Genomic DNA, 109,419 nt, shown 5'->3' with positions numbered 1-109,419 from the left:
GCAGCAAATGCACTTAGCCACAGCCGATCTGCCGGAACATATCCAGCAAGGATTGTTAAATACGCAGATTCATCGCCAACTTTGGCGCTATTTTGAAGAGCTGGCCACAGATCATTACACCTATCTTCCCGCAGAGGAAGGGCGTGCCAAAGCACTTAGTGACAATGTTTATACCCGCTTAGCTACTACTTTTCAAGATTTGGAAGAGCAAAATGTCAGTTTTGCGCAGATTCAAAGAGAAATGGAAACTGACCTATTTCGTTATTTTGAGCGCTACCCTGAACGCAGGTTATTGGAAAGTGACCTGCTAGCGTTGATTCCGCAAGAAGAGCTGCAACAAATTCGCCAGCTGATTGCTTTGGCTGAGACCAAACTAGCTCGCCGTTTCAGTGATAAATGCCAACATGCGATTGCAATCCATTTATTTAATCTGATTGAACAAATTAAAGCCGGCTCCTATTGGGCCCGAGAGGATCGCGACCAGGGCAATAGTCTGCAGTTGGAACATCCCCACATTTGGCAGGTGGCTCAGCAGTGTCAAAAACAGCTGACGGAACGCTACCAGATTACCTTGCCAACCAATGAAACGGCTTATCTAGGTATGCTCTTTTGCTATGACGAACTTTCACAGAAAACGCAGGAGCAAGTGGAAATCATCGTGATTGCGCACGGGACGCATACCGCCAGTTCCATGAGCCAAGCGGCAAACGAGCTATTATGCGAGCCTTGTACAATTGGTTTAGATGCGGCTTTGGATCAAACTCCCCAGGAAATATTAGATGAACTACGTCATTATTTAAGCGCGAAAGAGGAGCAACAGGATTTGTTATTGCTGGTAGATATGGGCAGCCTAACAAACTTTGCGCCAGTCATTCAAGAAGAGTTTGGGATTCAAGTCAAGGCGATTCCTTTAGTGAGTACGATGCACGTTATTGAGGCCGGTCGTAAAAGTCTGCTGCACTACTCACTGGATGAAATCTACCGAGATACGCTTAAAATCCAGGAATATCAGCAACTAATCCAAGAGAAACAAGCACCTAAAGAAAAACCTTTAGCCGTAATCGCCCTGTGCTTATCCGGTAAAGGCACGGCGCTGACGATCAAAGAGGTATTGCACAAACAGCTCCAGTTAGGTCAACAAGGTATTGAAGTTATTCCAGTCAATTTGGCGGGAAAAGGTACAGCCAATTACCGAATCCATAAAATCCAAGAAACCTATCAAGTGATTTGTGTGGTTTCGTCATTACCGATTCAAGTGGACTTGCCAACCTTTGATTTTTTTGAGCTAATTGCCCTGAAGGATTTTACGCAACTACAGCGCGTAGTCGGGGAAGCAGTCATCTACCGTGATATGTTAGAGACGGCCCAGTCATATTACGGCGAGCTGCCTTTGGCGGAAGTGATTCCTTTAATTTATCGTTTTAATGAAGAAGTGCAGGCTTGCTTAGATCAACCATTTAATACCAGTGAGCTGACTGGGCTGGCCTTTCATATTTTAGGTATGTTATTAAAGGATCGGCGCCAAGAAGTTTTTCCACCTTTTGAAGATGAGGCCGGCATCATTGCGAACCATCCCTTATTTGTTTCGCAAATCAAAACGACCTTTCAGCAATTTTTTGGAACGTTCTTCAGACACTTGGACGACAATCAAATGAATTACGTTGCTTATGCTTATTTACGGAAGGCAGCCCAAACAGAGTTAGTCTATCAATAGTAGCTAGCAAAGACCACTTTTGTTTCTTAATCAGAGACAGGAGTGGTTTTTTTGTGTTTGATTTGTGTGCTATCTGTGTAAAATCAGGCTGCACAGATAGAAACAGATCACTGGTTTACACAGATAACACACAAATAATTGTTATTTAACTACTGTGACGCCCTTTGTATTTTTGGCACGCTGATTGCTATTAATCAAATGAAGAACAAAGGAGGGAAAGGAATGGAAAATGAACAGGAAATCATGCAGCTGATTATGCATGGAGGAGACGCCAGGTCTTATTGTATGAAGGCTATCCAGGCGGCTGAAATAGCTGACTTTGAACAATCAGATCAACAGCTTGCGGCGGCGAAGGAAGCCATTGATTGTGCGCACATCGCACAGACCAAACTGATCCAAGCTGAGATGCGCGGCGAGCCTACGACCATCAACTTATTAATGGTTCATGCGCAGGATCACGTCATGAATGCCATGACGATTCATGACCTGGCACACCATATTATTACAACTAAAAAAGAGGTTGCGGCCTTAAAAAATCATACAAAGGAGTTAGTGGGATGAAAAAGATCATGTTAGCTTGTGCAGGTGGGTTTTCCACGAGTATGTTGATGGAGCGGATGCGGCAAGCCGCCACGCAACAAGGATTGGAAGTGACAATCGATGCCACCGCTGAAGGACGTGTGGACAAAATGATTGAAGAGATTGATGTGTTGTTATTAGGACCGCAAGTTGGTTATTTAGAAGATACATTGAAAACTAAGTATGCGGGCCATGATGTGGTAATCAAAACGATTCCATCAATTGATTATGGCATGATGAACGGTGAAAAAGTGTTGCATGACGCACTCGTTTTAGAATAGGAGGAGAAAAGATGAGCCAAGGAAATGCGATTCAAATGAAAATGCAAAAAGTTGCGAATGTCATTCAAACCAACAAGTATATCAGTGCCTGTACCAATGGTTTGATGGCCTCAATGCCAATTACTATTATCGGAGCAATTGGTAGTTTGATCAATGGGTTGCCCATTGAGTCTTATCAAAACTTTTTAGTAAGCAGTGGCTTAAAACCAATCACAGCGATTCCTAACGAACTGACAACGAACTTATTGGCTTTATATGTAGTCTTTCTGATTGGGTCAAAATTAGCTGAAAATTTTGATTTAGAGGGGACACCGGCTGGCCTCTTGTCCTTACTGTCCTTCTTGATTGTGACGCCTTATACCTATGACCAAGAAGCGCTGACCTATGCGATTCAAGGGTTGCCGACCAACTGGCTAGGTGGTACCGGAATCTTTACCGCCTTTATTGTAGCGTTAGTTACGGCTAAAATTTATGTCCTATTCAAAAAACGCGGCTGGGTTATCAAAATGCCGCCAGGGGTACCGCCAACTGTAGCGATGTCCTTCTCAGGTTTAGTGCCTGGCTTTGTGGTTGCGTTCTTGTGGTTATTGGTTCGTTTTGGGGCTTCTTTAACGCCAATGGGCGACATTCATACTATCGTATTTTCATTAGTAGCAGCGCCATTAACAGCTTTAGGTGGTAATTTTGCCGCTATGGTGGTTGCCGCCTTGATGGCTCATGTCTTATGGATCTTCGGGATTCACGGGATTATGATCGTAATGAGTGTGTTTATTCCAATTTGGACACCTATGACGAATGCCAATTTAGCAGCTTACAACGTAGGGGAAGCCATTCCTAATATTATTTCCACACCACTATTCTTCCAAGCTGTGGCTATGGGATCTGGTGCGACCTTAGGTTTAGTATTCTTGATGGCACGGGCAAAATCTGAACAGTATCGTGTGCTAGGAAAATTATCACTAATTCCGAATATTTGTGGGATCAATGAACCTGTTATTTTCGGCTTGCCAATCATTATGAATCTGACTTTAGCGATTCCTTTTATTGTGACACCAACATTGATTTTAGTTTTGGCATACTTGGGGATGCGTGTCGGGGTCTTACCGCTATTACCAGGTTTTGGCGCACCATTAGGTACACCGGTGATTCTAAGCGGTTTCCTAGGCGGTGGCTGGCGCTGGGCAGTCTTCCAAGCGTTAACGGTCGTTATGAGTACCGTGATTTACTATCCATTCTTCAAGGTTGCTGATGAAAAATCTTATCAAGCTGAACTAGCTGCGAAACAGGAATTAGCAGCTACTAACGAAGGCATTACGGAAATGAATTAATCAAATGAAGCGAGGTTAAATAATGGGATTTCCAGAAAAATTTTTATGGGGCGGTGCGACAGCTGCCAATCAGTGTGAAGGTGCTTGGAATGTAGCCGGCAAAGGGGAAAGTATTTGTGACCACTTACGGGCAGGTAGCTTGAAAAAACGGCGGGTCTTTGACCGTGAACTAGTGGCGGATGCCTATTATCCTAGCCATGATGCGATTGATTTTTATCATCATTATGCAGAAGATATCGCACTGTTTGGTGAGATGGGGTTCAAGGTTTTCCGACTGTCGATTGCCTGGAGCCGTATTTTCCCCAATGGTGATGATGCAGAGCCTAATGAAGAGGGATTGGCCTTTTATGACCAGGTTTTTGATGAATGCTTGAAACATGGGATTGAACCATTAGTGACCTTGAGCCATTTTGAATTACCATATGCCTTAGTCAAGAAATATAATGGTTTTGCTGATCGCCAGGTTATTGATCACTTTGTTCGGTATACTACAACCGTGATGGAACGGTATAAGGAAAAGGTCAAGTATTGGTTAACTTTCAATGAAATTAATTTTGCCACGATGCCCTTTGGCGCTCTGAATGTATTAGGTATTTTAAGTGATCAAACGGAAGATATGATGCAACCAGTGGATGATCCTAACCGACGCTATCAGGCGCTGCATCACGCGTTTATCGCTAGTGCGCGTACGGTGATGGAAGGACATAAAATCAATCCTGATTTTCAAATTGGCTGTATGCTAGCACATATGACCTTTTATCCGTTGACGCCTAAACCGGCGGATGTCTTGCTGACGCAGCAGTTTGATAATCATATGAATAACTTCTGCGGAGACGTTCATGTTAAAGGGAAATATCCGTACTTTATCCGCCAATACTTTGCTGATAATGATATTACCATTGATTTTGCTGCGGAGGATGCCGAAATTTTAAAAGAAGGGACCGTTGATTTCTACTCCTTCTCTTACTATTCCAGTAATTGTGTGACTGCCGAAAATGGCTCTGAGATGACAGCGGGAAATCTGATGGGAGGTGCCAAAAACCCATACTTAGAAGCGAGTGAATGGGGATGGCAGATTGATCCAACCGGGTTGCGTTATACATTGAACAAATTGTATGACCGTTATGAGATTCCCTTGATGGTGGTAGAGAATGGTCTGGGAGCGGAAGATACCGTCGAGGCTGATGGTAGTATTCAGGATGATTACCGCATTGATTATCTACGGCAGCATGTGCTGGCTATGAAAGAAACCTTAGCCGACGGTGTGGAATTAATCGGCTACACCATGTGGGGCTGTATTGACTTGGTTTCAGCAGGAACTGGTGAAATGAAGAAAAGATATGGGTTTATTTATGTGGATCGTGACAATGACGGAAACGGAACACTTGCCCGCTCTAAGAAAAAGTCGTTTGACTGGTATAAACAAGTGATTGCCAGTAACGGTGAACAAGTGGAACAACAATAGAATAACAACGAAGAGGCAGCCTTTATGGGACTGCCTTTTTTTGTTGCTGTTATTACGTAAAATGGACGCGTTTTCTCTTTGATTTTGGCGCTCTATTATTTCTCTGATTCGTCTTTCTAAGCTATACTTAAGGTATAGATAAAAAATAGTCGTTATTGGAGAGCAAAGTAGTCAATTTTGCTTTTTTTAATAGGCATTAAAAGGAGATGGTGACATGGGTAAGGAAGCAAGGCAAAAGGTGTTGAACTTCTCGGCAGTCCTGCTTTTGGTGGTGAATTTGATTCCTACCGCAGCGGTTGCAGAAGTGCTAAAGGAAAAAGAACTTATTTTAACCCAATTTGAGACGGTGAAAACGACTGATACATATACAGACATCGATCTCGCTTTCCAAACAAATAATGAAACGAACCAGCCGTTCGTTAAAACGATTCAGTTGGATGAAGGTGTGTCTGTGGAGGCGGTGAACTTGCAAGATCAGAGCGAGCTAGCCGACCTAGCAGGGATTCAGCTCGAGATTGCGGCGCAACCATTAGCCAGTGGCTTAACAGAAGCGCAACAGCTTAAGCTTAAACCAGAAGACACCGCTAAACTGAAACCGCAAGAGCTGAAAGTGACCGTTGCAGCAAATACGAAAAAGACAGTGAAATTGCGGCTACAGGTAAATACTGCGCAATTTACGGCCACAACCTTGACCACTGCAGTGGATAAACAAACTATGACGACGGCTTTTGAGAATCCGTTGGCAAGTGATTCTTCCAAAGCTAGTACGACAGCAACTAGTGATTCAGAAAGCAGTACTATTGATACTGCGACAGGGTCAACCGATAGTGAGCGTGAGAGTAACACTGAAAGCGATGAAACCAGCATGACAGATGAGAGCAATCTGGAAAGTACCACGAGTCAACTGGAGAGTGAAACTAGCGAAGCCAGTTCAACTAGTGGGGACTCAACTGAAACAGCATCCTCTGGGACCGAATCGACTACTACAACCACTAGTGAAGCAGCAAGTGAAACAAGCTCAACCAAAGAAATCAGCACTGAAACTAACGCTAAAACGAAAGAAACGACGAATTCTAGTAATAGCACCAAGAAAAATGCTTTGCGAGCTGCTCCGCAAACGATTGAATCCCTGTTTAATCAATACGCACCGGGGGATAGTTTTGTTAAAGGTGTCACGATTAGTCCAGATCCCATTACTGATCCTAACAATGTAGGGATGACCGTCGATTTCGGCGCGCCAGAAGTAGTTCAACAAGCGATGCGCCCTGGCGATACGTTTACATTGCCAGTGCCCAATGGCTTGGATATCAATAGTACAGCGCCAATAGAACTGAAACAAGGAGGGGACGTTCTAGCGATTGCTACAATGGATCCAGCTAATAATCAAATTGTGGTTACTTTAACTACTAATAGCGGGTCAACCAATCCAGCTGATTATACTCCGGAAGATTTTACACCGATTGCAAGCGGGAAGATGGATTACTCCGTCAAAATTGACCAGCAAGTAATTACGCATCCAGGGAAATCGACGATCGTTTTCCCAACTGAGTATAACTTGCCACCGCAAACTATTTTTATCAATCCACAGACAACAAATTCAGTCTCTAAAGCTGGGACCTTTGATAAACAAGTAAACCCCAGCAATATTACTTGGAAAGTAGATGTAAATAGAACACTGGCCACCCTTGAGAACCCGACCTTAACAGAAACCTTCCCGCCAACGGTCAGCTTTGGTTCAGTGGCGATTTATCCTGAAGAACTAAATATGGACGGCACGGTTGCCTCAGTCGGGACAACACCTTTAGTTGAAGGAGAAGATTATGAGGTGGATGCGGCTGGTAATGTGACGTTTAACGGCATGATTGACCAAGCCTATCAAGTGGTATATCAAACACCTATCAATGACGAAGACAAACCCGATAATGGTGGCAATGTTGTATTTAAAAATACTGCACATTGGAATGGACAAGACGCTTCCGCAACATTAACGGGCAAATATGGGGCGCGTTTGGCTAAAGTACAAAATGGTTATTCTTCGGCGGATCAGACCTATAAATGGACGATTCAATATAATCGCGGCTTCAAAACGATTGATACCACCAATCCTATTGTGGATACTTTTTCTAACAATATGGAAATTGTAAAAGGGGCAGCAGGTGTACAACTACACTACATGGTAGCAAATGCCAATGGCAGCTATTCTCAAGGTGGCGTGGTACCAACAGATGCTTATACAGTTACTGTCACAGATGGCAAGATGGCGATTTTATTTAATAATAATGTGACGCAAAACCAAGCAATCGACATTACCTATAGTACGAAAGTGAATCCTGTGGTAGATGGTACTAATAACGTTACTGTTAATAATACGGTTTCGCAAGAGGGTATAAACAATCCGGGTCAGCCGCACGTTACGCAACCTGTTCAACAAACGTTGATTAAAAATAAACCAACTTTGGATATTGGTAAGCAGATAGCAACGTGGACAGTAGATGTCAATAAAAATAAGTATCAGTTAAATAATGCGACCTTTACGGATACTGTTACCGGATCAGAAGAAGGTTATATTTCGTTTCCAATTTATTTGGATAGTAATGGCAATACTACTCCAACTAATGATTTGATTCAAATTAAAGATGACACTGGGTATGTGTTGAAAGGAGCTTATACGGCAAATGGAGTGCCGATGACGGGCTTTGGTGTACCAGAAAATCAGGCAGACTATGTGATGGATATTGATTTTACCGCTTCATCAGGTATACCAAACCAACCTTATAAGAACTTTACAATCACATTTATCAATAAGTATCAAACAACGTCACATTCGTTCCATATGACTTATATGACTTCTTATAACCAGTTCTCAGATCCAAAAGATCCCAATAATCCCAAAAGCTTAGCTTACGTTAATACGATCAATATGGATTGGACCGAGGAGAATGGGACGGAGCACCATTCGACTTCTACCAATCAATTTACAACATCTACTCAAGAAGCGAATCAAGGAATAAAGAGTGGGGTATACAACGCTCAAACTAAAGAAATCACTTGGACAGTTCTGGCTAATTATAATAGTGCAGGCGTTCCATTTTTTAGTATGACGGACCCCATCATTCCTAATACGGATCCCGAAGATGCTGTAAACAGTCAGGCCTATGTTGAAAATTCATTGAGTATTCTCCGTGGGACAATCAATCCGTCAGGAAATTTCCAAGCCGATGGAACTGCAAATTACGGTGGTGAACAAAAGGAAAAATCTTATATCACTTATACAGAGCCAAATGAGAACAATGGAGAAACCTTGCAAATAGATGTCGGTACTGATGGGCAAAGGATTCCTGGCTGGAATGGCGATGAACCGCCAATGGTTTATCAAATCCAATTTAAGACCTCCTTGAAGGGGAAAGTTATTAATCAAAATACCTACTCTAATGTCGCAACTACTGAAGTGTTGGGAGAGCCTAACACCTTATCAGCTTCAGTCAGTGTCAAATACGGTAATAACTTATTATCTAAAAGTGGATCATACGCTCCTGGCGACGGGAATATCCACTGGCAGCTACAAATCAATCAAAATCAATCCTATTTGATTGCACCGGTTATCACGGATTTGCCGTCTACTAACCAAATGCTGATTGAATAGACGATTGCATTATATCCAACATCGGTCGCGACGGATGGGACCATTACCCAAGCGACAATACCTTTAGTAAAAGGCCAAGATTATAATGCAGAAATCACTACCGACCCAGCCACTGGGCAGCAGACCTTGACGGTGAACTTTTTGCCAGGCTACAAAGAAACGGAAGACAGTCCGCCAGATGTCATTGAAAGATCGTATATGTTGGTTTATCAAACAAAACCGAATTTTACGACCCAGACTGAGGCGGTGACCAATAATGCTAAAATCACCTCTCAAGGGGAGACTATTAAAGAGCCGGATACTACCACAACCACCAATGTGACTATTCATACTGGTAGTGGAGTTGCCTTTGGTAAAAAAGGCAGCGTGACCATTCAAAAACAAACAGCGACTGGACAACCATTAGCTGGTGCTCGTTTGCAGCTGATTCGAGTCTTCAAAGGAAATAACAGCTCAGTTGCGCCACAAATAATTTATGATGTGACCACTAGTGAGACGGGGCAGTTTACTTTTGGGAACCTTGTCTACACAGATACTAGTGCAAATGGTTTTGATTATATCATGAAGGAAATTGCAGCGCCCGATGGCTATACGATTAGCCCAGAGTTGCAAGCAGGGGTCAAAGTACCCGTAAATGACGCTAGTACAAGCTCAACTACGCCGATTGTCATTGAAAATGAACCCGTAACTACGACCTTCTTCAAAGAGGATGGGAGTGGTACCAAATTAGCCGGTGGCTTATTCTCCTTAATGAAATGGAATGAAACTGAAGGTGCCTACGACATTCTTTCAACGTTTGCCGCGGAAGAAGCCGGTGTGGAGCTTCAGCTTTTGACAGTAGGCAAATACCAAATAAAAGAGTTATCCGCTCCTTATGATAATATGGGATTAGAATATCTGCCTAATTTTGCGCCGGTAGCATTCGTTGTGAAAGAAGATGCAGATGGCACCCGGAAAGTCTATGGGGATGAAAATTCAGAAACACCGATTAGCCAGGTGGTGTTGAATAATTATCAAGGTAGCGCTGTGTTAACGAAACAAGGCGAGGAAGGTGAAGCGATCCAGGGAGCCGGCTTTACCTTGGAATGGGCGCCGCTTAATACCTCGGATTATGAACCGGTAGTAGATCGAACCTTTGTGTCTGATGAAAACGGTCAAGTGCTTTTTGATCAGTTACGTCCAGGGAAATATATGGTGACGGAGCAATCAGTCGATGGCTACTATCTGAATGGGACAAAATTACTCTTTACGATTACCGGCGATGCTAGTAGTAAGCCTGAGCCGATAGTTATTTTAGATAATCCATTTATCAATTACAAAGGGAATGCCGAATTTACCAAAATTTCTGGTGAAACGGGTGCAACGTTACCAGGAGCTATTTTCCAATTGTTAGATGAAAAAGGCACACCTATCTTAAAAGATGGTGAACCTATTGAGGTCACTTCGAATGACAATGGCAAGATTTTGGTAGAGAACTTAGCACCGGGAACAACATACGGACTAAGTGAAATTAAAGCACCAGATGATTATGTCATTAATGATACGATTTTGAAATTTACGATGCCGCTTTCTGGTACTGGCGACGACGAATATATTATTGACGAACCTGCCCAAAAGCTTGTGCACACAGAAAGTACGCCCTTCAAAAACTATAACTGGAAAGTGTTCTGGACAAAACAGGCACAAGACAACTTATCTGGTGGAGACCCACAACCAATTGGTGGCGCTGAATTTAGACTTTATAAGGAAAACTCATTAGGTGAATTTGTAGATATTACGGATCCAACTAATAATTCTGAGAATATTGATTACGGTCAAACAGCCGATGGAACCTTTATGTCTAATCCGCTAACCGGGAATGTCTCTGTTCAGAATCTAACTGGTGGGGACTATCAATATAAAGAAGTTACGGCACCGACTGGTTACATTTTAGACACGACTGTGCATGAGTTCCACCTAGAGAGCAACGCAGGGTCAAACACTGAGACGACGATCGACGTGACTGACGCCGCCAATCCTTTGATCAACTACAAAGGTGCTGCTCAGATGCTGAAGCAAGATGAGGCTGGTAATGATGTAGATGGAGCGGTCTTTGGCGTTTACACTGAAAACGGTGATCCAGTGGAAATCAACAATCAACCGTTACAAGTCACGAGTAGTGATGGTGTTGTCTATGCGGAAGGTTTAGCACCAGGCAACTATTATTTTAAAGAAATCTCTACACCGAATAATGCCTACCTTGTGAATACAAGAGAAGTGCCGTTTGAGATTGCAGACACGGCAGCAGGTAAACCAGAAGTTGTTCACATCAAGAATACGGATGATCCTGATTTTGCTTTAGTGAACTACCAAGGTTCGGCCTTGTTGACAAAATGGGATGGCGAAGCTGCTACTGTGGACACGCCGCTTGCCGGTGCTACATTCAACGTTTATCTATCAGGTGAAGAAGAAACACCTGTAAATCAAACACCAATTGAGTCTGATGGCGAGGGGCATGTTCTGATTACGGGTTTGGCGCCAGGTGATTATTACTTTGAAGAGGTAACAGCTGCAGAAGGCTATATTCGCAATACCACGACAGTACCGTTTACGATTCCAACTGAAGCACAAGATAAACCCATTGTAGTAGGTGGGGAGCAAGACGGAACGAAGCTTAATTTAAGTAACTATAAGGGTCGTGCTCAGTTAACGAAAGAAAATCTGGGCTCTGATTTGCTAGATGGTGCCCAGTTCCAACTACTGGATGCCAATGATAACCCAATCGAACGTTATGGCACCATGACCACAGAAAAGGGGCTCATTACCGTTACGGGATTAGCACCAGGAAAATATCGGTTTAAAGAAATCACTCCGCCAGATGGCTATCTGTTAAATACAGCAGTGTTGCCACAGTTTGAAATAGAGAAGATGGCGGCAGGTGAACCTGCAACGATTACGATTGACGTTGCTGGCAATGCTCTTACAGCTATCAACTATAAAGGTTCAGCTCGAATGCAAAAAATTGAAGAAACGGCAGACGGCTCTATCGCGGTACCGGGGGCTCATTTTGAAGTGTTAGACCAAGATGGCAATCCTGTTGCCGGATTTGAAGACTTGATAAGTGGTCCAGATGGGATGGTATTTGCCGATGGACTAGCACCAGGAACGTATCAATTTAGAGAAACGCAAGCTGCGCCAGGCTATGTCTTAAACACCAATCTTTCAGAACCGTTTACGATTTTAGCGGAAGCGGAGAATGCACCGGATACCATAATGGTCGGTGACTTTGTCAACTTTAAAGGAACTGTTTCTTTTGTGAAAACCGACAATCATAGTCAGCCATTACCAGGCGCTGTCTTCCAATTATGGGATGTGGCGGACCCGGTAAACCCGGAACTTGTAGCAGGTTATGATCATTTGATTTCTGACAGTCAAGGAATCGTTCAAGCAACAGGCTTGGCGCCGGGAGTATACGAATTGCACGAAAGCCAAGCACCAGTGGGTTATGTACTAAATTCAAATCCACAACCGTTTACGATTGTATCGGCGGCTACTAGTCAGCCAGTCATCAATTTAGGCGAATTTGCTAACTTCCAGGGAACCGTTACGATGAAGAAAACGGATAAGAATGAAGCAGGCTTAGCCGGAGCAGTCTTCCAGCTTTGGAATGTGACGGATCCGGATAATCCACAGCAAGTGGCCGAACATGATGCGGTTACAACCGATGATGAAGGACAACTGACGATTACTGATTTGGTACCGGGGGCTTATGAACTGCGGGAAGTAACCGCACCTAAAGGCTATGTTATCAATAGTAATCCAATTGACTTTACGATTGTAGATACTGCGGCGACTCCGCCAATGTTAAACTTAGCTGATTTTGTTAACTATCAAGGAAATGCAGTACTGAAGAAAACCGATAGCGCCGGAAATCCATTAGCTGGAGCGGTGTTCCAAGTATGGCAAAAAGGCAATGATAGTGGTCCGGTAGCTGGCTATGAAAATCTGCAGTCAGATACGGTAGGCGTAATCAACGTACTAGATATCGCACCGGGCAATTATGAATTGCGGGAAATCACCGCACCAAGTGGGTACGTATTAAATACGAACCCGATCGAATTTACGATTGCATCAGCAAGCACGGAAGAACAACAGTTGGATCTAGGCGAATTCGTCAATTTCCGCGGAACTGTCACGATGAAGAAAAAGGATAAAAATGGCGTTGGCTTGGCTGGCGCAGTCTTCCAATTGTGGGATGTAACCAATCCGACTGTACCTAAGGCAGTAGCCGGTCAAGAAGCAGTCACCACAGATGCGTCAGGACAATTAACGATTAGTGATTTAGTTCCTGGTGATTATGAGCTGCGGGAAGTGACAGCGCCTGAAGGCCACGTCATTAATACCAATCCAATCGACTTTACAATTGTTGCTTCTGCGGCAGAAACGCCAGTCGTGACATTAGCTGATTTTGTCAACTACCAAGGAAACGTAACCTTGAAGAAAACTGATAGTACGGGCAATCCTTTAGCAGGAGCCGTGTTCCAAGTATGGCAAAAGGGAGCGCAAGACCTGTGGCAGGCTTTGAGGACATCCAGTCAGACAGCAATGGCTTAGTCAGTGTGGCTAATCTTGCGCCAGGCAATTATGAACTACGAGAAGTGAGCGCTCCAGTAGGGTACATTGTCAATACGAACCCCGTTCCGTTTACTATCGAAAAAGAAAGCGCGAAGGAACCGCACTTGAATCTAGGTGAATTTGCCAATTATCAAGGACAGGTTACGCTACAAAAAACCAATCAGCAGGGGCACGGTTTGGCGGGCGCTGTCTTTCAATTGTGGGATGTATCCGCTGGTGGTAATGGGCAACTATTAAGAGGCGCGATTACAAGCGGAGAAGATGGTCAAGTAGTAGTCAAAGACTTAGCGCCAGGACGTTATGAATTGCGAGAAACTAGCGCACCAACAGGCTACATCCGCAATACGGCTGCAATTCCATTCGAGATTGAAGCTGAAAGTAAGACAGCACCAACTCATGATTTAGGCACCTTTGTAAACTTTAAAGGCCAAGCAACCTTGACAAAAACCAATGAAAAGGGTCAACCACTGTCAGGCGCAACCTTTGAATTATGGCAAGTTTCAGGTCGCGAGGCTACACGCATAGCGGAAGTCGTCTCCGATCGTAATGGTCATTTACAAGTAGCGAATTTAGCGCCAGGTACCTATGAATGGCGGGAAACTAAAGCACCAACCGGCTATGTACGTAGTTCGCAAGTGGTTCGTTTCACAATTGATGAGGCCGCTGCAAAAGCACCGACACTTGATTTAGGTAAGTTTGAGAATCAGCCAACAACACCATATCCGCATACGGGTGAAAGCAACAATCCGTTATGGATTATGTTGGGACTTACGATAATTGGCGGCGCACTCTTATTGCTTCGCAAAAGACGTGTATAAAAAAGATGGTCATAAGTAATCGCTTATGGCCGTCTTTTTGTTCTTTTTATCACAAACAAAAGGGAATTAAGTAATACAGTTTTTAGAAAATAATAGTACAATAATACAGGTGATTTTCTTATGTTTTTCATAATTGTTTTCGTTGACATCTGTATATAAATAGTACACAATACAAATCAGTTGCAACTTGTTTTTTGAAAGGAGTCGGCACATGCTTTATTATGCGATGCCTTCACGAGACATTCGAGTGAATCTCGCGACAGAGCAATACTTATTAGAAAAAGATTTTGAGGAACCATTAGTTCTCTTTTATATTCAAGAACCGTGTATCATTATTGGCCGTAATCAAAATGCCATTGAAGAAATCGATCAGAAATTTGTTCGTGAGCGTGGCATTACGGTGACACGCCGTTTATCCGGCGGGGGTGCCGTCTATGATGATTTGGGCAATGTCAGCTTTAGTTTTGTTACAAAAGCAGGTCGGGAAGATTTCGGCAATTTTGCCGAGTTTACGCAGCCGATTTTAAAGGCAATCCATGAAATGGGGGCGACTGGCGCGGAAGTTAGCGGTCGTAACGATTTGCTGATTGAGGGGAAAAAATTCTCAGGAAATGCCATGTATAAGAAACGAGGCAAATTATTCTCCCATGGAACCTTGATGTTAGATGTCGACTTAGATGTGTTGCCGCAGGCTTTGCGGGTAGCGAAAGACAAAATCGAATCGAAAGGGACCAAGTCCGTTCGTTCCCACGTTACCAATTTGCGTCCTTATTTAGCAGCGGAGTATCAAGGATTATCCACAGAAGCCTTTCGCGATGAATTATTGAAGCGTTTGTTCGATGTGAACGATTTAAGAACGATTGCGGCTAAAGAATTACATCTTTCAGCAGAAGATGACGCGGCCATCGCGCAATTAGTAACCGAGATTTATGGCAACGAGGAATGGATTTACGGGGAGGCCCCTGCCTACTCCATCCAACGTCGCCGTCGCTATCCGGCCGTGGGAATCATTGATGCTCGGATTGAAGTCGCGAAAGGTCATATTAGCAATCTTGTTTTTTACGGGGATTATTTTGGCCAAAAAGACTCAAGTGAGCTAGCAGAAAAGCTGGTGGGCTTGCCTTATCAACGTCAAGCGTTGGCAACAGCCTTAAAGGATATCGAGGCTGATCTTTATTTTAGTCACCTAGATAATGAGACCCTTTTGGATCTATTAGCGGATTAGGAGGCCATCATGATTGAATTACAGAATGTGAGCCACTATTATCCCGAAAAAGCCCTTGACCAAATCGACTTAACCATCGAGGATCATGAGATTTTTGGTATCGTGGGAGAAAGCGGTGCGGGTAAATCAACTTTATTACGGTTATTGAATTTGTTAGAACAACCTTCTGAGGGGAAATTGTTACTAGCAGGGACGGATGTTTGGCAACTGTCTGATCAGCGACGTCGGCAAATTAAACAGACGATTGGCATGGTCTTTCAGCAATATCACCTTTTGCATAATCGCACGATTGCTGAAAACGTCGGGTTGCCTTTGAAGCTTTTAGGCAAAGCAGATCCAGCTAAGAGTCAGCAATTGTTAGAGTTTGTTGGTTTAGGAGACAAAGCGAAAAGTTACCCTAGTCAGTTAAGCGGTGGTCAAAAACAACGAGCAGCAATTGCCAGAGCCTTGATTACGGAACCGAAAATTATCTTATGTGATGAGCCAACCTCTGCTTTAGATGAAAAAAATACGTTGGAAATCTTGAAGCTATTAAAAAAAGTTCACGCGACTTTTCAGCCAACGATTCTTTTTGTTAGCCATGAATTGGCGGCAGTGAAATTTTTGTGTCAGCGGGCCGCAGTGCTGGAAGCAGGACGGCTCCAAGCGATTACAGCAGTTCAGCCAGCAGTATTGCAGGACGAGGCAGATTATACGGCGCAAGTGATTGCGAGGTTGCAAGCATGAATTATTGGACTAGATTGATGACCTTTCGTCCCGAGATTTTACAGGCAATCACTGATACGACGATTATGATGGTTTTAGCGATGCTAGCGGCCTTATTAATTGGACTACCAGTAGGTACTGGACTTTTTCTAAGCCGAAAAAACGGTGTGCGGCCCAATCGTGGATTTTATTGGGCACTAAATATATATGTCGACACCGTCCGGTCCTTTCCGTTTCTTTTATTTGTAGTGGCCTTGATTCCTTTGACGCGCTTCGTGTTGGGGACGGCTTTTGGAACCTATGCTGCGGCCTTTCCCTTAGCTTTTGTGGCTGTGGCAATTTATGCGCGTTTGGTGGAACAAGTCCTTTTAGATGTACCACGAGAAGTCTTGGAACTGGCAGCCTCTTTGGGAGCCACCCGGTGGCAGCTGATTTGGGAATTTTTATATGTTGAGGCCCGCAGTGGCTTGATTTTAAGTTATACGTCCACCACCATTAGTCTGGTTTCTTATTCAACGGTTATGGGGATTGTGGGCGGCGGTGGTATCGGTGACTTTGCGATTCGTTACGGGTATCAGCGCTATGAATATGACATCATGTACACCACGATTTTACTGATGATCGTTGCGGTGTTTTTGATTCAAGTGCTGGGAACTACGACAGCACGATTGTTAGATAAACGTTAAAACAAGCGAAGGAGTGGCAAAATGAAAAAAGGTTTAGTTGTAGCAATGATTGGTTTGATGGGGCTTTTAGCAGCCTGTGGCAATGGAGGTAGCGCTGATAACTCAGATAAGGTGATCAAAGTGGCTAGCCAAACGACACCTATGACAGATGTGGTGGAAAAAGCAGCGGAAGTAGCGAAAAAAGACGGTTGGGATATCCAACTGGTGCAAGTCAATGATAATATTCAATACAATGAATTGTTGAATAATAAAGAAGTGGATGCAAACTTCGCCCAACACGAACCCTTCATGAAAAAATTCAATGAAGAAAAGGATGCCCATCTAGTTGCTATCCAAAAAATCTATGACGCTAAAGTCGGCTTCTATTCAAAAGAATACAAAAAAATTGATGAACTACCCAAAGGGGCTACGATTGCTTTACCGAATGATGTTTCTAATGAAGGACGCGCATTAGCTATCCTGAATGAAGCGGGCTTAATCAAATTGAAGGACGGTGTTGGCTTTAATGGAACATTGAAGGATATCGTGGACAATCCTCATGAATTCAAATGGCTATCAGTTGACTTGTTGAATCTGGCTGAGGCTTACAATGAAAAAAATGTGGCCATGGTTTACAATTATCCGACTTATATCGCTAAAGTTGGTTTGAAGCCAACGGATGCGATCTTGCTAGAACAAAAAATCGACAACCGTTTTGCCATTTCACTCGTTGCTCGTGAGGACAATCAAGACTCTGAAAAGATCAAAGAATTGAAAAAGGCGATGACTAGTCCCGAAGTCAAAGAATTTTTAGAAAAGGATCATAGCGATACGTTGATTCCTTCTTTCTAAACACTTAGCAGTATTCCTCAAGGAGTACTGCTTTTTTGCTCCTCAAAACTTCAAAAATGGTAAAGACAGTCCTGAAAAGAGAACGTTATGAGACAACTATGATAGGATAAAGGTGAAAACGAAATAATATTTGTAGTTTTGCGGGCTTTTTAGTAAAATGAAACTGTATAAATAGGCGCAAATCCGTGAAAAGAGGTGTTGATGGATGGGCTTTACAGATGAAACAGTACGATTTGATTTTGACGACAATCGTAAAAAAGAGGTAAGTGAAACATTAGCGACGGTTTACTGGGCGTTAGCTGAAAAAGGATACAATCCGATCAATCAGATCGTAGGTTATCTACTTTCTGGCGACCCGGCGTATATTCCTCGCTATCATGACGCGCGTAACTTGATCCGCCGTCACGAACGAGATGAGATTATGGAAGAATTAGTAAAACACTATCTCTATAATCATGGAATCGACGTTCGATGAGAATAATGGGTCTGGATGTAGGCTCGAAAACCGTGGGAGTCGCTGTCAGTGATCTCTTAGGTTGGACTGCTCAAGGGGTGGAAATTATTTCCATCAATGAAGACAAAGGCGAATTTGGGTTTGACCGCTTGAAAGAATTGGTCCAAGAATACGAAGTGGAGCAATTCGTTGTGGGTCTGCCTAAAAATATGAATAATACGATTGGTCCTCGCGCCGAAGCATCACTCGCTTATGGGGCTCAATTAGAAACGCTTTTTGGATTGCCAGTTGCTTATCAAGATGAACGACTGACCACGGTCCAAGCAGAACGCATGCTGGTCGAGCAAGCCAATGCTTCTCGAGCAAAACGCAAAAAAGTTATCGACAAATTGGCTGCCGTGATGATCCTGCAAAATTATTTGGATCGCGCCAGCAAACTATAAGGAGGAAACAACATGACAGAACATCACCATGACCACGATCATGATCACCATCATGACCATGAGCACGAACCAGAATATATCACTTTAGTGGACGACGAAGGAGCAGAATCTCTATACGAAGTTCTTTTAACTATCGACGGCCAAGAAGAATACGGTAAAAACTACGTGCTGCTTTATCCAGCAGGTATCGACGACGAAGAGGACGTTGAATTACAAGCCTATGCCTACATTGAAAACGAAGATGGCACAGAAGGCGAATTGCAACAAATCGAAACAGACGCTGAATGGGACATGATTGAAGAAGTTTTCAATACATTCATGGCTGAAGAAGAAGAATAGGCTTTAAATACTAGCTGAGCCCTTGATTGATAAGGGTTCAGCTTTTTTGTGTTTTGAATTGAATACGAGATTGAATCCGTTCATCATTTCAAACTGTCTAAATGTAGAATGTATTATTTGCTAAAAGCTGGCATATTGGTACTTTTCTTCAACGAGCTTCTTTGTTTTGATACGCCACTTGTAAAATATTTGGCAGGAGCCGTATAAGAAATTCGTTTTTCTGATAATATTCGGGTAGAATAAAATGGAAGACGAGAGTGACGGGGGAGTCACTTGTGAAGGGATGGTTGGCTGTGGAGAGAAATTGGGCAGGATACCCGGAGATGGTGGAACGGTTAGGGAAGATTCGTTCGTTTATTTTTCAACAGGTACAAGTAGATAATCAAGAAATTCAGCGGGCATTGACAGACTTCGCTACTAGTGGTGGCAAGATGTTGCGGCCGGCATTTTGTTTAATGTTTGCGGACACGATCACAGGCAAAACGGTTACGGATGAAAAAATGCTGAAGATTGCCGCGACATTAGAACTTTTACATATGGCGACTTTGATCCATGATGATATTATTGATGATTCACCGCTGCGACATAATCAAGTGACGATTCAAGCGTGTTATGGCAAGGATGTCGCGGTTTATACAGGAGATTTATTGTTTACGCAGTTTTTTGAATTGTTGATTCAATTAATGAATGGAACAGATTATTTAATGGTCAATGCGCAAGCCATGAAACGGGTTTTGCTAGGGGAACTGCAGCAAATGCAAAACCGCTTTGATGAAGAAATTGAAGTTTGCACGTATTTAAAGAGTGTGGAAGGTAAAACGGCTGAACTGTTTGCTTTAGCAGCACAAGAGGGTGTCTACTTTAGTGACGGTACGCCGGAACAGGTGATGCTAGCAGGAGAGATTGGTCGTAAAATCGGGATCGCTTTTCAAATCAATGATGACATTTTAGACTACACAGGCAGCCAGCAGCAAATGGATAAACCGGTTTTAGAGGACTTGGGGCAAGGTGTCTATTCATTGCCATTGATTTTAGCGAAAGAAGCGGCCCCCGAAGTGTTTGCGCCCTATCTTGCCAAAGGTAGACAAATCACCTTGGCTGAAGTTGCGAAAGTAGCAGAGTTAGTGGTCAGCCATGGTGGTATTGAAGCAGCACGGGAGTTGGCGCGAGAATTGACATTGTCGGCCTTAGCGGATATCGAAAAACTACCAGCGACTCCAGGGCGTTATCAATTAGCAGAAATTACAGGAAGCTTACTGCAACGAAATCATTAATTTAAACAAGGAGTTGTTTGCATGTGGAATTTGAAAAAAGCTCTGGCCACAGCACTACCGCCTAATGCAATTGCCGCCACCATGGGTCTCTGTACCCTGAGTAATTGCTACAATGTGTTGGGACTTAGTGGCGTGAGGCATCTGTGTATGTTGTGGGGGCTGTTAGTCTGGCTGATTGCCTTATTAAAAATCGTAACGGATTTTCAACAATTTAAAGGGGAGTATCTCCAACCAATCCCAGGAAGTCTGTACGCAGCTTGGCCGATGCTGATGGCAATTTTGGCTGGATATTTTCACGACATACTGCCTTGGCCGCAAGTGGGGCTGGTCATTTGGTATCTAGCTGTCACGCTACACGCTCTGCACATTCTTTATTTTACTTGGCGCAATGTGCTTAAAGCACCCACGTTAGATGGTTTCACGCCGACTTGGTTTGTTACATATGTTGGGATTTTGGTACCTGTAGTAGCGGGGGGCGCCTTTGGCAATCCGGTCATTATGAAGGGTTTGATGATCTATGGTTTTCTTATCACCTTCACCCTTGTGCCGGCTATGATTTGGCGGCTATGGAAAAAAGCATTGCCAGAGGTTTTGCGACCGACCTTTACTATTTTTTTAGCGCCCTTTAGTTTGACGCTAATTGCCTATTTAACGATGGCCAAACAGCCGCAGCCGTGGTTGGCAAACTTGCTCTATGTGATTTTGTTGGGCTTTATTATTGCTGTGATTGTAAAACTACCGAGCTTTGTTGCAGGACCTTTTACGATTGCCTTTGCAGCGCTGACCTTCCCGCTGGCAATTGCGACCTTGGCCACGGCCCGTTTAGGTGCTTTTCTTAAAGCAACTATTGTTGGCCTCTCTTCGTGGTATGATCAAGCCTTTGGGCTGTTACTCTTTTTAACGACAGCGGTCATTGTACCGATTGTTTTTACCTTTGCACGTCGCTTCATTGCGGCAGGGAAAGGTGAAAATTTTTAAGGTGTTTTGCTCATAAGTGATCAAATTGAAAAGGATGAATTAGCGCAGACTATTAATCGTTTAAATGATTGATAGCCTGCGTTTTTTTATTGTTTTCATATAAGAAGTCGTGCTTGTTTATTAAAATGGTACCTTTTCTAATTTTTATTTAATATTTACAAGGGGTGAAACTTTGTGAACACTGGGAATTGTTCTCAATAAGCGGTTGCGATAAGACTGAAAATGATAATTTTGTTAAAATATAAGTGTGTCGTCTTAGTTTTATTACGAAGAGTATTGCACTAATTTCACAAATTTTAGAAGAACATGGTCTATGGATCCTGTTCTTCAACGGACTAGTTTTTTAAACTGACGTCCCGCATTTTATTCAAGCTCTCAAAGGGAGAGTAGTCAGAAGAACTAGTACCTTATTGTAAAGGAGATGTTGTTGGTGAGAAAGCCTAGATTCTTCAAAAAAGTTGAAAAATTCAACGACGGTTTTAGCCAATTAGAGGATAACCAGCGTCAATGGGAATCCTTGTACCGTCATCGCTGGGCCCATGATAAAGTGGTGCGGACGACGCATGGAGTTAATTGTACAGGCTCTTGTAGTTGGAATGTTTTTGTAAAAGAGGGGCTAATCACGTGGGAGCATCAAGCGACGGATTATCCAACTTGCGGACCGGATATGCCAGAATTCGAACCACGAGGTTGTCCACGGGGAGCGAGCTTTAGCTGGTACGAATATTCACCTTTACGGATCAAGTATCCGTATATGCGCGGACGACTTTGGCAATTGTGGCAAGAAGCGAAACAGCAAAATGAAACCGCTGTCTCTGCCTGGGCGAGTATTGTGGAAGATCCCGTCAAAGCGGAAAGCTACAAAAAGGTTCGCGGTAAAGGCGGACTAGTGCGTGTAAAATGGGAAGACGCACTGGAGTTAATCAGCGCAATGTTAATCTATACCATCAAAAAAGACGGTCCTGACCGAATCGCAGGTTTCTCTCCGATTCCAGCGATGTCCATGATTAGTTATGCGGCGGGAACGCGCTTCTTATCTTTGATGGGGGGCGAGGCCTTGAGTTTCTATGATTGGTATGCTGATTTACCGCCATCTTCCCCGCAAGTCTGGGGTGAACAAACCGATGTACCAGAATCCGGTGACTGGTATAACAGCCAGTACTTGATGATGTGGGGTTCTAATGTGCCCTTGACGCGCACGCCTGATGCGCATTTCATGACTGAAGTTCGCTATAACGGAACGAAAGTGGTGGCAGTGACGCCGGATTACGCTGAAAATGTTAAATTTGCGGATAACTGGTTGGCACCGAAGCCGGGAACTGATGCGGCATTGGCCCAAGGAATGACGTATACGATTCTGAAGGAGTTTTATCAAGATAAAGCAACACCACGGTTTACCCAGTATGCTAAGCAGTATACGGATCTACCTTTCTTAGTCTTATTAGAGAAAAATCCAGCTACCGATCATTTTCGTTCCGGTCGCTTTTTGCGCATCAGTGATTTAACAGAACAGCCGACAGAGCATGGCGAATGGAAGCCGGTTCTGTGGGATGAAGCAGCCCAGGCTGTAAAGGTACCTAATGGAACGGTGGGCCAGCGTTGGGCTGAAAAAGAAAAATGGAACTTGAAGCTGGAGGATGAACAGGGCAACCCAATCAAGCCTGCTTTAAGTATTTTTGATGGAGCAATGACCCGGATTGATTTTCCTTATTTTGACGAGGCGGGTAGTCAAGTGGTCACCCGTAATGTGCCAGCTAAGGAGCTGACGTTGGCAAGTGGTGAAAAGGCACTGGTGGCAACCGTTTATGATTTGATGATGAGCCAATATGGAATCAAACGTAGTGAGCAAGATGATTTGGCGGCTAGCGGACCAGAAGATGTAACGAGTCCTTATACACCAGCTTGGCAAGAAAAAATTACTGGTGTGAAGGCCTCCTTAGCGGCTCAAATTGGCCGTGAATTTGCACAAAATGCTATCGATACGGAAGGTCGTTCCATGGTAATCATGGGAGCTGGTATCAATCACTGGTTCAACAGTGATATGATTTACCGGGCAATTTTTAATCTGATTCTGTTAACGGGTTGTGAAGGTGTCTCTGGCGGTGGTTGGGCCCATTATGTCGGCCAAGAAAAACTACGTCCGCAAGAAGGCTGGGGGACCTTAGCCTTTGCTAAAGACTGGACAGGTGGTGCACGCCAACAAAATGGCACCTCCTTCTTCTACTTTGCTAGTGACCAGTGGAAATATGATGAATTGGATAACGAGGCCTTAAAATCACCAACTGCTAAGGATAAGAACCGTTACCGACATCCGGCAGATTACAATCAAATGGCGATCCGTTTAGGTTGGCTGCCAAGTTATCCCCAGTTTGACCGCAATAGTCTTTCCTTTGTGGAAGAGTACGGAACAACTGATGAAAAAACGGTTGTGGATAAAGCGGTGACAGAGTTAAAAGCCGGGACGCTCCAATTCGCGGCACAAGCGCCAGACCGCAAAGAAAATCAGCCAAAGGGGCTCTTTGTTTGGCGATCCAATCTCTTTTCTTCTAGTGGCAAGGGCCAAGAATACTTCATGAAGCACTTGTTAGGAACTGAAAACAACTTATTAGCTAGTACCAATGAGGACTTCAAGCCAGAGGAGATGGAGTGGGAGCAAGCGGCGGTAGAGGGCAAGCTGGATTTAGTCGTGACGCTAGACTTCCGAATGGTGGCGACACCCATGTATTCAGATATCGTCTTGCCAGCTGCAACTTGGTATGAAAAAGAAGACCTCTCCAGTACTGATATGCATCCTTTCATTCATCCTTTTAATGCGGCGGTTAGCCCATTATGGGAATCACGAACTGATTGGCGTATTTTCCAGGATTTAGCGAAAGTATTCCAAGATATGGCTCAAACGGAATTGCCTGAACCTCGTTATGATCTATTAAGTACCCCAATGGGCCATGATTCACCAGCTGAAATCGCGCAACCATACGGAGAAGTGAAAGATTGGGCTAAAGGCGAGATTGAGGCAATTCCAGGTCAAACGATGCCTCAGTTGAAGCTGATTAAACGTGACTATACGAAACTATATGATCAGTTTATTGCATTAGGACCGAATTTAGAAAACGGTAAGGTAGGCGCTGAAGGGTATTCCTTCCCAATCGGTGAACAATATGAACAGTTGAAAGCCATCAACCAAACGGTAACCGAAGGCAGTTCCCAAGGCTGTCCACAGCTATATACCGCCAAACAAGCGGTGGAAGCCATTTTGACTCTTTCTAGTACCTCAAATGGTAAAGTAGCTGTGAAAGCTTGGCAAGATGCAGAGGCTAAAACTGGTCTTTCTTTAACGGATATTGGGGCTAGTAGTGAAGATATTCATATGAATTTTCAAACGATTACGGCTCAGCCACAGCAAACGTTACCAACGCCGATTTTTTCCAGTATCAAAAAAGACAATCAGCGTTATTCACCTTTTACGTTAAATATTGAGCGGCTAGTTCCTTTCCGCACTTTGACTGGGCGCCAGCAGTTTTATATCGACCACGAAGTCTTTCAAGAATACGGAGAGATGTTGGCGATTTACAAGCCGACTTTGGCGCCACAGGTAATGGGTCCGAAAGATCAACAGATCACCCACCATGGCAGAGAGTTGACCTTGCGCTATATGACCCCTCACGGAAAATGGAACATCCATACAACCTATCAGGACGACTTACAAATGCTGACACTGTTTAGAGGCGGTCCCACTGTTTGGCTCTCCATGGAAGACGCGAGGAAACTAGCGTTGCAAGATAACGATTGGGTGGAGCTTTATAACCGGAACGGTGTGGTGACGGCCCGGGCGGTAGTTAGCCACCGGATGCCAGAAGGAGCAATGTACATGTATCATGCCCAAGATATGCATATTCATGTGCCGTTATCAGAGCTGACCGGTAATCGTGGCGGGAGCCACAATGCACCTACGCAAATTCATATCAAGCCTACGCAAATGGTCGGCGGGTATGCGCAACTAAGCTACGGCTTCAATTATTACGGTCCTATTGGTAATCAACGGGATCTGTACGTCACAGTCCGGAAACTGGAGGAGGTGAATTGGTATGAAAATTAAAGCTCAGATCAGCATGGTCTTAAATTTGGACAAGTGTATCGGCTGTCATACCTGTTCCGTAACGTGTAAAAATACTTGGACGAATCGTCCCGGTGCTGAATATATGTGGTTCAATAATGTGGAAACGAAGCCTGGAGTGGGTTATCCCCAAAACTGGGAAGACAATCAGCGCTATAAGGGTGGCTGGAAGCTGGATAGTAAAGGAAAGCTGACCTTAAAAGCGGGCGGTAAGCTAGAAAAATTTGCTACTTTGAGTATCTTCTACAATCAAAATATGCCAGAGATAGATGATTATTATGAGCCTTGGAACTATGATTATCAGGCTTTATTTGGTAAAGAAGGGACCCACCAACCAGTAGCCCGGGCTAAATCTCAATTGACCGGGGAAAATATTGAGTTGAAATGGGGACCTAACTGGGATGACGATTTAGCTGGCGGTGAAAAAAGTATGGCGGAGGATCCTAATTTACGGGGAATTCAAGAAGAAATTAAAGCCGATTTTGAGTCGGTCTTTATGATGTATCTGCCACGTCTGTGTGAGCACTGCTTGAATCCGGCTTGTGTTGCATCTTGTCCCAGTGGTGCGATGTATAAGCGTGATGAAGATGGCATCGTGTTAGTTAATCAAGACCGTTGTCGGAGCTGGCGCTTCTGTATGTCCGGCTGTCCATACAAAAAAGTCTATTTCAATTGGAAAACCCATAAAGCAGAAAAATGTACGCTATGCTATCCGCGAATCGAAGAGGGCTTGCCCACGGTTTGTTCGGAAACTTGTGTGGGACGTATCCGTTATTTAGGCGTTGTCTTGTATGATGCGGATAAAGTCAAAGAAGTCGCGGAAGAAACGGATGAAAAGGAATTATACGAACGCCAATTAGAGCTATTTTTGGATCCATTTGATCCAACAATTCAAAAAGCGGCTCTTGAGCAAGGAATCGATCAAGAAACACTAGACTTTGCACAGCGTTCCCCGATTTATCAATTAGCGGTGAAGGAGCGCTTGGCGTTTCCGTTGCACCCAGAATATCGGACATTGCCAATGGTTTGGTATGTGCCGCCATTGTCGCCAATTATGAATGTCTTTGAAGGGAAAGAGTCAGTGGGTGAGGCAGAAGCTATTTTCCCTGGAATCGATGAAATGCGAATTCCTGTACAATATTTAGCGAATATGTTGACCGCTGGTGATCCTAGACCTGTCAAAGCAGCGTTGTATAAATTAGCCATGATGCGGTTGTATATGCGCGGAAAAAATACGGAGCGGCCATTAGCTGAAGAGACGCTGGCGCAGGTTGGTTTAGACCCGCAACGGGTAGAAAAACTTTACCGCTTATTGGCCATCGCGAAGTATGAAGATCGCTTTGTCCTGCCGAAAGCTCACCGGGAACAGGTTTTAGCTGATCCTGAGTTAGCTCATGGAACGGTTGGCTATGAAGGCTGTCCAGGCTGTGGTTCTGGCGGTCACCGAGCAGAACCAATCGTCACTGAGGCTCAAAAAGGAAAATCCGGCGCCGAAATTTATGCCGAGAACTTTTATGGGGGGATCTGGCGTGATTAAAGAGAAAGCTTTATTAGCAAGGAGACCAGCCTTAGCGCTATTAGCGGAATTGCTGGATTATCCCACTAGTAGCCTACAGTCCGCGGCCTTCTTGCAAGAGACAGTTGCTGCCTTTCAAGGATTGCCGGAAGCAGCCAGCGTATTAGCGGCATTAACGCAGCTGCAGCAGCAATCGTTGCCAGAGCTGGAGGAGGAATATACCCGTTTATTTGAACTAAACAAGAAGTTGACCTTGTACTGCACCTACTATAAATTGGAAGATTCTCGTAAACGGGGAGATACATTAGCCAAGTTAAAGGTATTATATGAAAGCTTTGGTTCAGCTTTAGCGCAACCTGAATTGGCAGATTATTTACCTGCTATGTTGGAGTTTTTAGCCTATGGGGATTTTTTAGAGGCACCGCATCAGCGAGAGCTGCTGTTTATGCTGGCAGTGATTGAAGATGGCACTTATCACATGTTGAAAGAGGCTGAAGAGTCACCCTATGTTGAGCTTTTACGCAGTACCCGTCAATTAGTCAGAGCCTGTATTGATCTTCAGGAGGTGGCCGTCCAATGACATTCATTAATCAAATTTTATGGGTGATCTACCCTTATCTGTGTCTAGGTTCCTTTGTTTTCGGGACGTTGATTCGTTTTACCCGCAACAAAGGCAGTGTAACTGCAAAATCCAGTGAGCTTCTGGAGAAGAAACAATTGATGATTGGGAGTATACTATTTCATATAGGGATTCTGTTGGTTTTGGCAGGGCATGTGACGGGCATCTTGGTGCCTAAATCTGTGACGGAGTATTTCGGAATCTCCAATGAGATGTACCATGCCTTCGCATTGATGATGGGAGGCTTTGCAGGCTTCATTACGTTAATTGGTATTGGTATTTTGACTTTCCGCCGCTTTACGAATGCACGGGTTTTCCTGTCCAGCTCTTGGAGTGATTTATTGATCATGATCGCCTTGTGTATCACGATCACCTTTGGTCTCATGAGTTCCTTTATTGCCGGACCCATGGTGCCTACCTATGATTACCGTGACACATTGGCGGTCTGGGCTCGACAACTATTTTATTTCTCGCCAGACTATCGCTTAATGATGGGGGCGCCCTTACTCTTTAAGATTCACGTCATATGCGGGCTAACGATTTTTGGTGTATTTCCTTATACGCGTCTCGTGCATGCCTTGACCATTCCTTTGCAGTATTTTCAGCGCCGCTTTATCGTTTACCGTCGTAACCGGCGACTAGTGGACTAGCGGAACTAAATTTTTGGAGGTGTTGCCGTGACTTTGCCGGTTTTTTTGGAGCTAGTAGAATTTAAAGCAAAAACAGCCAGCGTTTTGCCCTTTTTGATTGGGGTCTGTTATAGCTGGTATCATTATCAATCGCTCCACTTAGGCTATGTAGTTATCTATTTTATCGCCATGCTGATTTTTAATATGGCGGTGGATATTTTGGATAACTACAATGATTATCATCATGCGACACAAGTCCATGACTATAAAGAAAAGACCAATATTATTGGTCGAGAGCACTTGAATATCAAACAGGTCTTTTGGCTAATGATCAGTATGATCGTGATTTCTGCTACGATGGGGGTTATTCTTTCCTTCTACGTAGGCTGGCCCTTTTTGGTGATGGGGATTTACTGCTATCTGGTGGGAATTTTTTATTCATCGGGTCCGCGTCCCTTATCCAGTCTACCCCTAGGAGAGTTATTTTCCGGTCTGACAATGGGTTTCATGATTAGTATGATCTGTGTTTATCTAAATGCTTATCAAGTGTTTACTTGGAACCTGAGTACTGTAGCGGGGATATTTCTGATTGCATTACCCAATACACTGTGGATTGCAAATTTAATGTTGGCAAATAATATTTGTGATTTAGAGGAAGATGAAAATAATAATCGCTACACACTGGTTCATTATCTAGGGAAAAAACGATCCTTGCATTTATTTACAGGGCTTAATGTCCTGGCTTTTGTCGCCATTCTAGCAATGGCCATTTTACGATTAGCTCCGTGGAGTGTCTTAGGCACTTTTTTGATCGCGCCGTTTGTTTTTAAACAGACCCGGCTCTTTTTAGCCAAACAAGTGAAAAGAGAGACGTTTATCTGTGCAGTACGAATTTTAGCGGTAGGAGCGACTACATTGGTGTTCTTTTTTGCTATTGGTCTATTATTCTGATTGATCTGATCAGAAATGAAATAAGGAAAGGATGCGCAGAGAATGAAAGAGGTTGTAATTTTAGGAGCAGGTTATGGTGGTTTGCGGGCATTGCATGTCCTGCAATCCCATCAAGGTGAGTTTCATGTGACGCTGGTAGATCGCAATGATTACCATTATGAATCCACTGATTTACATGAGGTGGCAGCAGGGACTCAGCCGGCAGAACGGATTCAGTATCCAATAGAAGATGTGGTGAATTCCAAGACCACCACGTTTATAAAAGATGAGGTAACATTGATTGACCGCACGCAAAAACAAGTGACCCTTAAAGGCGGCCAAACATTACCGTACGATTATTTAGTTGTTTCATTAGGTTTCCAATCAGAAACCTTTGGTATTCCAGGAGCCGCGGAAAATGCGTTGCAATTGGAAGACGTTGAAACAGCAAAGCAAGCATTGGCGCATATTGAAGCCCAAATGAAAGGCTATGCGCAAGATCCAAAGCCAGAAGCTTTGAATATTGTCGTTTGTGGCGCGGGCTTTACCGGAATTGAATTGTTAGGTGCTTTAGCAGAAAATAAGGAAACATATGCTAAATGGGCTGGTGTTGAGGCAAAAGAAATCAAGCTTTATTGTATTGAGGCCGTGACCCGCCTATTGCCGATGTTTGATGAAAAATTGGCAGATTACGGGATAGACCATTTGAAAGAATGGGGTGTGGAATTCTTAACGGGGAAACCTATCAAGGAAATCAAACCTGGTGTCGTCATTTATCAAGAAGATGCTGCCACCAATACTAACGCTGAGTTGGCCGCAGGCACGATCATTTGGACCACTGGTGTTTCTGGTAGTCACGTAATGGGAGATTCTGGGTTTAACCAAAGACGGGGCCGTGTCACGGTAGCCGATGATTTATCAGATCCAGATCATAGTGAAGTCTTCATTATTGGAGACGTCGCCGCTGTTATGGATCCAGATAACCAACGACCTTATCCCACTACTGCCCAAATTGCGCTGAAGATGGGTGCGACTGCTGGCAAAAATATTCTGCACCTGTTAGCAGGAGAAGCGACCGAAAAATTCACTTTCCATTCATTAGGCTCTGTTGCGTCGATTGGTAATACCCATGCTTTTGGAGTGGTTGGCAAAACCAATGTCAAAGGCTATCCTGCCTCCTTTATTAAAAAAGGAATTCTTGACCGCTCGCTCTTTGAAACCGGCGGTGTTAAAGAAGTCTTATCTAAAGGACGCTTTGATTTTTATCATTAAGAAGATAGAAGGAACTGCTGCTCAGAAAGTTGAGCAGCAGTTTTTTTGTTATACTTCAGACCTTTCGATATCGTTTCAGTCCAATGATGTTCAAACAAGTGAAACCAACTAGAAAAAGCAGTAGCACGCCGAGGTTGGGGGCAATCGTTGAGAAATCGGCGCCTTTGATCATGACGTCAGACAATGCTTGACCACCATAACTTAGAGGAAAGATATAGCTCAACTGATGAACCCAGCCATCCATACTGTCTAAAGGAATCAAACCTGAGAAAAAGACCTGTGGAATCACCACGATGGGAATAAACTGCATCATTTGAAACTCGGAATTAGCGAAGGTGGAAACGAAGATGCCCATGGCTAAGGCTACCAACGCAATCAAAATATTTGTCAGTACGACCCATAAGAGATTACCCGCGATAGTAAACTGCAAAATATAAAGAGCAAAGAAAACAATCAGCAACGTCTGGATGATGGCAAATAGGCCGTAACCGGCGAGATAGCCCAAGACGATTTCGCTACGCTTGACCGGTGTTGCCAAGACGCGTTCTAGGGTACCGGAAGTCCGTTCCTTCAATAAGGCGATACCAGACACTAGAAAGACAAAGAAAAAAACGAAAAAGCCAATCAATATGGGTAAAATTTTATCAAAGAAAGTACTGTCAGCATGACCATACACATAGGCTGCTTTCAAAGTATAATCTGGTAGTTTGACGTTCTGGCCGGTTTCCTTGGCAAAAATTTGGACTTCTTTCGTCAAGGTCTGTAAGTGGTCAATAGTTAAACTGTTTTGGATTAGCCCCTTCAACTGAGCAGTCTTAGCGGGGTCCACGTTTTCATAGGTAACTAAGAGCGTACGATTGTTGAAGGAGAGAAAGGCATCCAAATGGTGCTCTTGAATCATTTTTTCTGGCTCATCGGTTGAAAAAGTCCGACTGTGGACATCTTTGGGTAAATTTTTAACAACAGCTGAGGGTACGTCTGCAGTGACGCCAAGCTGAATATTCACTTCGTCATTGGTATCAAAAACGACTTTCATTAAGGTTAGAATCAGCATAGGTGCCAGTAACATCAAGGCGAGTGTTCGCTTATCACGGATTAACTCTTTGATGACACGGCTGAAGATGGCGCGAAAGCGAATCATGAAGCGTTCACCTCTGCTTTCAAAAAGACTTCTTCGATAGTTCGTGCTTGAAATTTCTGTTTTAGTTCAGCAGGCGAGCCCCAAGCAAAAAGTTTTCCAGCGATAATTAGGCCGACGACATCACATTTTTCGGCTTCGTCCATGGCGTGAGTGGTGACGATAATCCCTTTACCTTGCGTGGCAAGCGTTCGCAACTGTCGCCAAATTGTGATGCGGAGACTAGGATCGATTCCGACAGTAGGTTCGTCCAATATCAAGAGATTGGGATCAGCTAAGAGTGTGATGGCTAAGGACAAGCGGCGTTTCATACCACCAGAAAAAGTGGCGACGGGCTGGGATAACACATCTGCTAGATCAACGAGCTGGCTATATTTTGAGATTCCCTCGTACAATTGAGCACCAGTAAGTCCCATCAGCGAACCGAAGAAGACAAGATTTTCATGGGCGCTAAGGGATTCATATAAAGCGTCACTTTGCCCCATATAGCCTACGCGTTGCAGGATCTTTCTATTAGGCATTGGCGTTCCAAATAGAGCGGCTTGTCCCTGGTCCAGTTTTTCCATACCCATTAGGCTTTTGATGGTAGTCGTTTTGCCAGCGCCACTAGGACCAATCAGACCTAGAATCGTCCCGGCTTCTAAATGCAGAGAGACATCCTGTAAAACAGGCTTTTTAAAGGTTTTATACGCATTTTCTAGTAAGGCTACGGGCTGTTCAGTTGACATAGAATCACTCCATTTCCATTCTGTCCTCAGTATAGAGCGATTTCAAAAATTAGCAAGAAATCCGCTAAGAAAGATTGAAAAAGTAGGTGGAGTGAATTTCGCTTTGTGCTATACTGCGGAGGAACGGAGGAGAACAAGATGAATATTGTCGTATATTGTGGCGCCAATCCAGGCCTAGATCCGCATTTTGAGGCAGCTGCCCGCAAGCTAGGCCGCTGGATCGCAACAGCTGGTCACCGGCTGATTTTTGGTGGAGGTAAGGTGGGCTTAATGGGTGCTGTTGCTGATGAAGTATTGGCTGCTGGCGGAGAAGTTATTGGTATTATGCCAAGTTTTCTACACGAACGTGAGCTAGCCCACCCGCATTTAACTGAGTTAAAGCTAGTTGCGACTATGGATGAACGAAAACAGCAGATGTTGGCATTAGGTGATGTTTGTTTAGCATTACCAGGTGGCGCCGGGACGTTAGAGGAAATCACGGAAGTTATCTCTTGGGCGCGTATCGGCCAGAATGATAATCCTTGCATTTTATTCAATGAACAAAATTATTATGCCCCGTTAGCGGCGATGTATGATGCGATGGTTACACAAGGCTTTTTATCAGCCGAAGATCGGGAAAAGACCCTGTTTTCAGATTCACTACCAGAAATCGAGGCCTTTATTGCCACCTACACACCCCCTAAAACCAGAACTTATCAACAGGAGGAAATTCGATGAAGACTGTTTATTTAGTACGCCACGGGCAAACTTTATTTAATCAACAACATAAAATTCAAGGCTTTTGTGATTCACCGCTAACGGATTTGGGTATCCAGCAAGCTAAAATTGCGCGAAGCTATTTAGAAAAGAATGAGGTCACGTTTCAAGCGGCTTTTACTTCCACTTCAGAACGGGCAGTAGACACACTGGAATTATTGACAGACCAACCTTATGAACGGCGTAAGAATCTGCGTGAATGGAATTTTGGAAGCTACGAGGGTGAAGGGGAACATTTGAATCCACCCTTGCCCTATAACGACTTTTTTGTACAATTTGGTGGTGAAGCCCAGACTGAGGTGGTTGCACGAATCAATCACGAAATCACAGAAATTGCTGAGCAGCATGAGGGACCGATTTTAATCGTGACTCATGGCGGGTCGATGGCAAATTTTTACCGTCAGTGGGAGGCACATAGTCCATTACGCCGAACCGGTCCTATCCAAAACTGTTCCTTTTTCCGTTACGAGTATGAGGCGGGAACTTTTCGTATAGAAGAGATCATTCAGCATGATTTCAGCCAACTGCATCAATAGGAAGGAGAATTTTGTCGCTTCACGAACGATATTGTAAGGTCAGGCTACGTAGATTGAAAGCGTGTTATACTGACTCAAAGGAAGTGAGTAAAAATGGAATTAGTGTTGTCAGAAGTAACCAAGAAGTTTGACGAGAAACAGGTATTGGCAGGAGCTAGTTATCGCTTTGAACAAGGGAAGATTTATGGACTGTTAGGTCGTAATGGCGCTGGTAAAACGACGCTGTTTAACTGTATTGCCAAAGATTTACCGATTGATAGTGGCGAAATCTATTTGGAGCAGGCTGGCCAGCGGAGCAGTTATGAAGCGACTGATATTGGCTACGTGTATGCCACTTCTCATGTACCGGCTTTTATGACGGGCTTTGAATTCATTAAATATTTCATGGATGTGAATCATGATAAGCTGCGAAAACCCGTGAAAACACCAGAGGAATATCTGAGCTCAGTGGGAATTGCGCCGGAAGACCAAGGACGCCTATTAAAGGATTATTCTCACGGAATGAAGAATAAGGTGCAGATGCTGGTTTCCTTGATTGTGGCGCCCCCCGTTTTGTTATTGGATGAACCTTTAACGAGTTTCGACCCAGTAGCTGCTCATGAAATGAAGGAACTGATTCTAGGGTTGAAACAGGACTCCATCATTATTTTCTCCACCCACGTTTTACAATTAGCTCAAGATTTGTGTGATGAGATTGTCTTATTGCATCAGCATGAACTGCGGCCAGTGACAGATGATATCCACGATCCGGCTTTTGAAGAAGAAGTTGTCAATATGCTTAAAGCAGGTGATCCTGCATGAGGGATTTTTTCCGCTATTATTTATTTGAACGCCGGATTGCCTTTACTAAAACGTGGAATGGTTGGCTTTATTTTTTACGAAAGTTGCCTTTAATTGGTAAGCGACTGCCCACCAGTCCCTATCGTTGGTACGGTGTGAAAAATTTTTTAGGCAGTGTCAGTAATATTCTGCGCTTTGTTTGGACACCCTTAAAAAAATTGCTGTGGCTCACCGGCTATTATGCTTTAGCTAGCTTTATCACAAGCGTTGCATCCGGTCGCCCCTTTTTAACTGTTTTTACGGCATTTGAACAACCGACAATCTGGTTGGCCAGTTTAGCTTGGCTCGTATTCGTCCTCCTGTGGTATCAGATTCCTTTCAGTCTTTGGCAAGTCTTGGACCAAAAGGAATTGGATACGATGTTGAGCTTTCAATTGTCACGCCGTCTATTTGTTTATGGACGTTTGTATGTAGATCTCTTATGGGACTGGCTATGTTATAGCCAGTTGATTGTGATTGGCTTGGTCATTGGTCAGCCATTTTTAGGCGTTACGCTCTTTTTAGCTTATGGTATCTTGCGCCTAGCTGGGGATATGTTTCGTCGTTTTTCTTTTAAATATCAATTGCGGAAGTCCGTTAAGAGAGTATGCTCTTTGTTTTATTTTATGGGCACCGTGGCGTTCGCCGCTGGCATGAGCTATCTTATTTTGACAAATCAACCGCCTTTTTTTGCGACAATTTGGGGACTAATCCCCCTTTTACTGTTGGTGGGGAGCTACGGATTGCTATTGCGGCACTTTCCAGAAGAAGCCTATCTGTATCAATTAGTGGCTAGTGCTATCACTAACTTTACCGATGAAAGTACCGTCTCTGGAAATGAATTCGTGCAAGAAGGCTTGGCCATGCAAGAAGCGTTGCAATTGACACCACTACGGACCGAAAAGCTAGCAGGAACGGAGTATTTGAATGCGTTGCTTTTTTCCCGTTACCGCTCACTGTTAAATCGGGCTTTCCGTATTCGAGCTACGATTATAGGTGCAGTTGGATTACTGATAGTGCTGGTCTTAGTTGTGACTAGAGAAGCAATTCCCGAAAAGCTGATTTTAACCTTGATACCAGTATTATTTTTTATCATGTATCTGTTAAGCTTCGGGAAAAAAATCGTGCAAATGGTGTTTGTAAACTGTGATATTTCCATGCTGTATTATCCATTTTATCGCCAACCACAAACGATTTTGAACGGTTTTTGGTATCGGCTAAAAGAGACTTTACGATACAACGGCTTGTTAGCGTTAGAAATTTTTGTGATTTATTTGTTGGTTGCGGCAGTCCAAGGTTTTCCTTACTCTTTAGGCATCACGGCTTTGATTTTACTGAACCAAGTCAGTTTGACGCTGCTGTTTTCGTTTCATGAGCTGTTCGTTTATTATTTATTACAGCCTTTTACCGGAGATATGCAGGTAGTTAACCCCGCCTATAAATTTATTAGCGGTGCCTTTTACTGGCTGGCTTATATGAATACCAGGTTAAATATCGCCAGCATCTATTATGTACTGCTGATCTCTTTCGTCAGCCTGCTATATGTTGGTATTGGCTTACTAGTGATTCGCAAAAAGGCACCCCAGACATTTCGGATTAAGGATTAGAAGCGTCCATTAAAATAAAAATGACCCCAGATGCTTTGGGGTCATTTTTGTAGTCTAATTCATTTTAGCTAAAGCCGCTTTAGGGACATCTTTTTCATTGACTTCTTCCCAAGAGATGACACCTTTTTTGTCATTGACTAATAGCTTCAAGTAAGCGTCTAAACGAAGTGGTTTGTCGCGTCCTTCATGAAGTTCAATGTCCTTTTCGGTACCTTTTTCATCATAGGCCGGTTGATCTTCATAAGTATAGAAGGGAAAATCTTTGCCACTATCATCTTTTTCCATGTGTTGCTCAGGTGTCGTAGTGATTTTAGTATAGTAGCTGTCGCCGCCGTAATTGTCTTGGTACCAGAAATAACCGCCAGCCCCACCGCCTACGACGATTAAACCTAAAATAATTAAAATTGCTTTTTTCATGTTGTTCATCCTTTCTGAATGACTTTAGTTTACCTTGTGTCTTAACTAGTGTAATCCGACTAAAGGCGGAGATGCTACTAACAGATTCGTCACTTTCCGTACGGTTCGGTAAGTCACAAGCAAATTCCATGCATCGAGAAAATGGGAAGCGTATACTTAAAGAAAAGACAAGGAGGAATCACTACATGAAAAAAATGTACGAAACAGCGATGATCAATCATGGTGGTCGTGAAGGCGAAGTTCAAGCTCCTAATGGTTCGATGAAAATGAAGATTACAGCACCTGGTTTGCATGCTGAAGGAACCAATCCGGAACAATTATTTGCGGCTGGTTATGCTTCTTGTTTCAATGGTGCGTTGCAACTGATGCTGGAACAAGGCGGTAAAGACAATGACAGTACGGTAAAAGCCCGGGTTTCTCTTTACCAAACAGATGATGGTGGGTTCCAAGTTGGAGCCGTTTTAGAAATCCACATTGAAGGGATGGCTGAGGCAGAAGCAAAAGAATTCGCAGAAAAAGCTCATGAATTCTGTCCTTATTCAAAAGCCACTCGTGGAAACATCGAAGTAGAATTAGAAATCGTTTAGGCAAACTGAGTGTCCATTGTGGGCACTCTTTTTTTAGCTCCGTTAGATTAGATTCTTTGGAAGGATAGTTATGCTGAAAAAGGAATAAATATGGTATTGAAATGGTAAAAAATTGACTCCGTGGAATTTTATAAACAATATATAAAAACGTTGCAATTCTTTTTGGGTATTAAGGACTACTCATTTTATTCTGGTTGTTACTGGGCCGACCTTGATAGTTTTAGATAGCATAACTGGCTTTTTACCGGTAAGAACCCATATTGGAAATACTGCTACTCTTTTTTACAACTTAGAATGTGGAAATTGGAAAAAACTTCCAGTAGTGGACAGGTTTCTGTAAAACACAGATATATTTATTTGGGAAATTTGTGGTACTTCAACCTTAAGAATCGTTTATTATTTTAATGATGGAATGGCCTTTTTCTTTTTAAACAGCTACGATAAGATGAGTATATTTAAAAAGGACATGATAATTATGGAAGAACTAGATTGGAATGATTTGACCCAAAATAGTGATTATAATTCTGGATGTGGAATTTTTTTTATGTTTGTTATATTTTTGGGAATGGCAGTACTTTTAATAACTGTCAAGACGGCAGATTATTTTCTGAATACTCCTGAAGAACAAATACAGAGAACCCTTCGTAAGTTTGAAAAAATACCGCCTTACGATCCACGAGATAATTCATTTCAGGTGAAAAAATTAGAAGAATCTTCAAATGAAATGAGCTTTGAGGTTACAATCAAATCAAGTGACTTCAAGGAAAAAGATAAAGTATACAGTTATGTTGTAAAGGCGAAAGTGACAAAGAGGTTAATTTTTACTCCTAAATTAGAAATATATAGTGTTGTAAGAGAGTAATAGTGTTAAAAGAATTGGAAAAACTGCAGAAGTCGATTCTGATATGAAAAACAAAGTAAAAGGTCCTATTGAAGATGTAAAAGAAACATTGATAAATAGTTTCATAAAAGGCAGACCATATAGGCCTGCCTTTTTTACATATCTTTAATTACTTAAACGATTTAAAAAACGTCCGTATGCATAACTTAAGACAATGGCCCGCGTCGCTCGTTTGTGGATGATGTTTTTGACCCTGATCTGCTTTTGAGTGAAGTGTATATCAAAGCAATTCAAATTCGCTTTACCTAGTACATGACATAAAAGGCAGTGATCATAAAAACGTCTTTGATGCCTATATTGATTAGGGTGAGACACAGATTCATAAAGTTAAAACACCATCTAATTTTTTTCTAATGCTTGGATCTAAATGATGCGAGATCATAATTACACTTATATCAGCTATATCTAAAATAAGGTTTTCAATCTGTAGTGCGATTTCTTTATCTAAACTAGATGTACTTTCGTCTAATAACAGTATAGATTTTTTCCTAACTAATCCTCTTGCAAGAGATATTCTTTGTAATTGCCCCCCAGAGAAATTTTTTCCATTTTCAGAGATAATTGAATCTAAATTTTTAGTAAAGCTATCCAAACCAACGTAACGGAGAACTTCTTCTATTTCGGAGTCTGTAAAATTATCACCTAAGTTAATATTCTCTCTAATTGTCCCATTAAAAACATAAGGCTTTTGTTCAATATATGTTATAGAATTTAATATATCTTTTTCTCCAATAGATTCAATATTAGTATTATTAAAATAGATTTTTCCTTCTGTAGGGTTTAAGTTTTTTGTGATCAATTTAAGAATTGTTGACTTCCCTGAACCACTTTTTCCTTCTATTGCGTATTTTTTATTTGGTTCAAATTCATAATTTAAATTGTTTATTATATTTTCTTTATCTTTGTAGCCAAAAGATATTTTTTTTAGTTCTATACCTTGTTCTAAATTTTTAGTTGAATTACTATTTTGTAGCGGTCTTTTTCCACTTGTTTTAGAAAATTGGGCAATTTTGTCTATCAATGGTTCGATACTTTGAATAGATGATAAATATTGACTTAAATTACCAACAGTATTAAAAACAGTTGCAGATAGACTGACGGTTGCTGTTATCATTCCTATAGAAATTGCACCAATCAATGCTAAAAAGCCTGAAAGTGCATAGGAAGATATTTGCCCTACTACATTTCCGATACCGCCTATTATTGCTACTTTACCCATTAAAAATGATTGCTTATTTTTTTCTTCAGCTAAAGAAACATACTCTTTCTTTAATGCCTTAATTAAATAATCTATATTGTTAAATAAATAAAATGTGCTAAATCCTGCTAATAAGTTTGTAGTTTTAGAGACAGATGATTCATTAGCTTTTGTTATTGCTAAAGTAGCAGTTCTTATTTTTTTCCCTAATAGTTTAGGCAGCTGGATTATGATAAAGATTTCAAAAATTGTTAATAACAATAATGACCAATGTATATAAAATAAAGAACCTAAAGCCAAGACTAGATTAATTGAGTTAGACAAAAACTCATAAAATCTGTTAAACCCAGCTTGCTCAATTTGATTAATATCATTATTCAACCATGATGTATAGATACCTTCATTATTTTTTGAGAATTCCTCACTAGATAACTCGTCAAACTTATTAATCACTTGAAACCTTAAATAATTTGACATTTTTTGTGTCGTTTTACTGACTTGTTTTATTTGTAAGTAAGTAAATATAAGGAAAAGAGAAAAGATTATGATCAATTTTATTATATTATGCCAAAATACTTCAAAATCAAATTGTATGAGTGCATTTAAAATAGAAGCATTTACGAAACTTACTAATGTAGTACTAATCCCGGCTAAAATCATAAAAAAAATGACGAATGCATTATCTTTCCAGAAATATTTAATAATACTTCTCATTCTAAAAACCTCCTGTAAAAATTTATTCAATAGCTTTTCCTATAATAGCTTTAGTATATTTTTTTATTTCTTGATAAGTATTAATAAGTTCAATATCATTGAAAATATTTATTGATAGTAGTAAGTTGTTTTTATTTTCATCAGAATCAATACTTATGAAATTAATAAGATTTTGATAGAAATTAATCATCAATTTTTGAAAAGCTAATTCTGGCGTAATTTGTATTCTTTTCAATAAAAATAAGTAGTTTTGTGCTTTATAAATTTTTTTTGATTCTAGCAATAAAGAAATAACATTCAAGATTAACGATGAAATGATAATTTGAACGTTAATTGGGCTACTTTCTAAAGGATATTTATGCAATATTTGAGTTATAAAGGACTCAATAATATCAGAATCATATAACATAAAAACATTTGCTAAGATTCCAATATTATAAAGATTCCAGTCTTGATTTAAGAATATTAATTCTTTAAGTTCATCCACCGTTTCACTAGGTAGATCTTGTATCCTACCTTCTAATCGATAGATGAGAACTGTGATAGTCAAAAGATAATATTTTTTATTCTTTAGTTTTTTACTAGGTAACTCTTTTAAAAAATTTTTTAAAAACAGCAAATTGTCAGAATAGTATGCTTTTTGAATTTCTGTATTTATTTGTGATGTATTATCATTAAAATTCACCTCAAAAACTTCTCTAAAAAAATCTACGTAATCGATATTGTTTTTTGATAACAGTAATAGTAAATCTTCGGCACTTATCCTGTGGGTCCCATTTTCAACCTTAGAAAGAAAAGATACGGAACAAATCCCCTCACAAAAATCTTTTAATGATTTTTTTTCTAGTAATCTTACTTGCTTTAAATGATAACCTATATTCATACCGTATCTCCTTTTTTTCGTATACGAAAATATTTATTGTTTATATTTTATTAGAATATGCTACATGTATCAATTAAAGATATAAGTAAAGGGATATTTTGACACTGCCATAATTTTGACAACTAGGAATGTGACAATATTTCTAGTATGATCATTCTTCCTATAAAAATAATTTGTACTTTGAAAACTACCTTATGTAAGTCTTTGACTGCTATTGATTTACAATATAAGAATATTTAATTTCTGATTTATTCGATTAAATTATATTTAGATTAAGCATTGATAAAAAATCAATGCTTTTTTTATTCGTATGCAACCTTTTGAAGTTTTTCGTTATCTAATAGAGTGTAAGCAAAGAAAGGGGTATGAATATGCCGCAAAAACATTTAGTTAAGCAAGCTATGAAAGGCAATCAACAAGCTTTTGTGACTATAATCCAACAACACGAAAAAAAGATGTACAATTTTTCAAAAAAGTATCTTCATTCAGAACAAGACATAGAAGACGCCTTACAAGAAGCAATACTTTCAGCCTATAAGAATCTACATACACTAAAATCACCAGAATATTTTTCTACTTGGCTTTATCGCATATTAATTAATGAATGCCAGAAGAAATGGAAAAAAGATATTCTAGAAAATCAGCTAATGGAAAATATGGAGAAAGACATGTCATTGAAGGGCACAAGTGGTTATGAGCAGAATATTGGGCAGTTAGTGGATGGTCTGAAAGAGATTTATCGGGAACCATTAATTCTCTACTACACTGTTGGTCTGTCTGTGAAAGAAATTAGTGAAGTTCTGAATGTTTCTACAAGCGCGATAAAATCTCGTTTATCTAGGGGAAAAACAATTTTACGAACGACTTATTTCAAGGAAGGAAGCGAACGTTATGGAGAAGTTTGAGAAAGAAATGGCGGATTGGATGAAAGAAGAGCAAGAGATTCCAGCAGGTGTGAGAAGTCGTTTGGACGAAACCTATAAAGAAATACTTTCGGACACCCCTATAGTGAAACGTAAAAGAGGTCGAGTAACAAAAGGATTACTTTTAGCAGCCATAAGTATGCTATCATTAGCTGCTGTTCTTACATTCACCGATGTAGGGCAAGCATTATCTAGTTTTTTAGGATTTACACAATTTACTTCTGAAAAGGTACAAGAATCTGGATTTGTTTCTAAACAAGCAGCTACGGCTGAAGAGGAACATACAAAAGTCAGTCTGAATGAAATCTATAATGATCAAAACGAGATAGGAGTTTCGTTAACTGTCGATCTAGAAGCAGATTCTCCTTTATTAGATGAATCGCTAGATAATTATTCCTTCTCTATGGCAGTGCAAGATAAACAAAATAACTTTATCTATGATTTAAATTCAGGCTTACGAGAAAATGGAGAAGCGGTATTAAGTACAGGAACTGGAAGACTTGAGGTCTCTAAAAATGAAGAGAAACATCAGCTAAATATCTTATTTAAAATGGAAAATGACTCAGGTAAAAATGTTGATTTAAACGATGGAAAAGTTACCGTTACATCAATTAGCGCTTTCGAAGAGGCGGGAGAGCCAGGTTTTCATACAAAAGATGAATTAAATACAGCGGACATATCAGGAAAATGGGTTCTACCAATTACGAATAAAGAATTTGTTTCATTTAAGCCTGTTTACTTCAAACCGAAAGATAAAACTTACAAAGATGCGATTGTAGCAGAAGCTTCACCAACTACTCTAGTCGTAAAAATTAAGAATAGCGAAATAGAAAAAATAAGAGGAACTGGCGATCCAATGGACGTCACTATTATAGATGAATCAAAACGTTATCCACGGAAAGAGGGCTTTGAAACCGAAATAAATGGAGAAAAAATACAGCAGTATAACTTTGGATATGGGGGGTATGATTCTGAATCAGAGTTAACCTTTAGTCTCCGAGGCAACACCTATATTTTAGAAAAAGAGTAGTCGTAAGATTGATATGCTACCCCTAACTAGGACAAGGAAATACTTAAGTCTTAGCTAGGGGTTTTTAGTATGGAAAAAGAAAGGTACCCATCTTTTTGAAGCCAAAACTATCAGAAATAAAAACGAAAAGGTGATGAATCAGCGGAACGATTTTCTGAATAAGTTGAGTACAGAAATGATCAAAAATCACGATACTATCTGTATTGAAGACCTAAACACAAAAGGGATGTTACGTTAACTATAGCTTAGATAAAACCAAGAACCGTAGGAACTACGGGAATAGCTTAGTAAATAAAAGACACCGCTGTGAGTAAAGAAATGTGCTCTATTCCCAACTACCACTTCAATCGTTAAAACTGTTAGTTTTATCTAAGTGGTGAGTAGTTTAAGGAACGATTATAATTTCAGTCTCACGCCCGATAGTCATGCAAAGAATGATTTGATAAGGTACAATAAGGAAAAGGATGTGAGTATATGGCAAAGATCATGATTGTTGAAGATGAACAAACGATCCGTAACTTGATAGTCGAAGAGTTGACCAAATGGAAATTTGAAGCATTTGCGACGACCGATTTTAACAAGGTGTTCCAAGATTTTGAACAAGAACAGCCAGCTTTGATCTTATTAGATATCAATCTTCCCGTTTTTGACGGTTTTTATTGGTGCCAAAAGATTCGCGAGGTTTCCAAGGTACCCATCATTTTTATTTCCAGCCGTAATACCAATATGGATATGATTATGGCCATGAATATGGGTGGGGATGATTTTGTCACTAAGCCTTTTTCGATTGAAGTGCTGATTGCGAAAATCAATGCCTTACTGCGTCGTTCTTATAATTATGTCGAAACCGCTAGCGAAGTAATGGCCCACAATGGCATCACGTTAAATGTGGATAACGGCACGATGGAAATCAATGGCGAGAATATTGATCTAAGTAAAAATGAGTATCGTTTGCTCTATATCTTGATGAAAAAACACGGCAAAATTATGAGTCGTGAAAAATTGTTGCGGGCTTTGTGGGAAGATGAGCGCTTTGTTGATGATAATACCTTGACGGTGAATATCAATCGTTTGCGCAAAAAAATCGAGCAGGCGGGGATCAAGGACTATATCGAAACTAAAGTCGGCCAAGGCTATATTGTGCCATAAGGAGTAAAAAATGACGATTCGAAAATATTTAAAGGATCGCTGGCTCTTATTTATCGGTTGGTTTGTCTTTGTGGGCCTGACAGTGTTGATTATGTGGCTGACGCCTGGGTTTGAATTAGCTGTGAGTACGGTTATTTATTTAGTCCTTTTAGAAGCCCTCTTACTGGTCCTTTTTTTAGGAATCGATTATAGTCGGCGTCGCTATTTTTGGCAGTCCCTGAATTTAAATGAAGGCCCGGCCTCTTTGCAGAATTATTTGGAAGTGGCTACCAGTGAAGAAGAACTGTTTTTACAGGAATATATGAATAGTTTACTGGCGGAGCATCAGCAAGTCTTGCAGGGAGCAATCAATAGTCAGCAGGATCAAAAGGATTATATCGATTCTTGGATTCACGAGATCAAAGTACCGTTAGCCGCAGTTACGCTACTTTTGCAAAGTGTCGAAGATGATATCCCCGAGCAAAAATATTATCAGCTGGAAAATGAACTGACTAAAATCGATGAATACGTGGAGCAGGTGCTTTATTATGCCCGCCTAGATAGTTTTTCTCGCGATTATCTGATTCAAGAATACTCAATAAAAGGCATTTTACAGGAAGTTGTTAAGCAGCAACGCAATTATTTTATCCAAAATTCTTTGCAATATGCCTTTGAGGGAAATGATGAGTTGGTCTTAACAGATGCCAAATGGGTGGCTTTCATTTTACAGCAAATTTTTAGCAACGCCGTGAAATACACACCACCTGGTGGAAAAATCGCAGTCAAAGTCAGTTGTGACCAAAAAGGGGTGCATTTAGCTATTACCGATACTGGTATTGGGATTCCCCCGGCGGATCTGAGACGAATCTTTGATAAAGGGTTTACCGGTGAAAATGGCCGCCGAGCGCAGCAGCATTCCACGGGGCTAGGATTGTATTTAGCAGATAAGCTCTCTGAAAAACTAGGGCATAAATTAACGGTCAACTCAGAAGTTGGTAAAGGGACCACGGTTACCTTAACCTTCCCAACCTTGACCTATTACGATCAATAAGTGGTTGGAACAGAAGTGTTTATTCAGATAGGAAGGGTCTAGAACATAACGCAAAATGTTATGTTTCAGACCCTTTTTTGCTTTTTAGCCGGATTTTTCTTGCTTTGGACTCGTTTTCTCTGCTAGACTGATTTTTTAATCTGACAATTAAGGGTGAGTATAAATGGAATTACTATTAGCATTAGTGCCGATGTTTGCTTGGGGTAGCATTGGCTTAGTTAGCGGCAAACTAGGAGGCAGCGCCAATCAGCAAACGATGGGCATGACGGTAGGGGCTTTGATTTTCTCTACCGTCACTTTCTTGATTTTACAACCGACGATGAATTGGACCGTTTTATTCGTGGGGATTATTACGGGGCTGTTTTGGAGTATGGGGCAGAATGGTCAATTTCACGGCATGAAATATATGGGGGTTTCGATTGGGCTGCCCATTTCTACCGGCATGCAACTGGTGTTAAACACCGTGGCCGGTGCTGTCTTTTTCCATGAATGGCAAAAGGGACGTGATTTTGTTTTTGGCTCATTGGCTTTGGCCTGTTTGATTTTAGGTTCCTATTTGACCGCACGGCAAGATGGTAGCGAAACACCTAAGACAGAGGCCTCTATGTTTGACTTTCAAAAAGGGTTTAAAGCATTGATCTATTCGACGATTGGCTATGGCTCTTACACGATTTTGATCAATGCCGCCCATCAAGATCCCTGGGCCATCATCTTACCGCAAAGTGTCGGCATGGTACTGGGTGCTTGCTTGTTTACGCTAAGGAAAGAACCTTTATGGAGCAAAGCAGCCACTAAAAATATGGTGAGTGGTTTGCTATGGGGATTGGGGAATATCTGTATGCTGTTGACGATGCAAAAGCTCGGACTGGCCATTAGTTTCTCCTTATCACAAATGGGCATTATCATCTCAACATTAGGTGGTATCTTCATTTTAGGCGAGCATAAAACGAAAAAAGAATTACGATATGTGGTTGCAGGTTGTCTTTTTGTTATTTTAGGTGGTATCATTTTAGGGTATATGAAAGCTTAAGGAGAGAATTTGGAGGAGTATTATGTCTTTTTTTCGGAAAAAGTTGATTGAACCGCCTAGTGCCGCCCAAATTTCCATGAAGCGCGACCTAAAAATCAAGGATTTGATTTTCTTAGGTATCGGCGCTATCGTGGGAACAGGAATTTTCGTGGTGACTGGTGTTGCCTCAGCAAATTATGCCGGACCTGCTTTGATTTTATCATTTGCCTTAGCGGCAGTAGCTATTATTTTATCCGGCCTGGCCTATGCTGAATTTGCTTCAAGGATCCCAATATTAGGCGGACCCTACGCGTATATGTATGTGGTCTTTGGTGAGCTGACGGCTTGGTTAGCAGGTTGGTTAGTGATCTGTGAGTTCTTTTTAGCTGTTTCATCGGTGGCTTCGGGCTGGTCGGGTTATGTGCATGGGTTTCTGGAAAGTATCGGTATCACGATTCCGACGGCATTAAGTGCGGCCTATAATGGTGAAAACGGCACCTATGTTGATTTGATTGCGATGTTGGTGGTGGTTTTGGTGACCTACTGGGTTTCCTTAGAGGCCAAGACTGCTTTGCGGTTGAACAATCTGATGGTTTATGTGAAGTTTGCGATTATTGCTTTATTTGTAATAGTGGGTATCTTTTACGTCCGTCCGGGTAACTGGCAGCCCTTTATGCCGTTTGGTTTTTCTGGCGTCTTAAATGGCGCGGCTTTAGTGTTCTTTGCCTTTCTAGGCTTTGATGCGGTCAGTATGGCGGCTGAAGAGGTGGAAAATCCGCAAAAGGACATTCCTAAAGGAATCATTGGGTCGATTGCGCTCGCAACTATTTTGTATGTAATTGTCACCTTGATTTTAACCGGCATCGTGCCTTTTGATCAGCTGGGTGTCAAAGACCCCGTCGCGTTTGCGATGCGTTTTGTCGGCCAAGGCTGGGTGGGCGCAGTGATTTCGGTTGGGGCAATTTTAACTCTCTTAACCGTAACGATTTCCATGATGTATAGCCTAGCCCGCATGCTTTACGCGATTAGTAAGGACGGCCTATTGCCTCGTTTTATGAGCGAAATTGATGAAAAAAGACGAACACCTAAAAAAGCAACTTATGTAGCGGGTGTTTGTGCCATGATTTTTGCTGGTGTCTTTCCTATGGAGCTATTGGCAGAATTTACCAATATCGTGAGCCTCATGTATCTGATTTTAATGGCCGTGGGGATTATCCGGCTGCGGAAGATGTTAGGTGCTCCCAGTGCCCATGAGTTCAAAATGCCGTGGGTTCCCGTGTTACCAATCATTTCGATTATTGCTTGTATTATTCTAATGATTCAGTTGACCACTACTACTTGGATCGTGTTTGCGATTGCCTTGGTAATTGGTTTAGCTATTTACTTTGGCTATGGCTACCGCCACAGCGCTATGAATCAGAAATAAGAATCGATATAACAAGACCCCCTGACAACATTTTAGTAATTGTTGTCAGGGGGTCTTGTACTACCGCAATTAAATGCTTTTTTTGATTTGTTCGTAGGTTTCCGTGCCATCGACACACTTTTCCCAGATAACGGCTTGACCAGCAGCTAAGGATTTTTGGACATCAATGATTCGTTGATTACTGCTACCGCGGAATTGTAATTTTAGGTCGCGCTTGGCTAGTTCAAAACGGCCGTCCACTAAAATATCGATACTATGCAGCAAGGCTAGCTTATCGTCGCTTTCCAGCAATAACTCTTCAAATGTATAGCCGCTCCAGCTCCAAATATCTTTGCTGGTACCAAAGACTTCTCGGACTTTTTGGACTACTTGTAGGCAGACTTCAGTATTTAGAAAGGGTTCGCCACCTAACAGGGTTAGCCCTTGTACGTAATCGTGACTAAGGTCCGTGATGATAGTTTCTAGGAGTTCATTGGTAAAAGGCGTGCCGTAGCGGAAATTTTGGACGGCCTTATTAAAACAGCCCTCACAAGCGAAGAGACAGCCGCTGACATAGAGACTATTACGTACGCCTTCGCCGTCGACAAAATTAAAAGGCTTATAGTCAGCGATCCGTTGTTGACTGTATTCTTGGGAAAGCCACTCTTTTGGTTGCGGATTATTCATGGAGATGCCTTCTTTCTATTGGAAAACAGTTTTTAAGAAGATCCGCATCCACTAGCAGCCGGATGCGGATCAAAACTGGTTTATTTCATATGTTTAACGCGGGAAGAGATTTCTTTATGACGGCCGTGAACCATCGGACGAGCTTGCGGGTTACCTAGATAGCCACAGGTACGTTTCACCACGTCACAAGTACTTGGATCATGATTGCCACATTCAGGACATTCAAAGCCGCGTTCGGTTGGCGTGAAGTCACCTTCAAAGCCACATTCGTAGCAATGATCGATTGGTGTATTAGTACCTAGGTATCCAACACGGTCATAGGCATAATCCCAAACAGCTTCCAAGGCTTTAGGATTTTGTTGCAGCATTGGGTATTCACAGTAGTGGATAAAGCCGCCAGAACAATATTTAGGATAGTCTTTTTCAAAGTCTAGTTTTTCAAATGGCGTTGGATTTTTGCGAACGTCATAGTGGAAACTATTCGTGTAGTATTCCTTATCGGTAATATTTTCTACAGAACCGAATTTTTCAGTATCCAAGCGGCAGAAACGGTCAGTTAAACTTTCGCTTGGCGTAGAGTAAACGCTGAAATGGTAGCCATATTCGTTACCCCAGGCATCGGCATGGGCTTTTAATTCCTTCACGATACTTAAAGTGAATTCTTTAGCAGCAGGGTTATGTTCCCATTCACCGCCGAAAAAGGCAGAAGCAACTTCGTAAAGACCAATGTAGCCTAAGGAAACCGTAGCCCGTTTATTTTTAAATAATTCATTCACCGCATCTTTACGGCTCAAACGTTTACCGAAAGCGCCGTACATATATAAGATTGGTGCGTTAGCAGGAGTAGCTTCTTTACAACGCTCTACGCGGTAAACTAAAGCATCTTTCATAATCGTTAGGCGTTCAGCTAAGCCTTGCCAGAATTTGTCGATGTCGCCATTGGCTTCTAAGGCAATCCGTGGCAAGTTCAAGGTTACGACGCCTAAGTTCATCCGGCCTACATTGATTTCTTCGCCATTTTCATCCCACCAGCCTTGTAAGAAAGAGCGGCAGCCCATCGGCACTTTGAAGCTACCAGTCAGCTCTACGATTTTGTCGTAGCTTAAGATATCAGGATACATGCGTTTGGTGGCACATTCCAAAGCTAACTCTTTTACATCATAGTTAGGATCGCCAGCTTCTAAGTTCAAGCCGCGTTTTAGGGTGAAAATCAGTTTCGGGAAGATGGCGGTGCGATGTTCGCTGCCTAAGCCATTGATGCGAATTTGCAAGATGGCTTTTTGAATTTCCCGTTCAAACCAGCTAGTTCCGAGACCAAAACCTAAGGAAGTAAATGGTGTTTGTCCGTTGGAAGTAAATAGGGTATTGATTTCATATTCCAAACTTTGCATCGCGTCGTAAATATCTTTTTGTGTTTTCGCTTTGGCGTAAGCCTCGCGTTTATCTGGTTCGCTGACCCATTCAGCCGCATCATTTAAGTGTTTTTGGTAATTTTTTTCGGCAAAAGGTGCTAATAATTCATCCACGCGGTCAGCGGAACAACCACCATATTGGCTAGAGGCCACATTGGCGATGATTTGTGAGATTTGGGCAGTAGCTGTTTGAATTGATTTAGGCGATTCTACTTCAGCATTGCCAATCTTGAAACCGTCATTCAGCATCCCTTTAAAGTCGATTAGACAGCAGTTAGTCATAGGCGTATACGGATGGTAGTCCAAGTCATGGTAATGGATATCACCTTTTTGATGAGCGTTGGCTACATGTGGCGGCAACATTTTCAAGCCAATCGATTTCCCGACGATACCAGCCGTAAGATCTCGTTGGGTATTGAAAACATTACTATCTTTATTAGCATTTTCATTCACAACCGTTTGGTCTTTATTGATTAATTTGCCAATCGTAAAGTTGATATCAGTGGACTTACTACGCTCAAAATCGCGACGTGTGCGGTAGTTGATGTACTCTTCAGCTAGTTCATACTGGTTGCTTTCCAGTAGTGTATGTTCCACGATATTTTGGATTTCGTAAATTTTCACATTTTGCGTAAAACGTTCGGCTAATTCTTGGTCAACCCGTTCCACGATCTCTTGAATTCGTTCATGTGTCAAAGGGTCTACTTGCCCATGGATCTTCTGTTCAGCTTTTAACAAGGCTTCATAAATTTTTTGATCATCGAAATCTACCAAACGGCCATCCCGTTTCATGACCTTCATTTGGGTAAGTCGCGGGTTCAACGCAATGATCTCCGCGCCATCGTGATTATGTTTCATTTCCATCATGGTCAACACTTCCTTCTTATTTCCTCGTTACTTATGATAATAGAATTTAGCGTAAACCGCAACCCATATATAGGGGCTATTTTTCTAAAAAACGCAATATATAACTATATATTGTGTGTGTAAAAACAGGGGATAAGAGGGGAAACCCAAGGTATCATGCTATTTATTCCTGTGGATAACTTTGTGCGTAAAACAAAAATGGTGTCTGACAAAACCGTTAGTTCTTATTGAGGGGAAACTCGTGTACTATAGAAGGGAAGTTGATACAATGAAAAGGGGTGAAGAAAATGAAACCAATCATTGAAGTAAAACATCTGACCAAAGTATACGGACAACGGCAAAACCGGCGGACGATTTTAGATAATATTAGTTTTTCAGTGGATAAGGGCGAATTTGTCGGCATCATGGGTCCTAGTGGTGCCGGGAAAAGTACGCTGTTACAGTCCATCTCCACCATCACGTTGCCTACTTCCGGTATTGTTTATATCGACGGCCAAGATATCACCCGTATGAAGGATCGCCAGCTTAGTGATTTTCGGAGAGAGAAGCTAGGCTTTATCTTCCAAGATTTCAATTTATTGAATACTCTTAATGTAGAAGATAATATTCTGCTGCCGCTAGCAGTTGATAAAGTACCTTATGAAGAAATTCAGCAGCGGCTAGCACATGTTACTGAATTGCTAGGCTTAACGGCGCTATTAAAAAGCTATCCCGAGACAATTTCAACCGGACAGAGGCAGCGCGTGGCGGCGGCCCGTGCGTTAGTGATGAAGCCCCAGCTGATTTTCGCGGATGAACCCACCGGCTCGCTGGATTCCAAATCGGCAACCGAGCTACTGCGCTATTTGACCGAAATCAATCTTGAAGATGATGCCACCATTTTGATGGTGACCCATGATCCCTTCACTGCCAGCTACTGCAATCGGATTTTGTTCATTAAAGATGGCGCTATTTTTTCAGAGCTGGTACGTCACGGCAATCGTAAGGACTTTTTCAATAAGGTGATTGATATGCAGGCAGCCATCGGTGGAGGAGGTCGCGGTAATGCTCTTTAGACTGGCGCTGAAAAATCTGCGGAAACAGTTTCGTGATTACCTCGTTTATTTTGCTAGCTTGATCTTTGCAGTGGTGATCTATTACAGCTTTAGCGCCTTGACTTATAACCAACCCTTGGTGCATCGTGCCAATCAAAATGTACGTATTGAAGGGGCCTTGAATCTGGGTAGTGTTTTGATTATCTTGATTATTTTGGTCTTTCTGTGGTCGGCCAATCGTTTCTATACGAATAAACGCATTAATGAAATTTGGATCTACCGATTATTCGGCATGCGAAAATACCGCATTGCCTTGCTATTTTTACGAGAGTCACTGGTGATTGGCGTCTTTGCGCTAGCGATTGGCTTATTTTTAGGCGTATTGCTATCCAAGTTATTTGCCATGATTTTGATTAAAGCGATGTTTTTGCAGATCGACAGCCTCTTTTTTATCTCTTGGCCTTCGATGCGCCAAACAATCATCGTCTTTTTGATTTTATTAGTGATTGTCTCCCTGCGTGGCGTAATGACTATTTACCGTTTTGATTTAGATGATTTGTCCCGGACTAAAAAGGGGAAGGAACGCCAAACACCCTTCTGGCTAGAGCTGTTTTTTGGTGTTGCTGGCCCACTATTGATTTTGTGTGGCTATTTGATAGCTCACTATTTTGTGGAAATCGTCTTGCAATTATCCGATCGTGTCAGTGAAAACTTTTCCTTACTCACACCATTATTTATTTTATTGCTGTGTGTAGTCGGCACCTATTTGTTTTTCCATCATACGGTTTTTCTATTGATGCGTTTAGTGAAGGAAGGACGTTACTACCAGCATTTGCGGCCTTTGATGATTGGCAACTTGCGGGATTATTTCACCCGTAATCGCAGTACCTTGACCTTTGTCACGATTTTTATTGGTGTCGCTTTGGCGATGATTGGGGGGACGGCGTCATTATATACCTTGGGCATCAAAGCAGTAGGTGAAGCGAATCCCACCGACTATCTAGTAGGAAAAGAGGCTTACCCAGAGCTGAAGGCGGTATTAGAAGAACAAAAAATTCCCGTTACCAGTGAGGTCAGCGTGACCTATAAGTTAACTGGAGCCTTGTTGGAGCAACATTGGTCTAATGTTGAGTCTGACCGTTTTGCCAGTACAGTCAATTTATTGAAGCTTTCAGACTATGAAAAATTAAAGGCAGTCGTTCCTAACCTCCAAACCTTGTCATTAGCCGATGATACGGGAGCCTTGTTCACTTATTGGCAAGGTGCTATGGGTGGGAAACTACATTTTGACCGCCAGTTAGTATTAGCTGGTAATAAAAAAATGAAATTAGCTGCTATTAAAAGTGATAGTCTGGGGGATGACACGGTGAAGTATCTTTCCGATACCTTAGTCGTCACCGATGCTACTTATCAGGCTTTGCAGGGACATGAGTATGAGTTGCATTATCTCAATGCAACCATTAAAGATGAAAACACTACTTGGAACCTGCTTAATAAAAAAATCAAAGCTGATTGGGTCGGTGAATTGTTTATGAATTACCAAATCAGCGGTGACAAGTTAGTGGGGTACCTAGACGATCAGTCTCATCAAGTGGGTGTGGAATCTGCCCAAGAAACGACTGTTAGTCGCCTGGACTTTACTGCGCGTTACCCAGCATTGCGCTATGCTCGAGGCCAATATGGCCTGCTGATTTTTGTGGCGATGTTTTTAGGCGTCATGTCATTGATTGCGACAGGAAGTATCTTACTAATGCGGCAATATAATGATCAAAATGAGACCAAGGAACGGTATGCCTTACTGAAAAAAATCGGCATTCCAAGTCAGGATATTTTACGCGTCATCTATTGGCAAACAGGCTATATTTTCTTTCCGCCTATGTTGATTGGAATTTGTCATGCCGGGTTTGCATTAGAAGTGTATAGTGCAGTCATCAGCAGTTCAGGCTACTGGTTAGTAGGATTGGCCTGCGGGTTCTTGGTTTTGATTTATCTCTTGTTCTATCTCATTACCGTCCGCAGCTATTTGAACTTTTTACGAACTTCAAAATAATTATAGGAAAACTCGCAGAGAGCTGGTGCTCTGCGAGTTTTTTTGTGCAGCCTTGGATATTCAATAACACTATTTCTTTGAAAATAAGGTAAAATTTATTAGAAGAAAGTGTTTACAATTACAAACTAATTAGTTATATTATAATTAGAATAAAAACAAGTTATCAGGATGGTAATTGCGATAAGCGAGCTAAACCTGTTTGTAAGTGAGGTGTAACGGTGGTTACGCTTTGTTTATGAACAGTTTTTTTATCAGCATTTTTATAGGAGGATATCATGATCATTCAAAAAGTGTTAAACAACAATGCTGTCTTAACAACGGATGAAGCAGGGGCAAATATTATCGTTTGTGGCCGCGGCATAGCGTTTAAAAAGCGGGCGGGGGATGAATTAGCCGACCACCCTGACAATCAGGTCTATACCCTAAAAGCCGGCAAGCTGGACGAACGTTTCCAACAAATATTGGCGGATATTCCTTTGGAGTCTTTACAATTAGCTGAAAAAATCATCCAGTATGGCAATGATCGTTTAAGCAAACGTTTGAGTGAGAGTCTAACGATTTCCTTGGCCGACCATTTATTCACTACGCTGGCTCGTCATGAAGAGGGCATCCAGCTAACCAATGTGATGCTGTGGGACATTCGCCGCTTTTATCCAGAAGAATTTGCGGTAGGCTTACGAGCTCTAGCTTTTATAAAAGAAGCAACAGGTTATGAGCTGCCAGAGGATGAGGCAGGGTTTATTGCGATTCATTTTGTGAATGCCGGGATGGACAATGATTTAAAGGACACAATTGAATCGACAAAATTGATGCAGGATATCACCAATATCGTCCGCTATCATTTTAATCTCGAATTTGATAAAGAGGACGCGCACTATAATCGTTTTATTACCCATCTAAAATTTTTCACCCAGCGGATTTTACAAGGAAATATTTATGAGGACGGGGCGGATGAATTAAGCCAGCTGATCCAACATAAATATCCCAGCGCTGCTGGTTGTGTCACACGGATCGAGGAATTGATCAATAAAAAATACGATTATCCCTTAAGCGATCAAGAGAAATCCTATTTAACGATCCACATTCAACGACTGGTCTATCAAACAAAACCAGTTGTCCAGTAACTTAAAAAAAGTAAACCCGCAAGCTGAACCAAAGAGGAGGGACGGAGTTGTCGGCGGCTTGTTTAGATAAATAAATTGGATGGTAACATTAAGTTGGCTAAACCTTCGATACAACTAATTGATGGAAGGTGAATTTATTATGGGAAAATATGAAGAACTAGCAGGTAAGGTAATTGAAAATGTTGGCGGCAAGGAGAATGTGGCGGATCTGACCCACTGTGTGACACGGCTACGCTTTATTTTGAAGGATGAGCAAAAAGCCAATGATGAGGCGATTCGACAAATGGATGGCGTAGTGACGTTAATGAAAAGTGGCGGTCAGTACCAAGTAGTAATCGGCAACCATGTACCAGATGTCTACGCAGAGGTCACCAATATGATTGGGGCTATTAGCAGTGATGACGCACCAAAGCAAAAACAAAGCTTTGGCAGTATGGTAGTTGATTTTATTTCCGCTATGATGGGACCAGTTCTAGCCGTGCTGATTGGTAGCGGCATGATCAAAGGAATTTTAGCACTCTTTGCTTTTAGTGGTCTGATTGATCCGGCGAGTGGTCTGTACACGTTATTAAATGGTACCGGGGATGCCATGTTTATGTTCTTCCCTGTGATGTTAGGTTACACTTCAGCCAAAAAATTGAAGATTGATCCATTTGTAGGGGCTGTTATTGGGGCCGTGTTGATGTACCCAGCTCTGCAAAATGTCGACTTGAATATTTTAGGCTACAACATTAATGTGGCATATGGTAGTACCGTAATGCCGGTGGTCTTCACAACAATTTTTGCCTCATTCATTTACAAACCGTTGATGAAAGTTATCCCTGATGTGGTAAAAACGTTTATGGTGCCAATGATTACCATCGCTATCAGTGCGCCATTAGGCTTTGTCTTGATTGGCCCGGTGATGAATGGTTTGTCTAGCCTACTAGTAGGTGGCGTGATGGCGATTTATTCCTTCAGTCCAATTTTAGCTGGTTTCTTAATGGGCAGCTTGTGGCAAGTAATTGTGGTATTTGGTCTACACATGGGCTTTGTGGCAGTAGGCATCGTTCAACTAGCCTCTGGCCAAGCAACGTCAATCTTTGCTTTAGCAACTGGCGCGGGCTATGCCCAAACGGCGGTAGTAATGGCTATCTGGATGAAAACTAAAAATCGGAAATTAAAGGATTTAGCGTTACCAGCGTGGATTTCGGGCTGGTTCGGTGTAACGGAACCGGCAATTTACGGTGTGACATTACCACGCATGAAATATTTCGTAGCCGCATGTATTTCCGCTGGTTTTGCCGGAGCCTTTATGGGTATGCAGGGTATGCTAGTGCATCAAATGGCTGGTTTAGGTATTTTTGGGATTCCTGGGTATTTCAATGAAGCAATGCCGATTTCCCAAGTTTTAATCAACTTTGGTATTTCTTTAGCAATTTCAATGATTCCTACTTTCTTATTCACGTACTTCACCTTTAAAGATGAAGTAGCAGTGGAAGATGTGGAAACAAAAATGGAACAAGCAGCCTTGAAAGATGTTGTGGCGTCCCCAATCAAAGGCAAAGTAATGCCTCTTTCTTCTATTAAAGATGAAGCTTTTGCCCTAGGTGCATTAGGCAAAGGAATTGTAATTGTACCAGAAGAAGGAAAAGTTCATGCGCCGGTCGATGGCACGGTAACGATGGTCTTCCCGACGGAACACGCGATTGGTGTCACTGCGGACAATGGCTTGCAAATCTTGATTCACGTGGGCATGGATACGGTACAGTTGGAGGGTGAGGGCTTTAAAGCGCGGGTAGCCCAAGGCCAAAAAGTCAAAAAAGGTGAATTGATGTTAGATTTCGATATCGACTTTATTACCAGTAAAGGCTACTCCGTGGAAACACCGGTGGTCATCACCAACAGTCAAGATATTTTAGATGTGATTGAAACAGACAACCGAGAAGTCGGCGTAACGGACGATTTATTGACTGCATTATTCTAACCTTACAGACGCCCTACTAGTGAGCTGCAAGGTTAGGGCGTCTGTTACTTTTAAATGAGAGAGGACGACATGTATATGACATTTTCAAAAAACTTTTTATGGGGTGGCGCAACCGCTGCTAATCAATGTGAAGGGGCTTGGAACATTGACGGCAAAGGCGCTAGTATCCCGGATCATAATTTAGGCGGCAGCTTGCACAAAAAACGTGAATTTACCAAAGTAATCGATGAAAGCAAGTATTATCCAAGTCATAGCGGCATCGATTTTTACCATCATTATAAAGAAGATATCGCCTTGTTTGCGGAAATGGGCTTCAAGGTGTTCCGCTTAAGTATCGCTTGGTCACGGATTTTCCCTAATGGCGATGACGCAACCCCTAATGAAGCCGGTTTGGCTTTTTATGATCGAGTCTTTGATGAGTGTGCTAAATATGGCATCGAACCTTTAGTTACCATTAGCCATTTTGAATTGCCTTATCATCTAGGTGAAAAATACAATGGCTTTGCTGATCGCCGAACGATTGATTTTTATGTTAATTTTGCTACGACGCTCTTCAAACGCTACCAGTACAAAGTAAAATACTGGTTGACCTTTAATGAAATCAACTTTGGCACCTTAGCTTTTGGGGCGCGGGCGCTTCTGGGAATCTTGGAAGAAAACCCTAGTGAGCAAACGCGTTATCAGGCCCTGCATAATATGTTCGTAGCGAGTGCGCGAGCAGTTCAAATTGGGCATGAAATTAACCCAGATTTCAACATTGGGTGTATGTTGGCTTATATTACCATGTACCCGCTGACTTGTTCACCAGAGGATGTTTTGACTTGCCGACAGATGAATCAGAAATTAAATTGGTTCTGTGGCGACGTCCAAGTCAAAGGTAGCTATCCTTATTACATGCAAGAGTACTTCAAGGAAAAAGGCATTCAGTTGGCGATTTCAGATGAAGACGAGGCTGACTTAAAAGCGGGGACAGTTGACTTTTACAGCTTCTCTTACTACATGACCACCTGTATTGCGGCACAACCGGAAAATGGCGATAAAACCGGCGGGAATCTATTCGGCGGCAATAAAAATCCGCATTTAGAAACCAGTGAATGGGGCTGGCAAATTGATCCGGTAGGCTTACGCTATACCTTAAACGAGCTGTATGATCGTTACCAAGTACCGTTGATGGTAGTGGAAAATGGGTTAGGTGCGGTCGATGTGGTGGAGGCAGATGGGTCCATTCATGATGAATACCGCATTGACTATTTGCGGAAACATATCATGGAGATGGATAAAGCCTTAAAAGACGGCGTTGATTTGATTGGCTATACTTCTTGGGGCTGCATTGACCTAGTGTCAGGTGGCACGGGGGAAATGGCGAAACGTTATGGCTTTATTTATGTCGACAAGGATGATGAAGGCCAAGGGACGTTAGCCCGGAGCAAAAAAGATAGTTTTGACTGGTACAAGCAAGTGATTGCCTCTAATGGCACCGAGTTAGCTAGTAAAGAAGTAGTCGGAACCTTGAACTAAATAGAAACTCAGTTGGCTACTTTGTGCAAGTGTGCGGTGCAAAGTAGCCAACTGTTTTTGTTTTATCATAACGTGTGTGACAAAATTGTTAGTGGGGAAGCGCTCTTTTGTAAGTCAAATCAATAGGGAATTTGTTACAAAGAGATTACAATGAAATACGTAAAGGAGGTAGAGTGACATGTCTTGGTTGAAAAAACCGCAAGTCCACTACTGGCTAGTATTCATTGGAAAAACGATTTTTTATTTTGCCATCATTTTGATGTTGATCTATCTCTACCATTATAAGAATGTCAATGGCGGAACGTTTATCTACAATGAATTTTAAGGAGGGCCACGTTATGAAAATCGATAATGTATATGAAGCGATCGACCAATGGGGAATTTCAGAACCTGATCGCATTTGTTTTTGGGAAACCGAGCGCCAGTTCACGTATGGCGAATTAAAACAAGCCTCAGACAGTTTGGCGGCTTATCTAGAGCAACACTATGCGGACCATCGTCCCATCGTCATTTATGGCGATTTGGAAATTGAAATGTTGGCAGCCTTCTTAGGATCCGTTAAGGCGGGCCATGCTTATATTCCGATTGAAGCAAATACACCACAAGAACGAATCGAAATGATTCTAGAAGTGGCGCAACCGGCAGCCATCATTGCGATTGAACCATGGCCTGCGATTGCAACCACCGCCGATTTAATTGAAAACACAGCCGAAATTTTTGCGGCTGGCACGACACCAAGTCTTACAGCACCAGTTTTGGCGGATGATACCTTTTATATCATCTTTACCTCTGGGACAACCGGGGTACCAAAAGGCGTTCAAATCAGTCACAACAACCTTTTGAGTTTCCTTAACTGGGAATTGAATGATTTTGGTTTGACAGCAGGCTTACGTTTCTTAAGTCAAGCCCCTTACTCTTTTGATCTTTCAGTAATGGATACCTATCCAGCGCTGACTTCGGGTGGTTCGTTAACGCCGCTACCGAAAAAGATCATCAATGATTTCAAGCAATTATTTGCGACACTCCCACAAATGGATGTGGAGGTCTGGGTTTCAACACCTTCCTTCATGGATATCTGTTTGATGGAACCAACCTTTGACGAAGTACATGCCAAGAACTTACGCTACTTTTTATTCTGCGGGGAAGAAATGCCCAAAGCCACGGCCTTAAAATTGCAAGAACGTTTTCCTAGCGCCCATATTTTCAATACATACGGACCAACCGAGGCGACCGTAGCTGTCTCAGGAGTGGAATTGACGCCGGCGTTGTTAGCAACCTATGATCGGGTGCCGATTGGGTATCGTAAAGAAGACACACGCATCGTGATTTTAGATGAAAATGGCACGGCTTTACCAGATGGCGAAGTAGGTGAGATCATTATCGCCGGACCTAGTGTTTCCAAAGGATACATGCATAATCCTGAAAAAACGGCGGCCGCCTTCTTTACCTATGAAGGACAAGCTGCTTACCGCACGGGAGATGCTGGTCGCTTGGAGAAAGGGCTGTTGTTATATGACGGACGGCTAGATTTTCAAGTGAAACTGCATGGCTACCGGATTGAGCTAGAAGATATCGATCACCATCTAAATGAAGTGACGTATGTACGTCAGGCAATGGTCGTACCGAAATACCAAAATCATAAAGTCCAACAATTGGTGGCCTATGTCGTAGCAGCGGACAATCCATTTGAAAAGGACTTTGCCTTAACAAAAGCGATCAAAGAGGAACTAGGCAAAACCGTGATGGACTACATGATTCCTCAACGCTTTGTCTATGTTGAGCGCTTGCCGCTGACCGCCAACGGGAAAATCGACCGTAAAGGCTTGATCAATGAGGTGAACAGCTGATGCATATGATTCCCTACGCTTCACCTTTTTACTTTATTGTCCTGGGGATTGCACTGTTACCTATGATTGTGACCCTCTTGCATGGGAAACGCTGGGCTTGGTACCAAGTGCTGATTACTTTATTTTTCTTGTATATCAGTTTTGGCGGCGAAAGTTGGCGTCAAGGGTTAGCTTTGATTGTCTATGTCATTTGGCAAACGGTCTTGGTCTGGGGCTATTTTCATTATCGCCAGAAGCAAAATAATAAATGGGTTTTCTACCTAGCTGTTTTACTAGCAATTATTCCGCTAGCGCTAGTGAAAATCGTACCGTTTGTTGAACCTGGTACTAGCTCCTTCTTCGGTTTCTTGGGCATCTCGTACTTGACCTTTAAGTCCGTGCAGATGATTATGGAAATGCGGGATGGCAGTATTAAAACGTACTCCATTTGGCGCTACATCCAATTTCTTTTGTTCTTCCCGACGATTTCTTCCGGTCCTATTGACCGCTATCGTCGCTTTGAAAAAGATGTGGAAAATCCGCCAGCACCGGAACAATATCTAAGCTTTTTACAAAAGGGCTTAAATAATATCTTTTTAGGGTTCTTGTATAAGTTTATTATCGGTTACTACTTCGGTCAGGTAATGCTGCCAATCGTGGCTAAGATGGCGCTGCATCAGAACTTTTTCTCCTTGCCGATGTTAGGTTATATGTATGTTTACAGTATGTATTTGTTCTTTGATTTCGCCGGTTATAGCTTGTTTGCAGTAGGTACTAGTTACTTGATGGGCTATGATACGCCAATCAACTTTAATAAGCCATTTCTTTCTTGGAATATCAAAGAATTCTGGAATCGTTGGCACATGACCTTGTCCTTCTGGTTCCGGGATTACATTTACATGCGCTTGATGTTTGCCATGATGAAAAATAAAGTGTTTAAAAGCCGAATCGTCATGTCCAATGTAGGCTACTTTGCCTTATTTATGATCATGGGCGTTTGGCACGGCTTAACGTGGTACTACTTATTATATGGTTTTTATCACGCCGCTTTGATTTGTTTGACGGATGCTTGGATTCGTTTCAAAAAGAAACATAAAAACTTGCCAAGCAATCGTTTGACTCATGCGTTATCGGTCTTCTTGACCTTCCACGCAGTATGTTTTAGCTTCCTGATTTTCTCAGGATTTATTGATACTTGGTTGCAACGTTAATTACGAAAGGATGAAGAATCATGAACGTAGAAGAAACAATTTTTAGTATTTTAGAAGATATCACCGGTACCGACGAAGTACGCAGCAATCCAGATGTTGCTTTATTTGATGAAGGTTTGATGGACTCGTTAGCAACGGTCCAATTGTTAGTGGAAATTGAAAGCCGTCTAGGTGTTCAAGTGCCAGTTTCAGAATTTGAACGAGATGAATGGAGCACACCAAATAAAATCATCGCTAAAGTAAAGGAAATCGCAGCATGACACGGCGTCAACAGCTTTGGGCGATCTTTGGTCCGCTAGTTGCCAGTGTGCTCCTGTTAGCCATCTTTTTCTTTGCTCCCATCAAGTTGAATTTAGATGGGGATAAGGTCTTGGCGGATGCCTCGACCTCCATGGCGGGAAATGTGTTGCGGGGCGATGCAGTCAAGAATAATGCCATCGCTGAGAAAAAATATGTGCCTTTCTTTGGTTCTTCGGAATTGAGCCGTATCAGTCCTTTTCACCCGTCTGTTTTAGCAGAGAAATATGACCGTTCTTATCGGCCTTTCTTACTAGGAGCACCTGGCACACAATCATTGTCGCAATTCTTTATGATGCAATCCATGGGGCAAGACTTACACCACAAAAAAGTGGTCTTTATCCTATCACCACAGTGGTTTGTACCAGAAGGGGTCAAAGAGGATTATTTCGATGCCTATTATTCCGAACTGCAGGTCCTTGATTGGCTGCAAGGTGTGCAAAAAATCCAGCCAAGCGACCGTTACTTAGCGGAACGGTTACAACGTTTCAAAAAGATTCAAGGCGATGACTTTTTGATGCGGGTTTTGAAAAAATTGGACCAAGGTGAGTTGCCCAATGAGATGGACCAACAGATCATGAAATTGAAACGCAACGCTCTTTCACGAGAAGATGAGTTGTTTAGCAAAATCGGACTATTGAGTAAGCAAGGGGAAATTGATAAAGCGGCGAAAGAATTGCCAGGGACTTATGATGTTAACGAGTTAGACGGACTAGCGACGCAAATTGGCGAAAAATCGACCTCAAATAATCCTTTCGAGATTGCTAATCCCTTTTATTCGACACGCTTAGCCAAAAATATCGATAAGATGAAAGACTCACAAGTCAATTGGGACTACCGTTTTTCACCGGAGTTCTCTGATTTCCAATTAGTTTTATCACAGCTGGCTAAAGCTGATGCTGACGCCCTGTTCATTATTCCGCCAGTCAACAAACACTGGTCAGATTACACCGGCCTTTCGCAAGAAATGCTGCGGGAATATGCGAAAAAGGTCAGATATCAATTGAATTCACAAGGTTTTCAACACGTTGCTGATTTTACCGACCAAGCTGAAACAAGCTATTTCATGGCGGATACGATTCATTTAGGCTGGCGTGGCTGGTTAGCAGCAGATCAAAAAATTGCGCCGTTCTTAACAACGCCGTTTGAAAAACCGCATTATCAAATAGATAAGAAATTTTTTGGCCCAGAGTGGGATAATCAAAAACCACAAGATCTTCGCTGATTTTTGAAAAATACTGGGTTGATTTAAAAAGAAGGGAGCAGGACTTCCTTCTTTTTTTGACGCTTGTGACGAGAACGTTTACAATCGCATTAAGGAGGATGATTATGGGGAAGGAAATTGATGAGTTATTACAGCAAGCAGAGCTGATCTATGTTCACCAGTCAAAGTTTACGGAGGAAGACTGGCATAGTACGCTCCATACACACTATTTTACCGAGGTGATGTATGTTTTAAGCGGCAAGGGCAGTTTCATTGTGGATGGGAAAGAACAAGCGATTAAGGCCCATGATATTGTGGTGGTAAATCCCTATGTGCGCCACACGGAGAAATCTTCAGGAGAATTTCCCTTGTGGTACATTGTGATTGGCGTCAGTAATATCCGCTTTATTAAGCAAAATAGGGAAGAGAGCCACTATATCTTTCGCGATGTTCTGGAGGAAATGGTGCCGCTATTGAAATTGATTATTGGGGAGATTAACGAAAAGGCCCAAGGTTATAGTGCTGTTCTGCAGCGTTTAGCTGAAGTGGTCCTCGTGAAAGTGTTACGGAGCAATGATTTTAGTTTAATTGAGATTGAAAATAAAAATATTTCTAAGGACAGTGCGATTATTAAAGATTTTATCGACCAACATTATAAAGAAAACTTGACCTTAGATATTTTGTCAAAACGACTACATTTAGATAAGTACTATATGATTCACATTTTTAAAGAAAATTTTGCCGAGACGCCAATGAATTATATGATTCAAAAACGCTTGGAGAATGCTCGTGAGCTGCTGATTAGTACCGATTATTCCATCGGTCAGATTGCTGAAATCGCTGGCTTTGCCTCCCAATCTTACTTTAATCAAGCCTTTAAAAAGGATATGGGCTGTTCTCCTAATCAGTACCGGAAACGGCAAAGTATCACTGGATGAGTTTTAGTATATTTTTATGTAAGCGAAATCAATAAATATTTCTAAAAAAACAACCAATATCTTAAAATTAAATCGCTTACAAAGAGGCTATAATAAAAGCATAAAGAAAAGGAGGAATTCCGACATGAAAAAAGCATTGGGGATTACATTAGCTTTAGGGTTATCGGGACTATTACTAGCAGGTTGTGGCGGCGGAGGCAGCAGCACAGACAGTAGTGGCGGTGGTAATGCAGACGGTGATAAAAAAGTATTGAAAGTGGCAGCATTGGAATCGGCTTATGGCGCAGACATGTGGTCGAAAATCAAAGAAGCTTATGAAGCTGACAATCCTGGCGTAGAAGTTGAATTGACTGTCGACAAGAAGTTAGAAGACGTGATCAGTCCAAATATGAAAGCCGGTAATTATCCAGATGTTATCTTGCTTGCGACTGGTCGTGAAGCTGGGTTGACTGAAACTTTCATCAAAGATAAAAACTTAGAAGATTTGACTGATGTCTTTGATATGACCGTACCTGGCGAAGACAAAACGGTTAAAGAAAAATTAGTACCAGGGTTTATCGATACTTTAGCAACTAACCCTTACAACGATGGCAAAACCTACATGGCACCAATGTTCTACTCACCAACTGGTTTATTCTATGATGCCAACTTGTTGAAATCAAAAGGTTGGGAAGTTCCTAAGACTTGGGATGAAATGTGGGCTTTAGGTGAAAAAGCTCAAAAAGAAGGTATCGCACTCTTCACTTATCCAACAGCGGGTTACTTAGACTCCTTCATGTACAGCTTGCTTTCTGTAACGGGTGGTCCTGAATTCTTTAACAACGCTATGACGTATCAAAAAGGTGCTTGGTCTTCTAAAGAAGCCACAGAAGCCTTTGATACAGTTGGTAAATTAGCGAAATTCACTGCACCAACTACAGTTGCTAATGCCAATGACAATGACTTTACGAAGAACCAACAATTGATCTTAGATGATAAAGCGATCTTCATGCCAAATGGTACTTGGGTACCGGGAGAAATGAAAGATGCACCTCGTGCGGATGGTTTCCAATGGGGTATGACAGCTTTACCTGCCTTTGAATCAGGCGGCGACAGCTACTCTTACACATTCTTTGAACAAATGTGGATGCCAACAGGCGCTGCTAACAAAGAAGAAGGTAAGAAATTCATCTCTTATATGTACTCTGATAAAGCGGCAGACATCTTCAAAGATGCTGGTGCAATCCAACCAATCCAAGGAATGTCAGACAAATTGGATGGCGACAACAAATTGTTCTACAGCATCTATGACAATGGTGCTAAAGCGGTAATGGGCGGTCTTGAAAATACTGTAACAGTTGAAGGCGTCAACATGCGCGATACGTTATTCAGCGCAGTAGACAGCGTTGTATCAGGCGACAAGACAGTCAAAGAATGGCAAGACAGCGTTGTGGAAGCGGCTGATAAAATCCGCGAAGCAGCAGACAATCAATAATCCATAAGCAGACAATAGAAAAGGCTGTGACAAAGCGATTTGTGACAGCCTTTCCTAATAATTAAGCGAAAGTTATAAATAGTAAAAGAACTGTTGTTTATAAATAATACTAAAAAAGGTGATTCTTATGAATGAAAAAAGACAAAAGAAGCTGTTCATCACCTTGTGTCTGCTACCGGCGACATTATTGGTGCTGATCTTCATGGTTTACCCAACCATCAATGTTTTCTTTATGTCCATGTTCAAATGGGGCGGCTATTCTGCTGAAAAAACGTTTGTAGGGCTGGATAACTTTAAAACATTGATCAAAGATATGGCATTTTTCCGCTCATTCCAAAATACGATTTTATTAATCGTGATTGTAACAGTCTTTACGTTGGCTCTGGCACTTATTTTCGCCTCGATTCTGACGCGTGAAAAATTCAAAGGCATGAATCTTTTCCGAATTATTTTCTATATTCCTAATATTTTATCTATCGTGGTTATTGCCGCCATTTTCTCGGCCATTTATGACCCAACTAGTGGGTTGTTGAACAACTTATTTGGGGCCTTACGTTTAGAGAATCTGCAACAGCTGTGGCTGGGAGATCAAAAAATCGTTATCTACTCCATTGGGGCGGCCTTGATTTGGCAAGCGATTGGCTACTATATGGTAATGTACATGGCGTCCATGGCTTCGATTCCTGAAAGCTTGTATGAAGCGTCAGCCTTGGAGGGTGCAGGTCCATTGCAACAATTCTTTACCATTACGTTGCCGTTGACTTGGAGCACGATCCGGACGACCTTGACCTTTTTCGTTATCAGTACCATCAACTTGAGTTTCCTATTAGTGAAAGCAATGACTAACGGGGGGCCAGATGGTTCAACAGAAGTATTCTTGAGTTATATGTATAAACAAGCGTACACGAACTCGTCATACGGCTATGGTATGGCGATTGGAGTGGTAGTCTTCACCTTCTCCTTCATCTTGTCCGCTGTCTTGAACAAAATCACGAAACGTGATGTATACGAATTTTAGGAGGGGCTCTAGATGGGAAAATCAACAAAACTATATAAAATCTTTGTCTATGTAGCCCTGATTACATTGGCGATTTCAATTGTTATACCAATCGCTTGGGTTTTTCTGGCATCGATCAAACAAAACTCAGAGTTTTACGGCGATCCATGGGCATTGCCACAGGGCTTTTACTTGCAAAACTTTGTGGAGGCTTTCCAAAAGGCCAACATGGGGCTTTATATGTGGAATTCTGTTAAAGTAACGGTTTTAGCTTTAGTCATTCTAATTGTAGTGGCGTTGCCGGCAGCATACGTGTTGGCTCGTTTCAAATTTAAAGGCCGTGGTCTTTTAAATACGTTGTTCATGATGGGGTTATTCATCAACTCCAACTACATCGTAGTGCCAATCTTCTTGATGTTATTGGACGGCGACAATGCATTGCGTAAAATGATCGGTCATGGCTTCTTTATTGATAATCTTTTTGTCTTAGCGGTCGTTTATGCGGCGACAGCACTGCCTTTCACAATCTATTTATTGTCCAACTACTTCCGGACATTGTCTTCTTCTTATGAAGAGGCCGCTTATATTGATGGTGCCGGGTTCTTTAAAACCTTATTGGTAGTCATGGCACCTCTAGCAAAACCAAGTATCATTACCGTGATTCTCTTCAATTTCTTGAGTTTCTGGAATGAATACATCATCGCGTTGACCTTGATCCCTGGACCAAATAAAACGCTGCCGGTAGGCTTGATCAACTTAATGGCGGGGCAAAAAGCCGCTGCCAACTATGGCCAGCTCTATGCCGGCTTGGTGATCGTTATGCTGCCGACCTTGATCTTGTATATCTTAGTACAAAAACAACTGACCCAAGGCATGACTGTCGGTGGGAATAAGGAATAGGAGAGACGGAGATGGAAAAAGGAAGAGTAACCATTCCAAGCGAAAGCAATTTTTTAGAAGAAACAAAACGCTTGATGGCGTTATGGGGTGCTGACGCGATTCGCGACAGCGATGGGACAAAGTTAGATGATGAACTGAAACAAATCGGTGCGAAAATTTATACCACTTATTTTGTGGCACGCGGCCACAATGATTTTGCTGAAAAACATCTAGAAGAAGTCCAACAAGCCTTTTTATTAAGTGAACGTGTGACGGCCACCAAAGAGGGTGTCGTGATTCCGTTCCTAAATGGCTATTTAGCCGAACAACTACAACCAAACTACCGGGAGGATCCAAAAGCTTGGTGGGAAGTCTATGACCGGACAACCGGTGAATTAGTCCCTGCTGAAGATTGGGAAGTGGATCAAGAGCAACATTTAGTTACTCTAAAAGCATGGCATCCGTACCATGAATATACCGTTTCCTTTTTAGCAAGTATGGTGTGGGATCCAACCCAAATGTACAACCATATCACCAATGATTGGGGCGACAAACCCCATGAGATTCCGTTTGATGTTCGTCAACCAGAATCACAAGCTTTTATGTCCAGCTTTTTAACCAATTGGTTAGCAGAAAATCCAGATACAGATGTGATTCGCTTTACAACATTTTTCTATCATTTTACGTTATTCTTCAACGATCAACGCAAGGAAAAATTTGTTGATTGGTTTGGTTACGGCTCGACTGTTTCAGTTAGAGCGTTGAAGGAGTTCGCCAAAGAATATGGCTACCAATTACGGGCTGAGGATTTTGTGGATGAGGGTTACTACAATTCGACTTTCCGTGTTCCTTCTAAGGCCTACTTGGACTACATTGATTTTGTGCAACGCTTTGTCGCTAAAGAAGCGAAGAAATTAGTTGCCATTGTTCATGAAGCTGGCCGTGAAGCCATGATGTTTTTAGGGGATAACTGGATTGGCACCGAACCTTACGGACCGCATTTTCATGAGATTGGGATCGACGCTGTCGTTGGGAGTGTTGGTAACGGCACTACTTTGCGCATGATTTCAGAGATTCCTCATGTGAAATACACTGAAGGACGCTTTTTACCATATTTCTTCCCAGATGTCTTTTACGAAGGTAATGATCCAACCATCGAAGCCAAAGAAAACTGGTTAACAGCACGGCGGGCACTACTGCGAAAACCAGTGGACCGTATTGGCTACGGCGGCTACCTCTCTTTAGCTAGTCAATTCCCTGAGTTTGTAGCGTATATCGGCGAAGTGACAGAAGAATTTCGGGAACTATATGACCGTATCCATGAGGTCAAACCATATACCGGTCTAAAAGTCGGGATTTTAAATGCTTGGGGCAAATTACGCTCTTGGCAAACGCATATGGTGGCGCATGCTTTATGGTATCAACAAATTTATAGTTACTTAGGTGTACTAGAATCGTTATCCGGTCAAAAGATTGAAGTGGCTTTCTTGAACTTTGATGATGTTCGTGATGGCGTTCCTGCTGATATCGATGTATTGGTCAATGTAGGGGATGCTGGTACAGCTTTCTCTGGTGGTAAAAATTGGCAAGATGCCAAATTGATTGCTACGTTGACTGAATGGGTCGCTAGTGGTGGTGGCTTAGTAGGCGTTGGCGAACCAACAGCTTACTTGGCTAATGGGCGTTACTTCCAATTAGCCAATGTCTTAGGCGTAGATAAAGAATTAGGCTTCAGCTTATCAACGGATAAATATTTCAAAGAGGAAGTTTCAGAGCATTTTATTACGGCTCATAGTCAACCGGCTGATTTTGGTGAAATGCAAAAGAACATTTACGCCTTATCAGCTGATACTAAAATCCTGCGCTATTTAGATGGCAGTGTTCAGCTAGCAACCCATGATTTTTATGAAGGACGGGGCGTTTACTTCAGTGGGCTGCCTTATTCACCTGAAAATGCTCAAATCTTCTTACGAGCTTTGTTCTATGCAGCAGGTAAGGAAGCTGAGCTGAATAAGTGGTATGCCGAAAATCCTGATGTGGAAGTCCATGCCTATCCAGCCAAACGACAATATGCTATCGTCAATAATACCGATCAAGAACAAGTCTCTGTGATTTACACAGAAAATCATTCATATACTGTTACTTTAGCGGCAGGCGCGATTGAATGGAGGGACTATGATGAATAAAGCTAAGGGATGGCTGCAAGTTATCGTCTTTATTGTTTGTTTTTTATTCATTGTCTATGGTCAAAAGAATATCGGCTACACAGGCTTAGCAGTCCAATTAGTGGGCTTGGTGGGTTTGTTGAGCCTCTTGTGGAACTATAATCGAAAATATCAGTAGGAGATGGGGACATGAAATATGCGATCGGTATTGATATTGGCGGGACCAAAGTCGCCGGCGGCTTAGTAGACGCTGCGGGGAACGTTACCCATGTGACGCGGTTACCTTCCAAAGCGAGTGATCGGGAAGGCATGTTCACCGTCGTGTGTCGTGTGATTGAGCAAGTCTTGCAAGAAAGTCAGTTGTCAGCTTCAGAAGTAGCAGTAGGCGTCGGTGTGCCAGGTCTAGTCGATCGGGCACGCGGTATCGCTGTTTTTCAAAATAATGTTGCGTGGGAAAACTTTCCCTTAGTAGCACGTTTGCGGGAAGCTTTCCCCACGATTGGTAACATCGCCATCGATAATGATGTGTATCAAGCAACGCGTGCTGAGTGGAATTATGCGGGGCTTTCTGGTGATGAAGTTCTGGTTTATTTGACGGTTAGTACGGGCTTGTCCTGCGCTATTATGAGCGGGGGCGAATTTATTCGCGGCAATGGCTTTGCTGGTGAGTTGGGTCTGATTCCTTTGAAGGAAGAAAACGGTCAAATTTATACGGTAGAACAAAGTGCGGCGGGGCCGGCTTTAGCTGAACGAGGTAAAGAAGCTTATAACGACGGGACAGTAACAGCTGAAGAAATTTTTCGCCGTTACCGCTTAGGTGAACCGAAAGCTCGAGAAGTAGTGGCGGCTTGGAGCCGGGATGTTAGCCGCGCAATCTACATGGTGGTGTCCTTATTGGATCCGCAAAAAATTGTCTTTGGTGGTAGTGTCTTAACGATGAATCCGGACCTGTTACCTTTGTTAAAAACTAAATTGACAGAGTGGATTGTGCCCGCTCAAGAGCACAGTATCAGTAGTTTAAGTATTTCACCGTATCCCAATACTGGTGGAATTATTGGGGCAGGGCTACACGCTTTGTCATAATCATCACGCAGAGAGGAGCAGCTTTGAACAGCAGCTGTGCCCCTCTGCTTTTTTACGAGGATCCACCGGCTTTGCTAGATTTTCGCCTTCTTTTATTTCATTCTCGGTTTGTTGTTTGTTATAATCAACAGTGAATTGAGATTTGGAGGGAATGGAATGGAGCAAGAAGAATTATTCTTAAAAGAACTAACTGACGCACGTGGCGTTCCGGGTAATGAGGAAGAGGTGCGGGCCGTCTTTAAGAAATATGCGGAGCCTTATGCCAATGATATTTTTTATGATGGCTTAGGGAGTATCATTGCTAAACACGTAGGCACTGGTGGCGGACCCAAGATCTTTATCTCGGGGCACATGGATGAAGTTGGCTTTATGGTGACGCAGATCACGCCTGAAGGCTTTATCAAGTTTCAAACGCTGGGAGGCTGGTGGGGGCAAGTCATGCTAGCCCAACAAGTCGAAATCAAGACGGCAGCTGGCGAGCTGATTCACGGTGTGATTGGTTCAAAACCACCGCATGTCTTATCAGCAGAAGCTCGTAAACAGCCTTATGAAGTCAGTGAAATGTTTATTGATATTGGCGCAACAAGTGCCGATGAAGTGAAAAAATGGGGGATCAAACCAGGTGATATGGTCACTCCGTATATTGAATATCGTCGTCTAAATGGGTCGAAATTCTTATTAGCTAAAGCTTGGGATAACCGCATCGGAACGGCAGTTTCTTTGAAAGTATTGGAAAACTTGGCGAAGGATGGTCATCCCAATGTCTTATTTGCCGGTAGTGATGTACAAGAGGAAGTTGGCTTGCGCGGCGCTCAAACCAGCAGCCACTTAGTCAATCCTGATATTGCGTTTGCTTTGGACACCGGGACAGCAGGGGACACTCCAGGTATGACACCAAAAGAAGCGGACTCTAAATTAGGTGAAGGACCGCAAATCTTGATTTTCGATGCTAGTATGATTCCACATAAAAAATTATTAGACTTTGTAGTAAGTGTGGCGGAAGAGTTGAGTATTCCTTTCCAATATACGGTCATTACCGGTGGTGGAACCGATGCCGGCAAGATGCATTTAACTCGTGACGGGGTGCCTTCTTTAGCGATTACGGTACCAACCCGCTACCTGCACTCCCACACTTCTGTCATTCACGAAGACGATTACCATAACACGGTTCGTTTAGTGACTGAAGTGATTAAACGTTTGGACCATGATAAAGTCATGGAACTACGGAGCTATTAAGGAGAGTCTTATGACAAACAAAGAACACCGCACCCGCGCGCGGCAAGCACTAGAAAATCAATGGGGACGTAACGCCGGGATTACCTTTTTAAGTATTTTGATTACGGGGATCATTGGGGGTATTTTTGAATCTGTGGCTGACTTTCCCCAAGGCAGTATCCAAGATAATATCTTGAATTTCTTGATTGCCACCTTTTTGACCTTCGCCTTTACAGCGGCAATGTACTATATCGCCCTCTATGTTCTGCGGGGTGGTAAAGCGGAGCCGGGGATGTTGTTTATCGCTTTCCAAGGCAAGTATTATCTTCCGCTATTACTAATCAATGTGGCGCGTCAAGTGGTAGGCTATTTGATTGGCTTATTGGTTTATCTGCCTTTCTTGATTACGGCGGGTACTGGTTTTTACTTCGCCATGGTCTTTGGTAACGGCGTCAACAACTTAAGTAACTCAATCAGTATTGGTGATGTGACCTTTGCCATTCTTTTAGCGGTGGCGGCAGTGCTTTTATTGATTGTGACGATGATTTTTGATGGCTACTTCCAATTTGTAGTGTGGGCTAAATTAGACTTCCCGCAACTGAAACTAGGGGATGGCTTCCGTTATGGTTGGCGCTTGATTAAAGGCCGCTTTATTCAATACCTATTGTTACAACTGTCCTTTATCGGCTGGTATTTCTTAGCTATGCTAACATTGGGAATTGGGATCTTTTTCGTAGTTCCTTATCAAAATGTAGCAGTAGCTAGTTTGTATGATGATGCACGTCAAACGATGGGCGACCCGCTCATTTAATTTGTAAAAGACAAAGATCCTTGTGGTTTTTGTCTTTTTTTAGAAAGGATGATCACAATGAAATTAACAGTATTAGGTTATTGGGGAGCCTATCCTCATAAGCATGAAGGCACCACTTCTTATTTGTTGGAATCAGACGGCTTCAAATTATTATTGGATGCGGGCAGTACCACCTTTGTCACGTTGTGTGACCATCTCGACCCCATCGAGTTGGACGCCGTGATTTTAAGTCATTATCACCATGATCATACGGCTGATTTAGGCGTGTTACAGTATTATCGTCAGTTGGTACCGACTCAAACGCCGCTACCGATTTTACCGATTTACGGCCATACTGATGATGAGCAGCACTATGCAGAATTGGACTTTCCATCTGTTTCGAAAGCTGTACCATATTTCGAGGCGGAAGATTTGAAAATTGGGCCTTTTACTGTTACATTTATGAAGACGATCCACCCAGTGCCCTGCTATGCGATGCGCTTTGTAGAAAACGCTACCGGGAAAGTATTTGTCTTTACTGGTGACTCTGGCTATTTGGAAAGTTTTATCGACTTTGCCCATGATGCCGACCTTTTCTTAGCGGATACGTATCTTTTTGCTGGCAATGAGCATCATCACGCTCATTTTACCGCCAAAGAATCCGGCGAAATCGCCAAAGCAGCGAACGTCAAAAAACTTGTCTTGACTCATCTGCCCCAACAAGGCGATCTTGAAGAACTACGGCAGCAAGCGGTAGCGGCGGCTGAGGAGCAAATGCCGGTAATCCTGGCTAAAAAAGATCTGGTACTGGAAATCTAAAAAGGGAGCGAAGACCATGATTTATGTTCCAAATGAAAACAATGACCCACGAGTAAACTTAGCGATTGAAACATTTTTATTGAAAGAAATGCCGTTAGATGAGCCAATCTTACTGTTTTATATCAATGAACCCTCAATCATTATCGGTCGTAACCAAAATACCATCGAAGAAATCAATAAAGATTATGTGGATGAACATGGTATCCATGTGGTCCGTCGTTTAAGTGGTGGCGGTGCTGTTTATCATGACTTTGGGAACTTGAATTTTAGTTTTATTATGCCCGACGATGGCAACTCTTTCCGCGACTTTGCGAAAGTAACGAAGCCAATCATTGAAGCCCTCCACGGTTTAGGTGTTGAAGGAGCCGAGCTGAAAGGTCGCAATGACTTAGTTATTAATGATATGAAATTCTCAGGCAACGCTATGTACGCTACTGATGGCCGCATGTTTGCTCACGGGACTATCATGTTTGACAGTGATATCAATGAAGTTGTTAATACCTTAAAAGTTCGCAAGGATAAAATTGAGTCTAAAGGGATCAAGTCGGTACGTTCTCGCGTTACGAACGTTAAACCATTTTTACCAGCCGACAAACAAAATATGACGACAGAAGAATTCCGTGATGATATTTTACTAAAAATATTTGGTGTAGATGATCCTAAAGAAATCAAGACTTACGAATTGACGGATGCCGATTGGGTGAAAATCAACGCAATCTCTGATGAATACTATCGCAACTGGGATTGGAACTATGGCAAGTCACCTGAATTCAACTTGGAACGACGTCACCGGTTCCCAATTGGTTCCATTGAAGTTCGTTTAAACGTTGCTGATGGCGTCATTAAAGAGGCCAAAATCTATGGCGATTTCTTCGGCTTAGGGGAAATTGCCGATGTGGAAAAACTGTTGACTGGGGTTAAATATGACCGCGCAGCGATAACCGAAGCAGTGGAACAAATCGATGTGAAGAAGTATTTTGGCAATATTGAAAAAGAAGATTTAATTACCTTGTTGTATTAAGCACACTAATAGCATAAGAAAAGGCGCCAGCTTATAAGCTGGCGCCTTTTCTTTGTCGTTTTATAAGCTATGGCAGCTGTAAAGTAGCGGTCAAAACGAAGTCGTCGGTAGCGTCAATCGTTAAAGATCCATCAAAACGTTGGCAGATTTTCTCAATAATCGCCAGTCCATAGCCGCCATCAATAAAGGAAGGGGCTTCCTCTTCGTCTGAGTGGCGATAAGCGTTGCGCGCAGTAATCGTCAGCTGTTGCTCTTTTTTGACGATATGCATAGAAACAAAGCGCTGACTAGGATCATTCAGCTTAGCGGTAGCGGCTAAAGCATTATCGAGAATATTTAGCAATAGGCTCGAAAGATCCACATCTGACAATGACAGCTTTGCCGGCAGATCGGCATAAAAATCTGTTTGAATATGTCTTTTTTTGGCACGGTCATGGTAGCGAGAGAAGATCATATTCACCAAAGGCTGGTCTGAATAGCGTTCAATCTGCTGCAACGGCTTGAACTGCTGTGACACATCGACTAAGTATTGGTCGATTTTCAATTGTTCTCCTTGACTGTTTAACTGCTGGACCGCTTGCAAGTGACCTGAGAACTCTTGTTTCAGCTGTTGTAATTCGTCCATATGTTGGTAAACCGTTTGGTGTGTTTCCTGCAACAGACTGTGTTTTACTTCTAAAAACTGAACTGTTTGCCGTGCTTGATCAGTTTCGCGTAAATGCTTGAAAATAGAATAGCCGCAAATTACCAAAACTAAACCTAAAAAGACCAAGCTAGTTAAGGCTGAATCAACCTGGCGGTGTCCCACAATCAGTTGGATGTAGACGGTGAAGTTGATAATCGCCGCCAGCATGATAAAGGGCACGAGAAAACTGTAAAAACGATTGCGATGGTACCATTCACCTACTGCTAACATGGCAGTGGAAAGGGCGCCTACCACATACAAGCTGTTGACTAAGAGCATGGCATCCGGAAACTTCCAAATATTTAGGAAATCTAATCCAAACAAGGTAATCACAACTAGAACCATAGTCAAGACAAAGGCCCCGTACCATTTACGGTAATGATGGCTCTTTAAATACAAGAAAACCATAATAAAAATTGGCGTTAGTAGATAAAGACCGTTGGCTAAAGTCGAATGGATATGAGGATCAAAAAACAAGTAGCTGGCAGTATCCGTAGAAATGTCACTTAGTCCGACTAAAATCGTAAAGATCCCTAACAGCAAGTATTCCATTTCAAAGGCGCGATTGCGAATCCCTTTGTAGAGGAAAAAGCCTAATAAGGTTGCACCTAGTGCCAAGCAAATTGTCAAAATGATTAAATTAGGGATAGCATGAGAAAACATGGAAGCAATCAAGGAAGTGTTATCACCAATGAAAACTTGGGCAGGCAGCCCTGCATAAGCCTGATAAGGAGTTGTCACTTCGATTTGTAGGAGTCGTCCAATGTAATCTGACGGCAAGTCTACCATGGCTACCGTCAAGCCGGGATTTTTATCTTTGATTGTTTGGCCACCATCATATAAAAGCTCACCATCTAAAAAGACTTTCAAGTGTTGGTGATTCCCTTTTACTAATAATTCAGCATTGGCAACTTTTCTTTGCAGCGTCCGCTCCATCACGATAGTTTCGTTAGGTAGGGTATTGGGCAGCTGCTGGATATGCTCACTCAGAAATACCAGATTTGGATTTTCTTTATTATAAAGCTGCCAAGTATGCTTGATCTCCGCAACGTTCTGTTTTGCGTAGGGCTGACTGATGCCGCGTACATAAAAACCCATTAGAACAACGACTAACAAAATTGGAAACAAATAAAGCAAACCGCGGAATAAATAGCTGCGTTTTTGCCTTTTTATAAAAGAATGTGCGTTTAGCATAAAACCCTCCTTTACTTTTTTTCAATTTAAGAGTAAATTAAAAATAACGAAGAGTCAATATAATTATTATTTAACATAAAAACAAAAATATTAATAATAAAATACAAATATTATATAATATGAGTTTTTTAAAAGTAAAAGAACACGAAAATGGAAAATAGTATTTTAAAAATAACGTTGGAGGAGAAAAATGAGAACGTATCGAAAGCGGTTGGCCATCGTATTGACAAGCTTTTTAGGCGTCCTTTTTGTGGTAGCAGTCTGCCTAGCGATTGGACCCAAATTATTTGGGGTGACCCCTTATGTATTAGAGACTGATGAGATGCAGCCAACTTATAGTCATGGCGCCTTGATTTTTGTGAAAGATCGACACGTAGAGGATGTTTTAGTTGGTGACGTGGTAACGTATTTTGAGAATCAGGGTGAGAAGGTTGTTACCCGCCGAATCGTGGCTATTGATTCGGATCGTGACGGCTTTTTGCTGAAAGGTGACGCCAACCGGACGGCGGATATTGGTTTAGTGAACCGCCATAATTTGATTGGAGAACCAATTTTTCATATTCCGTATATTGGCTATTTATTTTCTGATATGGCGATGAAAGTTTTGCGCTATATCTTTTTAGCAATGCTCGTTATCACCTCGATTATTATCGCAGCACCATACGGTCTCCATGCTTACCAAAAAAGACGGGCGTAGTTTTTCCAAGTTGCGAGATACTTAGCGGCACCGTATAATGAGGCGAAAGGGTGAGCAGATTGTTGAACGAAATGATGCACCGTCCGGTAGTCAAACCGGAATTGGTGGAATATATGCGGACAAAACAGCGACAATTAACCGGCGGCTTAGGGGAAGTAGAAGCGGATGCCCATAAACGCGGCGTGCCGGTAATTCCTCATGAAACAGTCGTTTTCATGCAGTTTCTTTTAGGACAGCTACGACCAAAACAAGTATTGGAAATTGGTGCAGCGATTGGCTTTTCTTCTAGTCTCATGGCAGAAACGATTGGCGCAGATGGACACGTCACAACGATTGACCGTTATGATGTGATGATTAAGCAGGCGCGGGAAACTTACGAACGATTGGGACTGACGGAGCGTGTCACCTTATTAGAAGGCGATGCCAAAGATGTTTTGCAAAGCCTGTCAGGACCTTATGACTTTATTTTCATGGATAGTGCCAAGGCAAAATATATTGAATTCTTACCAGAATGTTTGCGTTTGTTGCCGGTAGGCGGTGTTCTAATGGTGGATGATGTGTTCCAAGGCGGGACAATCTTAGCACCGTTAGAAGAGATTCCACGGCGCAATCGCTCGATTCATAAAAAGTTAAATCTCTTTTTAGATACTGTCATGACCGATCCTAAGCTGACCTCTTCACTGGTGCCACTAGGAGACGGCGTGTTATTGATTACTAAGGATAGTGAGTAGAAGCAGACTGTGAGGTCTGCTTTTTTTGATCTCTGGTCGGAGAGAGACAACGATGGACCTGTAACAAACAGGTTACGATTTTATGTTAATTCTGTTTTTTTAATCTTTATTTAAGGTTGGGTATTTATAGTATATACCGGAGGGATGAACATGAAGAGAAGTATCTTATTATTGCTACTAAGTTTGTCTTTATGGATTGCCACACCGACTAGCTCGGCTAATCAAGTGGTGACCACTTTGGAAGTAAAACCCACCGTGTTGGTTCCGGGAACTGGCGGCGATGTGGACCGTTTTGATGAATTTATTGCGGATATTGCGCAAAAGGAACAGATAGAAGTTGTAAAAATGACTGTACATACGGATGATACGATTACCATGACAGGAACAATCAGTAACCAGGCGAAGCGACCTATTATCGTAGTGGGCTTTGAAGATGCCAGTGACCCAGCGTTGCCGGAGCAAAGTCGTTGGCTCGCTTTAGCGCTACGCAAAGCGCAGTATTTATTCCACTTTACTCATTTTGACTATATCGGTCACTCCAATGGCGGCTTGGTGGCAACAGGCTATTTGGAGAATCAACAGGCGGGGGACCCTCAAATGGACCATTTAGTAACCTTAGGAACCCCTTTTAATGATGTTGGCTTTGACTACAATGATACTGGGGTAACTTTTACGGACTTAAAAGAGGAAAGTCCGCTCTATTCATTGTATGATGAAGAGCAAGAGGCAATTAGCGCTGATTTGGCGATGTTAAATGTTGCCGGTACGTCAGAGGGTGACAGTGACGCAGTCGTACCTGTCACCAGTGTGGCAGCTGGTCGGATTTTTTATGGGAACTGTGAAGAATACCAAGAAATGACCGCTGATGCCAATCACAGCGATTTAGTGACCGATCCCCAAGTGGAAGCAGCGATTGCTGACTTTTTAGAGTGGTAAAATCAGGAGGTGCTCTATGGCACAAAAACAACTACAAGCGGTACAGCAAGTGCGGGTATTGCATAATATTTGGCAAGAGCCAGCTTTTTTACTAGTAATAACCGCAGCTGGCTATCAGATTCAACAAACCAACGGAAAGATTTGGGAGTATAGTGACACTTGTCCTGATTACCTTCACGAGATGACCCACTATGGTGGTCCGGAAAACTATTTTTGTCAAATTGGTCAGCAGCTTTTTGATGTGCGTTCTGGCGAAAAAGTTGATCCTGTTGGCGCCCTGCAACAGCTACGTAAAAATGTCCGTCAATCACTGCCTTGGGATACCAGGGATACAGGTGAATGGGTTGGGCTAGCTGGGGCGGCGTTTGCGCCGTATCGTAGTTGGCGGGCAACGGGTCAGCTCTGTGGTTCTTATGCGGCGGCAGTAATGTTGGCGTACTACCAAGACCAGGTGGCGCCAGACTTTGCACCAGAAAAAATTCGGGTACCCCATGGCGAAGGCCGACGTTTGATTGAAACCTTGGCTCAGGAGATTCAGCCAAGAGGCTATTCCACGATTCCTGTCCAAGTAGCCATGGGTATCAACCGTCTCTATCAGAAATATGACCTGCCGCATCAAGCTGAATTTTGGCATTTGGGTGGTTGGTCTCAATTGACGAAGCGGTTAGCGCAAGGTCAGCCTGTTGTGACCGGGTTATTGAAAATTTTAGGAAGTAGCTACGGAAACCACTGGGTCACGGCGTATGCCTATTTAGTCAAAGATGGCGAGCGTTTTTTAAAGGTGCATGATAACTGGGGCAACCATCAAAAAGTCATTACTGCCGACTGGCTTAATGGCTTGGTTTACCTAAAAAAATAGTGCGAAAAGCGGTAAAATACGGTATGCTAAGAGAAGAAAAATATGGGAGGCTGTCATGAAAGAATATTTTGATCCATCCTTGAAGATCTTTACCTTGAATGGAAATCCGCAATTAGCGGGTAAAATTTCCGAAGTTGTTGGACGCGAATTAGGGAAAAGTGCCGTTACCCAGTTCAGCGATGGAGAAATTGCCATCAATATCGAAGAAAGTGTCCGTGGTAGTCATGTTTACTTGATCCAAGCCACTAATTATCCGGTAAATGATCGTCTATGGGAATTGTTGATCATGATCGATGCCATGAAGCGTGCTAGTGCGAAAACCGTCAATGTCGTGATGCCTTACTTTGGCTATGCTAGACAAGACCGAACCGCTCGGCCCCGGGAACCAATCACTGCCAAATTAGTGGCTAACATGCTGGTAAAAGCTGGTGCTACTAGATTATTGACGCTTGACCTGCATACCGTTCAAGTCCAAGGCTTTTTTGATATTCCAGTGGATAATATGTTCACCATGCCACTTTTTGCGCAGCATTACCGCAAGGCTGGCTTAGAAGGCGATGAGGTAGTGGTGGTGTCACCGAAGAATAGTGGTGTCGGTCGGGCCCGCTCTTTGTCTGATTACCTGCATACAACGTTAGCTATCGTCGATCAAACCAGTGAGGATGGTCAGCGTGATGGCTATGTGATTGGGGATGTAAAGGATAAAACTTGTATTTTGGTAGACGACATCTTGAACACAGGCGAGACTTTTGCGACAGCCGCCAAAGTATTAAAACGAGCTGGGGCTAAAGCTGTTTATGCCTGCGCCTCACACGGTCTCTTTAATGATGGTGCGCGGGAACGCTTGGCACAAGCGCCAATCGAACGGATTGCAATCACAGACTCGGTCTTTTCCGATTACTGGGATGATCCAGCGGTGGATTTGATAAGTTGTGCGGAATTATTGGGTGAAGGGATTAAACGAATCCATGAAAATACCCCTATGAGTCCTCTGTTCCATTTAGATAATTAAGGTAGAAACTGCATCGAAATTTCGGTGCAGTTTTTTTAGAAGGTGAGTAAGTAAAATCCGATGACCAAAAGGCGCCCCTGTGCTAGAATGGGGCTATTCAAAAGGAGTGATCAGCAAAATGTCGATCTATTTAGACCATGCAGCCACGTCACCAATGCATCCTGAAGTGATTCAAGCAATGACGACGGCTATGAAGGAACTGTTTGGCAATCCTTCCAGTATTCACCAATATGGGCGCGCTGCCCACAGCGAATTGGAGCGGGTGCGGCAGTTGGTGGCCGACTCGCTGAATGCTAAGAGTCATGAAATCATCTTTACTAGTGGCGGTACTGAAGGCGATAACACTGCCTTATTGCAAGTGGCACAAATGTATCAAGCCAAAGGCCGGCATATCATCACCACCGCCATCGAGCATCCGGCGGTTTTAGAAACAGCGCGCTATTTGGAAGGCCAAGGCTTTGAAGTCACGTATCTGCCAGTCGATCGTCAAGGACAGTTGCAAGTGGCTGATTTGAAAGCTGCTCTACGAGACGACACGATTTTAGTATCAATTATGGCTGCTAATAACGAAACCGGTAACGTAATGCCTTTGGCGGCAATCGGTGCTTTGTTAAAAGAGCATCCGGCGCTGTTCCATACTGATGCCGTACAAGCCTATGGCAACCTGCCATTAGATGTTGAGGCATTAGGAATTGATTTGTTAAGTGTTTCGGCTCATAAAATCAATGGACCAAAGGGTGTAGGCTTTCTGTATAAGCGTGACAGCGTCAAATTCAGTCCCTTGTTCCATGGGGGTGAGCAAGAAGAAAAACGACGAGCCGGCACGGAGAATTTGCCGGGTCTGATTGGGTTAGGAGCGGCGGTTCAAGTGCTGCCGGAAAAATTAGCCCAAGCCGATCATTACCGGCTTTTTCAAAAAAATGTTTTGGCCCAATTAGACGCTGCTAAGATTAGCTATGAGGTTAATGGTGCCAGTGCGGCTGAACGATTACCTCATGTACTGAATCTCAGAATCAATGGCGTCAATAATCAATTACTATTGATGAACCTAGATTTACAAGGAATCGCCATCTCCACCGGATCAGCTTGTACAGCCGGGACCGTTGATCCGTCCCATGTGCTGACGGCCATGTATGGCGTGGATCCAGCAATCCAAGAGTCGATTCGCATCAGCTTTGGCTTAGGCAATGACACGGCGGAGGTCGCAGAGTTTGCTGAGAAATTAGTGCAAACCATTCAAACGATTCAAAAACGCTAGTCAAGCGCTGCCATAACCTCTATAATAAAAGATGAAAAATGAGAGGGAGTGACAAGATGGCATTTACAGAAATCGCAACAGTTGAAGGGGCAACGGTTCAATACCGTTTAAATCCAGAAGTAAAACGCTATACTTTGCGGGATAATGGGTTTCAAGAAACGCAATCAGGCAATTTTCAACTGATTCGCCCGTTAGATGCGACACCACAAAGCAAGGAAGGCTTTAAACTAAAAGTCACCGTCAATAAAGATTTAAAAACCTTTAAGTTATCCATTACCACTGCGAATGGCTTAAAATCGGTGAATCTTTTTAAAGACGACCAACATAAAATGAGCCAAGAAAAATTCTTGTTCTTGATGGACGGAATGATTAGCCGCGGCGTATTTGAAAAAGCGTAAGATGACTGCCTCGGCGGTCATCTTTTTTTAAAAGGGGGAAGCAACATGCGATTTTTTATTGCAGATACACATTTTTTTCATGAACAATTATTAGGTGATAATGATTTTGCACCGCGTTTGTTTGAGACCGTTGAGGCGATGCATCAAGTCATGATTGCTAGTTGGAATCAAGTAGTGAAGCCTACGGATACCGTCTACCACTTGGGGGATGTAGCGATGCACCCGCAATATGAAAAAGGCAATGCCGCAGTGCTGGCGATTTTGACACAGTTGGCCGGTAAAATTGTCTTTATTAAAGGCAATCATGACAGCCGCGCCTTCTTTAACTACTTGGCTGAGCACGATCCAGGCGCTGAGGGCGGCCCCAAGTTTGCCTTTGAAGATGTGGGAGCTATCGTGAAATTTAATCATCATCAGTACTATTTGACCCATTATCCTATGCTTTTAGGTCAAACAAAAAATATCCGCAATCTTCACGGCCATATCCATCATTACAGTGTGCCGATTGCAGACAATATCAATGTTGGCGTAGATGCGCCTGAACGCAGCCTGTTGCCGCAGCCCGTGCCCTTTGGAACGCCTTTGTCAGAGAACCAAATTGATGTGATAGCCGCAGCTAAAATCAATGAAATCGCCAAGTTGGCCGAGTATTAACAAGTTGCTACTACCCCTTGGTGCATGTTAGAATAGTAAAAAAAAGGAGGGCTAATCATGACTGCAGCGATGAAATTACGTTTTGAACTTTTGAATCAGCAATCACATAACTAATTCAAAAGTCTTGTACGAATGACATTCGAGGGAGCAGTCTGCCCAAATGAACCAGTCAGACAGAGGTCGCACAAGCGGTCTCTTTTTTGCGTTCTCGAAAGTCCAGTGCACAGACAAAGGAGTGCACAGCAATGGAAAATTTAGTTTTACAAATTAACGACTTACGCAAGGGCTTTCCGGAGCCGCTTTTTGAAATACCGGAGTTGAGTGTTTATGAGAATGACCGTATTGGCATCATTGGTGATAATGGCGCCGGTAAATCGACCCTGCTGAAATTGATTGCAGGGAAGTTAGCGCCAGATAGCGGTCAAATCAATCGTCAGGTGGACTTTGATTATTTTGGGCAGTTGGATCCATTACTCACTGATTACCGGGCAGAGCAACTAGATGCCGCCTTGTTAGGTCGCTTGAAAGTGCCCGCTGTGGGAACGGAGCTGAGCGGCGGAGAGAGTGCCAAACTGCGGCTAACGCAAATCCTCTCCGTTTATCATCAAGGGTTACTCTTAGATGAGCCAACGACTCATCTAGATCAAGAGAGTATCCAATTCTTGATTGAAGAGCTGCGTTATTATTATGGCACGCTCTTATTTGTAAGTCACGACCGTCATTTTTTAAATGAATTAGCGACCAAAATTTGGGTAGTCTCAGCCAAGGGCGTCCGTGAGTTCGTAGGGAATTTTCAAGATTACCAAGAAACACTGGCCTTGGAGCAAGTGACTCAAGAGCGGGCCCATGAAAAATATCTCAAGGAAAAACGGCGGTTAGAACAGGCCGCTGCCCAACGGAGTGCCCAGGCACAAAAAATGGCACAAGTTTCTCAGAAGGCCAAGCAGAAGAATATTCGCCCTAGCCGGCTGTCGGCTTCTAAGCAAAAAGATACCGTTCAAAAGGCCCTTCAGAAAAATGCCAAAGCTTTAGAAAAACGGGCCGAGCAATTAACCGAAGTAACCGGAGTTAAAGAAGAAGCGTCACTACGGTTTCCGCTGGCCAAGCAGCTTCAACTGCACAATCGTTTTCCGGTGCGAGGAGAAGTCCAATTGACGGTAGCGGATCGTTTACTACTGACGGCCGATTTTCAAGTGCCGCTGGGGCAAAAAGTGGCATTGACGGGCGCTAACGGCAGTGGCAAGTCGACATTGTTGCGGCATATCTATAACGAAGGGGCCGGCATGGTCATCTCGCCTAAGGTCGTTATGGCCATGTACCGGCAGATGAGTTATCGCTACACGGATGAGACACCTCTTTTACGCTATCTCCTTAAGCAGACGACCTTTAATGAAAGTCTTGTGCGCAGTGCGTTGCACCGTTTAGACTTTGGTGAGCGCCACTTACTGACGCCGTTGCATGAATTAAGTGGCGGCGAGGCAACGCGGCTGGCTCTGTTAGAATTGTTTTTAAAGCCCACTAATGTTTTACTATTGGATGAGCCCACTAACTTTATTGACGTCCGGACGATTGATGCGTTGGCGGCACTTTTGGCAGGTTATGAAGGAACGGTTCTTTTTACCTCCCACGACCAAACTTTTGTGCAAGAAAATGCGGATCTTATCTGGCGAATCGAAGCGGGGGAATTGCGGCAATAGTGAGGAAACGACCAGCTTTACCGATAATCGAAAAAAGATACTGGTATTTTCTAAAAAACCTCGTTATAATGAAAAGCACTGAATAATTACGACCTTCAAATCGTGGATGTTTCAGAATCTATTTGAAATGATGGTGATACAATGGACAACAGTCAAACACGTGTTGTTGTCGGAATGAGCGGCGGTGTCGATTCATCCGTAACAGCCTTGCTGTTGAAAGAACAAGGGTATGATGTCGTTGGTATCTTCATGAAAAACTGGGATGATACTGATGAAAATGGTGTCTGTACGGCAACGGAAGATTACAAGGACGTGGCAAAAGTTGCTGCGCAAATCGGGATTCCTTACTACTCAGTCAATTTTGAGAAGGAATATTGGGACCGGGTCTTTGAATACTTTTTAGCGGAATACCGCGCTGGCCGCACGCCTAACCCCGATGTAATGTGTAACAAAGAAATTAAATTCAAAGCCTTTTTAGACTATGCTATGAGCTTAGGCGCCGATTATGTGGCAACTGGTCATTATGCACAAGTGACCACCGACGAAAATGGCGTCGTGCATATGCTGCGAGGCGTAGACAATAATAAGGATCAAACCTACTTTTTAAGCCAATTGTCACAAGCACAATTAAGTAAAACGATGTTTCCTTTAGGTGGCATGGAAAAATCTGAAGTACGGGCTATTGCGGAACGTGCTGGCTTGGCAACAGCCAAGAAAAAAGATTCTACTGGGGTCTGCTTTATTGGCGAAAAGAACTTTAAAGAATTTTTGAGTCATTATTTACCCGCTCAAAAAGGTAATATGGTGACTTTAGACGGTGAAGTGAAGGGCCAACATGATGGCTTGATGTACTACACTATTGGTCAACGTCAAGGTTTAGGCATTGGCGGCGGTGGGGCAACCCAAGAACCATGGTTTGTAGTGGGTAAGGATTTGGCAACCAATACGTTATATGTGGGCCAAGGGTTCCATCATGAAGCGTTATATGCCACTAGCTTAGATGCTAGTGAAATCCACTTCACGACTGAAGGAGCTAAGCCACGGGAATTTAGCTGTACGGCAAAATTCCGTTATCGTCAACAAGACGTACCGGTAACGGTTCGTTTGCTGGATAACGACCGGGCAGAAGTGATTTTTGCAGAACCAGTGCGGGCCATCACACCTGGACAAGCAGTTGTGTTTTACGATGGCATGGAATGTTTGGGTGGCGGTCTAATCGACCACGCTTACCAAGAAAGCCAAGAATTACAATATATTTAATTCGTAGTGTGCTGAGAAATTCTCAGCGCACTCTTTTTATGGAGGATAGCGATGAGAGACGCTTGGCAACAATATTGGCAACAAAAATTTTCCTTAACCGGACGAACAGACCGCTTGACCTTTTGGCAGGTAGCACCTGTTTTGATGCTACCGAATTTTTTAGCAGTTTTAGGGCTATTCATTGTGAGGGATATGCTGCTTCATGTTCTCAGCCATGCCACTTTACAATACAAGCTGGCTATGCTCCAATATCTATTTGATAAAGTTTGGTATTTTCCACCAATACTGGCTGTCGTGACGCTGGTTTTCGCTTTAGTGACGCTGATCCCGACCTTTAACTTAGTAGTGCGACGTTTACGAGATGTCGGATTGTCCTCGGCGTTGATGGGGCTATTGCTACTTTGCCTTTATGGCAGCCCAGTATTATTGCTGCTTAGTGGCAAACTTTGGTGGCTATTCTTTTTAGTCTTTCCGCTACTGGCAACGTGTCTAGCCAGTGACCCAGTTGCTAATGAGCTAGCCGGAGAACAAAAACTTAAACTGACAAAGGGCTTTTACGGCAAGTATGCTAGTTACTGGCTTTACCGTAATCAGACTTATGTAGGGAAATTTACTGGCTCAGAAATGCTGATAGCCGTCAATAGTGGAGACCAGCTGACAGTTGCGCGGCGCGGCTCCCGCAAGCATCGTCAGACTGTGACTATTGAGCCAACGACCAAGGCAATCCGCATAGTGGCTACCCGCTATTTCAGCGGCTATTTAGCACTAATTTTAGTGATTTTTGCTCTAGGAATGCTCAGTAAGTTGCTATGGCTGCGATTAATAGCTATTGCCATTTTAATTATGCTGACAGGATATGGCTGGAAAAATGCCCATCGTGAATGGCATTTAGAAGTGACGGAAGTGGACTAAGTAGAGTTGAAGAGATTGCTAGCTACGGGAGACTAATTTGAATGGCTACTAATTCATTGATGGATTATCGGCTGCGCTTTTTTTAGAGCAAACGAGAGAGAAGCCAAAGTCAGCTAATGCACGTTAACTAGTGTGCATTAGTTGAAATGAAATATGGCGGCATAGCTGTGCGTTTTTACTGAAAAAGAGGAAGAAATGGCGAAAAATCGCTTTATTTCTTCCTCTTTTTATCTGGGGCGTAGGTCACCGTTTTTTTCAGTAATATAGTTAATAATTATCTTTTCTATAATTTTCTTCGACTCGATAGAGAAGGATGACTATCAGGAAGATTCCCATAGAAAGAACAATATCAGTGAATGTGATGTTTCGCAATTTTAGAATAGGCATAAAGAGTAGAGGAAAACAATAAATATATATTCTCTCACCCTTTGTCAGATTTTTTTCAAAATAAGTACTGAAAAAAGATATACCAATAACGCCTTTTTGAAATAGAAAACGTTGTGTACCAAGTGATAAAGTTACCATAATCATCGTAGGTATCCTGGTTTCGGGATAGCGAAAAACTTGGTGTAGGAGGCAGGCTGTTATTAGATAAAGAACGTATACAACTATCAAGGCTAAATTTCTTTTACGACCGTTATTGTGCAACCTGGCACCTCCGTTCTTTAGGCATAGTACGACTAATTTAGGATATTTTAGACGTACTATTGTTAGCTTTACCATTCTACAATAGTTTAGAACATGTCCTTGCGCAAATACTACTCCTTAAGGAAAACGATTACAATTATTTTAGTTATTCTCTTTTTCATTACTTTTTTTGAAATATTGGTTGGTGAAGCAGTCAATCTTTGGACCAAATTAAAAAGGTGGCTTTTCATATTGGCATGACACCTTGGTACCTTTAGTACCAAGCTATTTGTTTTCTTTATTTTTATCTTGAAGAGTCCATCGTAGCAGTAGTAGAGAAGTGTACAAGTAGAAATGTAAAAGACGCCCACAAGCTGTTGCATCGTCTTTGGATGCTAGCAGACTGTAGGCGTTTTTTAAGCTTTATGGGTTTCAGGTTCTTTGATTTCTTGGGTGTTGTGGCGCACTAATAAAAAGTTGGTGAAGACTAATAGTGAAGTGGATAAGAACACGCCACGGTAACCAAACATGCTGGAGACGCTGGAGCCAATCATGGGACCGAAAACATTCCCGGTAGCTTGGAAGGACTGATTATAGCTAAAGATGCGTCCAGCAGCGTCACTTGGTGAATACTTGGTAATCAAAGCTTGGACGGCTGGTAAAAGACAAGCATCCGAAATGCCAATCAAAAAACGGAGAAAAGCTAATTGCCAAACATTGTGAACAAAGGCCATGGGAATATAAACAATCACCGCAAATAATAAGCCTAAAGCTAAAATGCGCTCGCTCCCGATACGGTCACCTAAGCGCCCAAAGCGCGGGGCCGCGATTAAAGTAGCGATACCGGGGATTGAGGCGATGATACCACTCACCAAGGTCACATTGCCATGGCCATGGAGTAGCTGCCGGATGTACAAGCTAATGATGGGGCTAATGGAATTATTGGAAGCTTGGATGATCATGGTGGTGATAAACATGCCAATCACCACATGCGGGTATTTCAAATTTTGAAAGATTTGTTTGGCGGAGGCCATTTGGGCTTTTTCTACCGGCACAAATTCTTCGTGAACGAATACGAGACTAAGTAGAAAAACTAAAAATAGAATGACGCTTGTAATGAAGAAAGTTGGGCGATAGCCAAAAGCTGAGGCGGAAACGCCCCCTAAAAGCGGCCCTAACAAGGTGCCGGTTACAGAGCCAGTGGCTAAAGTCCCTAATACTTGGCCGCTTTTTTCACGGGGAGTGCCGGTGGCAACTAAGGCGGTGGCGTTACTGATATAGCCAGCGAAAATCCCTTGTAATAAGCGTAAGCCAATTAATTGATAGACGTTTGTCACAAAACCCATCAAGCCAATGACGATTGCCATCCCTAAAGAGGCCCGCAGCAGCATCAATTTGCGGCCTTTTTGGTCAGCTAAACGTCCCCACCAAGGGGAAACGATGGTGGTCACTAGAAACGTGGCGGAAAATGTCAGACCACTCCAAAAATTCAACTGATCGGTGGTGAAATCACCTAAGGTATCTATGTATAAGGACATAAAGGGCATCACAAGGCTAAAACCAATACCGGCCATAAAGGTCCCAAACCACAAGACAATTAAATTTTGTTCCCAAGGTGCCCGTGTAGGGAAAAGTTCTTTAAAACGCAAAAAAGGTCACTTCTTTCTGAAAGTTTTCATTCAACCTTGTCGATTATAAACTACGTATAATAGTTTATCAATGAAAGACCTTTAAAAAAATGCTGAGATAGCGTAAAATAAGACTGGTTGATTGAAGGAGGACTCCATGAAAAAACGTAATCTTTCTCAAGAAAAAATCATTCGCTGTGCCCGTGAATTAGCGAAAGAAAAGGATATCCAATTACTAACGTTTCAAGACTTAGCGAAAGAGCTGGATATCAAAGCACCTTCTCTGTATAACCATTTTAAAAATATGCAAGAGGTTCGTAGTGGCTTGACAGCGATGCTGCTGCAGGAATTGAATGAAACATTACGGCGTGCTTTAGTCGGCAAAAGTCAAGGTGCAGCGCTTTTTAGTTATGCTGAGATCTATCAAACCTTTGCCTACGAGAATCAAGAAGTCTATGAGCTGTTGATCAATGTACCGCAAATGCATGATGAGCGACTGCTAGAAAAAACCTATGAAACGACAGATATCATTATGCAGATTTTAGAAGGGTATCAATTGTCTAAAGAGGAACGGATTCATTTTAGTCGGCAACTACGAAGTCTGGTTCATGGCTATCTCTCTTTGCGCTTTATGGGCTATTTCACCAAGGAAGCGGACGTTGAACCAGATAGCAGTTATCAAAAAATGATCCAGCAATTTGTGGCTGATCTGGACATATATAAATAATGAACCTTTTATAAACAAGTTAGTTGCAGTTCCCCGTAAAAGAGCATAGACTGTTCTTAGGAAAAATTTGAAGGAGCGATCACATGTATCAAGTGGTAACCATGTACGGGGATAATGAGCCTTGGTGGTTTTTTGACGAATGGCAAGCCGATATCAAAGAAAAGCAAGAATTTGCCAGCTTTGATGAAGCCGCTGCTTTTTATCGCCAACAATGGGTAAAGGTTCACCAAAATTATGATTATATTAATGCAAAAGCGAATTATTTATCCGCTTTTTGGAATGAAGGCGAAGAACGCTGGTGTGAGGAATGCGATGACGACCTGCAGCAGTACTTTGGCCTAGCCTTATTAAAAGACTATCAGGCAGTGACCTGCGAAAGTGGAAAGGAATTTTATGAAACAACTAATTCTAACGGAAAAGCCAAGTGTTGCAAAAGACTTGAGCAAGGTGCTTAAAGCACAACAAAAACATAAAAACTATTATGAAGGACCCAACGTCATTGTGACCTGGGCCCTTGGTCATTTATTGGGATTGAAAATGCCGGAGGATATCAATAAGGAATGGCAAACTTGGCAGCTAGAGACACTGCCCATGATTCCTAAACGGTTTGGTATTAAGCCGCTACCTAAGACGGGCTACCAATTGAAAGCCATCAAACAGCTATTGCAGCGGAACGATGTCAGTGAGGTGGTAATTGCGACCGATGCTGGACGTGAGGGGGAATTAGTTGCCCGTTGGATCTTAGAATATGCCAATTACAAAGGTCCGCTTAAGCGGCTTTGGATTTCTTCGCAAACCGACAAAGCCATCAAAGAAGGCTTTCAAAAATTGCGACCTGGTAAAGAGTATGATAATTTATACCGTTCAGCCTTGGCACGTGCCGAAGCGGATTGGCTGGTGGGGCTAAATGTTACGCGGGCTTTGACAGTGAAATATCAAGATAATCTTTCGGCCGGCCGGGTTCAAACGCCGACTTTAGCATTGGTACACCAGCAGGAAGCAAAGATCGAGCAGTTTCGACCGCAGACCTATCACACCCTGACTCTTTCAGTGGAGCAGGAAACGGCGCAATTACAGCTAAAAAACCCCTATGCGTTGAAAGAACGGGCTGAGGCGGAAAAAATCGCGCAAACGATTAGCCAACAGCTAGGTACGGTTACGGAAGTTACGGAAAAAGTCAAAAGCGAACCGGCACCACTGCCGTACGATCTAACGGAAATCCAGCGAGAAGCCAATCAACGCTACCAATATTCAGCCAAGAAGACTTTATCACTAGTTCAAAGTCTATATGAGACCCATAAAATCGTCACCTATCCCCGAACTGATAGCAAGTACTTGACGCAAGATATGTTAGGAACCATGAAAGAACGGCTCCAAGCCATCAGTGATTTTAGTCCAGAAGTCAAAGAGTATTTGAAAAATGGCGCTAAAGTTGTCCAAATGAAAGTTTTTCAAGATCAAAGGGTTACGGATCACCATGCTTTGATTCCAACAGAACAACGTCCACGCTATGAAAAGCTTTCAACGGATGAGCAGCGCATCTATCAAATGATTGTTCAACGCTTTTTAGGCTTATTTGCCGCTCCTCATAAAACAGCAACCCAGACAGCTACTGTTGTTTTCGGGGACTATCGGTTTGTTTTCAAGCAAAAAACCGTTTTAGAAGCTGGCTGGAAAACGACAGAGACTGCTAGTCAAGGTCGTAAGTGGCAAAAAGACGAGACCGTCAAAGGCAATATCACGATTAAAAAAGAATTGACTAGTCCACCAAAACCCTTGAATGAGGGTAGCTTGTTAGGCTTGATGGAAAAGCATAGTTTAGGCACGCCAGCCACACGAGCTGAGATTATCGAAAAATTGATCAAATCTGAACTGATGGAACGCACGCCTAGTGGGTTATTAGTCACTCCTAAAGGCAAACAACTACTGCAATTTGTTAATCCATCCTTAGTGACACCCGAACTAACCGAAAAATGGGAACGGCAATTGGAAGCTATCGCCCAAGGTCGTTACTCTGCAGATACCTTTATTCAAGCAATCGAAAAAGACACCGGAAGTCTAGTAAGAGAAATCAAAAATAGCCAGCAGAGCTACCAAGATTTTTCACTGACGCAAAAGAAATGTCCAGAGTGTGGCTCGCTTTTACGAGAAAAGAATACCCGTGATGGCAAGATTTACGTCTGCAGTAACCCTGAGTGTAGCTATCGTCGCCGTAAAGACCCGAAAGTTTCCAACCATCGCTGTCCACAGTGTCATCGTAAGATGGAGATTATTGAAGGGAAAAATGGCAGCTATTTCCGCTGTAAATATGACGGGACAACGGAGAAAATGTTGGATAAAAAAGAACGTAGTAAAAAGATTAGCAAACAGGAAGAACGTCGCCTGCTGAAGAAGTATACGCAAGAAGAACCACAAGAAAGTCCGCTAGCAGCTGCTTTGAAAGCGGCTATGTCAGAAAATGATAATTAACATTCTAAGATTGCCTTAAATAACAGAAAGTGCTACCATTTGGATAGTATCTAGGAAAGGAAGAAAGGCATGGATCATAAAAAATTAACAGCATTTCCCGATCAATTCCTATGGGGTTCGGCCTCAGCAGCGTATCAAGTAGAGGGTGCGTGGGATGAAGACGGTAAAGGCTTATCTGTTTGGGATGAATTCGTTCGTATTCCCGGCAAAACATTTAAAGGCACCAATGGCGATGTGGCCGTTGACCACTATCACCGTTTCAAAGAAGACGTCGCATTAATGGCGGAACAAGGCTTGAAAACCTACCGTTTCTCCATTGCTTGGACGCGTATTTTCCCAGAGGGCCGTGGCGAGGTCAACGTAGAAGGGTTGAACTTCTATCAAGATTTGGTTGACGAGTTGATTAAGCACAACATTGAACCGATGATCACGTTGTATCACTGGGATTTACCACAAACACTACAAGAGGAGTATGGCGGTTGGGAATCTCGTCAAATTATTGAAGACTTCACCAATTACGCAGCCACTCTTTTTGAAGCGTTCCGTGGCAAAGTGCATTATTGGGTCAGCTTGAATGAACAAAATGTTTTCACTTCACTAGGCTATATGTTGGCGGCGCATCCACCAGGTGTAACAGATCCAAAACGGATGTATGCAGCGAACCATATCGCAAATTTGGCTAATGCAAGTGTTATCAATAAATTCCATGAGTTGCAGATGCCAGGGAAGATTGGGCCAAGTTTTGCTTACACGCCAAACTATGCCATCGACAGCGACCCTAAAAATGTCTTGGCAGCAGAAAACGCTGAGGATTTGATGGCACACTATTGGATGGATGTTTATTTGTGGGGCAAATACCCAATCGCAGCGATGCGTTTCTTGGAAGAACAAGGTTGGGCACCAACCATTGAGCCTGGTGATCAAGAATTACTAGAGTCAGCTAAACCAGACTTTTTGGGCATCAACTATTACCAAACAGCGACAAATGCCTTCAATCCATTAGATGGTGTCGGCTCAGGTAAGATGAATACGACTGGTAAAAAAGGCTCTTCTGAAGAGTCAGGGGTACCGGGTATGTATAAAAAAGTTACGAATCCTTTCGTTGACCGAACAAACTGGGACTGGGAAATTGATCCAGAAGGTTTGCGTATCGCGTTGCGCCGCATTACCAGTCGCTACCGTGTACCGGTTATGATTACTGAAAACGGCTTGGGTGAGTACGATAAAATTACAGCTGAAAATGAGATCCATGATGATTACCGGATTAAGTATCTTTCTGGACACGTTCATGCCATCAAAGAAGCCATCAGTGATGGAGCTGAGGTTTTAGGCTACTGCACGTGGTCTTTCACCGACCTGTTAAGCTGGTTGAATGGCTATCAAAAACGTTACGGCTTTGTTTACGTTGACCGCGATGAAGACGGGGAACGCACCATGAATCGTTACAAAAAAGATAGCTTCTACTGGTATCAAGAAGTCATCAAAGAAAACGGCGCAAATAGTTAAAAGAGGTAGCATTGCCTCTCAGACTGTAGACAAAATCCTATTTAAGGGAAATTGTCTACAGTTTTTCTTTTCCTTTTTGCTGGTCTACGACAATTTTTGTAAATCCGCCGGAAGTCTCTTGAAAGCGAACAGACGTTTTAGGTATAATGGGGAGTAATGGAAAAGAGGGATGTTGGAATGGCGAAACAAAAACGCAAAAAAAGTCGCAGTAAGAAAAAACAACAGCGACAGCAAATGCTGATCATTGGGGCACTCTTAGTATTCTTTGGCTTATTCGCCCTTTTGAAACTGGGCTTTTTAGGAACCATGATCGCCAATGTGTTTCGAATTATAGTAGGAAATACGTATCCGCTATTAGCTGCGGGCACGATTTTATATGGTGCAGTGATTTTAGTGAAGCAAGATGTACCAACCTTTAAGCATAAAGAAAAGCTGTGGGGCGTGCTGCTTTTATATTTAGGAGTGTTATTATTCCTGCATACTCGGATGTTTGCCGGGATTGATTCAACGACGGCCGCTCCGCTGGGAACTACTTGGAGACTGTTGTTTACTGATATTAAAGCCAATGCGGTACAGCAGGCTGTTGGCGGTGGGATGTTAGGTGCTTTGTTGTACTCTGCGACTAATTTTCTAGTGGCACAAATTGGCAGCTACTTAATTGCCGTGTTATTAGTAATTGCGGGTGCCTTAGTTGTCTCACCAATTGACGCTCATCAACTAGCTGATGGGTTACAGCACATTGGTACTTGGTTCAAAGGTGCCAGTGAACGCAGTCAGGCACGTCAAGCGCAACGTTCAGCTGCACGTGCGGAAAAGAAAGCGGCGGAGGATGCGCGAATCCAGCAAGAGGCAGAAGCCCGTTTGAAAAACACCGTGCGGCCCATGACGCCAGGCGAACAGCTGGCACAAGAAGAACAAGAAGCCATTATTGAAAAGCCTCAGCAGATGGAATTACCCATCATCGACAGCTTTCAGCAAGCTCGTGCTGCCAAGCCCATGCCAGTGGAACAGGTGGCCGATGAGCTGGAAGAAATGGAAGGGGAACTGGAATTTGAAATCAAAGCGGAAGAGGAAGACCGCGATTATCAATTACCACCCTCCACGCTGTTGGACACGATCCCAGCGACGGATCAGAGCGATGAGTATCAAAAAATTGAGCGTAACATCGGTGTTTTAGAGCAAACATTTAAAAGCTTTGGCGTAGATGCTAAAGTCGTGAAAGCTAGTTTAGGACCGGCTGTAACGAAGTTTGAGGTTCAACCGGCTGTCGGCGTTAAAGTCAGCAAAATTGTTGGCTTAACAGACGATATCGCGCTGGCTTTGGCGGCGAAAGATGTGCGAATGGAAGCACCGATTCCCGGGAAATCGCTCATTGGGATTGAAGTCCCTAATAACCAAATCAGTATGGTTTCTTTCCGCGATGTGATTGAGTCACAGCCTAGCCATCCTGATAAACTATTAGAAGTCCCATTAGGGCGTGATATTTCCGGCATGGTACAATCAGCCGACTTAACCAAAATGCCTCATATGCTGATTGCCGGGTCTACTGGGAGTGGGAAATCAGTCTGTATCAACGGAATTATTACGAGTATTTTGATGCGGGCTAAACCACATGAAGTTAAATTGATGATGATTGACCCAAAAATGGTAGAACTGAATGTCTACAATGGGATTCCGCATTTGTTGACGCCCGTTGTGACCAATCCAAGAAAAGCATCGCAAGCTCTGCATAAAGTCGTTCAAGAAATGGAACGACGGTACGAACTATTCGCGGCAAGCGGTGTTCGGAATATTACTGGCTATAATGAAATGGTGGCTGATTTAAATGCCAATGATGGCGAGAATCGCCCCATCCTGCCTTTTATCGTGGTAGTAGTCGATGAATTAGCCGACTTGATGATGGTGGCCAGCAATGAGGTGGAAGACGCCATTATCCGTTTAGCCCAAATGGCGCGGGCGGCTGGTATCCATATGATTTTGGCGACGCAACGACCAAGTGTGGATGTTATTACTGGGATTATTAAGGCGAATGTGCCTTCACGGATTGCCTTTGCTGTTTCTAGCGGAACTGATTCCCGCACGATTATTGATAGTAATGGTGCTGAGAAATTATTGGGGCGTGGCGATATGCTGTTCTTACCGATGGGTGAGAATAAAGCGATTCGGATCCAAGGGGCTTTTATTTCTGATCATGAAGTCGAACGGGTTGTCAGCTTTGTAACGGATCAGCAAGAGGCTGATTATCAAGAAGATATGATGCCCTCGGAAGAACCAGAGACAGTGGCCGGTGAAGCTTCACAGGATGAGTTATATGAAGACGCAAAAGCCATGGTGGTGGAAATGCAGACTGCCAGCATTTCACTGTTACAACGACGTTTCCGTATCGGCTATAACCGTGCAGCGCGTCTAATTGATGAACTTGAGGCGAATCAAGTCATTGGTCCGTCAGAGGGCAGCAAGCCAAGGCAAGTCTATGCTCAGCCGGAACCAGAGGAATAAACTTAATTAATCTTTAAAAAGAGTTACTTTGAACAAGCGCTTAGCGGCGGCTTCGTCAAAGTGACTCTTTTTTGCATATCCTCAGTAGTGCAAACGCGCTGCGTATGAGGTAATAAACTGCATGAAAAACAAGGATACTCGCAGAACGTTCGTGTTTAAAAAAATAAGATAAAAAAACCAACTGCATTTTTTTGCAAATAAAGAAAATAAACATACAATTATCAGAAAAATCAATTATTCATTCAATTTTTTTAAAGTTATTTAAATTCGTTATAAAACCTTTAATTCCGCGATTTTTGTTTTTAAGACGGTTATTTATTGTGAAAATGCTGAGTTTCGATGAAAAAAGTTCTTGATTTTTTAATAATTATTAATTAAAATCTTAAACAACTTCAGAAATTGCTAATTATTCTGAAAATTCAACTAATAAGGGGTAGGCGTATGAAGAAAAAATGGTGGTTGGGTTTAGCAGTATGTGGGCTCGTTTTAGCGGGCTGTACAACTGGCGGTGGCGGTAATTCCACTGACAGTACCGGAGGAGGCAGTGCATCATCTGGTGGCGGAGGCGGCGAACAAGTCTTTAACGTAGTCGTCAATCAAGAAATGCCAAGTGCCGATCTTTCCTTAGCAACAGATACCATTAGTTTTAGTGCTTTGAACAATGTTTATGAGGGGCTTTACCGTTTGGACGCAGATAGTAAGCCACAACCAGCTGGTGCTAGTGAAGCAGCGGAAGTCAGTGAAGATGGTTTGACCTATAAAATCAAGCTGCGTGAAGATGCGACTTGGTCAAATGGAGACCCTGTAACGGCGGCTGACTACGTTTATGGCTGGCAACGGACCGTTAAACCGGAAACAGCGTCAGAATACGGGTATTTATATGCACCAGTTAAGAACGCAGAAAAAATCACAGCTGGCGAAATGGACCCAGGCGAACTTGGCATCAAAGCAGTAGGCGATCATGAGTTAGAGATCACTTTAGAAAAAGCTACGCCATATTTTGATTATTTATTGGCATTCCCTTCTTTCTTCCCACAAAAACAAACCGTGGTAGAAGAGCATGGTAAAGATTATGCCTCAAATAGTGACAATGCCATTTACAATGGACCATTTACCTTGGCCGACTTTGACGGACCAGGAACAGATACGGAATGGACCTATGTAAAAAATGATCATTATTGGGATAAAGATACTGTGAAATTAGACAAGATCAACGTCTCTGTTGTCAAAGAAGCTTCTACTTCCTTGAATCTTTTCCAAGATGGGCAAGCAGATGATGTCATCTTGACAGGTGAATTAGCGCAGCAAATGGCGAATGACCCAGCCTTTGTTTCACAAAAAGAAGCAACAACTTACTATCTAGAATTGAATCAACGAGAAGATAATTCTCCTTTTAAAAATGAAAACTTGCGAAAAGCTTTGTCTTACGCAATCGACCGTGACGCGTTAGTGAATAGTATCTTAGGCGACGGTTCCGTAGCGGCAACTGGCTTGGTTCCTTCTGAAATGACCTTCAGCCCAAGTGGTAACGAAGATTTCGCGAAAGCAGCTGGTTCAGTATTAGCTTACGACCAAGACAAAGCGAAAGAACATTGGGAAAAAGCTAAGCAGGAATTAGGTAAAGATACCTTTGAATTTGATTTCCTAGCTTCTGATACAGACTCTACGAAGAAAATCTTGGAATACATCAAGGGTGCCGTTGAAGGAACCTTAGATGGTATCACATTGAACTTGAGTCCAGTTCCATTTGCCGTTCGTTTGGATCGTTCAAATGCCGGTGACTTTGATATCTTGATGGGTGGTTGGGGTGCTGACTACGCTGATGCTTCAAGCTTTACGGACTTGTTTGTTACAGGTAACTCATACAACCGTGGCCGTTGGAGCAACAAAGAATATGATGAAGTGGTGAAAGCTTCTGCTACCACCGATGCCAATAATCCAGAAAAACGCTGGGAAGATCTGATCAAAGCTGAACAGACAATCATGGCCGAGCAAGGTGTTGTACCAGTTTATCAAAAAGCCGAAGCACATTTACGAGCTGAAAAAGTCAAAGGTGTTGTCGCCCATGCGGCCGGCGCCCAATATGACTACAAGTGGACTTCTATCGAAGAATAAAAAAACAGGAGTCGTGAGGCCTCTCAGTGAACAAGAGAGGTCTCACAACTCCTAATTTTTCAAAAAAGATAGACCCAAAGCAATCAGGGAGGCTAACAGCAAGATTCCGGCTGGCGCTAGCCAAAAAGGAAAGCTGCGTCCTACTTCTGAAAGCTTTACATACGCGGTCGTATCGCGATGGACGGCTTTTTTCATGGAACGTTGGAAGGTATCAAAGAAGCCTGACGAACAAACCCATAAGAAAATGCCGATGATCAAAAAGAACAAACAGCATAAAAAGAGCAGGTTGGCGAAGCCCAACAGCGACCAGTTGCTAGTCACTACTAGCCAAAGCGCTGCTAGCACAAGGACTGCTAGACTGATCATACTAGAACGACGGTAGTTCATAGGACACATCCTTTACTGAGAAGTCAATTCTACTCTACCGAAAGTTAGGAAAGAAGTCAAAACACAAAGGAGGCGGCAGGGTTGAACAGTTTCGTCAAATACTTTCTCAAACGTGTATTTTTTATGATCATCACTTTGTGGTTGATCGCTACTATTACCTTTTTCCTCATGCAGTTCCTACCGGGGACACCCTATACGAACCAGGAAAAGCTTAGCCCTGAACAAATTGCATTACTAAATCAACAAGCAGGGTTAGATAAACCAGTAATTGTCCAATATGGTATTTATCTTTCGAACTTATTAAAAGGAGACTTTGGTATTTCCTTCCAATTTAAAAACCAGGCAGTCTCCAGCTTATTAGCCGGACGTGTTGGTCCATCCTTGCAGCTGGGCTTCCAAGCAATCGTCTTCGGAACATTCTTCGGGATTATTTTAGGAACGGTTTCGGCGATGCGTCAAAATACCTGGATTGATACATCGGCAACTTTAGTGGCGATTTTGGGACGTTCCATCCCCAACTTCGTGTTTGCCGTACTACTGCAATACATCTTTGCTATCAAGCTACATGTCTTACCAATTGCTAAGTGGGAAACCTTTCTCAGCACGATTTTACCGACAATTGCCTTAGCCATGTCGCCACTTGCCGATTCGGCGCGGTTTATTCGAACCGAGATGGTGGAGGTGCTCCACAGTGACTATGTCGAACTAGCGCGCGCTAAAGGCTTAAGCCGGTGGGAAATTGCCTTTAAACACGGCTTACGGAATAGTTTGATTCCGCTCTTAACGCTCTTAGGACCATTGGCAGTCGGCTTAATGACAGGGAGTTTGGTGGTTGAAAATATTTTTGCCATCCCGGGAATTGGGGAGCAGTTTGTAAAATCCATCATGACGAAGGACTATCCAACGATTATGGCGGTCACCTTGCTGTACTCAGCTATGTTGATCTTCGTCATTTTGATTGTTGACTTGCTGTATGGTCTAGTGGATCCACGGATTCGGGTACAAGGAGGGAGTCGAGGTTAATGGAAAGCTATAAAGTAAATGAAGTTCCAGAAAAAATCGCGGCACTCTCACCGGCAGAGTTTCAGCCGTTAACACAAAGTACCAAAAAAGAACGGGAAAAAATTGCTGCACCTTCCCTGACTTTTTTACAAGATTCATGGCGCCGATTGCGGAAAAATAAAGCCGCTGTCTTCTCCATCAGTTTATTGGTCGTCATTTTATTGATTTCGATTGTGACGATTTTTGTTTCACCACATGATCCAACCGCACAGAATATCCAATATATCAACCTGCCACCGCGAATTCCCGGAATTGACATTAATGGCTTGAACGGAAGCGCCAAAGTCGGCGGACAAATCGTCGACCGCTATGCGCAGGCTGGGGTACCAGAAGGCGTCAATTTCCTATTAGGGACAGATGCCCTAGGTCGTGACGTGTTAAGCCGGCTTTTTGTGGGAACCCGTATCTCCCTTTTAATCGCCTTTATCGCCGCACTTTTGGATATTACGATTGGTGTGACCTATGGCTTAATCTCAGGCTTACTAGGGGGCCGCGTGGATAACATCATGCAACGTTTTTTAGAAGTATTGTCTGGTATTCCTAACTTAGTTGTGATGATCTTGATGCTAGTGGTTTTTGAACCAGGGATTCCCTCCATCATTGCTGCTATGGCGATTACTAACTGGATTTCCATGGCACGGATCGTTCGGGCTCAGACGATGAAGCTAAAGGATCAGGAATTTGTTTTGGCGGCGACAACCCTGGGGGAGAGCCGCGTTAAAATCGCCTTTAAACACATTCTGCCGAATATCTCCAGCGTGATCATCGTGCAAATGATGTTTAGTATTCCTTCAGCGATCTTCTTTGAAGCCTTCCTAAGCTTTATCGGACTAGGCTTGAAGCCGCCATCAGCCTCTTTAGGGATGCTCCTAAGCGATGGCTACAAAACGTGGCAGTTCTTGCCTTATCAACTTTGGGTGCCTGCTGTGACCCTTTCCATCATTATGATTGGCTTCAACTTATTGGCAGACGGTTTACGAGACGCGTTTGACCCTAAAATGAAAGAGTGAGGTAGATGAAGAAAATTTTAGAAGTAAAAAATTTAGAGATTTCTTTCGATACTTACGCGGGGCAAGTGCGAGCAATCCGAGATGTCAGCTTTGATCTTCATGAAGGTGAAACGTTGGCCATTGTAGGGGAGTCCGGTAGCGGCAAGTCCGTTACGACACGCTCCATCATGCGTCTGTTAGCCAGTAACGCCAATATCGATAACGGTCAAATCCTATTTAAAGGAGAAGACCTAGTAGGAAAATCAGAAAAAGAGATGCAAAAGATTCGCGGGAAAGAAATTGCTATGATCTTCCAAGATCCTATGACCTCTCTTGATCCCACCATGCCGATTGGCAAACAAGTAGCGGAATCTTTAGTGAAGCATAATAAGATTTCTAAGAAAGAAGCCTTAGGGAGCGCTTTAGAGCTTTTGAAAATGGTTGGTATCCCTAATGCAGAAAAACGCTTGAAGAACTATCCCCACCAATTTTCAGGGGGACAGCGGCAGCGGATTGTCATAGCGATTGCTTTAATCTGTTATCCGCAGATTCTGATTGCCGATGAGCCAACCACCGCCTTGGATGTAACGATTCAAGCCCAAATTTTGGAATTGCTGAAAGACATCCAAACGAAAATTAACACCTCCATTATCTTCATTACCCACGATTTAGGGGTAGTAGCGAATGTTGCCGACCGAGTAGCCGTTATGTATGGTGGCCGAATCGTGGAAGTAGGAACGGCAGAAGAAATTTTCTATAATCCACAACATCCATATACATGGGGACTTTTAGGCTCGATGCCAACTTTGGAAGGAACCGGCGACCGCTTATACGCGATTCCGGGTTCGCCACCAGACTTGTTGGCGCCGCCACAAGGGGATGCATTTTATCCGCGTAACGAATTTGCCTTGAAGATTGATGCGGAGGAGGCACCGCCATTCTTTGAGATTTCACCGACTCACAAAGCCGCGACTTGGCTCTTGGCACCACAAGCACCAAAAGTGACACCGCCGCCGGAGATCCAGATCCGCTGGGCAAAATATCAAGAAAAGCAAGCGCATAGCTTAGTTTAAGGAGGGCGAGAGATGGAAAAAATCTTATTAGAAGTGCGAAACCTTAAACAATATTTCAATGTCGGCCGTAAAGACGAGGTGAAAGCCGTCGATGATGTGACCTTTCATATTTATGAAGGTGAGACATTTGGGTTAGTCGGGGAGTCAGGTAGTGGAAAGTCTACCACCGGACGCACGATTATTCGTTTGAACGAACCCACAGGTGGCGAGATTTTATTCGACAATCAAGATGTCACTAAAATCAAAGGCAAGCAAGCACTCACCACCTTTCGCCGAGAAGTTCAGATGATTTTTCAAGATCCTTATGCGTCCTTGAACCCGCGGATGAAGGTCAATGACATTATTGCAGAAGGTCTAGATATCAACGGTTTAGTAAAAAATCCGCAAGAACGGACCGAACGTGTCAATGAGTTGCTAGAGATCGTAGGACTGAATCCTAGTCATGGTTCTCGTTATCCTCATGAATTTTCCGGTGGGCAGCGGCAGCGGATTGGTATTGCCCGTGCGTTAGCCGTTAAACCAAAATTTATTATTTGTGATGAACCAATCTCGGCTTTAGACGTGTCGATTCAAGCACAGGTGGTCAATTTATTGCAAGACTTACAAGAAGAGCAAAAGCTGACTTATTTGTTTATCGCCCATGACCTGTCTATGGTCAAACATATTAGTGACCGCATTGGGGTTATGCACAATGGCAAATTGTTGGAGATGGGTACCAGTGATGAAATCTATTACAGCGGGGTGCATCCCTATACCGAAAGTTTGTTATCAGCCATTCCTTTGCCTGACCCAGACTATGAGCGCACGCATACACGGATGCGTTATCCAGGCGACCCGCAAGATGGTAAGGAGCGCAGTTTAACAGAGATTGTTCCCGGTCACTTTGTCTATGCTAGTAAAGACGAAGTGCCCATGTATCGTGAAAAAATCGCAGCCAAGAAAAGGTAATCAAGACTCGAGAGGTGACCAGATGAAGGTGTTGAAAGCCTACAAATTTCGTCTGTATCCTTCAGCGGAGCAAAAAGCCTTTTTCATCTTTACATTTGGCTGTGTACGGTTCACCTACAACCATCTGCTGAAGGAACGGCAACAGGAATATCAGCGTACTGGTTTTCTAGGAAAAGGACGGACACCAGCACAGCTAAAAAAAGAGTTTCCCTTTTTAAAAAAAACGGATAGTTTGGCGTTAGCAAATGCCCAGCTGAATCTTGACCGCGCCTATCGTAACTATTTTCGCAGTCAGGCGGGCTTTCCCAAACTGAAAACCAAAAAATCCTTATGGCAGTCTTATACGACTAATAATCAGCAGGGGACCATTGACTTGGTAGATGGGCAGCTCAAGTTGCCAAAGCTCAAGGAGCATATCCCCGTTTTGGTACATCGAGCCGTCAAGGGTAAAATTAAATCGGCTACGATTTCCGCGAAATACAACGAAATCTTTTATGTCTCACTGTTATGCGAAGAAGAAGTAGCGCCATTGCCGAAAACTGAGAAGCAAGTGGCAGTTGTATTTTGTCAGGAAATTGGGATTCGGACTTCGCAAAAGATTCTATATCCACCATACGCAGTAGCGGGACTGGAAAGCTCCTTAGCCAAAGCCGAGCGTCGCTTGCAGATCAAAGCAACCAGCGCTCGAAAACGTAAAGTCAAGTTGATGGATGCCCGCAATTATCAAAAGCAAAAAAGGCGCGTGGCCCAATTGTATCAGATTCGCTATCAACGCAAGCGTGACTATTTAGAAAAATTATCATTCGAGCTGGTCCAAGCATTTGATGTTATTTTTATCGGAAAAGACAGCATACAAGAACAGCCGGGACCCTTTGATCAGCAAGATTGGTTATTGTTTCTACAAAAACTTGCCTATAAAGCAAAGTGGTACCAAAAGCAACTCGTTTTTGTGGAAGTACCGCGTCTGTTGCAAGACCCTAGTGAATTAGAACGGACGGGTACCGCGCTACTGAACAAGCCCAACTGGCAGGGGCGCCAGGGATCGCCTAGGGAATAGAAAAAGCTCGCTTTTGTTTCTAGGAACCATGCCCACTAATTATGATAAACCGAGGGAAGTGCTGTGCACTTCCCTTTTTCAGCAGAGCGAAATTGGATCACTTTCCGTTTATTCCGTGAGTTTTAGCGAGCGAAAAAATTGAAAAAGAGGGCTAGACGTGTTATTTTCGAAAAATACTATGATCAAATTAGGAGAAAGTCTAGTGTAATGCATTAAAAATGCATATAATAGTAGAAAGAAAACTGTTACAAAAGAGGTGAGGATCATGCAAAAACGCAATGTTTTATATTTAGAGATCGCAGAACAAATTAAACAAGATATTTTAGCTGAAAAATATCCAGTCGGTAGTATGTTGCCAACCGAGGCGGAGTTAGAGCAGCAATTTGGTGTCAGCAAGATCACCATCCGTAAAGCCATTGAGATGTTGGCTGCAGATGAATACTTAGAAAAGAAAAGCGGGAAAGGAACCACGGTTTTAAGCAACCGCCCGTATAATCGTTTGTCCAAGGGTTCTAGTTTTAGTGATATTTTAGATCAAGAAGGCGAAGAGATCATTAAGAAGAATTTATCCTTTGAAATTGTGGACCTAGCGGAGGATCATCCAGCGCAGCGGTATTTTGGCGATCGTGCGGTGAAATTTCGACGGCTATATGAACTAGATCATCAGCCCTATATCTATTATGAATACTATTTGCCGCTCTCCATGCAAGAGGTTACCTTGGCTGAGCTAGCCAAGCATTCCATGTACTGGCTGATGAACCGGCAAGGTATTGAAATCGAGACATTCCGAGACAGCTTTCAGGTTGTTGAACTGGATCTTGAATTACAAAAATTTATGATTACACCGGAAACCAGTGGCTTAAAACGGATTCGTCATTCTTATAATCGTAAAGGCGCTGTGGTGGAGTATTCGGAAGGTATTTATAATACCGCGCTTCATTCGTACGTCATTGAATATCATAGTTAAGTGGACTCAGGAGCTGGTAACAGCTCCTTTTTTCGTGTTCAGTTTTGCTAGAAATTGTTTATTCTTACAATACTGTTAGTGGAGTGTTATTCTATTCAATTGAGCTAGACCGGTTTTTTCGCTAAAGTAGAAGACGAAGAGGAGTGAAGAATATGTTACAAGTAAAAAATCTGACAAAAACTTATGGGGATACTATCCAGTACCGAGCCTTAAAGGGCATTGATTTAACTGTTGCAGACGGTGAATTCGTGGGCATCATGGGTCCCTCAGGTAGTGGGAAATCCACTTTGTTGAACTTACTAGCAACCATCGATCAACCGACAGCCGGCGAGATTTTAATGGATGATCATGATCCTAATCAACTAGGACCAGAAGAATTAGCCGAATTTCGTCGTCGCGAACTAGGTTTTGTTTTCCAAAGCTTCAACTTGATGCCTACCTTGACGGTGGAAGAAAATATCATTTTGCCTTTGACGCTAGACGGTGAAAAAGTAGCCGTGATGCAGAAAAAAGTCGGCGATATCGCCAAACGATTAGGTATCCAAGATCTTTTGAAAAAACGCATCGCTGAAATCTCCGGCGGACAAGCACAGCGGGTAGCCGTAGCACGGGCCATGATCCATCAACCACAGCTGATTTTAGCTGACGAGCCGACAGGAAATTTAGACACGAAGGCTTCAAAAGACGTGATGGAGTTATTGGAACAATTAAATGCAGAAAAAGCGACCATTTTGATGGTGACTCATGATCCACAAGATGCTAGTTACTGTCGCCGTATTCTGTTTATCAAGGATGGTTCGCTGGTGAGCGAATTACATCGCGGGGATAGTCAACGAGAATTTTATGATGAAATCATGTTAGAACTGCGTAGAATCGAGGAGATTGATAATGAATTTTAACCAATTCGTCTTCCGCAACACGATGCGCAATAAGCACTTGTACATGGCGTATTTTCTTAGTACGTTGTTTGCGGTTATGGTTTTTTTCACCTTTAGTGTTTTAGCCTTTCACCCAGCCTTGAGCGAAGGCTTGGATACGCGGGTACAAACAGGGATGTTAGCCGCTGCTATCATTATTTACGGGTTCTCGTTTTTCTTTGTCCTGTATTCCATGGATGTGTTCCTGCAATCTCGTAAAAAAGAGTTTGGCCTCTTGATGATTCAAGGGATGAGTCCTAAGCAGTTGCGGCGAATGGTCTTTCTGGAAAATCTGGTTATTGGTTTTTTCGCCACGATTCTAGGTAGTTTCTTCGGTATCTTTTTCTCCCAGTTGATTTTGTGGATCAGCAAAGGCTTGATGCATGTTAACTTGGCCTTTTACTTTCCCCTACAAGCGATAGGCTTGACCTGTGCTGCCTTTTTAGTGCTATTTTTAGCGATTTCCTTCTTTATTCAATTCCGCTTGCCTAAATTAAGTTTGCAGGAATTATTGAAGGCTGGCGAAATGGGCAAAGGCGAGCTGAAAAGTAGTCCAATCAAAGCCATTCTAGCCATCTTGTTGATTGGTGTTGGCTATGGCATCGCGCTTTGGGCCAAAGGACCTGTGGTAGTCTTTGTGATGCTACCCGTTATTTTCCTCGTGATTTTAGGAACCTATTTCCTCTTTAATCAGCTGAGTATCCGTGTCATTCAACGCTTGAAAAAAAATCGCAATTTGTTCTGGAAGAAGACCAATATGATGGTTTTCTCAGATTTAGCTTTCCGGATGAAAGACAATGCCCGCTCCTTCTTCTTGGTGGCGGTCATTTCAACCGTGGCTTTTGCGGCCATTGGCACGTTGTATGGTGTTCAAGGAATGATCTTAGGGCAAATGGGACAAACCCCTTACGAATGGCAAACTTCTGGTACGCCAGCGGATGTGAAACAAACAGCGCAAAAACTAAATGACGTCTTAGCCAAGGAGGCGCCAGAGGCTGAAAATAAGACCTTGGATATTTACCAAAGTCCAGAAGGGGTCACGTTTATCCTGCAAAGCCAGTACAATGAATTAGCTAAGTTGTATCAACAACCAGAGGTAACCGGAACAGCGGCGACCCAAATCGTTTCTAGCGTGGAATCTTCACCGGAATTGACTAGTGTCAAAGTCGGCAATCAAGACTTGAAAGTTAGCGGGACTGTTTCCGACATCTTATACCCGGCCTATCAGACGGTAGTAGTGGTGCCAGACAACACACCTGTTACAGGTTTTGACAAGACCCAATTTGCCACTTGGAACAATGGCGGCGTCAGCTATGATAAACGCGTTGCTATTGGTAAGTCGCTGGCAGATGATCCAGCGATTATGAGTGTGACCTACATGAGTCAACAAGTGATTGATGCCTATGCGCCAGTCTTATTTGTAGGGATTTTTATCGGGATCGTCTTCTTCGTGTCCGCCGGCAGTTTCTTATACTTCCGTCTATATAGCGATATGGATTCTGATGTCGAAAAATTCCGAATGGTCTACAAAATTGGCTTGAAGCGTAAAGAATTGAAGAAGATGGTGTACCAGCAAGTCGGCATCCTCTTCTTCACGCCGATTATCGTGTCCTTGATTCACGGGGCCGTAGCGCTGAAGGCGATGTATGCGATTTTTGAACAACCCATGCAGCTGGAAGGCTGGCAAGTTTTAGGTGTCTTTTTAGCGATTCAAGTCGTCTACTACTTAGTAGCACGCATTTTCTATCTACGAAAAGTCGAACGCTTAGTCATGAATTAAAAAGCACAGGCTGATAGTAGGCCACCCTTAGCTGAAGGAATACTACCTTCGGCGGGGTGACCCACCATCATGAGCCTGTGCTTTTTTGGTGTCTATTGTGTCAACTTGTTTGTTTGAATTTTTAGCTGTTGGTTTTGATAGTTTTAGGACTTTTAGGGGAAGAAATTTGGGAAAAGAAAAACAGATAAGACGCGGGTGCACACTTATCTGTTAATAAAATTAGCATAATGCATTTTTAGTCCGAAATCAGACGAAATAGTAGCGCTCGACAACCAAACTTAGGATTTTTTCGCTAAGTAGTTTTCGTCTAATCGATAAAGGAATACAGCTATGAAAACAACACAGATTGAGAGGATAATATCGACTAGTGTAATATCATGTAATTTAAGGATTGGCATACCGTATAGCATAATAGCATATAAAAAGCGTCTTTCATTTTTGGGCAGTTTTTTTTCATAGACGGTACTAAAAAATGAAATTTTGATGATTCTCTTTTGATATAAGTAGCGCATTAAAATAAGTGCAAGGATGAAGATGGTGGCTGTCAAAAGCCAACCTAACCGATAATAAGGCGTTTGGCGTACAAGTATAGCAGTTAGGAAAAGTAGCACATAGACACCGATGAGTCCCCAAGTATTTTTTTGCTGGGCGTTCATTTGGCACCTCCAAAATAAGGATTGATTTTACTATTGTCTGTCATTCTAATTCAGTATACGCAAAGTATTATATAACTGCAATCCCTTTCATTCCTAAAAATTATCGATTATTTGACACGTAAATATGCTCTTTTTCAACGATACAGATAATGGCGATAGAATTACACGTTGTTGCTGAATTTTCTATTTGAACAGCAGATTACGTTATCTGCTATTTCCTTATGATTAAACAAATTTGAAATCCTTTGTGTTGAAACATCTAAAAATGCTGCTAGTGGGCTATTATTTGATAATAATTTCAGTTGTATGAGTCCCAATATTAAAATAAAAGGTAATGAGGGACAGAATTTGAAAGAAAAGATGGACTGAGACTCCTAAGAAAATCAAGTAGATCAAATGTTTGATGGAACTGTTCTTTTTCTTTGCCATAATAACAGCATAAAAAGAAAAGGGTGTCAGGTAGAGGTGGAAAAAGCTTGCTAGGGAAGAGACTATCAAAAGAATATTATAAAAGCTTAGATATTTTTGCGAAAGCGTCAGTATCGGCCGCTCTTTTTTTGAAGGTTCATGGAGAGTACTGCTGTCAACTAGAGGGGTAGCTGCGAGATTATTTTGATTCGTATAGCTAAAAAGCTCCGCAACGTCGATATTGAACAAGTTAGCCAAAGAGTTAATACTATCAGATGAAGGGATCGATTTTTCGTTTTCCCAGCGTGAGATAGTTTGTCGTGTCACATAAAGTTCTTTTGCCAGTTCGTCTTGAGATAATTGATGTGTCTGTCTTAGTTCTTTAATTTTGTGGCCAAGCATTGAACCAACCTCCTTATTTTATGAGTGAATTTCCTTAAAATTAATGTAACATTCGTGTTACATGGGCCTTTGTAACACATTATACTATAGGGAAGCGCTTGGAGTAAGAGCTTTATTTGTTATAATCAATTTGTAAGGATGCGCAGAATTACAATAATAAAGTGTTATTAAAATAATTCATTGGTAGTAGTTAATAGTCAAAATAGCAATGAAAATTAGAGGGGGAATTAGATGAAAACTTTTCATGGTTTAGCCAGTTTGTTGGTTCTAACTTTTTTGGTAGGGTGCCAGGCACCATCGCAAGAAACGACCGAAGAGGAAAGTAACGCCACCATTGTTCAAGTTTATGATGGGGGGACAGTTCAAAGCCAAGGCAGTTACATCCTAAAAGATGGTACATTGACGATTCACAAAGAATTGTCAGCCTTATCGAATCCAAATGCGGAGCCAAGTGAACTTAGCAATGCATCGCAACAAGCAGCGGATATTTTGGCTCAGGATTTACCAGATGAAAATGTCACCGACGATCAGCTGTTTAATGAATATGAACGAGTCGTCAAAGAGGTCAGGCTCCTTGTTACCAAAAACACGGTTACGCTTAAAGGCGCAGACTTTGAAAAAGAATTTCAGCGGTTACCTGACAATCAGGCGCGAGTGAAAGATGATTTTGGGATTGAGTATAGTTTTGAAAATGAGTAGTGGTGGGGAAAAGTATTTTAATAACTCAATTTATTTATTCGACAAATAATTAAAAAGTATATATAACATCAATTAGTTTTGAAATACTATATTTAAAGAATATTTTTTTGAATAAAAAACATTAGAAAGCGTTGACAATTTATTTGTTATAAAATAAAATAATAATGAAAACAAAAAGAAAGAAATCTAATCGCAGCGACGCAGTTGTGATTTTGAGTATGTAACTGAATTGTTTCAGGCAGAACTCAAGGGGGAATACGAAAAAGCACGCCTTTTTTGTATGCTTCCTTGGGTTTTTTTCTGGAAAGGAGACGAAAATGAAAATCAGTCAAATCTTGAATAATAA

At 42.6% G+C, this 109,419-nt stretch carries 95 protein-coding genes and 1 pseudogene (1 of these 96 cut by a window edge); 84 read left to right on the top strand and 12 right to left on the bottom strand.

Annotated elements, in window-relative coordinates; translation table 11 throughout:
- The 23 genes from ECA01S_RS10295 to ECA01S_RS10185 all read left to right on the top strand — a co-directional run.
- A partial coding sequence (locus ECA01S_RS10295) for a PRD domain-containing protein (protein WP_157490294.1) occupies positions 1-1,714 on the top strand: 1,714 nt, incomplete at its 5' end.
- 222 nt (positions 1,715-1,936) lie between these two features.
- Complete coding sequence (locus ECA01S_RS10290) at positions 1,937-2,275, top strand: PTS lactose/cellobiose transporter subunit IIA (RefSeq protein ID WP_067394964.1); 339 nt, start codon at positions 1,937-1,939, stop codon at positions 2,273-2,275.
- Positions 2,272-2,574 (top strand): PTS sugar transporter subunit IIB, encoded by a 303-nt coding sequence (locus tag ECA01S_RS10285; RefSeq protein ID WP_067394961.1) that lies wholly within the window; start codon positions 2,272-2,274, stop codon positions 2,572-2,574. Before ECA01S_RS10290 ends, ECA01S_RS10285 begins: the two co-directional genes overlap by 4 nt.
- A gap of 11 nt (positions 2,575-2,585) precedes the next feature.
- A complete protein-coding gene (locus ECA01S_RS10280) occupies positions 2,586-3,902 on the top strand; it encodes a PTS sugar transporter subunit IIC (RefSeq protein ID WP_067394958.1) in 1,317 nt (438 codons plus the stop codon).
- A 22-nt stretch (positions 3,903-3,924) separates the two neighbouring features.
- Positions 3,925-5,367 carry a glycoside hydrolase family 1 protein gene (locus ECA01S_RS10275; protein ID WP_067394955.1) on the top strand — a complete coding sequence of 481 codons (1,443 nt, stop codon included), beginning with the start codon at positions 3,925-3,927 and terminating at the stop codon, positions 5,365-5,367.
- Between the two features lie 214 nt (positions 5,368-5,581).
- A complete protein-coding gene (locus ECA01S_RS10270; RefSeq protein WP_067394951.1) occupies positions 5,582-9,010 on the top strand; it encodes a collagen binding domain-containing protein in 3,429 nt (1,142 codons plus the stop codon).
- Between the two features lie 132 nt (positions 9,011-9,142).
- Positions 9,143-13,603, top strand: a complete 4,461-nt coding sequence (locus ECA01S_RS10265; RefSeq protein ID WP_067394948.1) for a SpaA isopeptide-forming pilin-related protein — start codon at positions 9,143-9,145, stop codon at positions 13,601-13,603.
- Positions 13,561-14,442: an LPXTG cell wall anchor domain-containing protein gene (locus ECA01S_RS10260; protein ID WP_067394945.1), complete on the top strand. Its 882-nt coding sequence runs from the start codon at positions 13,561-13,563 to the stop codon at positions 14,440-14,442. The genes ECA01S_RS10265 and ECA01S_RS10260 overlap by 43 nt, the downstream gene beginning before the upstream one ends.
- A 211-nt stretch (positions 14,443-14,653) precedes the next feature.
- Positions 14,654-15,667, top strand: coding sequence for a lipoate--protein ligase (lplA, locus tag ECA01S_RS10255; protein ID WP_067394942.1), 1,014 nt, complete (start codon positions 14,654-14,656; stop codon positions 15,665-15,667).
- Between the two features lie 9 nt (positions 15,668-15,676).
- Positions 15,677-16,393, top strand: coding sequence for an ATP-binding cassette domain-containing protein (locus ECA01S_RS10250; protein WP_067394939.1), 717 nt, complete (start codon positions 15,677-15,679; stop codon positions 16,391-16,393).
- Entirely contained in the window at positions 16,390-17,058 is a 669-nt protein-coding gene (locus ECA01S_RS10245) for a methionine ABC transporter permease (RefSeq protein ID WP_067394936.1), read from the top strand. Before ECA01S_RS10250 ends, ECA01S_RS10245 begins: the two co-directional genes overlap by 4 nt.
- A 21-nt stretch (positions 17,059-17,079) precedes the next feature.
- Positions 17,080-17,889: a MetQ/NlpA family ABC transporter substrate-binding protein gene (locus tag ECA01S_RS10240; RefSeq protein ID WP_067394933.1), complete on the top strand. Its 810-nt coding sequence runs from the start codon at positions 17,080-17,082 to the stop codon at positions 17,887-17,889.
- A gap of 205 nt (positions 17,890-18,094) precedes the next feature.
- The gene (locus tag ECA01S_RS10235) at positions 18,095-18,364 is read left to right on the top strand and encodes an IreB family regulatory phosphoprotein (protein WP_067394930.1); all 270 of its coding nucleotides are present in this window, start codon (positions 18,095-18,097) and stop codon (positions 18,362-18,364) included.
- Positions 18,361-18,786 carry a Holliday junction resolvase RuvX gene (gene ruvX, locus ECA01S_RS10230; RefSeq protein ID WP_067394927.1) on the top strand — a complete coding sequence of 142 codons (426 nt, stop codon included), beginning with the start codon at positions 18,361-18,363 and terminating at the stop codon, positions 18,784-18,786. Before ECA01S_RS10235 ends, ruvX begins: the two co-directional genes overlap by 4 nt.
- A 12-nt stretch (positions 18,787-18,798) precedes the next feature.
- Positions 18,799-19,125 (top strand): DUF1292 domain-containing protein, encoded by a 327-nt coding sequence (locus tag ECA01S_RS10225; protein WP_067394924.1) that lies wholly within the window; start codon positions 18,799-18,801, stop codon positions 19,123-19,125.
- Positions 19,126-19,448: 323 nt separating this feature from the next.
- Entirely contained in the window at positions 19,449-20,399 is a 951-nt protein-coding gene (locus ECA01S_RS10220; RefSeq protein WP_067394922.1) for a polyprenyl synthetase family protein, read from the top strand.
- Positions 20,400-20,420: 21 nt separating this feature from the next.
- Positions 20,421-21,377 (top strand): TDT family transporter, encoded by a 957-nt coding sequence (locus tag ECA01S_RS10215; RefSeq protein ID WP_067394919.1) that lies wholly within the window; start codon positions 20,421-20,423, stop codon positions 21,375-21,377.
- A 421-nt stretch (positions 21,378-21,798) separates the two neighbouring features.
- Positions 21,799-25,473, top strand: a complete 3,675-nt coding sequence (locus tag ECA01S_RS10210; RefSeq protein ID WP_067394916.1) for a nitrate reductase subunit alpha — start codon at positions 21,799-21,801, stop codon at positions 25,471-25,473.
- Positions 25,463-27,028 carry a nitrate reductase subunit beta gene (gene narH / locus ECA01S_RS10205; RefSeq protein WP_067394913.1) on the top strand — a complete coding sequence of 522 codons (1,566 nt, stop codon included), beginning with the start codon at positions 25,463-25,465 and terminating at the stop codon, positions 27,026-27,028. Before ECA01S_RS10210 ends, narH begins: the two co-directional genes overlap by 11 nt.
- The gene (gene narJ, locus ECA01S_RS10200; protein ID WP_067394910.1) at positions 27,021-27,587 is read left to right on the top strand and encodes a nitrate reductase molybdenum cofactor assembly chaperone; all 567 of its coding nucleotides are present in this window, start codon (positions 27,021-27,023) and stop codon (positions 27,585-27,587) included. The genes narH and narJ overlap by 8 nt, the downstream gene beginning before the upstream one ends.
- Positions 27,584-28,276 carry a respiratory nitrate reductase subunit gamma gene (gene narI / locus ECA01S_RS10195; protein ID WP_067394907.1) on the top strand — a complete coding sequence of 231 codons (693 nt, stop codon included), beginning with the start codon at positions 27,584-27,586 and terminating at the stop codon, positions 28,274-28,276. The genes narJ and narI overlap by 4 nt, the downstream gene beginning before the upstream one ends.
- A gap of 27 nt (positions 28,277-28,303) precedes the next feature.
- Entirely contained in the window at positions 28,304-29,206 is a 903-nt protein-coding gene (locus ECA01S_RS10190; protein ID WP_067394905.1) for a prenyltransferase, read from the top strand.
- A gap of 42 nt (positions 29,207-29,248) precedes the next feature.
- Positions 29,249-30,457 carry an NAD(P)/FAD-dependent oxidoreductase gene (locus ECA01S_RS10185; RefSeq protein WP_067394903.1) on the top strand — a complete coding sequence of 403 codons (1,209 nt, stop codon included), beginning with the start codon at positions 29,249-29,251 and terminating at the stop codon, positions 30,455-30,457.
- A 55-nt stretch (positions 30,458-30,512) separates the two neighbouring features.
- Here the strand turns inward: ECA01S_RS10185 and ECA01S_RS10180 are convergent, their stop codons facing one another.
- Together ECA01S_RS10180 and ECA01S_RS10175 are read right to left on the bottom strand one after the other, a co-directional pair.
- Entirely contained in the window at positions 30,513-31,598 is a 1,086-nt protein-coding gene (locus tag ECA01S_RS10180; protein WP_067394900.1) for an ABC transporter permease, read from the bottom strand.
- The gene (locus tag ECA01S_RS10175) at positions 31,595-32,323 is read right to left on the bottom strand and encodes an ABC transporter ATP-binding protein (protein ID WP_067394898.1); all 729 of its coding nucleotides are present in this window, start codon (positions 32,321-32,323) and stop codon (positions 31,595-31,597) included. Before ECA01S_RS10175 ends, ECA01S_RS10180 begins: the two co-directional genes overlap by 4 nt.
- A 138-nt stretch (positions 32,324-32,461) precedes the next feature.
- Between ECA01S_RS10175 and ECA01S_RS10170 the strand changes: the two genes are divergently transcribed.
- The 4 genes from ECA01S_RS10170 (at position 32,462) to ECA01S_RS10155 (ending at position 36,041) form a co-directional block, all read left to right on the top strand.
- Positions 32,462-33,040 carry an LOG family protein gene (locus ECA01S_RS10170; protein WP_067394895.1) on the top strand — a complete coding sequence of 193 codons (579 nt, stop codon included), beginning with the start codon at positions 32,462-32,464 and terminating at the stop codon, positions 33,038-33,040.
- Positions 33,037-33,615 carry a histidine phosphatase family protein gene (locus tag ECA01S_RS10165; protein WP_067394892.1) on the top strand — a complete coding sequence of 193 codons (579 nt, stop codon included), beginning with the start codon at positions 33,037-33,039 and terminating at the stop codon, positions 33,613-33,615. Before ECA01S_RS10170 ends, ECA01S_RS10165 begins: the two co-directional genes overlap by 4 nt.
- A gap of 93 nt (positions 33,616-33,708) precedes the next feature.
- The gene (locus tag ECA01S_RS10160; RefSeq protein ID WP_067394889.1) at positions 33,709-34,416 is read left to right on the top strand and encodes an ABC transporter ATP-binding protein; all 708 of its coding nucleotides are present in this window, start codon (positions 33,709-33,711) and stop codon (positions 34,414-34,416) included.
- Positions 34,413-36,041 (top strand): hypothetical protein, encoded by a 1,629-nt coding sequence (locus tag ECA01S_RS10155; RefSeq protein ID WP_067394886.1) that lies wholly within the window; start codon positions 34,413-34,415, stop codon positions 36,039-36,041. Before ECA01S_RS10160 ends, ECA01S_RS10155 begins: the two co-directional genes overlap by 4 nt.
- 54 nt (positions 36,042-36,095) lie before the next feature.
- Here the strand turns inward: ECA01S_RS10155 and ECA01S_RS10150 are convergent, their stop codons facing one another.
- Positions 36,096-36,458 carry a YxeA family protein gene (locus ECA01S_RS10150; protein ID WP_067394883.1) on the bottom strand — a complete coding sequence of 121 codons (363 nt, stop codon included), beginning with the start codon at positions 36,456-36,458 and terminating at the stop codon, positions 36,096-36,098.
- 185 nt (positions 36,459-36,643) lie between these two features.
- Here ECA01S_RS10150 and ECA01S_RS10145 point away from each other — a divergent pair, with 185 nt between their 5' ends.
- Positions 36,644-37,045 carry an Ohr family peroxiredoxin gene (locus ECA01S_RS10145; RefSeq protein ID WP_067394880.1) on the top strand — a complete coding sequence of 134 codons (402 nt, stop codon included), beginning with the start codon at positions 36,644-36,646 and terminating at the stop codon, positions 37,043-37,045.
- Positions 37,046-37,520: 475 nt separating this feature from the next.
- Positions 37,521-37,907: a hypothetical protein gene (locus tag ECA01S_RS10140; RefSeq protein ID WP_245631217.1), complete on the top strand. Its 387-nt coding sequence runs from the start codon at positions 37,521-37,523 to the stop codon at positions 37,905-37,907.
- A 358-nt stretch (positions 37,908-38,265) separates the two neighbouring features.
- On the opposite strand, the gene ECA01S_RS10135 is transcribed toward ECA01S_RS10140, so the two are convergent.
- Together ECA01S_RS10135 and ECA01S_RS10130 are read right to left on the bottom strand one after the other, a co-directional pair.
- A complete protein-coding gene (locus ECA01S_RS10135) occupies positions 38,266-39,858 on the bottom strand; it encodes an ABC transporter ATP-binding protein (protein WP_067394877.1) in 1,593 nt (530 codons plus the stop codon).
- 22 nt (positions 39,859-39,880) lie between these two features.
- Positions 39,881-40,741, bottom strand: coding sequence for a helix-turn-helix domain-containing protein (locus ECA01S_RS10130; protein WP_067394874.1), 861 nt, complete (start codon positions 40,739-40,741; stop codon positions 39,881-39,883).
- A 371-nt stretch (positions 40,742-41,112) separates the two neighbouring features.
- On the opposite strand from ECA01S_RS10130, the gene ECA01S_RS10125 reads away from it, so the two are divergent.
- From ECA01S_RS10125 to ECA01S_RS10100, 7 genes and pseudogenes are all read left to right on the top strand, one after another.
- Positions 41,113-41,646 (top strand): RNA polymerase sigma factor, encoded by a 534-nt coding sequence (locus tag ECA01S_RS10125; RefSeq protein ID WP_067394871.1) that lies wholly within the window; start codon positions 41,113-41,115, stop codon positions 41,644-41,646.
- Positions 41,633-42,694: a DUF4179 domain-containing protein gene (locus ECA01S_RS10120; protein WP_067394868.1), complete on the top strand. Its 1,062-nt coding sequence runs from the start codon at positions 41,633-41,635 to the stop codon at positions 42,692-42,694. The genes ECA01S_RS10125 and ECA01S_RS10120 overlap by 14 nt, the downstream gene beginning before the upstream one ends.
- A gap of 64 nt (positions 42,695-42,758) precedes the next feature.
- Positions 42,759-42,929 (top strand): annotated as a pseudogene (locus ECA01S_RS14830) (transposase); the annotation flags it as partial.
- A 239-nt stretch (positions 42,930-43,168) separates the two neighbouring features.
- Complete coding sequence (sapR, locus tag ECA01S_RS10115; protein ID WP_067394865.1) at positions 43,169-43,843, top strand: two-component system response regulator SapR; 675 nt, start codon at positions 43,169-43,171, stop codon at positions 43,841-43,843.
- Between the two features lie 10 nt (positions 43,844-43,853).
- Positions 43,854-44,873 carry a sensor histidine kinase gene (locus tag ECA01S_RS10110; RefSeq protein WP_067394862.1) on the top strand — a complete coding sequence of 340 codons (1,020 nt, stop codon included), beginning with the start codon at positions 43,854-43,856 and terminating at the stop codon, positions 44,871-44,873.
- Between the two features lie 163 nt (positions 44,874-45,036).
- Positions 45,037-45,903 (top strand): GRP family sugar transporter, encoded by an 867-nt coding sequence (locus tag ECA01S_RS10105; protein ID WP_067394859.1) that lies wholly within the window; start codon positions 45,037-45,039, stop codon positions 45,901-45,903.
- Between the two features lie 22 nt (positions 45,904-45,925).
- Entirely contained in the window at positions 45,926-47,308 is a 1,383-nt protein-coding gene (locus ECA01S_RS10100) for an amino acid permease (protein WP_067394856.1), read from the top strand.
- Between the two features lie 69 nt (positions 47,309-47,377).
- Here the strand turns inward: ECA01S_RS10100 and nrdG are convergent, their stop codons facing one another.
- Positions 47,378-47,974 carry an anaerobic ribonucleoside-triphosphate reductase activating protein gene (gene nrdG, locus ECA01S_RS10095; protein ID WP_067394853.1) on the bottom strand — a complete coding sequence of 199 codons (597 nt, stop codon included), beginning with the start codon at positions 47,972-47,974 and terminating at the stop codon, positions 47,378-47,380.
- 80 nt (positions 47,975-48,054) lie between these two features.
- A complete protein-coding gene (nrdD, locus tag ECA01S_RS10090; protein ID WP_174519981.1) occupies positions 48,055-50,244 on the bottom strand; it encodes an anaerobic ribonucleoside-triphosphate reductase in 2,190 nt (729 codons plus the stop codon).
- Between the two features lie 296 nt (positions 50,245-50,540).
- Between nrdD and ECA01S_RS10085 the strand changes: the two genes are divergently transcribed.
- From ECA01S_RS10085 to lplA (ECA01S_RS09990), 21 genes are all read left to right on the top strand, one after another.
- Positions 50,541-51,308 (top strand): ABC transporter ATP-binding protein, encoded by a 768-nt coding sequence (locus tag ECA01S_RS10085; protein WP_067394847.1) that lies wholly within the window; start codon positions 50,541-50,543, stop codon positions 51,306-51,308.
- Positions 51,298-53,337, top strand: coding sequence for an FtsX-like permease family protein (locus tag ECA01S_RS10080; protein ID WP_067394844.1), 2,040 nt, complete (start codon positions 51,298-51,300; stop codon positions 53,335-53,337). The genes ECA01S_RS10085 and ECA01S_RS10080 overlap by 11 nt, the downstream gene beginning before the upstream one ends.
- A 275-nt stretch (positions 53,338-53,612) precedes the next feature.
- Complete coding sequence (licT, locus tag ECA01S_RS10075; RefSeq protein ID WP_067394841.1) at positions 53,613-54,461, top strand: BglG family transcription antiterminator LicT; 849 nt, start codon at positions 53,613-53,615, stop codon at positions 54,459-54,461.
- Positions 54,462-54,600: 139 nt separating this feature from the next.
- On the top strand, positions 54,601-56,427 hold the full coding sequence (locus ECA01S_RS10070) for a beta-glucoside-specific PTS transporter subunit IIABC (RefSeq protein ID WP_067394838.1): 1,827 nt from the start codon (positions 54,601-54,603) through the stop codon (positions 56,425-56,427).
- 75 nt (positions 56,428-56,502) lie between these two features.
- The gene (locus ECA01S_RS10065) at positions 56,503-57,945 is read left to right on the top strand and encodes a glycoside hydrolase family 1 protein (RefSeq protein ID WP_067394835.1); all 1,443 of its coding nucleotides are present in this window, start codon (positions 56,503-56,505) and stop codon (positions 57,943-57,945) included.
- A gap of 178 nt (positions 57,946-58,123) precedes the next feature.
- Positions 58,124-58,270: a teichoic acid D-Ala incorporation-associated protein DltX gene (locus ECA01S_RS10060; RefSeq protein WP_067394832.1), complete on the top strand. Its 147-nt coding sequence runs from the start codon at positions 58,124-58,126 to the stop codon at positions 58,268-58,270.
- Between the two features lie 13 nt (positions 58,271-58,283).
- Positions 58,284-59,792, top strand: coding sequence for a D-alanine--poly(phosphoribitol) ligase subunit DltA (dltA, locus tag ECA01S_RS10055; RefSeq protein WP_067394829.1), 1,509 nt, complete (start codon positions 58,284-58,286; stop codon positions 59,790-59,792).
- The gene (gene dltB / locus ECA01S_RS10050) at positions 59,792-60,982 is read left to right on the top strand and encodes a D-alanyl-lipoteichoic acid biosynthesis protein DltB (RefSeq protein ID WP_067394826.1); all 1,191 of its coding nucleotides are present in this window, start codon (positions 59,792-59,794) and stop codon (positions 60,980-60,982) included. The genes dltA and dltB overlap by 1 nt, the downstream gene beginning before the upstream one ends.
- A 20-nt stretch (positions 60,983-61,002) precedes the next feature.
- Positions 61,003-61,242: a D-alanine--poly(phosphoribitol) ligase subunit DltC gene (dltC, locus tag ECA01S_RS10045; protein WP_067394823.1), complete on the top strand. Its 240-nt coding sequence runs from the start codon at positions 61,003-61,005 to the stop codon at positions 61,240-61,242.
- Complete coding sequence (dltD, locus tag ECA01S_RS10040; RefSeq protein WP_067394820.1) at positions 61,239-62,504, top strand: D-alanyl-lipoteichoic acid biosynthesis protein DltD; 1,266 nt, start codon at positions 61,239-61,241, stop codon at positions 62,502-62,504. The genes dltC and dltD overlap by 4 nt, the downstream gene beginning before the upstream one ends.
- Positions 62,505-62,608: 104 nt before the next feature.
- Positions 62,609-63,421 (top strand): helix-turn-helix domain-containing protein, encoded by an 813-nt coding sequence (locus ECA01S_RS10035; RefSeq protein ID WP_067394818.1) that lies wholly within the window; start codon positions 62,609-62,611, stop codon positions 63,419-63,421.
- A 124-nt stretch (positions 63,422-63,545) separates the two neighbouring features.
- The gene (locus ECA01S_RS10030) at positions 63,546-64,895 is read left to right on the top strand and encodes a carbohydrate ABC transporter substrate-binding protein (RefSeq protein WP_067394815.1); all 1,350 of its coding nucleotides are present in this window, start codon (positions 63,546-63,548) and stop codon (positions 64,893-64,895) included.
- 127 nt (positions 64,896-65,022) lie between these two features.
- Positions 65,023-65,913 carry a carbohydrate ABC transporter permease gene (locus ECA01S_RS10025; protein WP_067394807.1) on the top strand — a complete coding sequence of 297 codons (891 nt, stop codon included), beginning with the start codon at positions 65,023-65,025 and terminating at the stop codon, positions 65,911-65,913.
- A gap of 12 nt (positions 65,914-65,925) precedes the next feature.
- On the top strand, positions 65,926-66,792 hold the full coding sequence (locus tag ECA01S_RS10020) for a carbohydrate ABC transporter permease (RefSeq protein WP_067394804.1): 867 nt from the start codon (positions 65,926-65,928) through the stop codon (positions 66,790-66,792).
- An 11-nt stretch (positions 66,793-66,803) separates the two neighbouring features.
- Entirely contained in the window at positions 66,804-68,957 is a 2,154-nt protein-coding gene (gene gnpA / locus ECA01S_RS10015; RefSeq protein ID WP_067394801.1) for a 1,3-beta-galactosyl-N-acetylhexosamine phosphorylase, read from the top strand.
- The gene (locus ECA01S_RS14385) at positions 68,950-69,114 is read left to right on the top strand and encodes a DUF6903 family protein (protein WP_169792778.1); all 165 of its coding nucleotides are present in this window, start codon (positions 68,950-68,952) and stop codon (positions 69,112-69,114) included. The genes gnpA and ECA01S_RS14385 overlap by 8 nt, the downstream gene beginning before the upstream one ends.
- Positions 69,115-69,125: 11 nt before the next feature.
- The gene (locus tag ECA01S_RS10010) at positions 69,126-70,019 is read left to right on the top strand and encodes an ROK family protein (RefSeq protein ID WP_067394798.1); all 894 of its coding nucleotides are present in this window, start codon (positions 69,126-69,128) and stop codon (positions 70,017-70,019) included.
- A gap of 156 nt (positions 70,020-70,175) precedes the next feature.
- Positions 70,176-71,255: a M42 family metallopeptidase gene (locus ECA01S_RS10005; protein WP_067394795.1), complete on the top strand. Its 1,080-nt coding sequence runs from the start codon at positions 70,176-70,178 to the stop codon at positions 71,253-71,255.
- A 10-nt stretch (positions 71,256-71,265) separates the two neighbouring features.
- Complete coding sequence (locus tag ECA01S_RS10000) at positions 71,266-72,045, top strand: DUF975 family protein (RefSeq protein WP_067394792.1); 780 nt, start codon at positions 71,266-71,268, stop codon at positions 72,043-72,045.
- A 57-nt stretch (positions 72,046-72,102) separates the two neighbouring features.
- Entirely contained in the window at positions 72,103-72,843 is a 741-nt protein-coding gene (locus tag ECA01S_RS09995; protein WP_067394789.1) for an MBL fold metallo-hydrolase, read from the top strand.
- A 16-nt stretch (positions 72,844-72,859) separates the two neighbouring features.
- A complete protein-coding gene (gene lplA, locus ECA01S_RS09990) occupies positions 72,860-73,864 on the top strand; it encodes a lipoate--protein ligase (protein WP_067394787.1) in 1,005 nt (334 codons plus the stop codon).
- 67 nt (positions 73,865-73,931) lie between these two features.
- Here lplA (ECA01S_RS09990) and ECA01S_RS09985 read toward each other — a convergent pair whose 3' ends face one another.
- Positions 73,932-75,743 carry a GHKL domain-containing protein gene (locus tag ECA01S_RS09985; protein WP_067394784.1) on the bottom strand — a complete coding sequence of 604 codons (1,812 nt, stop codon included), beginning with the start codon at positions 75,741-75,743 and terminating at the stop codon, positions 73,932-73,934.
- A gap of 190 nt (positions 75,744-75,933) precedes the next feature.
- Here ECA01S_RS09985 and ECA01S_RS09980 point away from each other — a divergent pair, with 190 nt between their 5' ends.
- From ECA01S_RS09980 to ECA01S_RS09930, 11 genes are all read left to right on the top strand, one after another.
- A complete protein-coding gene (locus ECA01S_RS09980; protein ID WP_067394781.1) occupies positions 75,934-76,440 on the top strand; it encodes a signal peptidase I in 507 nt (168 codons plus the stop codon).
- 59 nt (positions 76,441-76,499) lie between these two features.
- Complete coding sequence (locus ECA01S_RS09975) at positions 76,500-77,171, top strand: O-methyltransferase (protein WP_067394985.1); 672 nt, start codon at positions 76,500-76,502, stop codon at positions 77,169-77,171.
- 150 nt (positions 77,172-77,321) lie between these two features.
- Positions 77,322-78,107 carry an alpha/beta hydrolase gene (locus ECA01S_RS09970; RefSeq protein WP_067394779.1) on the top strand — a complete coding sequence of 262 codons (786 nt, stop codon included), beginning with the start codon at positions 77,322-77,324 and terminating at the stop codon, positions 78,105-78,107.
- Positions 78,108-78,123: 16 nt separating this feature from the next.
- On the top strand, positions 78,124-78,966 hold the full coding sequence (locus tag ECA01S_RS09965) for a dihydrolipoamide dehydrogenase (RefSeq protein ID WP_245631216.1): 843 nt from the start codon (positions 78,124-78,126) through the stop codon (positions 78,964-78,966).
- Between the two features lie 55 nt (positions 78,967-79,021).
- On the top strand, positions 79,022-79,978 hold the full coding sequence (locus ECA01S_RS09960) for a ribose-phosphate diphosphokinase (RefSeq protein ID WP_067394776.1): 957 nt from the start codon (positions 79,022-79,024) through the stop codon (positions 79,976-79,978).
- A gap of 118 nt (positions 79,979-80,096) precedes the next feature.
- The gene (locus ECA01S_RS09955) at positions 80,097-81,236 is read left to right on the top strand and encodes a cysteine desulfurase family protein (RefSeq protein WP_067394773.1); all 1,140 of its coding nucleotides are present in this window, start codon (positions 80,097-80,099) and stop codon (positions 81,234-81,236) included.
- A 56-nt stretch (positions 81,237-81,292) separates the two neighbouring features.
- Positions 81,293-81,634 carry a DUF1831 domain-containing protein gene (locus ECA01S_RS09950; protein WP_067394770.1) on the top strand — a complete coding sequence of 114 codons (342 nt, stop codon included), beginning with the start codon at positions 81,293-81,295 and terminating at the stop codon, positions 81,632-81,634.
- A 45-nt stretch (positions 81,635-81,679) separates the two neighbouring features.
- Positions 81,680-82,288: a metallophosphoesterase gene (locus ECA01S_RS09945; protein ID WP_067394767.1), complete on the top strand. Its 609-nt coding sequence runs from the start codon at positions 81,680-81,682 to the stop codon at positions 82,286-82,288.
- 245 nt (positions 82,289-82,533) lie between these two features.
- A complete protein-coding gene (abc-f, locus tag ECA01S_RS09940) occupies positions 82,534-83,985 on the top strand; it encodes a ribosomal protection-like ABC-F family protein (RefSeq protein ID WP_067394764.1) in 1,452 nt (483 codons plus the stop codon).
- Between the two features lie 141 nt (positions 83,986-84,126).
- On the top strand, positions 84,127-85,245 hold the full coding sequence (gene mnmA / locus ECA01S_RS09935) for a tRNA 2-thiouridine(34) synthase MnmA (protein WP_067394761.1): 1,119 nt from the start codon (positions 84,127-84,129) through the stop codon (positions 85,243-85,245).
- Positions 85,246-85,296: 51 nt separating this feature from the next.
- Positions 85,297-86,157, top strand: a complete 861-nt coding sequence (locus ECA01S_RS09930; protein ID WP_067394758.1) for a DUF805 domain-containing protein — start codon at positions 85,297-85,299, stop codon at positions 86,155-86,157.
- 1,043 nt (positions 86,158-87,200) lie between these two features.
- On the opposite strand, the gene ECA01S_RS09920 is transcribed toward ECA01S_RS09930, so the two are convergent.
- Complete coding sequence (locus ECA01S_RS09920) at positions 87,201-88,433, bottom strand: multidrug efflux MFS transporter (protein WP_067394753.1); 1,233 nt, start codon at positions 88,431-88,433, stop codon at positions 87,201-87,203.
- A 136-nt stretch (positions 88,434-88,569) separates the two neighbouring features.
- Between ECA01S_RS09920 and ECA01S_RS09915 the strand changes: the two genes are divergently transcribed.
- From ECA01S_RS09915 to ECA01S_RS09890, 6 genes are all read left to right on the top strand, one after another.
- Positions 88,570-89,139 (top strand): TetR/AcrR family transcriptional regulator, encoded by a 570-nt coding sequence (locus ECA01S_RS09915; RefSeq protein WP_067394750.1) that lies wholly within the window; start codon positions 88,570-88,572, stop codon positions 89,137-89,139.
- 83 nt (positions 89,140-89,222) lie between these two features.
- Entirely contained in the window at positions 89,223-89,594 is a 372-nt protein-coding gene (locus ECA01S_RS09910) for a DUF1033 family protein (protein WP_067394746.1), read from the top strand.
- Entirely contained in the window at positions 89,533-91,608 is a 2,076-nt protein-coding gene (locus tag ECA01S_RS09905) for a DNA topoisomerase III (protein ID WP_067394742.1), read from the top strand. The genes ECA01S_RS09910 and ECA01S_RS09905 overlap by 62 nt, the downstream gene beginning before the upstream one ends.
- 69 nt (positions 91,609-91,677) lie before the next feature.
- Positions 91,678-93,114, top strand: a complete 1,437-nt coding sequence (locus ECA01S_RS09900; RefSeq protein ID WP_067394740.1) for a glycoside hydrolase family 1 protein — start codon at positions 91,678-91,680, stop codon at positions 93,112-93,114.
- Between the two features lie 177 nt (positions 93,115-93,291).
- Positions 93,292-95,613, top strand: a complete 2,322-nt coding sequence (locus ECA01S_RS09895; protein ID WP_067394737.1) for a DNA translocase FtsK — start codon at positions 93,292-93,294, stop codon at positions 95,611-95,613.
- Positions 95,614-96,054: 441 nt separating this feature from the next.
- Entirely contained in the window at positions 96,055-97,728 is a 1,674-nt protein-coding gene (locus ECA01S_RS09890; protein ID WP_067394734.1) for a peptide ABC transporter substrate-binding protein, read from the top strand.
- A gap of 51 nt (positions 97,729-97,779) precedes the next feature.
- Here the strand turns inward: ECA01S_RS09890 and ECA01S_RS09885 are convergent, their stop codons facing one another.
- The gene (locus ECA01S_RS09885; RefSeq protein WP_067394731.1) at positions 97,780-98,115 is read right to left on the bottom strand and encodes a DUF3899 domain-containing protein; all 336 of its coding nucleotides are present in this window, start codon (positions 98,113-98,115) and stop codon (positions 97,780-97,782) included.
- A gap of 81 nt (positions 98,116-98,196) precedes the next feature.
- Between ECA01S_RS09885 and opp3b the strand changes: the two genes are divergently transcribed.
- The 8 genes from opp3b (at position 98,197) to ECA01S_RS09845 (ending at position 106,908) form a co-directional block, all read left to right on the top strand.
- The gene (opp3b, locus tag ECA01S_RS09880) at positions 98,197-99,138 is read left to right on the top strand and encodes an oligopeptide ABC transporter permease (RefSeq protein ID WP_067394729.1); all 942 of its coding nucleotides are present in this window, start codon (positions 98,197-98,199) and stop codon (positions 99,136-99,138) included.
- On the top strand, positions 99,138-100,187 hold the full coding sequence (locus tag ECA01S_RS09875) for an ABC transporter permease (RefSeq protein WP_067394726.1): 1,050 nt from the start codon (positions 99,138-99,140) through the stop codon (positions 100,185-100,187). Before opp3b ends, ECA01S_RS09875 begins: the two co-directional genes overlap by 1 nt.
- 5 nt (positions 100,188-100,192) lie before the next feature.
- Positions 100,193-101,239 carry an ABC transporter ATP-binding protein gene (locus tag ECA01S_RS09870; protein ID WP_067394723.1) on the top strand — a complete coding sequence of 349 codons (1,047 nt, stop codon included), beginning with the start codon at positions 100,193-100,195 and terminating at the stop codon, positions 101,237-101,239.
- 12 nt (positions 101,240-101,251) lie between these two features.
- Entirely contained in the window at positions 101,252-102,187 is a 936-nt protein-coding gene (locus ECA01S_RS09865; RefSeq protein WP_067394720.1) for an ABC transporter ATP-binding protein, read from the top strand.
- Positions 102,188-102,209: 22 nt separating this feature from the next.
- Entirely contained in the window at positions 102,210-103,244 is a 1,035-nt protein-coding gene (locus ECA01S_RS09860; RefSeq protein ID WP_067394717.1) for an RNA-guided endonuclease TnpB family protein, read from the top strand.
- A 265-nt stretch (positions 103,245-103,509) separates the two neighbouring features.
- Positions 103,510-104,211: a GntR family transcriptional regulator gene (locus ECA01S_RS09855; RefSeq protein ID WP_067394715.1), complete on the top strand. Its 702-nt coding sequence runs from the start codon at positions 103,510-103,512 to the stop codon at positions 104,209-104,211.
- Between the two features lie 152 nt (positions 104,212-104,363).
- Positions 104,364-105,110 (top strand): ABC transporter ATP-binding protein, encoded by a 747-nt coding sequence (locus ECA01S_RS09850; protein WP_067394712.1) that lies wholly within the window; start codon positions 104,364-104,366, stop codon positions 105,108-105,110.
- Entirely contained in the window at positions 105,100-106,908 is a 1,809-nt protein-coding gene (locus ECA01S_RS09845) for an ABC transporter permease (RefSeq protein WP_067394711.1), read from the top strand. Before ECA01S_RS09850 ends, ECA01S_RS09845 begins: the two co-directional genes overlap by 11 nt.
- Before the next feature lie 278 nt (positions 106,909-107,186).
- Here the strand turns inward: ECA01S_RS09845 and ECA01S_RS09840 are convergent, their stop codons facing one another.
- Both ECA01S_RS09840 and ECA01S_RS09835 read right to left on the bottom strand, forming a co-directional pair.
- A complete protein-coding gene (locus tag ECA01S_RS09840; RefSeq protein WP_067394710.1) occupies positions 107,187-107,564 on the bottom strand; it encodes a hypothetical protein in 378 nt (125 codons plus the stop codon).
- A gap of 282 nt (positions 107,565-107,846) precedes the next feature.
- Positions 107,847-108,374, bottom strand: coding sequence for a helix-turn-helix transcriptional regulator (locus ECA01S_RS09835; protein WP_067394709.1), 528 nt, complete (start codon positions 108,372-108,374; stop codon positions 107,847-107,849).
- A 231-nt stretch (positions 108,375-108,605) separates the two neighbouring features.
- Between ECA01S_RS09835 and ECA01S_RS09830 the strand changes: the two genes are divergently transcribed.
- Together ECA01S_RS09830 and ECA01S_RS09825 are read left to right on the top strand one after the other, a co-directional pair.
- Positions 108,606-109,073 (top strand): hypothetical protein, encoded by a 468-nt coding sequence (locus tag ECA01S_RS09830; protein WP_067394708.1) that lies wholly within the window; start codon positions 108,606-108,608, stop codon positions 109,071-109,073.
- 317 nt (positions 109,074-109,390) lie between these two features.
- Positions 109,391-109,419, top strand: partial view of a PRD domain-containing protein gene (locus ECA01S_RS09825; RefSeq protein ID WP_067394707.1) — the beginning only. It continues 853 nt past the right edge of the window; 29 of the gene's 882 nt are visible here — the first part of the coding sequence; the start codon lies at positions 109,391-109,393; the stop codon falls past the right edge of the window.

The organism is Enterococcus canis NBRC 100695, from assembly GCF_001544375.1.
GTDB lineage: Bacteria > Bacillota > Bacilli > Lactobacillales > Enterococcaceae > Enterococcus_H > Enterococcus_H canis.
The sequence above is the reverse complement of the archived record's forward strand: the minus strand, read 5'-3'. Positions and strand labels throughout refer to the sequence as shown.

Coding starts and splice junctions, on each gene's coding strand:
- ECA01S_RS09890 (WP_067394734.1), top strand. CDS start 96,055: ATGAAGAAAAAATGGTGGTTGGGTTTAGCAGTATGTGGGCTCGTTTTA.
- ECA01S_RS09895 (WP_067394737.1), top strand. CDS start 93,292: ATGGCGAAACAAAAACGCAAAAAAAGTCGCAGTAAGAAAAAACAACAG.
- lplA (WP_067394942.1), top strand. CDS start 14,654: ATGCTTTATTATGCGATGCCTTCACGAGACATTCGAGTGAATCTCGCG.
- ECA01S_RS10240 (WP_067394933.1), top strand. CDS start 17,080: ATGAAAAAAGGTTTAGTTGTAGCAATGATTGGTTTGATGGGGCTTTTA.
- ECA01S_RS09905 (WP_067394742.1), top strand. CDS start 89,533: ATGAAACAACTAATTCTAACGGAAAAGCCAAGTGTTGCAAAAGACTTG.
- ECA01S_RS09955 (WP_067394773.1), top strand. CDS start 80,097: ATGTCGATCTATTTAGACCATGCAGCCACGTCACCAATGCATCCTGAA.
- ECA01S_RS09970 (WP_067394779.1), top strand. CDS start 77,322: ATGAAGAGAAGTATCTTATTATTGCTACTAAGTTTGTCTTTATGGATT.
- ECA01S_RS09910 (WP_067394746.1), top strand. CDS start 89,223: ATGTATCAAGTGGTAACCATGTACGGGGATAATGAGCCTTGGTGGTTT.
- nrdD (WP_174519981.1), bottom strand. CDS start 50,244: ATGAAACATAATCACGATGGCGCGGAGATCATTGCGTTGAACCCGCGA.
- ECA01S_RS10000 (WP_067394792.1), top strand. CDS start 71,266: ATGACAAACAAAGAACACCGCACCCGCGCGCGGCAAGCACTAGAAAAT.
- ECA01S_RS10060 (WP_067394832.1), top strand. CDS start 58,124: ATGTCTTGGTTGAAAAAACCGCAAGTCCACTACTGGCTAGTATTCATT.
- ECA01S_RS09845 (WP_067394711.1), top strand. CDS start 105,100: ATGAATTTTAACCAATTCGTCTTCCGCAACACGATGCGCAATAAGCAC.
- ECA01S_RS10280 (WP_067394958.1), top strand. CDS start 2,586: ATGAGCCAAGGAAATGCGATTCAAATGAAAATGCAAAAAGTTGCGAAT.
- ECA01S_RS09900 (WP_067394740.1), top strand. CDS start 91,678: ATGGATCATAAAAAATTAACAGCATTTCCCGATCAATTCCTATGGGGT.
- ECA01S_RS10250 (WP_067394939.1), top strand. CDS start 15,677: ATGATTGAATTACAGAATGTGAGCCACTATTATCCCGAAAAAGCCCTT.
- ECA01S_RS09985 (WP_067394784.1), bottom strand. CDS start 75,743: ATGCTAAACGCACATTCTTTTATAAAAAGGCAAAAACGCAGCTATTTA.
- abc-f (WP_067394764.1), top strand. CDS start 82,534: ATGGAAAATTTAGTTTTACAAATTAACGACTTACGCAAGGGCTTTCCG.
- ECA01S_RS09855 (WP_067394715.1), top strand. CDS start 103,510: ATGCAAAAACGCAATGTTTTATATTTAGAGATCGCAGAACAAATTAAA.
- ECA01S_RS09835 (WP_067394709.1), bottom strand. CDS start 108,374: ATGCTTGGCCACAAAATTAAAGAACTAAGACAGACACATCAATTATCT.
- ECA01S_RS09875 (WP_067394726.1), top strand. CDS start 99,138: ATGGAAAGCTATAAAGTAAATGAAGTTCCAGAAAAAATCGCGGCACTC.
- ECA01S_RS09995 (WP_067394789.1), top strand. CDS start 72,103: ATGAAATTAACAGTATTAGGTTATTGGGGAGCCTATCCTCATAAGCAT.
- sapR (WP_067394865.1), top strand. CDS start 43,169: ATGGCAAAGATCATGATTGTTGAAGATGAACAAACGATCCGTAACTTG.
- ECA01S_RS10110 (WP_067394862.1), top strand. CDS start 43,854: ATGACGATTCGAAAATATTTAAAGGATCGCTGGCTCTTATTTATCGGT.
- ECA01S_RS10030 (WP_067394815.1), top strand. CDS start 63,546: ATGAAAAAAGCATTGGGGATTACATTAGCTTTAGGGTTATCGGGACTA.
- ECA01S_RS09930 (WP_067394758.1), top strand. CDS start 85,297: ATGAGAGACGCTTGGCAACAATATTGGCAACAAAAATTTTCCTTAACC.
- gnpA (WP_067394801.1), top strand. CDS start 66,804: ATGGAAAAAGGAAGAGTAACCATTCCAAGCGAAAGCAATTTTTTAGAA.
- ECA01S_RS09885 (WP_067394731.1), bottom strand. CDS start 98,115: ATGAACTACCGTCGTTCTAGTATGATCAGTCTAGCAGTCCTTGTGCTA.
- ECA01S_RS10025 (WP_067394807.1), top strand. CDS start 65,023: ATGAATGAAAAAAGACAAAAGAAGCTGTTCATCACCTTGTGTCTGCTA.
- ECA01S_RS10270 (WP_067394951.1), top strand. CDS start 5,582: ATGGGTAAGGAAGCAAGGCAAAAGGTGTTGAACTTCTCGGCAGTCCTG.
- ECA01S_RS09870 (WP_067394723.1), top strand. CDS start 100,193: ATGAAGAAAATTTTAGAAGTAAAAAATTTAGAGATTTCTTTCGATACT.
- ECA01S_RS10225 (WP_067394924.1), top strand. CDS start 18,799: ATGACAGAACATCACCATGACCACGATCATGATCACCATCATGACCAT.
- ECA01S_RS09830 (WP_067394708.1), top strand. CDS start 108,606: ATGAAAACTTTTCATGGTTTAGCCAGTTTGTTGGTTCTAACTTTTTTG.
- ECA01S_RS10150 (WP_067394883.1), bottom strand. CDS start 36,458: ATGAAAAAAGCAATTTTAATTATTTTAGGTTTAATCGTCGTAGGCGGT.
- ECA01S_RS10180 (WP_067394900.1), bottom strand. CDS start 31,598: ATGATTCGCTTTCGCGCCATCTTCAGCCGTGTCATCAAAGAGTTAATC.
- ECA01S_RS10005 (WP_067394795.1), top strand. CDS start 70,176: ATGGAGCAAGAAGAATTATTCTTAAAAGAACTAACTGACGCACGTGGC.
- ECA01S_RS10135 (WP_067394877.1), bottom strand. CDS start 39,858: ATGAGAAGTATTATTAAATATTTCTGGAAAGATAATGCATTCGTCATT.
- ECA01S_RS10245 (WP_067394936.1), top strand. CDS start 16,390: ATGAATTATTGGACTAGATTGATGACCTTTCGTCCCGAGATTTTACAG.
- dltD (WP_067394820.1), top strand. CDS start 61,239: ATGACACGGCGTCAACAGCTTTGGGCGATCTTTGGTCCGCTAGTTGCC.
- dltB (WP_067394826.1), top strand. CDS start 59,792: ATGCATATGATTCCCTACGCTTCACCTTTTTACTTTATTGTCCTGGGG.
- ECA01S_RS10210 (WP_067394916.1), top strand. CDS start 21,799: ATGTTGTTGGTGAGAAAGCCTAGATTCTTCAAAAAAGTTGAAAAATTC.
- ECA01S_RS10070 (WP_067394838.1), top strand. CDS start 54,601: ATGGGAAAATATGAAGAACTAGCAGGTAAGGTAATTGAAAATGTTGGC.
- ECA01S_RS09980 (WP_067394781.1), top strand. CDS start 75,934: ATGAGAACGTATCGAAAGCGGTTGGCCATCGTATTGACAAGCTTTTTA.
- ECA01S_RS09945 (WP_067394767.1), top strand. CDS start 81,680: ATGCGATTTTTTATTGCAGATACACATTTTTTTCATGAACAATTATTA.
- ECA01S_RS09965 (WP_245631216.1), top strand. CDS start 78,124: ATGGCACAAAAACAACTACAAGCGGTACAGCAAGTGCGGGTATTGCAT.
- ECA01S_RS14385 (WP_169792778.1), top strand. CDS start 68,950: ATGAATAAAGCTAAGGGATGGCTGCAAGTTATCGTCTTTATTGTTTGT.
- nrdG (WP_067394853.1), bottom strand. CDS start 47,974: ATGAATAATCCGCAACCAAAAGAGTGGCTTTCCCAAGAATACAGTCAA.
- ECA01S_RS10170 (WP_067394895.1), top strand. CDS start 32,462: ATGAATATTGTCGTATATTGTGGCGCCAATCCAGGCCTAGATCCGCAT.
- ECA01S_RS10125 (WP_067394871.1), top strand. CDS start 41,113: ATGCCGCAAAAACATTTAGTTAAGCAAGCTATGAAAGGCAATCAACAA.
- narH (WP_067394913.1), top strand. CDS start 25,463: ATGAAAATTAAAGCTCAGATCAGCATGGTCTTAAATTTGGACAAGTGT.
- ruvX (WP_067394927.1), top strand. CDS start 18,361: ATGAGAATAATGGGTCTGGATGTAGGCTCGAAAACCGTGGGAGTCGCT.
- ECA01S_RS10145 (WP_067394880.1), top strand. CDS start 36,644: ATGAAAAAAATGTACGAAACAGCGATGATCAATCATGGTGGTCGTGAA.
- ECA01S_RS09850 (WP_067394712.1), top strand. CDS start 104,364: ATGTTACAAGTAAAAAATCTGACAAAAACTTATGGGGATACTATCCAG.
- licT (WP_067394841.1), top strand. CDS start 53,613: ATGATCATTCAAAAAGTGTTAAACAACAATGCTGTCTTAACAACGGAT.
- ECA01S_RS09860 (WP_067394717.1), top strand. CDS start 102,210: ATGAAGGTGTTGAAAGCCTACAAATTTCGTCTGTATCCTTCAGCGGAG.
- ECA01S_RS10290 (WP_067394964.1), top strand. CDS start 1,937: ATGGAAAATGAACAGGAAATCATGCAGCTGATTATGCATGGAGGAGAC.
- ECA01S_RS10100 (WP_067394856.1), top strand. CDS start 45,926: ATGTCTTTTTTTCGGAAAAAGTTGATTGAACCGCCTAGTGCCGCCCAA.
- ECA01S_RS09950 (WP_067394770.1), top strand. CDS start 81,293: ATGGCATTTACAGAAATCGCAACAGTTGAAGGGGCAACGGTTCAATAC.
- ECA01S_RS10275 (WP_067394955.1), top strand. CDS start 3,925: ATGGGATTTCCAGAAAAATTTTTATGGGGCGGTGCGACAGCTGCCAAT.
- ECA01S_RS10085 (WP_067394847.1), top strand. CDS start 50,541: ATGAAACCAATCATTGAAGTAAAACATCTGACCAAAGTATACGGACAA.
- ECA01S_RS10140 (WP_245631217.1), top strand. CDS start 37,521: ATGGAAGAACTAGATTGGAATGATTTGACCCAAAATAGTGATTATAAT.
- ECA01S_RS09865 (WP_067394720.1), top strand. CDS start 101,252: ATGGAAAAAATCTTATTAGAAGTGCGAAACCTTAAACAATATTTCAAT.
- ECA01S_RS10175 (WP_067394898.1), bottom strand. CDS start 32,323: ATGTCAACTGAACAGCCCGTAGCCTTACTAGAAAATGCGTATAAAACC.
- dltC (WP_067394823.1), top strand. CDS start 61,003: ATGAACGTAGAAGAAACAATTTTTAGTATTTTAGAAGATATCACCGGT.
- dltA (WP_067394829.1), top strand. CDS start 58,284: ATGAAAATCGATAATGTATATGAAGCGATCGACCAATGGGGAATTTCA.
- ECA01S_RS10120 (WP_067394868.1), top strand. CDS start 41,633: ATGGAGAAGTTTGAGAAAGAAATGGCGGATTGGATGAAAGAAGAGCAA.
- ECA01S_RS10160 (WP_067394889.1), top strand. CDS start 33,709: ATGGAATTAGTGTTGTCAGAAGTAACCAAGAAGTTTGACGAGAAACAG.
- ECA01S_RS09960 (WP_067394776.1), top strand. CDS start 79,022: ATGAAAGAATATTTTGATCCATCCTTGAAGATCTTTACCTTGAATGGA.
- ECA01S_RS10165 (WP_067394892.1), top strand. CDS start 33,037: ATGAAGACTGTTTATTTAGTACGCCACGGGCAAACTTTATTTAATCAA.
- mnmA (WP_067394761.1), top strand. CDS start 84,127: ATGGACAACAGTCAAACACGTGTTGTTGTCGGAATGAGCGGCGGTGTC.
- ECA01S_RS10080 (WP_067394844.1), top strand. CDS start 51,298: ATGCTCTTTAGACTGGCGCTGAAAAATCTGCGGAAACAGTTTCGTGAT.
- ECA01S_RS10220 (WP_067394922.1), top strand. CDS start 19,449: ATGGTGGAACGGTTAGGGAAGATTCGTTCGTTTATTTTTCAACAGGTA.
- ECA01S_RS10155 (WP_067394886.1), top strand. CDS start 34,413: ATGAGGGATTTTTTCCGCTATTATTTATTTGAACGCCGGATTGCCTTT.
- ECA01S_RS10105 (WP_067394859.1), top strand. CDS start 45,037: ATGGAATTACTATTAGCATTAGTGCCGATGTTTGCTTGGGGTAGCATT.
- ECA01S_RS10185 (WP_067394903.1), top strand. CDS start 29,249: ATGAAAGAGGTTGTAATTTTAGGAGCAGGTTATGGTGGTTTGCGGGCA.
- ECA01S_RS10010 (WP_067394798.1), top strand. CDS start 69,126: ATGAAATATGCGATCGGTATTGATATTGGCGGGACCAAAGTCGCCGGC.
- lplA (WP_067394787.1), top strand. CDS start 72,860: ATGATTTATGTTCCAAATGAAAACAATGACCCACGAGTAAACTTAGCG.
- narI (WP_067394907.1), top strand. CDS start 27,584: ATGACATTCATTAATCAAATTTTATGGGTGATCTACCCTTATCTGTGT.
- ECA01S_RS10035 (WP_067394818.1), top strand. CDS start 62,609: ATGGGGAAGGAAATTGATGAGTTATTACAGCAAGCAGAGCTGATCTAT.
- ECA01S_RS09915 (WP_067394750.1), top strand. CDS start 88,570: ATGAAAAAACGTAATCTTTCTCAAGAAAAAATCATTCGCTGTGCCCGT.
- ECA01S_RS10130 (WP_067394874.1), bottom strand. CDS start 40,741: ATGAATATAGGTTATCATTTAAAGCAAGTAAGATTACTAGAAAAAAAA.
- ECA01S_RS10065 (WP_067394835.1), top strand. CDS start 56,503: ATGACATTTTCAAAAAACTTTTTATGGGGTGGCGCAACCGCTGCTAAT.
- ECA01S_RS10020 (WP_067394804.1), top strand. CDS start 65,926: ATGGGAAAATCAACAAAACTATATAAAATCTTTGTCTATGTAGCCCTG.
- ECA01S_RS10215 (WP_067394919.1), top strand. CDS start 20,421: ATGTGGAATTTGAAAAAAGCTCTGGCCACAGCACTACCGCCTAATGCA.
- ECA01S_RS09840 (WP_067394710.1), bottom strand. CDS start 107,564: ATGAACGCCCAGCAAAAAAATACTTGGGGACTCATCGGTGTCTATGTG.
- ECA01S_RS10235 (WP_067394930.1), top strand. CDS start 18,095: ATGGGCTTTACAGATGAAACAGTACGATTTGATTTTGACGACAATCGT.
- ECA01S_RS10285 (WP_067394961.1), top strand. CDS start 2,272: ATGAAAAAGATCATGTTAGCTTGTGCAGGTGGGTTTTCCACGAGTATG.